This window comes from Ruegeria lacuscaerulensis (assembly GCF_013034685.1).
GTDB lineage: Bacteria > Pseudomonadota > Alphaproteobacteria > Rhodobacterales > Rhodobacteraceae > Ruegeria > Ruegeria lacuscaerulensis_B.
In genome coordinates, this window is record NZ_WQGO01000006.1 from 114,709 (window position 1) to 229,252 (window position 114,544).

The window sequence follows — 114,544 nt, forward strand, 5'->3', positions numbered from 1 at the left end:
TGAGATCACGGCCATGATGTGAACCGACTTTACCCACGGGTAGATTGCGAAAAGAAGGTCGGTCATGCTGGCTCCGAAGGTTTCCCGGAACCCTCCCTAATAAAAAAATAAGAAAAGAAAAAGGATGATGGTTTTGTAGGGCGGTCCAAATCCGTGGATTACTTTTTTACACATATGTTTTCCCCAAGTGGACAGAATCCGGTTCTGGGCGGTTGATTCTGTTGAGAGAAAGTTTTTCCTATTAATATCAATTATTTATACTTTTCTTGAATATGAATCACTGGGGATAAGTCTTCGGGTATGTTTGGAAAACCCCGGTTTTCCCGTTTGTCGACTTATCCTTGTCCCTACTGGATAGTATTCGGGCGAATCCGGGATGTTTGACGCGAAAATCGTGGGCTTGCGTGTCAACAGGAAAGCCATACAAACCATCCCGGAACCGTTAACGATTTGCTCAGGGGGTTTTCCACATGTCTGTCCCCATCATTCTGGCCTCTGGCTCGTCCATCCGGGCGGAGTTGTTGCGCAATGCGCAGGTGCCGTTCAGCGTGCAAACCGCGCGCGTCGATGAAGACACAGCTAAACGCGCCCTTCTGGCTGAAGGCGCCTCGCCCCGCGATATTGCAGATGCTCTGGCCGAGATGAAGGCCCGCAAGGTCAGCGACAAACATCCCGGCGCGATGGTGTTGGGATGCGATCAAGTGCTGGACTTCGACGGTCAGCTTTTATCGAAACCACAAACGCCTGACGACGCGCTGGCGCAGCTTAGGGCCATGCGGGGGAAACGGCATATGCTGCTATCGGCGGCCGTGATCTATCAGGATGGCGAGCCGATCTGGCGGCATGTGGGTCAGGTTCGCTTGCGGATGCGGATGAGCTCGGACGCATATCTGCGGGGCTACGTGGATCGAAACTGGGACAGTATCCGTCACGCCGTTGGGGCCTATAAGCTGGAAGAGGAAGGTGTGCGCCTGTTCGCCACCATTGACGGAGACTATTTTAACGTCTTGGGTATGCCCTTATTGGAGCTGTTGAATTTTCTGGCCGTCAAAGGGGTGATTGATCAATGAGCAAGGCAAAGATTCCTCTGGCCGGGGTGATCGGGCACCCAGTGGCGCATTCGAAATCGCCTCAGTTGCATGGGCATTGGTTAAAGACCTATGGGTTGTCGGGTCACTACGTGCCGATGGATGTGTCCACGGACGATTTACAGGATGTGTTGCGCGCTTTGCCCAAGGCTGGGTTCGTGGGAACCAATGTCACCGTTCCGCATAAAGAGGCTGCGCTACGTCTGGCCGATGAGGCCACGGACCGAGCGCGCAAGATTGGCGCGGCGAATACGCTGGTGTTTCAGGACGATGGCCGAATCCACGCCGACAACACCGATGGCTATGGATTTCTCGAGAACCTGCGCAGCGGCGCGCCGGATTGGTCCCCGACGGACGGACCTGCGGTTGTGTTCGGGGCAGGCGGTGCCGCGCGAGCGGTGCTTCAGGCTTTGGTCGAGGCAGATGTGCCCGAGATTTTGCTAACCAACCGTACCCGGGAGCGGGCCGAGACATTGCGAGATGAATTTGGGCCCAGCATCACGGTTGTCGATTGGGTTCAGGCCGGAAATGTGATCGAGGATGCCGAATTGGTGGTCAACACCAGCTCTTTGGGGATGCAGGGGCAGCCCGAGTTACGCGTGCCGCTGGACGGGTTGCAGCCCGGTGCGGTTGTGACGGACCTGGTCTACGCACCGCTGAAAACGCATCTGCTGAAAAGCGCCGAAGAGGCCGGCTGCACCACCGTCGATGGTTTGGGCATGTTGCTGCACCAGGCTGTGCCGGGTTTCGAAAGCTGGTTCGGTGTCCGCCCTGAAGTCAATGTAGACCTGCGCGCGGCTGTTTTGTCATGAGTTTCGCGCTTGGCCTGACGGGCTCGATCGGAATGGGCAAAAGCACCACAGCGCAAATGTTTGTCGATGAAGGCTGCGTGTTATGGGATGCTGATGCAGCAGTGCATAGACTCTATTCAAGGGGCGGTGCTGCAGTTGAACCGATGCAAGCTACTTTTCCCGCCGCAATCGTTGACGACGCGGTCAGCCGCGATGCGCTGAAACAGATCATCACAAATGACCCGGCTGCGCTCAAGCAGATCGAAGGCATCGTGCACCCCTTGGTTGCCGCAGACCGCGCTGCGTTTCGAGCAAACGCTACCGCGGATATTCTGGTTTTCGACATTCCCTTGCTATTCGAAACCGGTGGAGATGCTGCGATGGATGCCGTGGCTTGCGTGTCGATCCCGGCGGATGAACAAAAACGTCGCGTCATGGCGCGGGGAACGATGTCTGAGGCGCAGTTCGAGCAGATCCGCGCCCAACAGATGCCGAATGACGAAAAATGCGCACGATCTGATTTCGTGATCGTGACGGACAGTCTGGACCATGCCCGCGCGCAGGTGCAGGATGTGGTCAGGCAGATACGGGCGGGTTTGGCAGATGCGTGAAATTGTACTGGATACCGAAACCACGGGGTTCGATCCCGAAAGTGGCGACCGCATCGTGGAAATCGGCGCGGTCGAGCTTTGGAACCACGTGGCCACGGGCGAGACCTATCACGTCTATATCAACCCCGAACGTTCGATGCCGGAAGAGGCGTTTGGCGTTCACGGTATCGGCCCGGACCTTCTGGAAACTCCGCGACCACCGGAAAAAGGTGAAGTAACACTGAAGGACAAGCCGGTTTTTGCCAAGGTCGGTCAGGGATTTCGCGACTTCATCAAGGATTCGAAACTGGTCATCCACAACGCCTCGTTCGACATGAAGTTCCTGAACGCCGAGTTGAAATGGATGGGCCTGCCGCAGATTCCGATGGATCAGGCGCTCGATACGCTGGCCATCGCGCGCAAACGCTTTCCGGGTTCACCCGCCTCGTTGGATGCGCTGTGCCGGCGGTTCAATATCGACAACTCGAACCGAACGCTGCACGGAGCGCTGCTGGACTCTGAGATTCTGGCCGAGGTCTATCTGGAGCTGATCGGTGGACGGCAGCCGGATTTCGGCCTTTCGACTGTCGCCTCTGCGGCAGGTGCGGGCGGCGAAGAGTGGCGACCCACGGCACGACCGACACCCTTGGCGTCAAAGATCACCGATGAAGAACGCGCAGCACATGAAACATTTGTGGAAAAACTGGGCGAAAACGCCCTGTGGACCCGCGCCTGAGGGATTATCCGGCGCGGGTCGAATGGGTTAGGCTTCGGCTTTTTGTGCTTCGGCCTGACGACGCATCAACTCGTTGCGGTACAGGGCCACGAAGTCGATATTGTCCAGGTTCACCGGCGGATAACCACCATCGCGGGTTACGTCGCTGACGATGCGGCGCAGGAACGGGAACAACATCCGCGGGCACTCGATCATCAGGAACGGATGCAGTTGGTCATCGGCCACACCTTCAACGTGGAACAGGCCGCAATAATCCAGCTCGCACAGGAACAGGATGTCTTCCATGCCCTTGGCTTTGGATTTGAGGTTCAGTTTGACCGAAACCTCATACTGATGCTCAGTCGGGCGCTTTTTTGCATCAAGATTGACCTGAACGGAAATCTCGGGCTGCACGTCGCCGGATACGCCCTTTTGGGCCATCACGTTTTCAAACGACAGATCACGAATGAATTGTCCCAGAACGCGCATCTGGATCTGCGGTGCCGCCTGGGCTGCGGCGGCTGTGTTTTCTTTGGCGTCTTCTTCGGCCATTTATCTACTCCGAAACTAAAATTTGCCTTTGCTTAGCAAGTTGGGCGCGGCACCTCAATGCAGGTCACGGACCTTCGACCCATTTCGATGGTTTTGATGGGTCACGGCGGGGGTGAACCTCGGTGTATTCCCCGTCGATCACGTCGTCTTGCGGTGCAGGGTCAGGACCGGTGCGGAACTGCGCGCCACCACCCATCTGAAACTGGGTGATGGTTACTCTGGACTTGAGAAAGTTGAAAACGGCCACCCGAACTCCGGGAATAAGCAAAGCAAAACCAATGGCATCGGTGAAAAACCCCGGTGTTAGCAGCAATACGCCAGACAACAGGATCATGGCGCCGTGGGCCAGCGGCTCGGTCGGGTCGTCCAGTTCGGCAAAGGATCGCTGCAGATTGGCCAATGCCATGCGACCTTGTGTCCGTACCAAAGCTGTGCCCAACACAGCCGTCAGAACGACAATCGCAAGCGTTGGCCACAGACCGATCAGGCCGCCTACCTGAATGAACAAGGCGATCTCGATGATCGGGACCAGCAAAAAAGCGAGGAACAGATACATATGCGTTATCCTTTAACCAGGCTCGGGCAGTAGACTTGGCCCGAACTGTCACCTACATAGTGGCAAGAGGCTGCGTATACAAAGTCGCGGTCCGATAAAGAGGATGAAATGAACGAACCGATGATCCAGTTGCTGGTCCTGGCCGGAATTGCCGTTTTCCTGATCCTGCGCCTGAAAAGCGTGCTGGGGACGCGTGAGGGTTTTGAAAAGCCTCCCGTTCAGCAGCAGCCAGACGGGCAGAATTCGCGCCGTGACTTCGAGGTGATCGAAGGCGGCCCGGATCACGACATCACCGACCACGTTGCCGAAGACAGCGAACAGGCCCAGACCCTGACCGCTATGAAGCGGGTTGAGCCCAGCTTTTCGGTGTCCGAGTTTGTTCAAGGCGCGCGCGGCGCGTATGAGATGATCGTGATGGGGTTCGAAAAGGGCAATCTGGACGAAATCCAGCCCTTCCTGTCCGAAGAGGTGTTTGACACTTTCGTCGATGTCGTCGCAGCGCGTGAAGATCAGGGCCTGACGATCGAAGCTGAATTCATTGGGGTGCGAGAAACCGCGCTGGCCGATGTAAAGTTCGACAAGGACACCAACGAGGCCGAGATTACCATGCGCTTTGTAGGTGAACTGACCTCGGTCGTGCGCGATCGCGGTGGTGATATCATCGAAGGCAACCCCAACACCGTCAAACGCCAAAAGGACAGCTGGACCTTTGCCCGCGTCATGGGCAGCGACGATCCGAACTGGCTGCTTGTTGCCACGGACGCATGATTGCTGCGCTTCGGTCGTTTTTGCTGGGGGCTGTGATGGCAACCTCTGCCAGCGCCGAAGCGACGCGTTCCATTCTGTCGTTTGACGATCTGGATGGCTGGGCCGCCGATGACCACGGGGCGGCCCTTTCAGTTTTTCTGAACACGTGTGGCGATCTGGATGACCCGGATTGGCGCGCACTCTGCAGTGTCGCGCAGACCTATGAAGCCGATGCCGCCCGATCTTTCTTTGAGCTGTTCTTCCGCCCCGTTCTGGTCGAAGATGGCAAGGACGCGTTGTTCACCGGGTATTTTGAGCCAGAATTGGACGGATCGCGCACCCGATCGGATCGGTTCCGGTATCCGCTGTACAAAATGCCGCCCGAGGCGCGCGGGGTCGAGCAATGGCTGTCACGTCGGGACCTGTTGACCAGCGATGTTTTGCAAGGTCGCGGGCTTGAGATCGCTTGGGTCGATGACCCAGTCGAGCTGCTCTTTCTGCAAATCCAGGGCTCGGGCCGTATCCGCCTGCCGGATGGCGGTGCGTTGCGGGTGGGTTATGGGGGCGCAAACGGGCATCCCTACCGCTCCATCGGGTCGGAGTTGATCCGAAAGGGCGCATTGGCCGCCCATCAGGTCAGTGCGCAGATGATCAAGACATGGGTGCGCAAGAACCCCGAGGCCGGGGCCGAGCTGCTGTTTCACAACCCCTCATACGTGTTCTTCCGCGAAGTCACCCGCGTTGCGCCCGAGCTTGGGCCTTTGGGCGCCATGAACCGATCCGTCACCACGATGCGCAGCATTGCGGCCGATCCGGGCTTCACGCCGTTGGGCGCGCCGGTTTGGGTTGAGAAGGACGGCAAGAACCCATTGCGACGGTTGATGATCGCGCAGGATACCGGTTCGGCTATCAAGGGCGCGCAGAGGGCAGATATTTTCTTTGGTACTGGTGATGAAGCGGGCCGCGCCGCGGGGCGTTTGAAAGACCCCGGACGCATGATCGTTTTACTGCCGATCCAACGCGCCTATGCACTGGCACCGGATTCGTTCTGATGGCACGGCGCAAACTCACCTCGGACGAAATCGAACTATGGCGAAAGGTCGCCAAACAGGCCGAGCGGATGCACCCCGAGATCCCGCAAACGGTGCATCCGACCACCCTGCCGAAACCGAAGCCCACCAAAACGCCAAAAGCGCGGATCGACACGTTTGAGCTTGGCCAGACCGCACCTTCTAAACCATCGCGCCATGCGCTGAAACCCTCTATTGCGGAAAGCCTGCGCGCTAGCCCGGTGCAGATGGACAACAAAGCGTTTGGTCGGATGAAGCGTGGCAAGCTCAAGCCCGAAGGCAAGCTGGACCTGCACGGAATGCGCGTGGATACGGCCCATCCGGCGTTGGTGCGCTTTGTTCTGACCGCCCAAGCGCAAGGTAAACGTCTGGTTCTGGTCGTCACCGGAAAAGGCAAGGACCGGGACGAGCCCGGCCCCATCCCCACCCCGCGCGGCGTATTGCGCAACCAAGTGCCGCATTGGCTGAGCATTCCGCCGCTGGCGCAGGCCGTGCTGCAAGTAACCCCTGCCCATATCAGTCATGGTGGCGACGGGGCGTATTACGTTTACCTGCGGCGTATCCGTTAAAAACTGCGCGCGGCGCGGGTGATCCCGATCCAGACCAACGCGCTGGCTGCGACGAAGAACGCTCCTATCCACAGGAATTGCTGATCCAGCGCGACGCGATGGTCGATCAACACTCCGGTCAGTCCCGGCCCGATGGCCGAGCCCAAGACCATCACGGCGGTTGCCATGGCCTTGATCGCACCGATGTGGCGGGTGCCATAGAACTCGGCCCAGAACGCGCTGGGCAGTGTGCTATTGGCCCCCACGGTCAAGGCCAGAAAAACCAACGCCAAACTGGCCCCCACCAACCCTGTCACAAACGAGACAAGGGCAAACCCGATCGCCATGGGCAATAGGAAATAAGGCATCATCCGCGCGGTGCCCCATTTGTCCAGAGCCCAGCCGGTTGCAAACATCGCCAGCAGGGACACAGCGGTGTAGATCGGGAACAATGCAACCAGTTCGATATGCTGCCAGCCCTTGATCTCGGCCAGATGCACCTGATGAAAGAAAAACGCGGTGATGAAGGCGGATGGTCCCAGCAATGCTGGAGCCATAAACCAGAAAAGTGGACTAAGTAGAGCCTGTTTTCGCGTCCAATGGCGCCCTTTCATCCCGGTTGAGGAATGCTCAGACGCCAGGCTTTGCGGCGTGCGTTCCTGTCGCAGCAAACGCACCAGAACCGGGATCCCTAACAGCACCATTCCAGCTGAAATCACCCAAAGTATCCGCCAATCCAGCACTGCCATCGCGGCGACGAAAATGACCGGCAGCAGCGCCTCGCCGACCGAGAACCCGACCGAGGCAATGGACAGCGCTTTGCCCCGCGTGGCGGTGAACCAGCGTGTCATTGCCACCAGGGCCAGATGCACAGACATCCCCTGCCCGAACAGGCGCAACAGAAAGATGATGATGGGTAAAAGGAACAGCCATGCGTTCAGCGCCATCGCCATCGCGGCCAAGGCCAGACCGACCAGGACAACCGGCCCCAGAACGCGCACGCGAAACATATCGGTCAGCGCCCCGGCCCAGATCATGACCACGGCCGACACTGTCGTGCCCAGCGAATAAAGTCCGCCCCACGCCCCATGGCTCAGGCCATACGCGGCGCGGATTTCGCCGGAAAAGATCGAGATGAAGAAGGTTTGCCCAAAGCTGGACAGAAATGTCAGCAAAAACCCCGCGCCCAGCCATGCTGCGTTGTCGCGCAGAAACTCGCCGGGCCGAGGCGACGTCACGGGGCGCTTACCTGTGCCTGTCCGGTTTCGGTCAGAACGATCTCGGTCGCGCCGGTCGGGTTGCGCACATTGGCCGGGGCGATGACGTCAATCCCCCGCTGCTCGGTACCGAATGTGTCGCTGACCCGGCGGGCCGATGCGATAATTGCCAGCAACGCTGGCGAGGTCGCGGCCACGAAATGCGAGGATTGCGCATCGTTATTGAAAGCGGTCGTGTCCAGAATGTTGATCTTGTATTCTGACAGCGCCTCGGCCGAACTGATATTGCCCAGACGCTCACCCTTGGTGGTGCCGCGCAGCCGGGCCGAGATATTCAGCAACTTGTCCTTTTGCGAGGTGATGACGATGAACGGATCCGGCGGTGTCTTGATCACATCCATCTGCGAGCGGAACAGATCCACGTCCAGATCCGGTGAAATCAGCACCACGCCTTCCAGATTGCGACTGGCCCAGCCTGGTTCGCGCAATTCGGCCTGTCGCATCATCTCCATCGTCAAGGCAGTGCCCATGGAATGCGCCACCAGAACCACGCGTTTGACTCCCATGGTTTTCAAGTGGCGGACGGTCTGCTCCAACCCGTCGCGGGCAAACAGCATACTGTCCAGATCATAGGCATAGCCATATCCGGTCGCCTGGCTGGGCCAGGAATAAACCATTGTGGCACCGGGAATATTCAGATCGTGTCTAAGCTGCGCGGCGCGAAACGTAGTTTCGGACTGTGTTGTGTTGTAGCCGTGAATGAAGATCGACACCTCATCCACGTTGCCCAACCGGGCTTTCAAATCGCCGGGCCCTTGTAACTCATCCACGGCAGCCATCACGAACTGCTTTTCGGGGTTTGGATTGGCGTAAGAGAAATCCAACGTTCCGGGTGTGTGATTGGGCGGGATCGAGACGGTCATTTCCAGAAACTGCAACCCATCTCCCCGCTTGAACCCGTAAGAGCCATCAGCCTCGCGCGCGCGGGTTGTGGTGGCGTAGATGGTTTGGGGTGTGCCCACATCCAAAGCCGACGGCACCGTTTCCGAGATGGTACGGTCGACGCAGGCGGTCAGAAGAGATGCAATCAAAAAAATGGAAATATAGCGCAGCACGAAAATAGCCCTCGAGGGTTTGCGCGTAGGCTAACGAATTCCTGCCGCGGGTCCAAGCGCGACGGGTTCAACCAAGCAGCGAAAATCGGCCAGTGTCTGTTACAGGACGTATCGGCTGAGGTCGGTGGATTTGGTCAGCTCACCTAGATTGTCATCCACGAACTGCGCGTTCACAGTGATTTCCGCCCCGGCCTGATCGGGTGCAGTGAACGAGAGTTCTTCGAACACACGCTCCATCACCGTATATAGCCGCCGCGCGCCGATGTTTTCGACGCTTTGGTTCACATTTGCCGCGATCTTGGCCAAAGCCGCGATGCCGTCATCGGTAAAGCTGACCGTGACTTCTTCAGTACCCATCAACGCAGTGTATTGGCGGGTCAAGGCGTTGTCGGTCTCGGTCAGGATGCGGACGAAATCCTCTTCGGTGAGCGCTCGCAGTTCCACCCGGATCGGCAGACGCCCCTGCAATTCCGGCAATAGGTCCGAGGGTTTGGCGATGTGGAATGCGCCAGACGCAATGAACAGGATGTGGTCGGTTTTCACCGGACCATGTTTGGTGGATACGGTGGTGCCTTCGATCAGGGGCAGCAGGTCGCGCTGCACCCCCTCGCGACTGACATCGCCACCGCGCGCTTCCGCGCGCGCGCAGACCTTGTCGATCTCATCCAGAAACACGATGCCGTTCTGTTCAACCGATTCCAAAGCCACGCGGTTGACCGTTTCATCGTCCAGCAGCTTGTCGGCTTCTTCCCCGATCAGCGCGTCATAGCTTTCGGCCACGGTCATGCGTTTCTTGACGGTGCGCCCGCCAAAAGCCTTGCCAAAGATATCACCCAAATTCATCATCCCCATCTGACTGCCCGGCTGTCCCGGCACGTCAAACATCGGCATCGGGTTTGAGCTGTCCGACAGTTCCAGTTCGATCACCGTATCGTCCAGTTCCCCTGCTTTCAGCTTTTTGCGGAACATCTCGCGCGTGCCCTCGCGGGCGTCTTCGCCGGCAATGGCGGTGATGACGCGATCCTCGGCGGCCTGATAGGCGCGCGCTTTCACGTCCTCGCGCATAAACTCGCGGGTCTGGATGATCGCCGCATCGGCCAGATCGCGGATGATCTGTTCCACGTCGCGGCCCACGTATCCGACCTCGGTGAACTTTGTGGCCTCGACCTTGATAAAAGGCGCGCGGGCCAGCTTGGCCAGACGGCGGCTGATCTCGGTTTTGCCGACACCGGTGGGGCCGATCATCAGGATGTTTTTGGGGTAGACCTCATCGCGGATATCATCAGCCAGCTGCTTGCGCCGCCAGCGGTTGCGCAGCGCCACGGCCACCGCGCGTTTGGCATCTTTCTGACCGATAATGAAACGGTCCAGTTCCGAGACAATCTCGCGCGGGGTCAGGTCGGTCACGGGTTGGGTCCTTTCGATCAGCGGTTTGGCTTACGTAGTCACCGCACAGGCGAAAACAACTGCGGCAGCGTTGGTTAGCAATGCGCCTGCCGGTTTGCAAATGCTTTCCATAGGTGAAACGTTTGTGCTCTGATACAATCATTTCAATATGTTGAGGGTCAGGAGCGCGCGAATGACGAAAATTGCCAAGATCACCCTGTTGTTCGTGGTGTTTGTGGACCTAATCGGACAAGGTTTGGTCTTTCCCATCATCAACTCATTGATCATGGAGACGAAATCTGGCTTCCTTCCCGACAGCACGCCGATGGGGCAGCGGCATTTCTACTATGGGCTGGTGATCGGGTGTTTCTTTTTGTCTTGGTTTCTGGGTGTGGTCTATGTCTCCAAAGTCTCGGATTCCATAGGGCGCAAGAACGCGCTTCTGGTCTGTCTGGCCGGGGCGTTGGCGGGCTATGCGCTGACGATTGCGTCGCTTTACCTCAACAGCCTTCTGCTGCTGATCATCGGGCGGTCAATCACAGGGTTCACGGCTGGCAACCAGCCCATCGCGCAGGCGGCAATGATTGATGGCAGCACGGACGCCGCCGATCGCGACCGAAACATGGGCTATATCGTGACCGGTGTCAGCTTTGGTCTAGTCGGAGGGCCCATCATAGGCGCCGTCCTGTCTGATGCGGCCCTGCTGGGCAGCGTGGCCACCCTTAAAACGCCGTTCTATGGCGCGTTTGCTCTGGTCCTGATCGCCATTTTCCTGGTGATCACCTTCTTCAAGGACACCCGCACTGAACGTGAACCCTTTGTCTTTCGCCCGCGTGATATCACCGATAGCCTGTTCGCTGTGCGCGGGCATCCGATGGTTCTGAAAATCTTGCCGGTCTATTCCTTCTTCATGATCGCCAACGTCACCTTTTACGTTTTTGTCGACAACTACCTGACCAGCCGGTTCGGCTATGGCGTGATCGGCGGCAGTATGGCGATGGTTGTGATCGGCTTTGCACTGGCCTTTTCCAGCACCTTCCTGGTGAAACCCGCGCAGGAAAGGTTCAGCAAGCACAAGATCATTTATGTCTCGCTGATCACGATGGTAATCTGCGGGCTAGCCTTTGCCTTCAGTCCCATCGGATGGCTGAGCTACGTGCCGGTGTTCTTCTTCTATTTCTTCTTCGGCGTATCCTACCCGACGCTACTGGGCCTGTTTTCCGCAAGTGTCAGCGAAACTGATCAGGGCTGGGTCATGGGCGTGACGACAGCCGTCTTCTGCCTGGCCGGAGGGGTCATGTCTCTGATCGGCGGCGGATTGATGAGCATCGACATCCGTGTGCCCTACTACATCGTCATCCTTGCGGCGATACTGGGCCTGATCGGCATGCACCGCCGCTGGAAAGGGAAGGAGATTAAGGTTTTATTGGCCTGAGATTTCCTCGACCGTCAGATTGCCGTTGGTGTAGACGCAGATATCGGCGGCAATCGCCATTGCCTCGCGGGCGACGGTTTCGGCGGGTTTGTCGCTGTCCATCATCGCGCGGGCGGCGGCCAATGCAAAATTGCCGCCCGATCCGATGGCGGCGACGTTGTGTTCGGGCTCCAGCACATCCCCTGCCCCGGTGATCACCAACAGGTCTTTGCCGTCGGTCACGATCAGCATCGCCTCAAGCTTTTGTAGGTACTTGTCGGTACGCCAATCCTTAGCTAGCTCGACCGAGGCGCGGGCCAACTGACCCGGTGTGGCCTCAAGCTTGGCTTCCAGCCGCTCGAGCAGAGTGAATGCGTCGGCGGTTGATCCGGCAAACCCTGCGACGACCTCAAACCCACCGGGGGACAGGCGGCGCACCTTGCGGGCGGTGCCCTTGATCACCGTCTGGCCCAGGCTGACCTGACCATCCCCGGCAATCACCACCTGGCCGCCTTTCTTGACGCCAATAATTGTCGTGCCATGCCAACCGGGAAAATCGCTGTCTGCCATTGGGGCCTCCGTTCTTCACTGGCCCCCTATATGGGCCGGGCGTGCGTTCAGCGCAACTCTTCTCAAACTGCTCAAAAGATATGCACTAATTGCAATTCGGGGTTACCAGACTAGCAATTGTGAGACTCGGGGATTGGTCCTACATGAGCCTCACAACCGACAAGAGGTCGGCTGTTTCAGTTAAAAGGAATGCGCAAATGGCAACCACCGCAAATATCCATGCGCCGCTCGGAGCAGCTACCATCCTGCATGTAGTGGACGCATTTTTCGGAACCTACGAAAAAGCACTAGCGTGGAATGAATCCCGCAAGACCCGCAAGCTTTTGTCGAACCTCAGCGACGCCCAATTGGACGATGTTGGCCTGTGCCGTGCGGATATCGCAAAGCTCTGATCTTTGCACCGACCACACCGTCAAGATGAGCCGCTCAGCCCCTGAGCGGCTTTTTCTTTGCGCATCCGTTTCTTTGGCTACCCATGAAAAAAGGCGCCCCGAACGAGGCGCCTTTGAATTCCGTTCGAAACCCGGGTCAGATCGAGTCTTCGATCCAGCTTTGCAGCGCGGCTTTCGGTGCCGCGCCAGCGCGGTTCGACACAACCTGACCATCCTTGAAAATGAACAGCGCAGGAATACCGCGGACGCCCATAGCAGCAGCCGAGTTGGGGTTGCTGTCCACGTCCACCTTGGCGATTTTCACCTTGCCGCCATATTCCGACGCCAGTTCTTCCAGCGCGGGGCCAATCTGCTTACAGGGGCCACACCATTCGGCCCAGAAATCGACAACAACAGGGATGTCGGAATTCTTGACTTCGGCGTCAAAGGTTTCGTCGGTTACGGCTACGGTCGACATATTCTGTCTCCTGAATGGGGTAAACTCGGGAACAGAACGTAGGGGCGCGACTTGGCAAGGTCAAGATATGTGGGCGCGTGTCAGTGCATCCGTCACAATATCGTGTGGCAACCACATAAGCTGCGCGGTACGCGTCCACAGGATCGCGGTTTTGATATTCCGACCGGGATAGATCTGCGCCAGCGCGTGCGCATAAGCTCCCATCTGCCGCAACAACCCATCAGGGCAGGTTTCGGGGCTGTTTGGTACGCTCATATTTGTTTTGAAATCAATGATCTGCACCTCGGTATCCGAGATGATCAACCGGTCGATGACCCCATGCAAACGCCGCCCGTTCAGCGTGGCCGTCACCGGAACCTCGGCCAGCGTGTCCGGCGCAAAGACTGGGCGCAGATGATCTGCGGTCAGGGCGGTTTTGGCCTCGGCCAACAGCTCGGACCTGTCTGTGTCGGACATATCCGGTAGAATGCGCGCGCAAAGCTGTGGCCAGTTTTCCGGCGGAGTCGACGGCAAATGCTCCAGCAGCAGATGCAGGCGCGTGCCACGCAGCTTTGCGGCCTCTTCATCCTGCCCTATTTCGCCGGGCAATGCCTTGGGCCCACCCAAATCTGATGGGCTGAGCGTGTCCGGTTCAACTTCGGGCGCGTCCGGGTTCGAACGGAACACTTCGGGCAAAGTCTGCTCTGCAACGCGCGTGTCTTTGTGCTCGGTTTCTGGCAATCCATCCCAGTCCCCATGCGCTAATCGCAGGGTGCCGGTGCCTTCGATGGCGACGGCTCCTGCCCGTTCCATGGCAGCCTTCACCATTTGATACCAACTGGTCCCATCCGTTCCGACATCCCCGGCTGCGGCTACGATTAACCATTTTTCTGCTCGTGTTAGAGCCACATAGAGCAGGCGCAACCGTTCATTCTCTTCCCGCTCCCGGGCCTGCGCCCGCGCGCGGACAATCAGGCTGGGTGAGGCATCGGCTGGCAGCTTCCAAACCGGAATATCGTCACCCACCATAATCTCGGCATCGCGCGGGGCCTGTCGTTTGCCGGTATCTGGCAGGATCACGATGGGCGCCTCCAGCCCTTTCGAGCCATGCACCGTCATGACGCGGATCATATTGCCGACGCCGCTCATCTGTCGTTTGATTTCCAGATCGTCGGTCTGCATCCAGACAAGGAATCCGGTCAGACTGGGAATATCCGTGCGCTCATAGGCAAGCGCCTGCGACAGCAGCGCATTGATGCCATCCTCAGCCTCGGCCCCCAGACGACCCAGCAATTTGCGCCGCCCGTCATGGCGCGTCAGGATGCGTTCGATCAGGTCATAGGGGCGCAGAAAGTCGATCTGGCGGCGCAAATCGTTGAGAACCTCAAGCGTTTCAGGAAAGTCATCCGCGCGATGGCGCAAAGCCGCCCATAGAAATTGTTCCTGCCGCCGATGGGCCAGATCAAAGAGCTGTTGCTCGCTCCACCCGAATAGCGGAGATTTCAGCACGGTCGCCAGCGAAAGGCTGTCCTCGGGCGTGGCCAGAAAGCTCAGCAAGGCGGCAAGGTCTTTCACAGCCAGCTCTGCGCCGACCTTCAGCCGGTCCGCCCCTGCGATGGGCAGGTGCAGGGACTTGCAGGCGCGGATGATCTCGGCAAACAGGTCGGATCGGCGCTGCACGAGGATCAGGAAATCGCCCGGCTGCACCCTGCGGCGCACGAATGTGCCGGGGATGTCGCCATCCTCGGGGATGGTTTCGCCCGAGTCGATCATCGTTTTGATGGACTGCGCAACCTGCTCAGCCAAAATAACAGTGTGATGGCGCGCGCCAGGTCGGTCGACCGGGTCGGTCCAGTCGGCATCCTCATCCGCTTCGACCTTTTCCACCACGGGCCAAAGATCCACCCGGCCAGGCAAGTCCGCTTTAAAAGCCCGGTGCTGGCTTTCTTTGTGAAACCCGGCCTCGGTCCGGTTTTCGAACAGGATATCGACCAGAGACAAGATCGCACTGGAGGACCGGAAGGAATATTCCAACGTCGAATCCCACAGTTTAGAGCCTGATTCTTTCAGCCGCCGCCCAAACTCTCGCTGCATGCGATCGAACGCGGCAGGGTCCGCGCCCTGAAAGGAATAGATCGACTGTTTCTTGTCGCCGACCACAAAGATCGTGCGCTCGACCCCGGACCGGGCCCCTTCCCCGCTGGTGAATTCCTGCGCCAGTTTCTCGACCACGTCCCATTGGTCGGGGCTGGTGTCCTGCGCCTCGTCCACCAGAATATGGTCGATGCCGCCGTCCAGCCGGTACAGCACCCATTCGGCCACCGCTGGGTCGTTCAGCACTTGCCGCGCGCGCAGGATCAGGTCGTCGAAATCCAGCCAGCCGCGCAACTGTTTACGACGCTCATATTCGGGCAGGAAGGCGGCGGCAAAACGGTGCAACACATGGGTTTTGCGCGCGGCGACCAGCGCCAACCTCTGTTCGCGCGCGTCCTCGATGCGCAGCATCAGGGCCTCAAGCTTTGGCATTTGGTCGGCCAATGCGCCTTCGCGCAGGGCCTTGGTCGGAAAGCTGTTGATCTTGGCCGAAAATGGCTCCTTGGCAGCCTTACCCGTCAGGAAAACGCCTTCGAGGATTGGCAGGCTGCCCAATCGCGGCTCGGTAAAGGCGGCCAGTTTTGCGGCAGCCTTGGCGTTGTTGCCGCCGCTCTCGGACAGTGCCGGCAGGATCGAGCGGATCAGATCGACCTCACCGCCCAGAAAGACCTTGCTCAACAATGCGTCTTCGTCAAACCCGTCGGGCAGGTCAAATTTGCCCAGAATGTCGCCCCAGTCCAACGCGTTTGCGAAAAGGTTTCGTTTCTGGGTCACGGCAGCTGTCAGAGCGTCAAATCCAGAGTCGGTGACGAACCGGGCCACATCCTCGATCAATCCGGCCTGCGGTCCCGCGGCGAAATCTTCGACGATTTCTTCGCGCAGCAAGGCGGCGGCGCGGTCTTCCATCTCAGAGAATTGCGGGCTGACTTCGGCCTCAAGCGGGAATCGGCGCAGCAACGCCGCGCAGAACGAATGGATCGTTTGGATCTTCAACCCGCCCGGCGTTTCGATGGCGCGGGCAAACAAAGTACGCGCCTGCGCCAGGCGATCCTGGTCGATCATCCCCGCCACGCCCAGATCGGTCAGCTGTCTGCGCAACGGGTCATCACCCAGCATCGCCCATTCGCCAAGGCGTTTGAACAGGCGGTTCTGCATCTCGCTGGCGGCAGCTTTGGTGTAGGTCAGGCACAAGATGTGCTGCGGCTGCACGCCGTCCAGCAAAAGTCGTGCCACCCGGTCTGTCAGAACCCGCGTCTTGCCCGAGCCCGCATTCGCTGCCAACCAGGTCGAGGCATCAGGCCGCGCTGCCTGCACCTGCCGTTCGGTGGCGTCGTTGCGGGCGCTCATGACAGATCCTCGGGCTTGGTCTCGGCGGTTCGGTCCCACTCGCCAAAACGGGCAAGGTGATCGTAGTCCCCGATATCCGTATCCTTGTGCAACATTCGCCGTGACGAGAACCCCTGATCAGGCTCTAAATAGGCAGAAATAAGTTCTTTTAATTCAGCCAGCACCTTGTCTGTCGGCTCCTTCGCCAAGGGCGCGGGCACCTCTTTGTAGCTTCCGCCCATGCCGATAAACACCGCCTCGGCCACGGGCAGAGGGTCAAACCCTTCGATCCCGCCCTGCTCGGCCATGGCGGCTTCGATCAACAATTGCTTGTCGAACTTGGCTTGCTGACTTTCGGTGGGCGCAGTCCCGGTTTTATAGTCGATCAACCGCACAGCGCCGCGCGTGTTCAGGTCGATCCGGTCGGCCCGACCAACGATCGTGACATCCAACGGGGCGAGGACAAGTTTCATCGCCGCTTCGAACGCCACCGGCCCGCCATCGCCCCTGCGCGCGGTTTCAGCAGCCAGAAAATCGTCGGCAATACGCTCCAAACGCGCCAGCCACAATTTGCGTGCGGTTGGCCAGGCGACATGCTGATCCAACAGCATTTCGGCGCGTTTCAGAAAGTTCTCACGGTTTAGCAAAGCCGTGTCCAGAACACTGTCTTTCACGAAATGTTCGAGGATTTCATGAATCACGATCCCGCGCAGCAAGGCATCCGGCGCTTGCACCAATGGGTCCAGAGGTTTCAGCCGCAGCACATGTTTCGCATAAATCGCATAAGGATCGCGGATCAGGCGCTTGATCTCGGTGACGCTCAAGCGACGGGGTCGCGACGCGACGGGCGGGCGCGGTGAGGGGCGCGCTGCCGCTTTGATCTCAGGTGCATGCTCCAGCTGTTCCGACCAACTCAACCATTGGCCGCCCCGGTCGCGCATCTTGGTAAGCGCCGTGCGTCCGCCCTGATCCGGCAAGCCCTGCAACAGATTGGTCAACCGGTTCAACCAGCGCGACGGCACGGTTTCGGCGTCGTCCGAGCGGGTGGCGCGGGTCAACCAGACCTCGGGCGCGCCGATGGCCTGCTGGAAATCGTGTGCCGATAGGCCGATCCGCCGTTCCGGTAGCAACAGACCAACCTTGTTGCGCATCTGCCGGCTCAACCACGGGTCCGGGGCTGGGGCCTCGGGCCAGCTGCCCTCGTTCAAACCGCCCAGGATCAGCAGATCGGCCCCTTGAACCCGCGCCTCAAGCGTACCCCAGATCATGATCCGGGGATGCGGCGCGTCACGGTCGCGAACCTCTTCCCCCGCCAGCAGCGCACCCAACAGATCGGCGAAATCATGCGCCGTCATTTGGCCGCCATGGCCGGACTCATCCTCAAGCGCAGTCAGAACGGCCAGCGCTTTTTGACCTGCGTTCTTATCCCAAATCGGACCGCTTTCGCCGGAGCTGCCGGTCGAGATCGCCTCGGCCAGACGACGCAAACGAGTGACCCATTCGGACAACGGCAATTCGCCCGAGATCTGTTGATCGCAGAAATGCCGGATCAACCATTGGATCCAGCCCTCAGACACTTCTTTGCGGATCGCAAAGGCGGTCAGGCTGGGCCCGTCTGGAAAAGGAGGACCATGGCGACGCAAATCCAATTCCAGATCGCGGGTGTGCAGCAAATGCGCACCCCGCTCATCACCACCGTGGCACAAAGGATGTTTCAGCAGCGTCAAAAGCGCCTCACCATCCAGCCGCCGGGTAAACAGGCCCGCCACATGGCGCAGGAACCGACCGGGCGGGGACAGTTGCAAGGGCAGACCCGCACTGTCGTCGGGTGTGATGTTCCAACGATCCAGAGCAGCGCTGACCTGTCGGGTCAACATCCTGTCCGGCGTGATCAGCGCCGCAGTTTGACCCGTTTCTGCCGCCTGTCGCAGCCGAAGCGCGATGGCCAAGGCTTCGCTGCGCGGAGATTGCGCCTCAACCAGGGTCAGGTCTGCGGTGGCCTCGGTCAAATCCGTCAGTTGCGGACCCTCGGTCATCCACGCATCCGTTATTGGCGCTGGGCGCAATGCCAGTGACACCAGCCGATTGCGCGGGGCTGAGGGTGGGGCATCCCGCGTCCAGCGTTCAATCTGATCGGGCCGCAGATCCAACATCGTCATCAGTTTGCGAAACCGGTATTGCGGGTGATCTTCCGAGGTCAACGCTTCATCCAGCCGGGTCCAGACGGCATCGGGTTGGTCAAAATCATATCCGGGCAGAATCAACGCGCCTTGCGGTAGGCGGGCGATTGCTTCCATCAGCATCAGCGTCGTCCCACGCGACCCGGTTGACCCCGCAAGAATGACCGGATGTTGCGGCGGTTCCACCTGCCAACGCGCGATCAGGTTTTCGACAACGCGACGTTGTCGCGCCTGTGCGTCCAGAGCATTATCGCCAGTGTCCACGAACCTGTCGGCAATACCGATAAACGCCTGAGCGCGGGCCCAATGGCCAGACATGTCGCTGACATCCAACTGCCGGATCGCCTCGGGGGAAACGCCTTCGCCCTGCATCTCGTCAATCAAGGCGGCCAGGCTGTCGGACAGATCAAACAGCGAGGACCGCGCCGCCAGATCGGGCTGTTGTTCCAGCAGTTTCGAAACCAGTTGAGTCAGTTCCAACCGTCGTCTCAGTGCTGGAATCGCGGGCGGAATCTGCGCAAGATTAATGCTTTCGCCCAGATCCGTGACCAGCGAAAGTCGCGGTAGCAAGCACGCGGGCCCTTTATCGAACAGGTCGCGAACCCTTCGCGCCATCCGCCGCGTGTTGACGACAAGTTGTACGCGAGCCAGCGCCTCGGGCGGTTGGCCGGTGCTGCGTGAGTGCAATCCCGCCACCAGCGCCTTGGGAAAATCCGAACCCGGTGGAACGGCAAAAACGCGCGGAGCCGTGGAGGGGTCAAACATCGGCAATCAACCCTTCGGCCAGCGCGATACCCTCTGGATGGCCTACATCGCACCATCGGCCAGGATAGGTCAGTGAAAACAGACGGTTGTCGCTGTGCATCCGGTCCCACAGCAGGTTCAGGGAAAAGGATGTCTGAGGGATATCCATCAGACCTTCAGTTTTCAAAATCTGCGCCCCGCCATAGATCAATCCGGGCCCGCGCGAGATGCGCCCATCCGCATCTGCGGTGAAATCTCCAGTGCCGGTGTAGCCCAAGGTTTGTGCCACAGGTACGCACATCAACAGCGCGTCCATTCGATCTGGGTCCCATGCCTTACGCAAAAGTGTTAACGGATTTGGGCCGGACCAGATTGCATCGGGATTCAGAGTGAACACCGGCTCCGGCCCCAGCATCGGCAGAGCGGCGCGCAATCCGCCCCCTGTTTCAAGGATGTCGTCTGTTTCGTAAGTCAGCGTCACACCTTTCGGTGCCAAATGCGCCTCAAGCTGCTCGGGCAGATAGTGCAGGTTGGCGACGATCCGCTGAGGGTTGATCGCATCAACCAGCTCTAGTGCATGGTCGATCAACGCCCGACCCGAAACTTCGATCAGCGGTTTGGGTCTATCTTTGGTCAGCGCGCCCATACGGGTCCCGAACCCGGCGGCGAATACCATCACAGCGTCGGGTGATTGCGTCATTTCTGTCGTAGCCTGTTCAGGTTTTCTTCGGTGGGCGCGGGCAGGGCGCTGCGCAGCAGATCAGCCACGCCGACCAGCGCGGGATGCTCTAGATCGCGCATCAAATGCGCCCATGTGGCCGGGATCAGGTCCACGTATTGGGGCTTGCCGTACTCCGTGGCCAGCCGGGCAAAACCACCCAGAATACGTAGGTTTCTTTGCGCCCCCAGCACCGTATAAGCGGTGCGGAAGTCATGATCGTTCACTCCGGTCTGCGAGATATAGTGATCAATCATACGCATCTCGGTTCCCAAGGATACGTCGCGACGAATGTCTTGCAACAAGGACACCAGATCATAAGCCGGATGCCCCAGCATCGCGGTTTGGAAATCCAGCAGGCCCACGCGTTTTACCCCGTTTCGGTCGGGCAGCCAAATCAGATTCTCGGCGTGGTAATCGCGCTGGACCACAACCTTTGGTCCCGATGTTTCCTGGTGCAGGATGTCGGCAAAGCGATGCTCAAACCGGCTACGCGCGTCTTGATCATGCGCGCCAAGAATGACCTGCGCGTATTTGGTGAAGGACAGCGCCGACAACTCGGCCATCAGCGAGGGACCGTAAGACGGCAGGGACAGTGTTGGTGCCGCGTGCAGTGTGATCAGAACGTCCGTAGCAGCCTGATAGAGCTCCCGTTCCATCACAGGGCGGGTTTCTAGGACACGCGCGAATAGGTCATCGCCCAAATCTTCCAACAGAAGGAACCCGAACTCGGTGTCCTCAGCGTAGATCTCGGGCGCGCTTAACCCGGTCGCGCGCAGGTGGTGCGCCATCCGCACAAACGCTTCGACCGGTTCGGCTTGACCGGGGGGGGAATCCATCAGCACGGCCGTTGCCCCTGTCTCGGGATTGGTAAGCCGCTCGTACCTGCGGTTCGAGGCATCCCCGGCCAAGGGCGCGCGCAGAGCATTCGCCCAAGGTGTCTGCGCGATCAGCGCTTCGGCTAGAATGGCGCGGTTTGTCATGTGATCGCCTCCGGCAATTCAGCCCAGCGCGGGTCCGACCAACTGATCGTCAGATGGCGTTTATCCAGTGTATCAGGGTCTGTTTCAAACTTTAGCGTCAGAGCTGAGGCCGGTCTCAACGGCCCCAGTTTGTTTGGCCATTCGATCAGGCTGATCGCGGTTTCGAATGCGTCGGTCAGACCCAGTTCCTCGACCTCTTCCAGTGCGCTGAGCCGGTAGAGGTCGCAGTGCCATATCTCGCCCAAGGAGGTGTCATAGACCTGCACAAGCGTGAAGGTGGGCGAGGGGACATCTTCGGGGTGGGTCATCACGGATTGGATCAGACTGCGCGCGAAATGTGTCTTGCCGCTGCCGATCTCGCCGTCCAGCAACAGAACGTCGCCGGGGCGCAGCACGCGGCCCAGTAAAACCGCCAATCGGGCGGTTTCCTCGGGCGAATTCAGGGTGATTACATGGGGCGCGCTTGTCATGGCGCCACAATGGCCTTGCGCCCGGTTGGCTGCAACCCGGTTCAGGCGCTGATCTGGTGAATATCCTGACTTATCATCGCGTCCGCATCCGGTGAAAACCGCACGATCGTCGCGCCGTTCTGCATCGGGCACAAGGTGCAGATCAGGCGCGTGCCATTACGCAATCGCAGGTCCGCGGACCACTCGGATCGGTTTTCGCGCATGGCTACGAAATCTCGGATTTCGCCAAGGACCGGCGTTGCCAGGCATTGATCCTGCCAGCCCCGTGTCACATCAAGGATCGAGTCCGGCTCGAACCCGCTGTCGTCGGTTTCACCCCACAATTCCTGATAGGCGTAATTGGTGAAAGCTAGGGTTCCATCCGCACCAAACACAGCGATTGCATCCGCCAGCTTGTCCAGAATGGATTGCATCAGGTCCATCTCGGACCGGAAGCGGCGGGTCAGGGTGATCTCGGCCGTGATGTCCTCGAACAGAAAGGCGACGGCACCGTCAGGGTGTGGGCGGCCGCTGACCGAATAGACCGAGCCCGAGGGCAGGGACCATGTTTCTTGATAATTCCCGTCTTCGGCCGCTTCGAGAAGATCGTTCATCTGGCTGCGCCAACCGCGGTAATTTTTGGGTTCGGGCATCATGTGCTGATCGCGCAGCCGGTCGAAAAAGCTGGACAGGCTAGGTCGACAACTGAGGAAATCGGGCGGCAGGGCGGTCAGGTCGATCAGGGCGGGGTTGAACAGGGCCAACTGACGGTTTCGGTCGAAAATGGCCAGTCCGATGGACAGCTGTGCGAACGTCTTGGTCATCGTCTGCACAAATTTGCGCTGGGCGGTTTCGGCGTCGACGATGGCATTGATATCGACTGCATAGCACAAATGCCCCTCGGGGTGATCGGACAGCGTCAGATCGAACCAAAGCTTGCTGTCGCTACCCTCGGTCGAGATCGAAACGCGCGACTTTCCTGACGGTTTTGCGTCGTCTTCAAGGCCCGGAAAGAGCGGTGCGGTCAGGTCCGTATCCTGCCCGCGCACTTTGCGTACCAATGCAATATAGGCCGCATTGCACCAGCGCACATTGGATTGGCGATCCAACAGCCATACTGGATAGGGCGCCCGTTCCATTGCCAACCGGATCGGATCATTGCTGTCCCGATGCGCGATTGATGTGCACCCACCGCTGTCGCGTAATTGAACCCGTACAATCCCATCGATCCATTCGCACAGGACATCGCGTTCTACCGTGCAATCAATCGCGGGGATCACCATGTTGCCTTCGTGCCGGATACGTTCGGGCGTTTCGGGGAACGAGGGGAAATCCCGCTGCAACAGACGGCGCAGGTCCGGCCAGTCGCGCAGGTCGTCAAACCCCTCAAGCGCGATGTCCGAATGGCTGATCAAACGATCCCCATCAAACAGAAACACCGCATCGAACAGCGACGAGGGCGAGGACAGGCCGAAATTGTCGCCCCTGTGCCTGCGACGTGGCAGCAGCCACTGCACCGCGAGACTGGCAGAAACCAGACCGATAACAGCCAGAATGATCCAGTCCACCATGAGTTCCTCGCAGGGTTGCTCGTGGCGTCGGATAATGGGTTGCAATGGTTAACAGGGTCTTAACTCAGACCTCAATGCGCTGATTGGCACCGGATGGCACAGGGGTGTCGCCGGTCTGGGCATCCAGCAATTTGCGGGGCCATGTGACCCTGACGATTGCCCCCCGGTGATCGGGATTATCGGAATAGGTCTGATAGGGGTCCGAGCCATTGGCAAAGTCCAGCTCGGCCCCGGTCCGTTCCAGCAGCGTTTTGGCAATGAACAGACCCAGCCCCATACCTTCATATTCCGGGCGCGCGCGCTGGTCCGTCTCGGCGCGGCGGCGGCGCATGAACGGGTCACCGATACGGCCGATCATCTGTGAAGGATACCCGCGCCCGTCATCCATGATGTGGACGGTAATCTGATCGGCGGTCCACTCGGCCTCGACCCAAACATTGGCGCGGGCGAAATCCACAGCGTTCTGGATCAGGTTGCGCAGCCCGTGGATGATCTCGGGCTTACGCAGGATCGAGGGTTGTTGCACATCGCCGTCATCGGCGGGCCCTTCCAGGAAATGAACGCTCTTGCCTCGGTTGATATGCGGCTCAGCGGCTTCATGCACCACGGTGGATAGCGGGGCTTGCCGCAAATGCAGGTCGTCCTTGCCTGCCCGACCCATGTCACGCAGGATATCGCGGCACCGGTTGGCCTGTTCGCGGATCAGGGCGGCGTCTTCCTTCAGGTCGGGGCGGTCGTCCAGTTCCTCATAGAGTTCAGAGCTGGTCAGCTTGATCGTGGCCAGCGGCGTGCCCAACTCATGCGCGGCGGCGGCGACCACGCCGCCCAGATCAGTCAGCTTCTGTTCCCGCGCCAGCGCCATGTGGGTAGCGGACAACGCGTCAGACATGGATTGCACCTCAGAGCTGACCCGATGGGAATAGGCCCCCAGAAAGACGATGGCGATCACGATGGCGGCCCAGTTGCCGAACAGCAGGATGTCGGGGATATCCAGATCCATGCCCACATCCGTGCGCAGCGGCACATGAAACTCGGCCAGCAGGGTGGTCAGCGCGATAGCCACACCGCCGATGATCAGGGTCGAGCGTGTGCTCATCACGCTGGCCGAAATCGTGACCGGCCCCACCAGCAGCAGGGCAAACGGATTGTTCAGCCCGCCCGTCAGATACAAAAGGATAGTCAGTTGCAGCAGGTCGAACAGCACCATCAGGAAGTTTTCGAACTCGGACAGGCGCTTGTTGCGAGGAAAAACAAGGATCGCCGTTAGGTTTCCCAAGACCGAAACACCGATCGCCAGATAACACAGCATCACGTCAAGCTGCACACCATAGGTCTGTTGCGCGACGGTGATGGCGGTGATCTGGCCGATGATGGCCACCCAGCGCAACAGGATCAGCGTGCGCAGCCTGATCCAGCTGCTGCGTTCCTGCCCGCGCCAAAATGTGATGTTGGAATTGGCCATGTGTCCATTATGTCCTGTTGCATCGGCTGATCATCTTGATAGGTGTCCGGGCCGAAACGATCAACAACCCCTCTGATCTTTAGGATTGATGCCATGGTCCGCCTTTACGCCATTCTCGCCACAATCGTTCTTGCCATTGGTCTGGGGGCGATGTGGTTGCTGACGCGCGGAGGAGGATCTGACGACAAGTTCGCGCAATGCCGGTCCAGCCAGATTGCAGGCGGCACCGCCGCCATTGGTGGACCGTTCGAGCTGATCAACGGCGAAGGTCAAGCCGTCACCGATACCGACGTGATCACCGAACCCACGCTGGTCTATTTCGGCTACACCTTCTGCCCCGATGTCTGCCCCTTCGATATGTCCCGCAATGCCGAGGCCGTGGATATTTTGGAAACCCGCGGCCAGTCGGTGACGCCGCTGTTCATCTCGATCGATCCGGACCGCGACACGCCCGAAGTTGTGGCTGACTATGCCTTCAACCTGGGTGGAAAGACCATCGCGCTGACCGGTTCGGCCGAACAGGTCAAGGCTGCGAGCCAAGCTTACAAGACCTATTACAAGGCCCATGACAAAAGCGACGAATACTATCTGGTCGATCATTCCACCTTTACTTATCTGGTCACACCTCAGGACGGGTTTATCGAGTTTTTCAACCGGAATGACACAGCCCAGCAGATGGCGGATAAGGTCGGGTGCTTCCTGGACAAGATCTAGGACTTAATGGCCTGTTTGACCTTTGCCTTGGCGCTGCTATTACTCAGTACCAAGCCAACGGCGTGAAATAGCGGAAAGAATAGAATATGGCGGACAGCTCTGACCTGGATATCGGCCCGGATAAATCCCTGCTTCTGGTGGATGATGACGAGCCCTTTCTGAGACGTCTGGCCAAGGCCATGGAAAAGCGCGGTTTCGAGGTTGAGACCGCAGGCTCGGTCGCCGCAGGACGGGCCATTTCCACCGCCCGCCCACCTGCCTACGCGGTTGTGGATTTGCGGCTTGAGGATGGCAACGGGCTGGACGTGGTCGAAGTGCTGCGTGAAAAGCGCCCCGACAGCCGGGTCGTGGTTCTGACCGGCTATGGCGCTATTGCTACTGCCGTGGCCGCCGTAAAGATTGGCGCGACCGACTACCTGTCGAAACCCGCCGATGCCACCGACATCACCAATGCGCTGCTTACCAAAGATGACGAGCTGCCGCCGCCCCCGGAAAACCCTATGAGTGCCGACCGCGTACGTTGGGAGCATATCCAGAGGGTCTATGAACTGTGTGACCGGAACGTCTCGGAAACCGCGAGGCGGCTCAACATGCACCGCCGGACTTTGCAGCGAATTTTGGCGAAGCGCAGCCCGCGGTGAAGCGGATTTTTTGAATGTCATTCAGCTTTAAGTGTAAAACTTGTGGCGAGAGACATGAAGTTCTTCCGAGTTTCGGGCCCGAGGCTCCACTAAGCTACGCGGTTTTGGATGAAGAAGACCAAAAATCACGCGCCGAGCTTGGCACTGATGATTGCATCATTGATGATCAATACTATTTTGTTCGGGGTAGGTTGCAGCTCCCTATCATAGGACAAACTGAACCCTTTGTATGGTTGGTCTGGTGTTCATTAAGCCTAGACAGTTATGCGCAATGGCGAGAAATGTTTGGTGAAAAAAAGCGAGCGCATGTTGGCCCATTTTTTGGTTGGTTGAATGTTCAGCTCCCCTTTTATGAGGACACTTTGAATCTTGCTACTTCTGTTCAATTGGTTGACGCTGGATCCCGACCGCTCGTCACAGTTCACGAAGCAGACAACCAGCTGTACTTCGATCAGCGTGACGGGCTGTCCCAGGCAAAGGTGGAAATGATGGTCCACGACCTTTTGCATCCGGAACTGTAATTTTCAGAAACCTCATGTCACAGCTTCGTGACTTGCACCTCTGCGCCCTGAGACCAAGTGATCGCTTCTGGAAAACACTTAACAAGACAGGAACTTCATAGATGATCGGCTATGTGACCATCGGCGTCTCGGATATGGAACGCGCGAAGAAATTCTATACGGAACTGCTTTCGGATCGCGGCGCAAAGGTGGTCAACGATGTAGGGCGCATCGCGTTTATCGGAACCAAACCCGGAGAGGCGATGTTGGCCGTCTGCGAGCCCTATGACGGAAATGAATGCTCTGTTGGCAATGGCGTCATGATCTCGTTTGCCGCCGAATCCGAGGATGAGATCAAAACGCTCTATAATAAAGCCCTCAGCCTTGGTGCAACCGATGAAGGCGCGCCGGGTGTCCGTGTGCCGGGTCGGTTCACTGGCGCTTATGTGCGAGACCACGACGGCAACAAAATCTGCTTTTATATGTTTGCTTAAAGCTGTGCCAAGAGGGCGGCGTGTCTGTCCGTGTAAGCACGCCGTACCTCGATCGGGGGGCGCAGAACGATGTTCAGCCCCTCCATCGCGGTCTTGTCGGGGTGTCCAAAAAACTTCGTCGCCTCGGCCTCGGAAAAGCCTGCGATCTGCGTGGCCTCCATCCAGGCGCTGATCTTGTCGGCCTTTTTTATCTGACGCTTCACCGTTTTCGGCATGGCGGCGGGCAGGCCGAACCGAATGTGGATCGCCGCGGCCAACCGGTCATCCAGCGCGCCATAGTCGGGACCGACGGCGGATTTGACTGGAGAAATCATATCTCCAATCACGTATTCGGGGGCGTCATGTAACAAAGCAGCCAACCGCCATTTGACCGGAGCCTTCGGGGCGATGCGGCCATAGAGTTCTTCGACCAGCAGCGAATGTTCGGCCACGGAATAAGCAAAATCCCCCGCCGTCTGACCGTTCCAGCGCGCCACAAAGGCCAGTCCATGGGCGATATCTTCGATCTCGATATCCACCGGGGTCGGATCCAGCAGATCCAGCCTGCGGCCAGACAGCATCCTCTGCCATGCGCGGGGTTGTGTTGCCATTATACCATGCCTTGTCCGAACAGCCGCGATTGCGCCGCAATTTTGTGGTATGGTTTACCTGTCAAGATCACCAGCTGCCAACTTTTTCTTGAGCATTCGTGCTTTGAACAAGTGCGCGGTGATACCGACATGAAGTACCGAGGGGGGCGCATGCTTCTCCCGGTGTGCCCCTCTCGATTGAAACCAGAATCGAAAGGAGCTTGTTATGTTCAAGCGTTTGTTTGGAATTGCACTGGCCTTTGGCATGGCCGCCACTGCCCCTCCGGCGTTTGCCCAGCAGCAAAGTTGTGCGCAGCGTGACCACGTGATCGCCAAGCTACAAGACAGCTATTCGGAACAGCTGGCGTTTGGCGGATTGCAGAAATCACGCGGCGGGCAATCGGTGATGGAGGTTTGGACCTCACGGGAAACGGGAAGCTATACCGTTTTGGTGACCCATGCGAACGGCCTGAGTTGTATCGTCGCCGTTGGCACCGATTTTTTCGAAGCGATCCCCAAGATCAAGGTAGAAGGCACGCCTAGCTAAGTTTGGCGCATAAAATCCCGTTTCCGGCCATCTGCGTTGCCACGTCCCCAAAGGGATGCTAGGGGCAACCCGGACCAAGATTTACCGGAATGGAGTACCTGATGGCCGGGGACTATATCGTCAAAGACATTTCATTGGCCGGGTTCGGCCGCAAAGAGCTGGATATTGCCGAAACCGAGATGCCGGGGCTGATGTCCCTGCGTGCGGAATATGGCGAAAGCAAGCCGCTAAGCGGTGCGCGGATCGTCGGCTCTCTGCACATGACCATCCAAACCGCTGTTCTGATCGAAACGCTGGTGGCGCTGGGCGCGGATGTGCGCTGGGCGTCGTGCAACATCTTCTCGACCCAAGACCATGCTGCCGCTGCGATTGCCGAGGCCGGTATCCCCGTCTTCGCCATCAAAGGCCAGACGCTGGAAGAACATTGGGATTATCTGGACAAGTCCTTCCTGTTCGACGAGGGCCCGAACATGATCCTGGACGATGGCGGCGACGCGACGCTGTACATCCTGCTGGGCGCGCGTGCCGAAGCGGGCGAAGACATCATCCCCGTTCCGGGTTCGGAAGAGGAAGAGGTGATCAAGAAGCAGATCGCCAAGCGCATGGCCGCAAGTCCGGGCTGGTTCACCAAGATGCGCGATCAGATCCAGGGTGTGTCTGAGGAAACCACCACCGGCGTGAACCGCCTGTATCAACTGGTTAAAGACGGCCACCTGCCGTTCCCGGCAATCAACGTCAATGACTCGGTCACCAAATCGAAGTTTGACAACAAATATGGCTGTAAGGAATCGCTGGTTGACGGTATCCGCCGCGCTACCGACACCATGATGGCCGGCAAGGTTGCCGTCGTCTGCGGCTATGGCGACGTAGGCAAAGGGTCGGCCGCCTCACTGCGCGGTGCCGGTGCCCGGGTGAAAGTCACTGAGGTTGATCCGATCTGCGCGCTACAGGCCGCGATGGACGGGTTCGAGGTGACACTGCTGGAAGACGAAGTTTCCAGCGCGGATATCTTCATCACCACCACCGGCAACAAGGATGTGATCCGCATCGAGCATATGCGCGAGATGAAGGATATGGCCATCGTCGGCAACATCGGTCACTTCGACAACGAAATTCAGGTGGCCAGCCTGAAGAACCACAAGTGGACCAACATCAAAGAACAGGTGGACATGATCGAGATGCCCTCGGGCAATCGTCTGATCCTGCTGTCCGAAGGCCGGTTGCTGAACCTCGGCAACGCCACGGGCCACCCCTCGTTCGTGATGTCGGCGTCCTTCACCAACCAGGTTCTGGCGCAGATCGAGCTGTTTACCAAGGGTGATGAGTACGAAAACAAGGTCTATATCCTGCCAAAGCATCTGGATGAAAAAGTCGCGCGTCTGCATCTGGACCGGATCGGCGTGAAGCTGACCCAGATGGATAGCGAACAGGCGGCCTATATCGGCGTGAAACCCGAAGGCCCCTATAAGCCCGAGCACTACCGCTATTGATCGCGGATCGGGTATGACGAAACGCACAGGACGCCGCCGGTTCACGCAACTGGCGGCGTCTTTCTTTTCCATCATCGTATTTCTATTTCTTGTTGGCTCAGCCGTGTTTCTGCTGTTGACGCACCCGAAATCACCCTTGCCTGACCATTGGAACCCCCTGCGCGATCTGTCGATTACGGCCCCCGTTTCTCTGGTTACGCGGTTTCAGTTGAACCGTGCTCTGGCGGATAAGGCGCAATGCAAGGCGGTACTGTCTGCGGACGAAGTGACGTTTGCTGAGATGGAGGATCTGGTCGTCGATCAGAATTGCGGGATCAGCGGACGGGGCCTGCTGTCGCGCCTTGCTACCGCAGATGTACGAGGGGTTGAGACGCGCTGCACCACAGCTCTGCGTCTTGCCATGTGGGAACATCACGTGGTTCAGCCGGCTGCGCGGGACATCTTGGGCACAGAAGCGCGCGCGCTGCGGCATCTGGGCAGCTATAACTGCCGCCGGATGCGGACCGCGCAGGGGCAGGACAGCCGGTGGAGCAGTCATGCAACCGCGGACTCCATTGATATCGTAGGGGTCGATCTGGCTGATGGTCGCACGGTGAACCTGTTGCGGGATTGGTCAGCCGGGGGACCAGAAGCTGAATTTCTGCGCCGGATCGGACGCGGTGCTTGTGATTGGTTCCGCGTAGTGCTGAGCCCCAATTTCAACAAGTTGCACGCGGACCACTTCCATTTGCAGGGGCCGGGCTGGGGCTATTGCAGGTAATCCGGCCCCGAAAAACGAGGCCGGAGATTGGCTTAGCGTCCGCTGACCGCATCAGCCAGCGATTTGAACCGGACGATCTTGTAGATACCCTTCGAGGCATCCTCGCCATTGTTCAGAACGGGAGAGCGGTGCAACTCGTTAATCGTGGCATAGACATACCCATCCGCACCGATCGAAAACCCGTCCGGCCACGGCAATTCATCATCCGACTGGAACAGCACTTCATAGCTGCCATCCGGTTTGGTGACGCCCAGCGCATTGTCCGTCATCGCGGTGATATAGACATTGCCGCCGGTATCCACGGTTGACCCATCCGAGATCGGCTTGTCGCCATAGCGTTCAACCTTGGCCTCTAGATCGGCATCCGACAGGCTTTCATCCAGCAGGGCAGTGGTGGGGATGCGGTACATCGCACTTGCTGTCATTGGGGCGAAGTAAACCCATGTGTTGGTCGGATCGACGGTGATCGGGTTGATGCCGATTTTGGCCGGATTGCCGCCCAGCGTGATCTCGCGCCCGTCAATCACCATCGGCGTATCTTCGGGGATCGTGTATTGCGACCCCTCCAGAACGCGCCGCGCGCGTCCGGTCTCCAGATCAACAACGATAATGGCCGAGTTCTGACCGTCACCGGTATCCGAGATATAGATAGCCCCGTGATCGCGGTCTACAGCCAGATCATTCAGGAATGAGGTCGGCCGCGCCACAGGCGCACCGATATAATGGATCGCGCGCAGGGTTTCGGTTTTGGTGTCCCAGCCGACGACGCGCCCGGTCTGGTTTTCGCCCTGACCATCCAGCATCCAAAGGATACCATCCCGATCCGCACGCAGGCCCAAAACGCCGTTCAACCCATCCGCATCGTCGTTGGGTGCGCGGGCCCAGTCTTCGGTCGGGTAAGGCTTGGTGGAGCCATCAGGCATCACCTCAACCACGCGCAATTCAGGGCCGTAGAATTCATGCACCGACATGAACATGCGCCCATCTGGGCCAATGGCCAAATTGCCCGGAGGCATGGCCTTTTCAAACTCAAGATAAGTTTCCAACTCGGCTGCTGCGGCGGGCAGGGCCAGCGCAAGCGCGCATGTGGCTGCATAGAGTGATTTCATCAGGTCCTCCTCTGGTGATGTCAGAGCAGATACCATTTGAAATTTTCCGCGATAACTGGCTCAATATTGAAACCAGCGTTAGGAATTTTCGAATGTATCATGTGAATGATCTGCTGACCTTTGTCTCGGTCGCGAAAACCGGCGGCGTGGGGTCCGCCGCCAAAGCGCAGGGGATCTCGGCGGCGACAGTCAGCCATCGCATCACGAAACTTGAGGAGGTTCTGAACCTCAAACTCTTCCACCGTAACAGCCGCAAAGTACAACTGACCGATGAGGGGCTGATCTTTCTGGATCGGATCGAACCGCTTTTGGCCGATCTGCGCGAGGCCGAACTGGATGCCGGCAGCGGCAGCGGGGCATTGCGTGGGCATCTGCGCGTCACGCTTTCCCCGTGGATTCTGTCGCGCTTTATTATGCCGGTGATGAGCTCGTTTCAGGCCGAAAACCCGGACCTGACGGTCGAGTTTCTGGCCGTTGACCGCTATGTCTCGCTGGTGGACGAAGGGATCGACTGTGCGATCCGGGTTGGGCGGCTGGCCGATAGCACGCTAAAGGCGCGCAAACTCAGCGACAATGACCGGATCATCTGTGCCGCGCCCTCGTTTTGCGACACGCATGGCACGCCGCAGTCGGTCGAAGACCTGCGCGTGATGCGCTGGGCGTGCCTGCCGTGGCAGACGCGGTTGGATATAACGGATGGACATAGCGCCACGCAATTCACGATCCCCCGGGGTATTGCCGTGTCGAACTCGGACATGCTGACCGAGGCAGCGGTGCAGGGGCTGGGTCTGGCTGTCAAATCCCGACTGGCGGTTCAGCGAGAACTGGAAAGCGGTGCCTTGATCGAGGTTCTGCCCGGGTGCCTGCGATCCCCCGATGCGCCGATTTCCTTCGTGCATGCGGGCAGCGCCACCGCCGGGCGCAAGGTGCGGGCGTTCTCGGAATTGGCAAGCCGCGCCTTCCATTAGGTGCGGCTGCGGGGGGAAACCCGCCAAATTTCCCCTTTGTGGCCTGCGTCCAACATATTAACCTATCTGCACTTGTTTCAAGGTTTCAAACAACAGCGGCCCTGCCGCCTTACCGGAGAGTTATTTATGGGAAAACGCGACGAGTTGATCGCCAAATATGCCGAAGACCTGAAATCCAAATGCGGCATGGATGCGGATATGGATCTGTTGACCAAGGTCACGATTGGCTGCGGCCCGGCGATTTACGATGCAGATGCCTCGACCGTGGCGGCAACACAGGAAGGTGAGATCGAGACGGTCAAGAACAACTTCCTGATCAAGAAATTGGGCCTGTCAGACGGCCCTGCGCTGGACGAGGCGATTCAGTCGGTTCTGGATACCTATGGACAGTCCGAGCGCAATAAGTACCGCGCGGTCGTCTACTACATGCTGACCAAGCATTTCGGAAAAGAGTCGGTTTACGGCTGATGACAAATGCGCCCGCCCCTAAGGCGGGCGTTTTCAATTTTAGGCACTTGGTGTTTGTGCGCGCGGCTGCAAATGGCTAGTGTAAGGATGTGACCAGGACGGTCAGAACCAACAGATTTCTATACGCGTGTGGTGAGTCGGGAGCACGCGGGGTAGGGAAGGTTCTGCATCGTCGGAACCTTCCCTTTTTTAGACTGCTTGAGATTATTCTGCCCGGGTTTGCCCCAAATCGCAGATCACCTTCCATTCGGCATCTGTGACCGGCTGAACCGACAGGCGTGAGTTCTTCACAAGAACCATCTCGGCCAGCCGTTCCTCGGCCTTGATCTGCTCTAGCGTGACGGGTGTCACAAAGGGCCGAACCGCTTTGATATCTACACATTCCCAGCGGTCGTCATCGGTAGTGCTGTCGGGATGGGCGGCGGCGCAGACCTCGACGATGCCAACCACCGCCTTTTCCTTTTGCGAGTGGTAAAAGAACCCCCGGTCGCCCACCGCCATCTGACGCATGAAATTGCGCGCCTGATAGTTGCGCACGCCGTCCCATTCCTCGCCTGCGTCCCCTTTAGCGACCTGCTGGTCCCAGCTCCAGGTCGAGGGTTCGGATTTGAACAGCCAAAATGCCATCAGCCGACGACCTTCTTCCACGCGATCAGATCGACGGACTGGAACAACCCGGCCTTGGCATAGGGGTCATTGTCGGCCCAGGCTTGGGCGGCGGGCATGTCCTCGACCTCAAGAATGATCAGCGAGCCGATCATTGCGTCGCCGTCCAGCAAGGGACCCGCCTGCGCGACTACACCCGTTTCCTCGATATACGCCAGATGATTGGCGCGGTTGTCCAGCCGGGTTTGCAATGCGCCGTCCTTGTCACGGGCGATCAGAGCGATGAGCATATTATTCCTCCTTCAGGGGTCTGTTGAGCAGGGTTTCGATGGCTTGCATGACACTGTAGGTGCCCTGGCTAAGATCCGCCACCGTGGCGCTGATGGGCATGTCCAGACCTTCGGCTTTCGCGATATCCGACATCGCGCGGGCGGTGGCGACACCTTCGACCGTGGTGGTACTGTCAAATGGCTGTTTTCGACTTAAACAAAGGCCAAATCGGTAATTTCTGGACAGTTCAGATGAGCAGGTCAATACCAGATCGCCCAGTCCAGACAGGCCCATCAAGGTCTCGGACCGCGCGCCACGCATCAGGGCAAAACGCTGCATTTCAGCAAATCCCCGCGTCATCAGCGCAGCGCGGGCGCTGTCGCCCAAACCGGCTCCGATCGCTGCTCCGCAAGCGATGGCCATGACGTTTTTCAACGCGCCGCCCAGTTCCGCCCCGATCAGATCTGTGGTGCGGTACAGGCGCAGGTTCGCCGTGGTCAGGTCATGCTGTAGCTCATGCGCATCCTCAGCGCAGGCCAGCGTCAGCGCGGTGGGCAATCCGCGTGCGATATCATCGGCAAAGCTCGGGCCGGTCAGCAGGGCAGGGCGCGCGTCGGGAATGGTCTGGCGGATGACCGAGATCGGACCCAGCCCTGTGGACAGTTCAATCCCCTTGCAGCAAGCCACCAGCGTTTTCCCGGTCAGAACCTCGGCGTGATCCTCTAACGCGCCGCGCAGTTTCTGCATCGGAACCGAGACCAGCAATGTCTGGCTTTCCGCAGCCTGCGTGATGTCAGAGGTCACAGTGATCGCAACTGGCAGCGCCACACGCGGCAACCGTGCCACATTTTCACGCGTGCTTTGCATCTCCCGCGCTTGTTTTGCGTCCCGCGCCCACAGCGTCACCGGTCCGTTCCCCGCCAATGAGATCGCCAGCGCTGTGCCAAACGCGCCCGAACCCAGAACGGACACGCTCATGCCTTGGCCCCTTTCTTGCCGCTGCCCAGCATGGCGGGGCTGGTCTGGTCCAGGGGCCAGCGGGGTCGCGCGGTCAGGTCCAACCCGTCGCGCGCGCCGGTGCGAAACCGCTCGATCCCGGCATAGGCGATCATGGCGGCGTTGTCGGTGCACAGGGCTAGTGGCGGTGCCGTGAAACGCGTGCCTTTCTCAACACAAACAGCCTCTAACGCGGAGCGAATGGCTGAATTTGCTGCGACGCCTCCGGCCACGGCAATCACCGGCTCCGCGGGGTTTTCGTCCAAATACAGATCCATCGCGCGGCGGGTTTTCTCGGCCAGTGTATCCACGATGGCTTGCTGAAATCCGGCGCAAAGGTCGGCGCGGTCCTGACGGGTCAGCCCGCCTTTCTCGGCCACGACCTGATCGCGCATTCGCATCAGGGCAGTCTTCAGGCCTGAAAAGGACAGATCACATCCGGGCCGGTCCAGCAAAGGCCGCGGAAAGCGGAACCGTTTGGGATCACCTGCGCAGGCCTCGGTCTCGACCGCAGGACCACCCGGTTGCGGCAGGCCCAACAGGCGGGCGGTTTTGTCGAACGCCTCGCCCGGCGCGTCGTCGATCGTGCCGCCCAAACGGGTGAAGCGGTCCGGCCCGTGGGCGATCAGGTATTGGCAATGCCCGCCCGAAACCAGCAGCATTAGGTAAGGAAACCCGATCCCGTCAGTCAGGCGCGGCGTCAGCGCGTGGCCTGCCAGATGGTTCACCCCGATCAAAGGCAACCCGGTTGCCGCACTGATCCCCTTTGCGCACATGACGCCGGACATGACGCCTCCGATCAGGCCCGGCCCAGCGGTGACTGCGACGGCATCCATGTCGGACAGGCCCAGTCCGGCATCCGCCAGTGCCTGCACGACGCAGGTATCCAGCTTCTCGGCATGGGCACGGGCGGCAATCTCGGGCACGACGCCGCCAAAGGCGCTGTGCAGCTCGGTTTGGCCATGCACGACAGACGACAAAACCTCGGCCCCGTTTTCGCCATGGCGCACAACGGCGGCGGCTGTGTCGTCACAGCTGCTTTCCAACCCGAGGACAGTAAGTGTTTGCACCATTGGCCTGATCCGTTACACCTTGGTTGCCAAGCGGGGTATCACCCTGCGCGGATGCAAACAATCCCAAGGCCCAAGGCGCCGAACGTTGTATTTGTTGATGACCCGCCCGCGCGCGGCCTCTGAAAGGTTCGTCGCGCAGCTTCCGACCCGCGTCAGGTCTCGGGTGCAGGTCATCTATTCCCCGATTCTGGAAATCAAACCCCTGCCGGTGAGCACGGATATGCGCGGCGTGCAGGGTCTGATCTTTACCTCGGCCAATGCGGTGAACGCGGCGGCCTCAATGGGGGTTGATCGGTCGCTGCCGGCTTTTTGCGTCGGACCGGCGACAACCGGGACGGCCAAGGGCGTCGGATGGGACGCGCAATTGATGGGCCAGACCGCCGAGGAGTTAATCGCAGCCCTTTTGCAAACCCGCCCGCTCAGTCCGCTACTGCACCTGCGCGGCGAGCACAGCCGGGGCAATATTGCCGAGCGGCTGACCGAATCCGGCCTGACCGTGCGCGAACAGCCCGTTTACCAGCAAAACCTGTTACCGCTGACACCGGAGGCGACTGCCGCAGCAAACGGCAAATCCGCTGTTTTGGCCCCGATATTTTCGCCCAGAACGGCGCGACATTTTGCCGACATCTGGCGTGGTTCCGCCCCGCTTTGGGTGGCTGCTATCAGCCAGGCCACCGCCGAACCCCTTTATTCTTTGCCCTATGCGCGGTTGAAGGTCGCGAAAGAGCCGACACCAAAGAAAATGCGTAAGGCCGTTAAAAAACTTGTGAAACATGCGTTGCGGGTTGAGGGCGACGTGGCCACCGACTAACTTAACTGGGTCTGTTGTTCCAAGCATTTCGGATTCGATAAGGGGAATATTGCGGTGGCTGGTAAGAAGAAGTCCGATCAAAAACCGGTGGATGACCCCAAGGTCGAGGAGGCGGTCGATGCTGTTTCCGTATCTGACGAAGCATCGGTTGACGAGGTCGCAGCGCTAGACGAGGCCCCTTCCGAAGCCGAAGCCGAAGCCGAAGCCGAAGCCGAAGCCGAAGCCGAAGCCGAAGCCGAAGCCAACCTTGAACGCTTCAAGGAAAAGATGGCTGATCGTAAGGCGGAAAAACAGAGCGGCTTTATGCCCGCTGTGATCGGTGGGGCCGTCGCCGCAGCGATTGGTTTTGCGGCGGGAAGCGCGGGTATGTTCGGTAGCGGTGACACCGATGCTATAGCCGCGCTTGAGGCCAAGCTGGCTGATCAGGCCAACCAGATCGAGGCTTTGACCAAATCTCTGGCAGATGCGCCGGATGTATCGGCAAAGATCGACGCGTTGACTGGGCAGATTGCGCCGATCACGGCGGATCTGGATGGGGTGAAATCCAGCCTTGATGGCCTGGCCGGGCAGATCGACCCGTTGACCAAACGGCTAACTGATTTGGAAAGCGGGGCCCTGACCCAAGGCGCTACGCCCGAGGCTACGGCAGCATTTGAGGCCGAGTTGAAAAAGCTGCAAGACTCGCTGGCTGCGCAACGGGCTGAGGTTGAAAAGATGGTCTCGGACGCGCAGGCGCTTGAGGTGAAAGCCTCGGCGGAGGCACTGGCAGCGGCCAATGCTGCGATCTTGTCAAAACTGCACGGTCATTTGAATGCGGGCCAACCCTATGACGATTTGTTGTCTGAACTGTCGGCCGGAGGGGTTGATATTCCCGATGCTCTGGCGGCATCGGCAGATAAAGGCGTGGCGTCAGTAGCAACCCTGAATGAAACCTTTGCACCTGCGGCGCGCGCTGCTTTGGCTGATGCGCGTGACGCGGATAAGGGCACGGGGATTGTCGCTTTCCTCCAACGTCAGACTGGAGCGCGGTCGCTGACGCCGCAGGATGGTGACGATCCCGATGCGATCCTGTCGCGCGCGCAGGCGGCGCTGTCAGATGGTGACGTCGCAGGGGCGTTGAGCGAAATTCAATCCCTGCCTGATGCGGCCCGTTCCGCGTTGGCCGAATGGGAACAGGCGGCGCAGGCACGGATATCTGCCGTGGATGCCGCAGATGCGCTTTCCTCTGGCGCGAACTCGAACTGAAGGACCTGCCATGCTGTGGTCGCTGTTAAAAATCCTTGTTTTTGTTGCCATTGTCGGCCTGTTGGCCATGGGTGCTATATTCTTGATGGAGACCGGTGGAGGTCTGACGGTTAAAACAGATCGCTGGGAATTCACCCTCGATGCGTTGAATTCGGTCATCGCGTTGGGTGTGTTGGTTATCGTGATCTGGCTGTTCTTGAAATTGCTGACTCTGCTGGTCGCCACGCTGAAATTCCTCAACGGCGATGAAACGGCCCTGTCGCGTTATTTCGACCGCAGCCGCGAGCAGCGTGGCTATCAGGCTTTGGCCGATGGGCTGATGGCGCTGGCCTCGGGCGAGGGGCGGATTGCCATGTCCAAAGCCGCCAAGGCCGAAAAACTGCTGAACAAGCCTGAACTAACCAATCTGCTGGTGGCACAGGCGGCCGAGATGAATGGTGACACCAAGAAAGCCTCGGATACCTATAAGAAACTGGTGACGAACAACGCCACCCGGTTTGTGGGCGTGCGTGGTATCTTGAAGCAGAAACTGGCCGAGGGTGATGACGATACCGCCCGGAAGCTGGCCGAAAAGGCGCTGGCAATCAAACCGCGCCACGCCGAAACACAAGACATCCTGTTGGGGCTGCAAACCAAGTCGCAGGATTGGGCAGGCGCGCGTTCGACTCTAACGGCCAAGCTCAAGGCTGGTCATCTGCCGCGCGACGTGTTCAAACGCCGTGATGCAGTGCTGGCTCTGTCCGAAGCCAAGGGCATTCTGGAAGAAGGTGCCACGGTCGAACAGCAAGAACACGCGATCGAGGCCAACCGCTTGTCGCCTGATCTGGTTCCTGCCGCTGCGATGGCCGCGCGGGCCTATATCGAAAAGGGTAAGCCGCGCGCCGCGACCAAGATCCTGAAAAAAGCGTGGGAGGTGCAGCCGCATCCCGATCTGGCCCATGCCTTTGCGGAAATCGCGCCGGATGAAACGCCGGATGCGCGGATCAAGCGGTTCGCCGCCCTGACCCGTATCCACCCGGAAAACCCTGAAACGCGCCTGATCCTGGCCGAGTTGAATATCGTGGCCGAGGATTTCCCCGAAGCTCGCCGTGCGCTGGGCGATGTGGTCGAAAAACAAGCCGATGCCCGTGCCTATACGCTGATGGCGGCGATTGAACGGGGCGAGGGCGCCTCGGACGCGGTGGTGCAGGGATGGCTGGCCAAGGCGCTGAACGCGCCGCGCGGGCCGCAATGGGTCTGCGACAACTGCCATGATATCCAGCCCGAATGGGCTCCGGTCTGCCAGAACTGCCACAGCTTTGACACGCTAAGCTGGCAAACCCCGCAAACGCCCGAGATCGCCTCGGCGACCGGTGTTCACATGCTGCCCCTGATCGTTGGCGCGCTTGAAGACAAGGTCGAGCCGGAGGTTGAAAAGCCCGAAGAAGAGGTTGCGCCAGACGTGATCGAAATGGAGGCCGAACCCGTGCGCCCCGATGTCGAGCCTGCGATCGAAGAGAAGGTCTGAGGACTCGGTTCAACGGACATTTTAGAACTTTGATGCCACTTACGTGTCGCTGGGCAAATACGTCCAGCGATACTTTGGCGGGGTAGGTCCTTTGTTTCGGCCACCTTGCTGAGCTTGTTCCCACGCATGCGCAAGAATGCCGACAGACCGGGACAGGCAAAACAGGCCACGCGCCAATGGCGCGTCAAAACCAAGCTCGGCATAGATCACCGCTGTGGCTCCGTCGATATTCATCGGAACGGGTTTGCCTTTGCGCTGCGCCAATTCGCCTTCGATGTCGATCGCGACAGATTTGAAGCGCCCGTCACAGGCACCTGCCTCAATCGCTTCATCCACTAGGCTCATTAAACGCGGTGCGCGTGGATCCGTTGGGCTGTGAAAGCGGTGGCCGAACCCGGGCAGAATTTTCCCTTGCGCCGCAATCCAGTCATCCAGCGCCGGGCCAACGGCGGATGGGTGAGCGTTGACGAACTGATACAGGGTCACCGCTTGCTCGCCAGCACCGCCGTGGATGTCGCCCAGCATGTTCACCGCGCTTGCTATGGCATTGTTGAGAGGCAGTCCGCACGTCACTGCCATGCGTGCCGTAGCGATCGAAGGGGCTTGTGGCCCGTGATCCACGGCAGCAACCAAGGCGGCCTCGAACAATTTCAACTGTGCGGCGGATGGCCTGTCTCCGCGCACCATGAACCAGATCATTTCCGCGAAACCAAGGTTGCCGATAAGGTCCTGAATAGGTGTGCCCCGCAGGTCTATTCGTCCGGGTTCCATGTCGATGATGGATGTTGACCACCAGTCAGCGACATCGCTCATATGATCCCCTCCTTCGTCAACGCATTTATTTCATCGTGGCTCAGACCAAGCTCAGACCAGATCACAGCATTATCTGCCCCCAAGTCCGGCGGGGCGGTCCGGGGCATTCTGCGTTGACCATCCATCACAACAGGGCTGCCGGTCAGTTTCAGCTCCTCGCTGTGGGACGGCAAAGATCCAATCAATCCGCGGCCTGTAAGCTGTTCGTCGGCCAGCGCTTCGGGCACGGTCATCACCTGCCCGGTCGGAACGCCAATCGCGTTCAACTCGCGAACCCATACCCGGGAGGGTCGGGTGCGCAGCGTGGCTTCAAGATCGTCCCTCAGGGTATGGCGGTTCCTCTTGCGATCTTCACGCGAGGCATAGTCAGGGTTACCCAGCAAATCTTCCCGTCCAAGGTGTCGAGCAAGCGCCTGCCATTGTTCGTCACGATTGGCCGCGATATTGATCGGGTTGTCCGCAGTGGCAAAGGTTCCTGACGGGGCGGATGTGGTGTTTTCGTTGCCATGCGCTGCCGGTGTGACATCCCCGATCAGGTAGTTCGACACCACCCAGCCCATGGTGGAGATCACCGCCTCGGACATTGCGATATCCAGAAACGTGCCGCGTGGTCTGGCGTTCAGGGCCGCACTGATCGCAAAAGCGGCCGTTAGCCCCCCGACGGTATCGGCCAGCGGGTAGCCGACGCGATAGGGCGCTGTATCGGCTGCTCCGGTGATCGACATGACACCGCTGATACCCTGAACGATTTGGTCGTAGGCCGGGTCTTTTTTGCGAGGACCGTCCTGCCCAAAACCGCTGATTGCACAATAGATCAGGCTGGCATTTTCAGCGCGCAGAACGTCATAGCCAAGGCCAAGCCGGTCCATTACACCGGGCCGGAAATTTTCGACCAGCACGTCGGCGGTTTGAACCAGCTTCTTCAGCAAGTCTTTGCCCTTTGCGGGCTTCATATCCAGCGTGACGGATTTCTTATCCGCGTTCTGGGCGAGAAAACTGATGCCCATCCCGGCTTTGTTGCGGTCTGGGTCTGCGCCCAACACCCGAGCAAGGTCGCCGCCCTCAGGCCGTTCGACCTTGATCACCTCGGCCCCCATCAGGGCAAGCTGATAGCAACAATACGGGCCCGCTAGAACGTTCGTCAGGTCAAGAACCCGTATTCCTGCCAGAGGCTCAGTCGCCATCGGCGATACCGGCAGCCCGTGCCCGTGCGCGACGCGCGCGATAGCTGGGCAGCAACACCAACAGCGCGGCGATAACCAGCAGGCCCAGCGTCATGGGGCGTTCCCAGATAAACCCGATCCCGTCATAGAGCTGCATGGACCTTGCAAAGTTGTCTTCCATCATTCCGCCAAGGATGAACCCGATCAGAAGCGGGGCCAGCGGATAATCGGCAAATTTCAAAGCCGTGGCACAGACGCCGAACCCAACAAGGATCAACAGCTCCGTTGCATTGTTCTGTCCGATGTAAGCGCCCATCAACGTAAAGAACAGAATGAACGGTATCAGGTAGTTGCGCGGAACGGATAGTACCTTTGCGATGTAGGGGATCAGCGGCAGGTTCAGGATCAACAGAACAAGGTTTCCGATAAACATGGACATGATCACAGCCCAGAAGATCTGAGGCTCATCCAGCATTAGACGCGGACCGGGTGTCACGTTCAGAGCGATTAGCGCGCCCAGCAGGATCGCCGTGGTGCCGGAACCTGGAATGCCCAAAGTCAGCAGTGGAACGAATGATCCGGTGCAGGCCGCGTTGTTAGCTGTTTCCGGGGCTGCCAGACCCTTGATCGAGCCTTTGCCAAATTCTTCTTGTTCCTCTTTCGGAGCGATGTTGCGTTCAACGGCGTAGCCGAGGAAACTGGCGATCGTCGCACCGGCGCCAGGAAGAACGCCGATGAAGAAACCTTGTACGGATTGCCGTCCCACAACTGGTGCAATTGCCTTGGCTTCTTCCTTGGTGATGCGCAGGTCCTTGATCTCGCCATCATCACCTTTCAGATCTTTTGGCTTCAGGACCAGAAACAGCGCTTCGGGCAAGGCAAACATGGCCATGGCCAGTGTGATGAAGCCGAAGCCCGATTGCAGGTCCATGATTCCCATGGTGAACCGAGGCAGGTTGAACAACGCGCCCTCACCAACGGTAGCCATGATCAGCCCCAGTACCGTCATGATGACAGCCTTGGCGACTTGACCGCTTCCGGCGAAGGCAGCGATGGCTGAAAGACCAACGACCATAAGGGCGAAATACTCGGCCGAGTGGAACAGCAGCGCAACAGAAGACAAAGCCGGTGCAAACACCATAAGCAGGACGGCACCCAGCGTGCCGCCGGCAAAACTGGCGATCGCAGCGATTGTCAGCGCCTTGCCTGCTTTGCCTTGTCGTGCCATCGGATAGCCATCGAAACTTGAAGCTACCGTACCCGCGACTCCGGGTGCATTCAGCAGAATCGAGGATGTCGATCCTCCAAAGATCGCTCCGTAATACACCCCAGCCAAAAGGATCAGTGCGGCGGATGGGTCGCCCATCGAGATTGCAACCGGGATCATGATGGCGATGATCGACATTGGTCCAAGACCGGGCAACATCCCGATGAATGTGCCGATCAGACACCCAGCGATGACCATCAGTAGGTTTTGGATTGAGAATGCCGTTTGCAGGCCGATCAGAAGTCCTTCAAGCATGTCAGCCTCCGAAAATGCCCGGCAGCGGGCGCATGTAAATGCCAAGAACTTCCTGAACCAGATACCAGACGGCCCCCGTTGCGATGAATGCAACAGGCAGCATGATATGCCACTTGCGCTCACCCAGAATGAAAGAGCCAAGTATCAGGAATGCCGACGTCGAAATCAGAAAGCCCACGGGTCGCAGGCAAAGGGCATAAATGACCATCAAAGCCAGCAGCATCAGCGCCTGATCCAGATGGTAGTCACCCAGCCGGCGATAATCGATGTCGGCTTCCTTGATCTCGGACTTTTCAAAGCCCAGCAGGATAATTGTCGTCGTGATGATACCCAGAATGGACAGCACTTTGGGGAAGGTGCTTGGCCAGATGGGATTTCTTTGCATGAAGGGGGGGAGGCTACCGTCCATCGTGAACCAGGCGGCGTAGCCATATGTTAAACAAACACCCAGCAGAACGAGCGCGATCCAGCGATCCAACGCCATGATACCCCCTCCTTTTTTGTTGTCTTTGGGGAAGGCAGAGCGGCGGTCCGCTCTGCCGATTTTTGGTTAGAGGAAGCCCAGCTTCTTCATCAGATCACCGATCTGCTGTTCCTGCTGCTCAAGGAACGTCTGGAAGTCAGCGCCCGAGTTGTGGATGTTGACCCAACCGTTGCGTGCCCGAACCTCTTCCCATTCAGGAGTGTCGTACATCTTGGCGATCGCGTCTTGATATGCCGCCAGCTTGTCTTCCGGCAGGCCGGGTGCTGCGAAGAAACCGCGCCAGTTGACGAAAGTGGTATCAATACCCTGTTCCTTCATGGTCATCGCATCAGGAGCGGCGTCAACGCGTTCTTCCGATGTGACACCGATGATTTTGACTTCGCCCGCGTTCGACAGGTCAACAGCCTCCGAGAAACCGGTCGACAGAGCCGCGATTTCGCCGGACAGAAGCGCCGCCATGGCCTTGCCGCCTGCGTCATACGGAATGTACTTTACGCCCAGAGCGTCTTTGCCAGCTGCTTCCATGACCATGGCTGCAACCAAGTGATCCATGCCGCCCGGTACCGAGCCACCACCAATTGCTGTGGCCGAAGGATCAGCGTCAAAAGCTGCCAACAGATCGTCCATCGAGTTGATCGGGCTGTCTTTGCCTACGACGATCGCCGCATAGTCACCGATAGTGCCTGAAACCAGGGTCAGGTCGCGGAAGTTATGCGGGAAAACACCAGTCAGCGAACGGATAACGATGGGAGTTGAGTTCACCATCAATGTGCCGTGATTGCTGTCAGCGTTTTCAATCAGAAAGCCGATGGCCTTACCGCCGCCGCCACCTGACATGTTCTCATAGGATGCAGTGCCAACAAGACCCGCATTCGTAAGGGCTTCACCCGTGCCGCGGGCAGTTCCGTCCCAACCGCCACCGGCACCACCGGGGATCAGAAAGTGGATGCTGTCCACAACTTGATCTTCGGCCAACGTCGGGCCGGTCAGGCCGATTGCGGCCACAGCTGCGATTAGGGCGCGACGGCCCAGTTTAATCGTTGTCATGATTTCCTCCCGTTTGACAACCGGCCGCATGGCGGCTCAGATTGGATGGTACAAAAACACACCAACCTGACATCAACCTGTCACGCGGCAAAATACTGAAAAAGCCTGATGAAATTTCTACTTGTCGAAGACAACCTGGACCTCGCGAACGCGGTCAGTTCGCGCATGCGTCTGGACGGTCATGTCATTGATCACGCAGCGAATTTGGAGGATGCAACCGCCTTTGTCGAAACCGAAGAATACGACCTGATTCTGTTGGATATCATGCTCCCAGATGGGGATGGCCGAGACTTTCTGAAACGGCATCGGGCAAGTCGACTGGACACTCCCGTGATTGTATTGACCGCGCGCAGTCAGGTTTCTGATCGAATCGGTTCACTTGATCTGGGGGCGGATGACTACGTGACCAAACCGTTTGATCATGCCGAGCTTGAGGCCCGTTGTCGCGCGGTTCTGCGGCGTAAATCCGGCAGCGCGAAGTCCACGATCGAGATCGGCGGTGTCGTGTTTGATCCGGTGGCCGGACATTTGACCGTGGCCGGTGAAACCCTTTCGCTGCGAAATCGGGAACTGCGCATGATGGAGTTATTCATCAGCGCGCCTGGTCATGTATTCTCGAAACAGAAGCTGGCCGACCGGTTGTTCTCTTACGACGACAGCGTTTCGGACAACGCGATCGAGGTCTATGTGGGGCGGCTCCGCAAACATCTTGAAAAGTCGGACTTAAAGATAACGACCTTGCGCGGTCTGGGATACAGGCTGGATCATGACCGCTAATCCAACCGTTTCCGGGTCACTGCGCAACAGGCTAGTGCTGGCCTTGATTGGTGGCGCGGCGGTTCTGGCAGTCTTGTTGTTCCTTGCAGTCAGGAACTATGCGGCTCAGGTAGCGCAGCAGGGACAGGACAACATCCTCGAAGCATCCGTTACATCAATTCTTGATGCCGCCGCGCTGAGGGACGGGGTGCTTGAAGTGGATATTCCCTACGCGGCCTTTTCGATGTTGACCACCCCGTCAGATGACCGGGTGTTTTATGCCATTTATCAGGACGGTGCGTTTTTATCGGGATACGAAGATCTTCTTTTGGCAGGGGCGTCCGGACAAAGTGATTGGTTATTCACGTCGGGCGAACTGCGTGGGGAACGCATTCGCCAGGTCAGCGCAAGTCGAACGCTTGTCGGGTTAGGGAGGCAGACGGAAATTGCAATCGTGCTGGGTCAGACGCAGGATGCGCTTTCGCAGACTTTGGACCAGATTTCGCGCAATGCCGCATTTCTGGGTCTTGGCTTCTTTCTTTTGACTGCCGCGCTTTCTTTCTGGATCACATCGACCACTATCGGCCAACTAAACCGACTGACAACCTCGGTCACAAGACGGGGGCCGCAGGATTTGAGTCCCTTCAAGAAGCCGGTGCCCCGGGAAATGGCGCCGCTGGTCTTGTCCCTGAACTCACTGATGGGGCGCTTGGATCAATCGCTCAGCCAGTCAGAGGATTTTATTGCCGAAGCGGCCCACCGTGTCCGCACGCCGTTGGCGACTGTACGGTCCTATGCCGAGGCAACTCTGCATAGAGTTGAAAAGAAAGAAAACCGAGAGGCGCTCCGTGCGATGGTTCGGGCGATAGATGAAAGTTCGCGCGCTGCGGGACAGTTATTGGATCATGCCATGATCACCTTCCGCGCCGATCATCTTGAGAGGGAAGATGTCGATTTAGTTGAACTGATCCGGGAACTTGTACAGCGTTTGACGCCGATTGCGGAAATGAAGGAACTTTCGCTTTCTCTGAGAGGCGATACTAAGGTTCTCTATTCCGGCGACCCCATTCTGATTCAGAATGCAGTCCGCAACATGATCGACAATGCACTAAAATACGCGCCTGCTGACAGCGTGGTCGAGATCGAAGTTACCGCCACACCTGAAGTTGCAGTCAAAGTGAGCGACTCGGGCCCGGGCTTTCCAGCAGAAGAGATTGAACAGCTGACGCGCAGGTTCGAACGCGGCAAGAATGCAGCTGGGACGATTGGATCAGGTTTGGGTTTGACCATCGCCCAGGATGTGGCGACGGCCCATGGCGGAACCTTGGTTTTGAATAATAAGCCTACGGGGGGAGCATGCGTAGTCTTGTCACTTTAGTTTTTCTTGCGTTCCCCTGTTTTCTTTGGGCGCAGGATTGGGAAGACCAGTTGGTTTTCAATGATGGCGCAGAAGGCGCGCACCTACGTATCATCTCGAGCACGGACACAGTTCTCTTCGCGCCATTGATAGAAGGCTTTGTTGCGCGCAATCCCTCAATAAGTGTCGAATACTTCGTTTCGGGCACGGCGGATATCGACCGACGCGTTCGCGCGTCGCCGGACGCTTTCGACATTGTGGTATCCAGCGCAATGGATCTGCAACTGAAGTTGGCGAATGATGGCTTTGCGCTGGCGCTTAAGGATATCGAGGCTCCGCACTGGACGCAGTGGCACCACAGCTTGTTTGCATTCACGACCGAACCTGCTGCTATCGTCATCAATCGCGAAGCGTTTGAAGGTCAGGACATTCCGCACACCCGGCAGAGTTTGATCGAGGCGCTGCGCGAGCGACCGGAGGAATTTCGCGGCAAGGTTGGCACATACGATGTACGTGAATCCGGGTTGGGTTATCTTTTCGCTACGCAAGATGCGCGCGCCTCGGAAACCTATTGGCGGCTAATGGAGGTCATGGGTGGTCTTGATGTGCGACTGTATTGCTGTTCGGGAGAAATGATAAACGATCTGGCAGATGGAAAAATTCTGGTAGCCTATAATGTCCTTGGAAGTTACGCAGCTGTCCGCGCCGAGCGCAAGGATGCGCTTGAAGTGATTTTTCCGACAGATTTTCAAACAACGATGATGCGGACAGCGTTAGTGTCTGAAGAAACGCAGGAGCCGGACGCAGCCGAAGCGTTTATCAACTACTTGATTACTGAAAAGCCAGTAGCACAGGACAGCCCGTCTTCGCTTCCTCCACTGGTGTTGCAGAACGGCGCAACAGACCGAGAAACAATAGGATTAAATCCGTCACTGCTGACATTTTTGGATGACCTAAAGCGAAAAAAGTTCCTGTCAGCGTGGGAAAACGCGGTCATTCAATAGCAAAAGGACCACTAGCTTTACGTCGGTAGCGATTGGTTCAGTGTCGGGGCGGTCAGCGAAACCCAACCTATACAGAGATGGCCACAATAGTGGACCAGTAAACTGATATTCGCCGTCTACAGCCAATTGTCCCAATCAAATCCGTTTGCTAACGTCGCCCTCGCGTCGGGGAGGGCGTGCAGACCAAGATGCTGGACTATTCGCATAACGCCTGGCTTGTGGCGGCCTCACTGGCCGTGGCGCTGATGGCAGGCTTTACCGGCCTTTACCTGACCCATGGCGCGTCCAAGCTGGACGACCAGAAGCGCAAGATCATAGTGGCGCTGGCAGCGGTGGTTCTGGGCGGCGGCATCTGGTCGATGCATTTCGTGGCCATGCTGGGCCTGCAACTGCCAATCCTGTTCTACTATGACGCGCTGATCACGCTGATCTCGGCCCTTGTGGCGATCCTGATGGTCGGGCTGGCGCTGCTGTTGTTGCATTTCCGGCCACGTTCGGTGCAGACGATCATTGGCGCAGGCGTGATCGTCGGGCTGGGCATCGTAGTGATGCACTATATCGGAATGGCTGGGATGGAACTGTGTCGCCCGGTCTACAACGCGTGGGACGTGCTGTTGTCGACGCTGGCCTCGGTCGTGCTGTCGGTCGTGGCGATCTGGGTGGCCTATGACAACCGCACGCAGCGTAACATCTTGCTGGGAACGGCCTGTTTCGGTTTGGCCGTATTTACCATGCATTTTGTGGCCACCGGCCTGACGGATTTCACGGCCAGCGACAGCGCGGGGGGGGCCGGTCCGGCGCTTAACAATCAGGTGCTGGCGATGGGTGTGACGGTGGCCGTGTTCTTGATCTGCGGTGCATTCCTGTTGACCGGCGTTAGCTTTCTTGAACCTGCCGCAGTTGCGGCGCCTGCTCCACTCAGCCCCGAACCCGCGACTTTGCGGGCGGGCATCCCGTTTGAGCGCGAGGGCCAGACCTTTTTCGCCGCCCCGACCGAGATCGCCGCAATCCGGGCCGAGGGGCATTATACCGTTCTTTATATCGGGGCCGAGAAATTGTTTTGCCCCTGGTCCATAACCGAGGCCGAAACCCGCCTGACCCCCGATGGCTTTTTGCGTGCCCATCGCAGCTATCTGGTGAACCCCAAACATGTCTCGGGGTTCGAACGTCACAAGGACAATGGCACGTGTTATTTCGACGGTGTGGATGCGTTGACCAAGGTGCCGGTCAGCCGGTCGCGCCTGTCCGACATTCGCGACGCGCTGGGTCTCTGATCGCAACTCGTGCAGCCTATTCGCGTTTCGTGAAACAAGCTGCGCGCCCCGTTCCCCTTGGCTGGAAGCCCTGATGTGACCGTTCTTTTCTGAGTGCAGGTACCCCAAGGCATATTGCTTCGGACCCAGGGAGGAAAATTATGATACCAGCCGGTTTTGAGTATCACCGGCCAGGCGACATCGCCTCGGCCATCGGCATTCTAGAAGAACACGGAGACGAGGCGCGCGTGATCGCGGGCGGGCACAGCCTGATCCCGATGATGAAGCTGCGCATGGCCGAGATGGGCCATCTGGTCGATCTTCAGGCCATTGAAGAACTCAAGGGCATTGAGGTCGGGTCCGATACCGTCACCTTGGGTGCGATGGTCACGCAGCACGAGTTGATCACTCATGACGGCCTGGCCGCTGCCATTCCGCTGATCCGCGAGGCCGCATTGCAGATCGCTGATCCGCAGGTGCGCTATGTGGGCACTGTGGGTGGAAATGTGGCCAATGGTGATCCGGGCAATGACATGCCGGGGTTGATGCAATGTCTGAATGCCACGTTTGATCTGTCCGGTCCCGATGGCAATCGCAGCGTCGCCGCGCGTGAGTTTTACGAGGCCGCGTATTTCACCGCCCGCGAGGATGAGGAAATCCTGACCCGGATCTCGATCCCGGTTCCGGGCGCGGGAGTCGGTCAGGCGTATGAAAAGCAAAAGCGCAAGATTGGCGACTATGCCACGGCTGCTGCTGCTGTGATGGTGGGCAATGGAACGGCCTCGGTCGCGATGACCAATCTGGCTGACACGCCTGTGTGGTCCGAAAGCGCAAGTGCTGCACTGGCCGATGGCGATGTGAATGGCTGCGTTGCCGCGATGCTAGATGCGATCGAGCCCGTGGCCGACAATCGCGGCCCCGTCGAATTCAAGAAACATGTGGCAGGCGTCATGCTGCGCCGCGCCATCGACCGCGCCCAAAACCGCGCGGGTTGAGGGGAGGAGAACCCATGTCAAAAATGCACGTCAAACTCACCGTGAACGGCAAAGAGGTCGAAGGTCTGGCCGAGCCACGCACGCTGTTGATCCACTTCCTGCGGGAAGATCTGAAAATCACAGGCCCCCATATCGGGTGCGAAACCAGCCACTGCGGCGCTTGCACCGTTGATATCGATGGCAAGTCTGTCAAGTCCTGCACCACCTTCGTGGCGCAGGTGAACGGCGCCGATATCACCACGGTTGAAGGGCTTACCAACGATGATGGTAGCCTTGGTGTGTTGCAGGAGATGTTCCGCGAACATCACGGGCTGCAATGCGGTTTCTGCACGCCGGGCATGATCACTCGCGCGCATCGCCTGCTGCAGGAAAACCCGAACCCGACCGAGGAAGAAATCCGCTTTGGCATGGCCGGGAACCTGTGCCGCTGCACCGGATACCAGAACATCGTCAAGGCGATCTCGGCCTCGGCTGACATGCTGAACGCTCAGAAGGAGGCCGCGGAATGAACGACCAGACACTGACCCCCGAAGAACGCGCCGCCAACCTCAAAGGGATGGGTAGCTCGCGCAAACGCGTCGAGGATGTGCGCTTTACCCAAGGCAAGGGCAATTATGTCGACGACATCAAGCTGGACGGCATGCTGTTCGGCGACTTTGTGCGCTCCCCCTACGCACATGCCCGCGTTGTCAGCGTGAACAAAGAGGCCGCGCTGGCGCTGCCCGGCGTGATCGCTGTTCTGACTGCTGAAGACTTGTCGCCGCTGGGCCTACATTGGATGCCGACACTGGCGGGTGACAAGCAGATGGTGCTGGCCGATGGCAAAGTGCTGTTCCAAGGTCAGGAGGTCGCTTTCGTTGTGGCCGAGGATCGCTATATCGCGGCGGATGCTGCGGAACTGGTTGAGGTCGAATACGAAGAACTGCCCGTTCTGACCGACCCATTCGAGGCGCTGAAGTCCGATGTGGTCCTGCGCGAAGACCTTGAGGGTCAGACCGAAGGTGCGCACGGGCCGCGCAAGCACCACAATCATATCTTCACCTGGGAGCAGGGCGACAAAGACGCGACCGAGGCCATTCTGGCCGAGGCCGACGTAGTCGCTGAAGAGATGGTCTATTACCACCGCACCCATCCCTGCCCGCTGGAGACCTGCGGGTCGGTCGCGAGCATGGACAAGGTAACCGGCAAGCTGACGCTCTACGGTACGTTTCAGGCCCCGCACGCGATCCGGACGGTTGTGTCGCTGATCTCGGGCATTGCCGAGCATAATATCCGCGTCATCAGCCCAGATATTGGCGGTGGCTTTGGTAACAAGGTTGGGGCCTATGCGGGCTATGTCTGCTCGGTCGTGGCCTCGATTGTCACCGGCAAGCCAGTGAAGTGGGTCGAGGACCGGATGGAGAATCTGATGTCCACCGCCTTTGCCCGCGACTACTGGATGCAGGGCAAGATTGCGGCAACGAAGGACGGTAAGATCACCGGTCTGTGGTGCCACACCACGGCAGATCACGGTGGGTTTGACGCCTGTGCCGACCCAACCAAGTTCCCGGCGGGGTTCATGAACATCTGTACCGGGTCCTATGACATCCCGACCGCTTATCTGGCCGTGGATGGGGTTTATACCAACAAGGCTCCGGGCGGGGTAGCCTATCGCTGTTCCTTCCGCGTGACCGAGGCCGCCTATTTCATCGAACGGATGATCGAGGTTCTGGCCATCAAGCTGAACATGGACGCGGCCGAGCTGCGCCGGATCAACTTCATCAAGGCCGATCAGTTCCCCTATCAGTCCGCGCTGGGCTGGGAATATGACTCGGGCGACTATCATACCGCTTGGGACAAGGCGCTCAAGGCTGTTGACTACGAAGGTTTGCGCGCTGAACAGGCGCAGCGGGTCGAAGAATTCAAGGCTGGTAAGACTCGCAAACTGCTGGGCATTGGTCTGACGCATTTCACGGAAATCGTGGGCGCGGGACCGGTTAAGAACTGCGATATCCTCGGGCTGGGAATGTTCGACAGTTGCGAAATCCGCATCCACCCGACCGGGTCCGCTATTGCTCGGCTGGGGACAATCTCTCAGGGTCAGGGTCACGCGACGACCTTTGCGCAGATCATTGCCAGTGAGATCGGGTTGCCTGCCGATGACATCACGCTGGAGGAAGGCGATACCGACACCGCTCCGTATGGTCTGGGAACTTACGGGTCTCGGTCGACGCCTGTTGCAGGTGCGGCAACGGCAATGGCCGCGCGCAAAATCCGTGCCAAGGCGCAGATGATTGCGGCCTATCTGCTGGAGGTCCACGACGACGATGTTGAATGGGATGTGGACCGGTTTGCGGTCAAAGGTGCGCCCGAGCGGTTCAAGACCATGAAGGAAATCGCCTTTGCTGCCTATAATCAGGCGATCCCTGGCTTGGAGCCAGGTCTTGAGGCTGTGAGCTACTATGACCCGCCGAATATGACCTACCCGTTCGGGGCCTATATCTGCGTCATGGAGATCGACGTCGACACCGGCGAGTGGGACGTTCGGAAGTTCTATGCGCTGGACGATTGCGGCACGCGGATCAACCCGATGATCATCGACGGGCAGGTTCATGGCGGCGTGACCGAGGCGTTGGCCATCGCGATGGGGCAGGAGATTGCCTACGACGAGATGGGCAATGTGAAGACCGGCACGCTGATGGACTTCTTCCTGCCGACCGCGTGGGAGACGCCGAACTATATCACCGACTATACGGTGACGCCGTCCCCGCATCATCCGATTGGTGCGAAAGGTGTTGGGGAAAGCCCTAATGTGGGTGGTGTGCCCTGTTTCTCGAACGCGGTGCATGATGCGTTCCGGCCCTTTGGGTTGGTGCAGAGCCATATGCCGCATGACCACTGGCGCATCTGGAAGATCGCCAATGGGTTGGGAATGCATGGGTGAATGGGTTCGGATCGGCTTGGCCGATCCGACCGAACGGAGGGGGCCAGCCCCCTCCGAACCTCCCCCGGGATATTTTTAGCCAGATGAAGAATGGATCCTGGTTTTGACTTTGAGTGATGTGCAGAACGGATTGGCCGCGCAAGGCTATGTTGCTGATGATCGGTTGGCGATGGCGTTGCATCTGGCGCAGGCGTTGGGGCGACCTTTGTTGCTGGAAGGGCCGGCCGGGGTGGGTAAAACCGAGGTGGCCAAAGCGATGGCGGCTTGGCGGGATGCCAAATTGATCCGTTTGCAGTGCTATGAAGGGCTGGATTCCAGTCACGCGATTTATGAGTGGAACTATCAGCGGCAGCTTTTGGCAATCCGTGCAAGCGAAGCGCAGGGAGGGGTTGGCGAGGCGCAGTTGTTTTCCGATGCGTATTTGCTGAAACGGCCTTTGTTAGAGGCTATTTCGCAGGATACTCCTCCGGTTTTGTTGATTGATGAGATTGATCGGGCGGATGAGGAATTCGAAGCTTATTTGCTGGAAATCCTCTCCGACTTTCAAATCACCATCCCCGAGCTTGGGACGGTCGTGGCAAAGACTCGGCCCATTGTGATCCTGACCGCCAATGGGACGCGTGATTTGTCGGATGCTCTGCGGCGGCGGTGTCTATATAGCTTTCTCGATTACCCCTCGAAAGAGGTTGAAATGGCGATCCTTCGGGCGCGCATGCCCGAGGTCGAAGGCGTGCTGGCGCGGCAGATCATTGAGGTCGTACAGGCGTTGCGCAAGGAAGATTTGGAAAAGACGCCGGGCATTGCAGAGATGTTGGATTGGGCTGCGGCGCTGTCAGGTTTGGGCGTCAACGACATGGCGCAATCGCGCGACGCTGTGCAGGCAACGCTTGTGTGCTTGTTGAAAACCGCCGCCGACTATGACGCCGCCCCGCCCGAGGTGATGGACCGGTTGATCGGGAAGGTGGCGTGATGCAGGTCACGCGGTTTCCTTCTCGGGCCGATGGGTTGGCAGATCGGATGTCTGACTTCATTACGCATTTGCGATCGAACGGATTGCGGGTTGGTCCGGCTGAGACCGGCGATGCATTGGCCGCCTTGACCGCGGTACGCGCGACGGATGCGCGGCAGGCAAGGCAGGCTCTGTGCGTTTTGTTGACGGGGGATGCTGAGGATTGGCGTCGGTTCGACGATCTGTTTGATGCCTATTGGTTCAACACCGGCAAACAGCGGGGCGGTGTGGCGGAAACCAGCCATGTGCGGGTGCAGTCGGCAAAACCGATGATCTGGCAGCAGGAAACGCAAACGGAAACCGAGGCCGGAAATGGCTCGGATCAGGATGGGTCACCGGATTCGGGTGACGGTGAAGCAGAAGGCAAAGACGGCCAGCTCGTCGCAACGCGCACTACCAATCTATCGCGCAGGGATTTGCGGGAGCTGATGGATGAACAGGCTCTGATGGAGGCCGAAAAGGCTGCAATGACTTTGGCACGCGCCATTCGGGATCGACGCTCGCGTCGGCGGAAACGGGCATTGCGCGGGCCAGCACTGGACATGCGACGGATCCAGCGCGCCAGTCTGGCGCGCGGGGGTGAGCCGATGGATCTGTACCGACGGGCGAAACCGCCGCGTCCTATGCGGATCGTGGCGCTGTGCGATGTCAGCGGCTCGATGACTGTGTATTCGCGGGTGTTTCTGGCCTTTCTCAAAGGCCTGATTGGCAGTGGGACCGAAGCGGATGCTTATCTGTTCCACACGCGCCTGATGCGGGTCACAGACGCTTTGCGCGATCACGACTCTATCCGCGCGGCTGGGCGGTTGTCCTTGATGGCTGAGGGGTTTGGCGGCGGCACCGACATTTCAGGGAGCCTAGAGAGCTTTCTGAACGGCTATGGCGCGCGTGCTTTGAACGGGCGGACCATCGTGCTGATCCTGTCAGACGGCTATTGCAGTTCCGACCCGCAAGCGCTGGGCGCAGTCCTGGCGCGCATACGGCGCAAGGTCCGGCGGATCGTTTGGCTGAATCCGCTGAAGGGATGGAAAGACTACCAACCCATCGCAGCGGCGATGCAGGCCGCGGAACCCCATTTGGACGCGCATTTGCCTGCCAACACGCTCGAGGCGCTGGCAGCGCTTGAGCCGCAGTTTCGCAAGTTGTGAAAGGAGGCTGATATGGCAAATTTCGACATATTCGACACGATCGAAACCCTGCGCCAAACCGGTGAGCCTTTCTGCGTCGCCACGGTGCTGCGCACAGCGGATGCAACCTCGGCCAAGGCCGGGGGAAAGGCGGCGATTGCGCGCGACGGGCGGATAATGGGGCATCTGGGCGGTGCCTGTGTGCAGCGCGCGGTGCGCAGTTCAGCGGTACAAGCGCTGGCCAGCGGTGCGCCGCAGATGATCCGCGTGAAACCCTCGGACAAGGTGGTCGACATGACGGACCCGGATGGCGTGCAAACCTTCAAAAGCGGTTGCCCCTCGGGCGGGACGGTGGATTTGCTAGTTGAACCCTATCAGCACGCCCCCCGTTTGGTGATCTTTGGCACCTCGTTGATCGCCAAGGCGCTGGCCGAACACGCAACGCTGGCTGGGTTTCGGGTGACGAACAGCACGCCCGAGGCGGTCCGAGATCTGGATATCGAGGCGCGCGACTTTGTCGTCGTCGCCTCACAAGGGCACGGGGATGGTGTCGCCCTTGGGGCCGCGCTGAACACGCAAGCCGCGCGGGTGTCGATGGTGGCCAGCCGCCGCAAAGCTGAAACACTCACGGAAAAGCTGATTGGACAGGGTTTGGACCCAGCCCGCGCGGCGCGTCTGAAATCCCCAGCCGGGCTGGACATTCATGCCATTGATCCGCACGAAATTGCCCTGTCGATCCTGGCCGAGATCGTGATGTGGCGGAACACGGATAAATCGACGGAGGTCACTGAAGATGAAAAACTGGCTTAAAAGTCTGTGGCCTGCGCGCCCGAAACAAACACCGGAACAGGCGACCGAAACCGCCCTTCTGGTCTTTCCCAAGTGTTGTTGAACAAAGGAAACATGAATGGAACTGAGTGACGAAATCCGCATCGCCGCCCCGCGCGACGTGGTCTACAAGGCGCTGAATACGCCCGAGATTTTGCAGCAGTGCATTCCCGGTTGCGAAGAGCTGATCCAGAATTCACCCGAGGACCTTGAGGCCAAGGTGGTTCTGAAAATCGGTCCGGTCAAAGCGAAATTTGCCGGGCAGGTCACCTTGGACAACTCCAACGCTCCGGGCGGGTTTTCCCTGACCGGTGAGGGCAAAGGCGGTGCAGCCGGGTTCGCAAAAGGCGGTGCCGAGGTCACGCTGACCGAGGATGGGGCCGAGACAATCCTGGCCTACACCGCCAAGGTCGATGTCGGCGGCAAGATCGCTCAGCTGGGCAGCCGTCTGATTGCCGGAACGGCCAAAAAGCTGTCGGGCAAGTTCTTCACCCGCTTTGGTGAGATCGTGGCTGAACAGGCTGTGTCCTGATCATTTTTTCGGGTCGGTTTCCGGACTGGCCCGAATTTTACTGTGCGAATTGATCCCGCGCAAAAAGCTTTGTTCTTTGCGCACATGGTGCAAGTCGCTAAGTTAGCTTGATGTTTTATGTGCAAAGTTAAGCAATTTGGCGGCGAAAATGATTGATGAAAATGACCCTTCGGGGCGGGATTCCCATGTCTGGATTTCTACGGCCTGGAACGATGCGGTTGGCGTAACTCCGATGACGCGGAGGGAATATGAACGGCACTGGCGCGCTGGTCAGCCCAAAGAAATCGGTGAAAAATACAGTGAATTGCTCGAACGGACATACAACAAAGTTCCTAAAGGCGAGGTCTTGGTATCAGAAGAAATCGGAGATGTCTGGTACTATGGCTCGCAGGACGGCAATCCTGCACCGAACTTTATGAACGGAGGCGGTCTGCCGGTGCTGTCGGATTCGGCCAAAACGGTTCTGGAACAGTTCGATCTGGGCGAGACCTATTTCCACTTAATCAGATTGCAGGCCCCGGCGGGACATGCAACCACGGATGAGCCGTACTACATCCTGAATGTGTGCAATAAACGGTCGATGGGGAACTACTTGGCGTTGGGGCCCGAGGGTGATCTGACGGCTCCATTGAACAATAGATACGGGAAAAGGTTCACACCAAGGTCGGGGTGGGAGCACAAATTGGTCGTTGCCCCCGAGGCGCTGGGTGGCCCTGACATCTGGATTGATCAAAAAACGCCCAGAATTTTTTTCCTCTCGGAACGTCTCGTCTCAGCTTTGAAAGCAGCCGGAGTCGATGACGGTTGGGGTTTAGTCCGCTGCCCTGTTGGGGTTCTGTGACGCAAACGGTGCGTCGAAACAAAAAAACCCCGCTGCGTCGACAGCGGGGTTTCTCTGTGACTGTAGACTGACCTCAGCCTTTTTTCAGAACCTCACGGCCCAGCAACTCAGCGATCTGCACCGCATTCAGGGCTGCGCCTTTGCGCAGGTTGTCGGACACGCACCACAGGTTGATGCCGTTCTCGATTGTCGAATCCTGACGGATGCGGCTGATGAAGGTGGCGAAGTCACCCGCGCATTCGATGGGCGAGACGTAGCCGCCGGGTTCGCGCTTGTCGATCACCATGATGCCGGGGGCCTCGCGCAGGATGTCGCGGGCTTCGTCCTCGTCCAGGAATTCCTCGAACTCGATATTCACGGCCTCGGAATGGCCGACGAACACGGGAACGCGGACGCAGGTGGCTGTGACCTTGATCGACGGATCGACGATCTTTTTGGTCTCGACCACCATCTTCCACTCTTCCTTGGTCGAGCCGTCTTCCATGAAGACGTCGATCTGCGGGATGACGTTGAAGGCGATCTGCTTCTGGAACTTCTTGGGTTCCACCTCGGTTGTGGGGTTGTAGACCGCTTTGGTCTGATCCCACAGCTCATCCATGCCCTCTTTGCCCGCGCCCGAGACCGACTGATAGGTCGAGACGACAACGCGCTTGATCTTGGCGCGGTCATGCAGCGGCTTCAGCGCGACAACCATTTGCGCGGTCGAGCAGTTGGGGTTGGCGATGATGTTCTTGTTCTTATAGTCGTGTATCGCCTGCGGGTTACATTCCGGCACGATCAGCGGAATGTCGGGGTCGTAGCGATAGAGCGACGAGTTGTCGATCACCACACAGCCTGCAGCCGCCGCCTTGGGCGCGTAGACTTTGGTTGCGTCCGAGCCGATGGCAAACAGCGCCATGTCCCAGCCGGTGAAGTCGAAGGTGTCGATGTCCTGGGTGGTTAGTGTCTTGTCGCCAAAGCTTACTTCGGTGCCCAGCGAACGACGGCTTGCCAGCACGGCAAGTTCATCGACGGGGAACTGGCGTTCCGCCAGAATGTTCAGCATTTCGCGGCCCACGTTACCCGTGGCGCCGGCGACAACGACGCGATAGCCCATTTCATGTCTCCAAAGTTAAGGACGCGCGTTCATAGCTGCGTTGCGGCAAAGAAAAAAGGGTTTTCGGGTCAGATTTCGCCCGATGACACCGATTTGACGCGGCGCAACGCCTCAGGTGTCGGTCAAAAGCCGCTCGTAGAGGGCAACAAGGGTCTTTGCTTCGCCGTCGATGTCGAAATTCTGCTCGACATGGGTACGGGCAGCGAGGCCGGATTGCGCAAGGGAATCGCGGTTTTCCAGCATCCGGGCGGCGGCATCGGCCAAGGCCGGGATATTGCCGGGCTCCACCACATGGCCCAATGACGGGTCGGTAACGATCTCAGAGAACGCTCCGACATCGGTGGCCACGACGGGCACGCCGCAGGCCATCGCCTCCAACGGGGTCAGGCCGAAGCCTTCCCACCGCTGGGGCGCGATGAAGAGGTCCAGAACTTGATACCATTCGGCGATCTGGTCGACTGTGACCTCGGGCATGAAGAGGATGCGGTCGGACAGGCCCGCCTCCGCGACCTTGTCTTTCAGTTCTGCCAAGAAGGTGGTGTGCTGTTCCGTAGCGCGACCCATGACGATGCCATGCACATCGTCAAAGCGGCCACACAGGTCGATCATTGCATCCACAAAGGCGTCAGTACCCTTCTGGTGGCGGATGCGGCCATAGCAGCCCAGCAGCAGGCCATCAGGCAGGCCCAACCGGGCGCGCACGGCCGCTTTATCCTCGGGCGGGGTAAAATCCTGCAGGTTGATGCCATGCATGATCACCTGTGCATCCCGATCCAGATACCCGGCGGTTTTGCGCGAGGTGGCGACCACGGCATCCATCTTGTCGATCAGCCATTTGGTATAGCCCGTATGCGCCCGTTGCGACGCGCTGGTGAACAGCAGTTTCAGCCGCAGCCGCAGGATATTGCGCAGAAACAGGCCCAACAGCATCTCGGTATTGCGACGCGCGTGCCAAACGCGCAGCGTTTTACGCGACAGAAAGGGCAGGCGTCCAAGCGGGATATGCGGGACGTCATCCGGTAGGCCCGGACCGGTGGCTGCAATGTCGATCCATTGCACTTGCAACGGCACCAACCGCGCAATCGTCGCCGTCACGCCCGAAAGCCTGCGTTTGAGATTAGGGGCAATGACGCGCGGGTCGGACATGAGGGTCTCCTGTCGGGGTCAGCTTCAGTCGACGCTGTCCCGGCTGAATAGATAGATCACGCAGCCAATGGCAAGCGAGATGGCAAAAAAGCCGAATATCGCTGTGTAGGGCGCAGAGGGGCTGATGTCCACCGTGGCCGCATGGACGCGGCCGGTGACGAATTGGGCAAGGCCGACGCCTCCGATCCCGAACAGGTTCAACAGGGTCACGCCTCGGCCCACTAGGTGTGGAGGAACAAAGGCGCGGCCATGGGCCATGATGACAGGAAAGCTGGCCCCGGTGAACCCGATGACCGAGATCAGTACCACCGAAAGCCAGACCGCATTGTCGATCCACAGACACAACAGGGTCAGGGAGACCACGCCCAGCGCGTTACCACCAAAGATCACCCATTTCCGCGTTCCCAATATCCGGTCAAGCGGCCCATAAGCGAAGGTGCCCGCAATCATCGATGCGCCCATAATCAGAGTGGCGGTTCCGATCTGGGTGGTGCTGAGGGAGAAGATATCACTCAGATATGGTCCGGCCCAAAGGCCACGGGTCGCAGCCGACGGCGCATAGGCCACCAACATCAGGGGCAGGATCGCCCAGAGTGCCGGCTGCTTCAGCAGATCCAGAACCGATCCCTTGTGGTCGGTTTCAACGCGTTTGGGATCATGAACTGTGAACAGGATACCGATTGCGATCACGCCCGAAAACAGGGCCAAAGTGACCATCGTGGCGCGCCAGCCCATTAGCTCAACGGCCAGCGCAGTGGGGTAGGAGGCGACCAAATTGCCAACCGACCCAACACCCAGCATCAGCGCCGCAAGCGTGGCAAACCGGGCCGGGGGGTATTCACGGGCGAAGATAAAGTACGAGGCCATCAGGATCGGCGAGCACCCCACTCCGATCAGCCCCATGGCCAGGGCGACATGAAAAGGCGTGCTGGCCACGGCAAAGATCAGTGCGCCGCCTGCGCCACCGACCAGCAACAAAACGGTCGAGGTCAGCCGCGGCCCGACCCGATCCAGCGCCCAGCCAACCGGGAGTTGCATGGCGGCAAAGACCAGAAACCAAAGGCCCGAGGCAAAAGCGAGGTCCTCTGGCGTGGCGCCGATATCACGGCCCAGATCGACGCTGAGTACGGCCAAAAAGGCACGAAAAAACTGGCTGAGCACATAGCCCAGACACAACACGACCAAACCTGCCTTCATGAAATGCCCCTTTTGCCATCATCTGACCGGACATGCTTGGCACGGGACACCGCTGCGCACAAGCACGTGTGTCTTGACGATTTCGCGGGACTTGGGCCGCATTCGGGTTATGTTAAACCATGATTTGAGACCGAGGTATTCATGAAAGACGCCCAGGCCGCCTTCTATGACAGCCTACCCCTTTTGCGCGATTTTTCACGGCTGACCGATCCCGCGCAGTTCTCGGCGCTGCCTGATGATTGGGTTGTGGGGGTTGCGGACATTGTCGACTCGACGGCTGAGATCGCCAAAGGCCGCTATAAGACGGTGAATATGGTTGGCGCGGCTGTGATTTCGGCCATGATCAACGCCATGAAAGGCGCTGAGTTCCCTTATGTGTTTGGCGGCGACGGGGCCGGATTCGCCGTGCCCGCAAGTGCGATGGATGATGCGCGGCAAGCACTGGCAGACTTGCGCCGCTGGGCCGAGGATGAGTTTGGGATCAAGTTGCGCGCTGCGCTGACGACGGTCGCCGAAATCCGGCAGGCGGGGAAAGAGTTGCGCGTCGCCCGCTATGCCCCGTCCAGCGGGGTGGATTACGCCATGTTCTCGGGCGGCGGGCTGGCCTGGGCCGAGACGCAGATGAAATCCGGGTCCTCTTCCGTCGACCCGTCCGGGCCGGGCGCGCTGCCCGATTTGAACGGCTTGTCCTGTCGATGGTCGAATGTACGGTCGCAGAACGGGCAGATCGTGTCTTTGGTGGTCGAACCCACGGCGCAGGCTACCGAGAGCGATTTTGCCGATCTGGCGCAATCGGTGCTGCGTGCCTCGGAAGAGTTGGAACGGGCGGGCCATCCCGTCCCGGTCGGGGGACCGCCAATGCGCTGGCCACCTCCGGGTTTGGATCTGGACGCGCATGTTTCACGGGCTGGGCGGAATGTAGCTGTGCAAAAGCTGCTTCTGTTGGTCCAAAACCTGCTGATCGCGCTTTTGTTCCGGCGCGGCAAGCCGCTGGGAAATTTCGAGCCGGTCCACTATCGCAACATGGTCAGCAGCAACGCGGATTTTCGCAAGTTTGATGACGGGCTGAAAATGACGCTGGATTGCGACCCGGCCACGCTGGCGCAAATTCGCACGATGCTGGAGCAGGCGCGTGGCCAGGGAAAGATCAAATACGGCCTGCATGCGCAGGATGAGGCGATGATGACCTGTTTTGTGCCCTCGGCCACCCGCGACGACCACGTGCATTTCGTGGATGGTGCTTCGGGCGGCTATGCACAGGCGACGGCTGCGATGCAGGGCTGAAGGGTTACTTCGCTTTCCACTTTGCTGAAAGCGCCCGCGCGGCTTGCGTCAGTAGCATCACGTCTATGCCAACCGCCTGAAACTGCGCGCCCATGTCCTGAAATGCCTGAGACGACTCGTCCGTAACTCCCAGAATCCCCGGGGCTTTGCCTGCTGCACGCGTTCGCGCAATCGCATCCGCAATCGCCGCCCGCACCTCGGGCGCGGCACTGTTGCCCTGATAGCCCATGTCGGTGGACAGATCGGCTGGGCCAATAAAGACCCCATCAATACCGTCGACCTTCAGAATATCGTCCAAGGCGGCCAGACCCGCGCGGTTTTCAACCTGAACCAGCAGGCAGATCTGGGCATCTGCGGTGGGAATGTAGTCCGGGATCGTCCCATACATCGTCGCGCGCGAGGCCATGGCGCCGACGCCGCGCACGCCTTCGGGCGGATAGCGGCAGGCACGCACCAGGTCCCTTGCCTGTTCGGCGCTTTCGACCATCGGCACCAGAATTGTTTGCGACCCCGCATCCAGCACCATCTTGATCAATGCGGCATCCCCAACCGGAACACGAACCACAGGATGGGTCGGGCTGGCGGACAGGGCCATCAACTGATCCCGGATAGACCGGATATCGTTGGGCGCGTGCTCGCCATCGATGACCAGCCAGTCGAACCCGGCGCTTCCCATGATCTCGGCGGTGACGGCCTCGGCAAAACTGGTCCAGCAGCCGATCAACCTTTCGCCGTTAATGAGAGCCTGTTTGAACGAATTTAACGGTGCGGGCATGATCAATCCTTTAGGTCAGAGAGCGGGCGATTTCGGTGATGACATCGTAAGCCACGCGTACATCATCTTCGGTCGTTTCAAACTGTCCGGCTTGGAACCGGATGGTCAGGTTGCCGTCCACTCGGGTTTGGGTCAGGTAAATACGACCGTCGTCATTGATGGCGTTTACAAGCCGCAGGTTCAGATCGTCCAGATCAACCGCACCGTCCGGGGCATAACGAAAGGTCCATAGCGACCACATCGGTTTCGTGGTGATTTCGAAATCCGGCTCGGTGGCCAGACGGTCATGCAAGTCCACAGACCAGTTTACATGATTGCGCAGTCGGGTGCGCAACCCCTCAAGCCCATAGGCGCGGATCACGAACCAAAGCTTCAGCGCCCGGAATCGCCGCCCCAAAGGCACCGACCATTCCGAATAGTTGATGATCCCGTCCTTGCCGTGGGTTTTCAGAAATTCTGGACTGATCGCCAAGGTCTGCACCAGATCTTCAGGGTTTTTCAGAAAATGCGCGCAGCAGTCGAATTGGACGCCCAGCCATTTATGCGGGTTGAACACGATGCTATCGGCGCGCTCGACCCCCTGCCAATAGTGGCGGTATTCCGGGCAGATCATCGCCGACCCCGCCCACGCCGCATCTACATGGGTGTAGAGCCCGTATTTGGCGGCGACCTTCAGGCATTCTTCGACCGGGTCGGTACCGCCGACACTGGTGCCGCCAACCGACAGAATGACCCCCGCCGGATGCAAACCGGAGTCTAAATCAGATTGAATCGCCTGTTCCAACGCCACAGGATCCATGCCGCGCCAGTCACCTTTGGTCAGGACGCGCACCAAATTCTGCTGCCCGATCCCTGCGACCCAGATCGCCCGGTCAATCGAGGTATGCACCTCGGCCGAGCAATAAACGCGCAAGGGTTTCTGTGCAAACAGCCCCTGTTGATTGCCCTGCCACGACAGGGCCTTTTCGCGCATGGTCAGCACCGCAGCCAGCGTCGCGGATGAGGCGGAGTCCTGGATCACGCCGGCGAACCCTGTGGGCAGGTCCAGCGCGTGACGCAGCCATTCCATCATCCGCGTTTCCATCTCGGTCGCCGCGGGTGAAGTCTGCCACAGCATGCATTGCGCTGCGATCGCGCTGGTCAGAAACTCGGCCAGCACCGAGGGCGGAGAAGTGTTTGCGTTGAAATATGCGAAAAACCGGGGATGTTGCCAATGTGTGATGCCCGGCATGACGATCTGTTCGAAGTCCTGAAAGATGTCCTCGATAGGCTGCGCTTGCTCGGGCGGAAGTTCTGGCAAGGCATTCAGGATGTCGCCTGGCTCGGTCTGCGCGCGTACTGGCTTATCTTTGACGGTTTGGTGATAGTCCTGCGTCCATCTGGCGGCTTTCTCGCCCCACTCTGCAAAGGAATCCCAATCCATGTCCTGCCCCATGTGATGTATCATCTTCGGGTTTTCGTCGGAAAACCCGCGATGCCAGTGGTGGCTATCGGGCGAAAAAGGTCAATCCAAATCGCCGAAAAAAGGGTTGCGAACTTTTCGTCGAGAGTGGAGTTTGCAAATAAATTCAATCATCTTAATTATTGAGTTTGGTTGCAGTTTTTGGGAATTTCGTTCAAGATTTCATATGTCCAGAGATTTGCCACTGACTTCCCGCTCTTTGCCGATTGCGCTGCTTCGGGCGCGTGAAAGGGTCATGGGGCCGATCCGTCGCATGTTGGCGGATGTCGGCGTGACCGAGCAACAATGGCGTGTGTTGCGTGTTCTCAAGGAAGATGGCCCGCAAGAACCAACCCATATCGCCGAGCGAGCCTGTCTTCTTCTGCCCAGCCTGACCCGCATCCTGCAGAAGCTTGAGGCCAAAGGGCTGATCCGTCGACACGTGCACCCTGTCGACAAACGCCGCCAGATTGTAGAGATCACGGCTGCTGGGGATAAGATCATCCAGGACAATATCAACCTCATCCTGCAAGAGGCAGAAGGCATTCGCATCCAACTTGGCCCCGAGCGCCATGAGGCTTTGCTGGACTTGTTGAACGACCTGCACGATCTGAAATCCTGACCTCAAAAAACGCAGTCCCGCCAGAGGTATGGGGGGCGCCCTCTGGCGGGGTTGGCCAGACCAAGACTGGACTGCGTGTCTGGCCCACAAGCAGATGCCCCGGGACGATCCGGGCGATCGGCTTGTGTTTCGGATAACCTGTCAACCTAGAATAAGGTGTACGTACGGTCCTGAGACCCTTGGGTGAGTAGCCTCTGACCGAGGCGATCCGAAACTAGTCTACCGCAAATGTGTTAGTGCGGTGATATTGTGTTGCGCGAGACCCGCCCATCCCATAGCGCGGCGCTCAGGCGCATCGTATTGATGTCATGCGTTTATAAGCATAATCTAGCCTATCTCGGCGGATTTCCAAGATGTGAAACCGGATTGTGAACCGGGTTGAGTTGACGGCAGTCATCTGCTTGCCCTGCGCGTGGGGTCGCCTAATATGCCCGAAACCAAGCAGACCCGAGACTCATATGGCCGATACTTTGTTTTCCCTGCCCAAGCCGGTTGTTATACCGGTTCAGGGGCTTTCCACCCCCTATCCTGTTGGCCGGATATTCTGCGTTGGGCGCAATTATGCCGCCCATGCCGCAGAGATGGGCCATGAAGTGGATCGTGAGGCACCGTTCTATTTCACCAAATCCGCGGCAAACGCGATCCTGACCGGCGCAACCGTGCCATATCCACCGGGAACTGAGAATTTCCATCATGAGATGGAATTGGCGGTCGCCATTGGCGCGCCCGTGTTTCAGGCGTCGAAATCTCAAGCGACCGAGGCGGTCTATGCCTATGGCTGTGCGCTGGATATGACGCGGCGTGACCTGCAAATTCGGGAACGGAACAAGCAGCGCCCTTGGGATTTGGGCAAGGACCTTGAAAACGGCTCGGTGTTTGCCCCTCTGACCCGGGCCCCGGACTGGTCGCCTAGCGATGACAAGCGGATCCATCTGAACGTCAACGGCGAAACCCGTCAGGATGCCACACTGCGCGAGCTGATCTGGAAGATCGACGAAGTAATCAGCCATCTTTCCGGGTACTACCATCTTCGTCCGGGTGATTTGATCATGACCGGAACACCGGCAGGGGTAGGACCAGTTCAGGCAGGCGACGTGCTGGAGGGTGGAATTGACGGGCTGCATCCAATCCGCCTAACGCTAACTGAGACAGAATAGACCCTAAACAGGGTCTTTCAGCCATCCACCGACAAATTCGATCCGCGTCAGGCCGGTAAATCTGCGCACTCTATCCAACTCGGCCTCAAGGCGTCGAGTGCGCGCATCCGTCCAACGCACGCCACGTTCCGGCCACAGCGCGGTGACGCGCAGGACATCCTGATCCCGGTGGGCTTTCATATCGATCCGCCCCACCATCCTGTCCCCTTCAAGCAGGGGAAAGACATAGTAGCCATATTTGCGTTTGAGGGCAGGCACGAAAACCTCGATCCGATAGTGAAAACCAAACAAACGCTCGGCGCGGTTGCGATCCCGCAACATTGGATCAAACGGGCTGAGAACCCGCATCCGACCGGGGGCCGGGGGCAGGTTTGTTGGATCGGGCCATTCTGGCCGGGTTATCACCTTGCGCGCGCGCCCATCGGCGCAGGTGACTTCGATTTCCTCGACATTCCCTTTGATTAGAGCTTGTTTGACCCATTCCCGAGCCTCAGACGCGCTGACCGTATCCCAGAATGCAGCCAGTTCCCCGGATGTCGCAAAACCCAATCGGTCCAGCGCGGCGTTGCACAACCAGTCGACGGTCTGCGCTGCGTCACAAGGCAGGTTGCCAGGGCAAAGATGGGTTTCGATCACCCGCTCAGTCAGATCATAGCGCTTCTGAAACCCCTGACGGCCCACAACGGCCAGTGCGCCGGACCGCCACAGGAATTCCAGCGCCGTTTTCGAGGGGTGCCAGTCCCACCATCCGCCCGAGCCTTTTTTCTCGTCCTTGCCGACATCCGAGGACGAAACCGGCCCGTGGTTTCGGATATGGGTCAGCACCGATTCAAACTGTTGCTCGAACCTATCCCGCCGCCAGTTCTTCCAGCGCGATTTCAACAGGGCTGCGTCGCGCTGAAACCGCAGGTGCCAATGGGGGTAGAACACCATCGGAATTACGGCGGCGTCATGGGTCCAGTGTTCAAATAGGACACGATCTTGTTCATACAGCCGACTGAGGTTGCGCGCCCGATAGCTGGGTCTGCGCGAGAACAGGATCATATCATGGGCCCGTGCGACGGTGTTGATGCTGTCCAGTTGCACAAAGCCCAGACGCTGGATCAACTCCAATAGGTCCGCACCCTTGGCATTGCCCGAGGGCTGTTCCAGCAACGCGTGCCGATCCATGAATAGGGTCCGCGCGGCACGGTTGTCCAGCCGCCGCAACGCCACGGCGTCAGCGCCGTTTCAGAGTGTCGCCAAAGCTGATCTTGGGGGTCAGGGTCACACGGGTTTCAACCTCGGTCTCTGGATCGGCCAGCTGCGAGGCGATGATTTCGGCGGCCTTGCGCCCAATCTCAAGCCGGCAGGCGTCCATCGTAGCCAGCTTGCGCGGCAGGCCCTGCAACAGTTCGACATTGTTGAACCCGGCCAGCCCGATCTGTCCCGGCACGTCGATGCCCTGGTCCAGCAGGTACAGCAGCCCACCCGCACCGATCATGTCGTTGGAATAGTACAGAAAATCCAGCTCGGGCGATCGTTCCAGCATCGCTTGTGTCATTTCGCGACCCTTGGCCAGAGCCGATCCGCCGGAATAGAATTCGCGGTCTTCGATCTCGATCCCGTTTTTGCCCAGCACTTCGGTGAAGCCTTCGAACCGTTTGCGCGCGCGGTGGTCCAAAGGCATCTTGGTGCCCATGAAACCGATATGTTCATAGCCCGCCTTCAGGATTGCCTGGGCCATTTCACGCCCTGCACGCCGATGGGAAATACCCACCATCGCATCCACGGGCTTGCCGTCAGTATCCATGATTTCAACGACGGGAATCCCCGCAGAGTCCAACATCGCGCGGGCTGCTTCAGTATGTTCCAGCCCTGCAATGATCACGCCCGAAGGCCGCCACGAGAGCATCTCGTATAGTACTTTCTCCTCTTTCTCGGGCAGATAATCCGTGACGCCGACAACAGGCTGCAACTCGGTATCTTCGAGCACCTGGTTGATCCCGGTCAGCACCTCGGGGAAGACCATGTTCGACAGCGAGGGGATGATCACCGCCACCAGATTCACCCGGCTGGAGGCCAGCGCACCTGCGATTTTGTTCGGCACGTACCCCAACTCTTTCGCGGCGGCCAGAACGCGGGTGCGGGTTGCATCGGACACATCGCCCCGGTTGCGCAGAACCCGGCTGACCGTCATCTCTGACACCCCCGACGCTTCTGAGACATCACGAAGGGTAAGCGGGCGTTTTGTTTCTGTTGTCACGAGGGCACCTGCGTCGTTGTTTTGAGGAATGGTAGCGTGAACAGGGCGCAATTTACAACTGCCCATCAAAGCCCATGACAACCCCGAAAAACCAAGCTAGAGAGAGGCTTGCGCGGCCCCGTGGCTCAACTGGATAGAGCAGCCCCCTCCTAAGGGGCAGGTTGCAGGTTCGAATCCTGCCGGGGTCGCCAGCCAGTCTTATGAACGAACATACCTCTCGCTTTGGATGATTTCGCGTGATGAGCGAGCATTGAAAAACCTTCGGAGACTGCAGTGTAACCGGACTTAGCGGCCGCGATTGCCAGGCATGATTTGGAGGCCAGCTGCTTTTTTGGCGAGCCAGTTCATGCGTCTTTCGATCAAGATGGCTCCACACCAGAAATTGTCGCCCAACTAGGCTAAAGGCCGGTCTTTTGCCAACAATTGAACCGAACTGCCAAATTGGACCTGATCAGAAATCGACAGCACTGAATGGTTACAAAGCGTTTAGACAAAATCGCGATAACTTGTCCGCAAAAGGCACATTTACGCCCCAGGCCACACGTCAAGACGACGATGTCCCTCCTTAGCACTGTTCCCAACTACCAACGGGAATGGAGTGCGGCTAATGCAATTTCTGAGTTTGAGGCTCTGCAAATGGAAGAGACGGTTTGCAGGTTATGTGATGGGGCTTTCTGTCCTGTCATGCGTGCTTGCAGTGCCTGGCGCCGGATACTCGGAACAACCTTTGGTGGTTGGCAGTGATCGAGGCGGTTTCTTGCATGATCGTTTGGTCGAATTGGAGAACCTTCAAAGAAATGGCATACGTGTCGAGCTGCGCGGGCGGATCTGTTATTCGACCTGTACGATGTTTCTTGGCCTGCCAGGGACATGTGTAACACCGGACACAATATTTGGGTTTCATGGTCCGTCGCGTCATGGCCGGCCGCTCAGTGCCTCAGATTTTCAGTATTTCAGCGAAGTGATGGCGGAGTTCTACCCCGAGCCCATCAAGACTTGGTTCATGGAAACAGGACGAAACCGAATTCGCGGCGTACACAAAATCAAGGGTGCAGAGCTTATTCGATTGGGTGTTCTTGCTTGCCGCACGGCGTAGCGTCGCGCTTGTCTTCAAACCTCTAGATAGGTATGAGTGTATTGTGTGAGCACAATCATAGCATGTGCTTTGACGGGTAGCCTTGCATAGGAAATTAGTCTGGTTGATTTCGGGACTCCTTCATCGAATTCATGGGGGCAAAGCGCGCAGAGCTCCTGCGCCGACAAAGCCGATCTGCGTCATAGGGGATGTCCATGGCTGCATCGGGCTTTTGGAAAAGCTCTTGTCCCAAGTACCGCATGACGCCCAGATCATTCTGGTTGGAGATTACATTGACCGAGGCGAACACAGCTCGGAGGTTTTGAGGATGATGCAAGCCTGCCCCGAATTTATGTGTTTGATGGGAAATCATGAGCAAATGCTACTGCGTTTCCTGGCCGATCCGAAGAAACACGGTCGTCAGTGGCTACGAAATGGGGGCTTGCAGACACTGGCGTCGTTTCGCATCCCAGCCGCTCGGCCAGAAATGACCTCCGAGGAACTGACCAAGTGTCGGGATAGTTTGCGGCGCGCTATGGGTGATGAACTTGTTGGCTGGATCGCAGATTTTAAGACCAGTTTTCATAGTGGGAATATCTTTGTCTCGCATGCTGGGGCAGACCCCACGTGTCGGCTTGACCAGCAATCTGAGCACGACCTGCTTTGGGGCAACAAACATTTTCAGACCAAAGACAGGAAAGACGGTCAGTGGGTTGTCCATGGCCATACAATCGTGAGTCGCGCTGCGGTTCGGGGCGGCCGAATTGCTGTCGACACGGGCGCGTTCGCGACCGGCGTGCTCAGCGCAGTCTATCTGGACGGTTCTGAGCCAGAGTTTCTGACGGCGCTTGGTTAGTATTGGTTGTTTTTGCAACACTGAAAAAAACAATCTAAGGCAGAATGCGTCGAAATATTGTTTCGCAAAAAGAGAGTGAATTAAACCTGAGATAACTAGGTATTTCGAGCGATTCATGTGCACCCTTCGGATCCCATTTTACGGCGTTCTGCAAACTGGACGTCGGCTGCACCCTTCAGGAGATGACTTGGGCCTCATGGCATTGCGGGGTGGTGGCAACACGGGCTTAGAAATCAGGCCCGCGGTGACAGCGGAGTGTTGGGCAGATTGAAAGTTGCCATCGTACATTATTGGCTAGTGGGAATGCGCGGCGGTGAAAAAGTCTTGGAGGCGCTGCTGGATCTATTTCCGGGCGCAGTGATTGTGACTCATGTCTATGACCGCGAAAAGGTCAGCGCCAAGGTCAGAAAACACGAGGTGCGAGAGACCTTTATCGGGCGCTTGCCCGGTGCGCGAAAGCACTATCAGAAATACCTGCCCCTTATGCCCCTGGCGCTTGAACAGATGGACATGCAGGAATTTGATCTGATTCTGTCCAGCGAATCCGGTCCGGCAAAGGGGATCGTGCCGCGCCCCGATGCGTTGCATGTCTGCTATTGTCATTCACCGATGCGCTATATTTGGGATCACTATCACAGCTATCGGCAACAGGCGGGGGGTGTTGCGCGGATGGCGATGCCCTTCCTAGCGCATAGGCTGCGCGTTTGGGATGTCACGACTGCTGCTCGCGTGGATCGTTTCGTGGCCAATTCGTCCTTCATTCGTGACCGAATCCAAACCTATTATCGGCGCGAAGCAGAGGTTGTTTTTCCTCCGGTCGAGACGCAGGCGTTTCAGATATCGAACCATGTTGAAAACCACTACCTGCTTGCAGGTGAGATGGTTTCTTACAAACGGGCCGATCTGGCGATTGATGCGTTCAACGCCTCTGGCCGTAAACTGGTGGTTGTTGGTGATGGTGAGATGCGCGGCGTGTTGGAAAAGAAATCCTGCCCCAATATCACTTTTCTTGGCCGGGTTGATAATGCCGAGCTAAAGCGTCAATTCGCCACCTGTCGCGCGCTGATTTTCCCCGGTGAGGAGGACTTTGGCATAGTTCCGGTCGAAGTGATGGCCAGCGGACGACCGGTGATCGCATATGGGCGCGGTGGGGCATTGGACACCGTCATCGAGGGTGTCAGCGGTGTTTTGTTTCATGAACAGACCGCCGAAGCCCTAAACCTGGCCATCGACCGGTTCGAGAAGAACCCGGGTTTGGTGAAGGATCCAGCGACGATCAGGGCGTTGGCGGATACATTCGATGTTGAGGTCTTCAAGCAAAAGATATGGGCACTAATCGCTGACGCGCGGGCAAACGCCTGACGCGGACGCAACGCACGCAGGACTTGTTGGTCATTAAGCGGTTTTTCCTAACGTGCCGCTGATTGACACACAGACAGCGAGTCCTGACCCATGACCACCAATCCTTTCGTAAACCGAGTATCCAGCCTGTCCGGTCCTGCCCGAGATATTGCACCCGTGACGCCTTCGGATACTGCGGACCTGCCCGATGTGGCGATCGGGCTATACGTTGAATCGGGCGGGACGATTGTGTTGACGACTGTTCGCGGGGAAATCCGCACGGTGCAGGTTCTGGACTTTTCGATCCTGCCAGTGGGCGTCAGCCGTGTGCATGCCACGGGCACAACGGCCAGTGGAATCCATGCAATGGTGCTGGCATGAAGCTGACCCGCGACCTTTCTGTTACGTCGCACCCTGCGCGCCGGGTATCTGGCCCAGCCCTGTCACTTAATTTCGAGCGGCAGGAGTACCGGCGGTTCGGGCGCCCCATCGCGTTGAGCGAGGCGATGACCTTCGCGCGTGCCTCTTCGGCCCGGCAGGCCGGGGCCTCGGGCATGATCGAGACGGTGGGCGATGACGTATTGCGGCGAGATCATGTGGTCGGAACCGGAGCGTTCCGGGGGGCCTTGTTCGAAGGTCAGGCCACCAATCTGCTGCACTATTCAGATGACTTTACCCAATCCTACTGGAACGGATATGCGCGTAAGCCCAGTTTCGTCGGCGGGCAGCTTGCGCCGGACGGGACGGCTTCGGCCCAGACGTGGAATTGCGCGAATACCACGGGCGGCCCGGACCTGAACCGAGGTGGGGTACTGATCCCCTATCCTGGGGCGTCGGGCACGGCGACGGTCAGTATCTGGTTGCGTGCCAGCGCACCTCTGACCATGCGGTTCGGGCAGTCGGACAAGACATCAAAAACGATTGACGTCACGACCCAATGGCAACGGTTCAGTCACACGGATCTGTTGCCCAACAATCAGAACCGGATCTTTATCCTGTATGAGGCCATCAACAGCGATATTGACCTCTTTATCTGGGGCGCGCAGGCGGAAACCGGCAACGCGCTGACCAGCAATATCGCCACAACCGGGGCCGAGGCCACCCGTGCGGCCGATCAGGCTGGTTTGACCGGGTTGACCGGAGCGTTTGAGGTCACAGTCACATACGAGGATGACAGTCAGGACGTGATGGCCAATCAGAGTATCACCGACGGCTGGTGGCCCGTGCTGACGCAGCCCAGAGTCAAGTCCATCGTGCTGAGCTGATGGGGCCTGCATCCACCTGAAATGCCGTGGAGCTGTGTTTGGCTTACGGCATTTCGGTATTCAAAAAACAACTTAAGATTGTTTCTCGCCAAGCGAGCGGATAGGTTTGCATATGGTCTTTTGGGTTCGGCAATAAGGCGGTCCTCCTGCGATGTTCTTTCTGGCTTGGATGCTGATATGCGCCGCGCTGGGGCTGTTCTTTTGGGTGGCCCTGTCGTTGCGGTCAGCTCCGATTGTGCTGAGCCTGATGTTCTTCGCTCTGATCTATTGCATCCGTCCTGCAATGATCATGCTTGGGGCAAATCTGGTGAATCCTGCGCTGTTCAATGACTCGGCCGAGCTGGGTGCTTTCGCGTTGATCTACGCGTTCTTGTATCTGTCTGCGGCGCTGGTCACGGTTGTGATCTTGAGTGCTGCGCGTCCCGGATTCGGTGCCGGTCTGTTTCCCGCAATGTCGTCACGCGTCGATACCGTTTCGGCGCTTGTGGCTATTCTTCTGACCATCGTTGCAATGGGTATCGGCGCACAGCTATTTCTGAAATTCGGGTCGCTTCAAGCAATCCTTTTTGCAGCGAAGATCACAAAAGACCTGGCGGGCACTTTTGGGCTTAGGTCCCTTGTCGGGCTGGGAGCATTCTTTTCTTCGGTCGCCTTGTTGATCAGTTTGCGCGACAGGCGTATCGGCAAAACAGCCATATTTAGCCTCTGTTTTGGTATCAATCTGTTTGTCTTTTCCCTGTGGGGCACTCGGCTGGAAGCGTTCGTACTGCTGTCCGGTACACTGCTGGTCTTGACCTCGCGCGCGGGGCAGATCGACCTGTGGGGTATCGTGAAATTCTCGGTCTGGGGGTTTTGCCTGCTGTTTGGTGCGACAGTGTCGTACATCTACCGCCTTGCGCAATTGTCCGGCAGTTGGGAGGTCGCCTTTTCCCGCGATTTGACCACGACGACCGCGGTGTCCATGCATATGACGCGGTTCGATTCCCTGATGCTGGTGGTGCAGGATTTTACTTCGGGGCTTCACACGCGGGTCGGAGAAGACTTCTACAACGGTCTGATCATGGTCATCCCGCGCGCTCTGTGGCCAGACAAGCCTTCGCAACTGTTGATCGGCCAGTGGTTCCGGCAATGGTATGAGCCGAACGCGGTCAACGGTTGGACGGTCGGGGGACCGGGCGAGTATCTGGTGAACTTCGGGTTGGCGGGTGTCATTCTAGGCGGGATCGTGTTTGGCGTGATGCTGACGGTGATCCATTCGGGCTATCGCAAGATGGGTGCGGATCAGCCCTTGTCGGTCATGGTGTCGGTTGTGTTGGTGCTGATCGTGGTGCCCGAAGGCTCGCCCATTCAACTACTGCCAAGGGTTGTACTGTGGTGTATACCGATTTGGCTGGTTGTTTGGGCGGCAAGAATGCGGCTCAGAGCTCCGGTTGCAAGCGTTCCAAAAGTGCCGTTTCCCGGTCGCTGATGGCTTGGGCCAGAGCTGCGAGCAGTTCAACCTCGCGGGCGCTTTGGCCGGGCTTGTGCGGGGTTGTGTTGAGCCTTCGGTACACTCGGCGCGCTGTCTCATACAGAGCGCCTTTGGGCAGTTTGCCCCGGATCGCCGTGTTCAAAGATTGCAGCAACCGGTTACGGACAAAATAGGTTTCGTTCGACCCATCAAAGAACAGCGGCACATTCGTTTCAAGCCCCAACCGCCCAAACAACACAGCCACAGTATTTGCAGGGTCGGACAACATATTGCGCATCTCAAGATGGATGACGCGTTCCGGCCCCAGATCCCGCCGCCACAAGGCCAACCAATAGCCGAACGTGGCCCAGTCCAGAGCGTTTCGCAGGTGATCCTGAGGAAAATGGCTGGATGCACGCCCGTCCAGAACCATCTCGAAAAACATCTCGATCGAAATTGACGCGTCGATATAGCTCTTGTTGTTCGAGAAGTAGTGATAGGTCGAGGTGATCTGATCCACCGGGTCACGTGTGATGAAGATGACCGGCGGCCGGTGCGCCATCGCGGCGATGGTTTTACGGGCGGTTTCGTGATGCGCATAGGCAGGTGTTGAATCCAGCCACAACGCATTGTCGGGCGCATCGGGAAACAGCGCAGCATATCCCGCAAGACCTTGGGTCAAAACGCTGTGTTCGGGTCGAAAAAAGTGGCTGTCGCGGTCGTAGAGGAACTCCAGCTCTTTGCGCACACCGCCCGAGATTTGCGGATGCTGAACCAACCAGTCATGCAGCGAACTGGTGGCGCATTTGGTGAAGCCGCAGATGAACAGATCGGGCAGGCGGTGGGGGCGCTCAGTCATCGCGGGTCTCCTTCGGCAGACCGGTGGCGCGATACAGCAGGTCCTCGTAGGCGCCGATCATCCGCGTCGTGCGAAACGGGGCAAGATTGGGTTCAGGGTCTTGCACGCGTGTCGCGCGCACCCGGTCGGGATTTTGGGCAAGGTCGTTGAAAATCGCTGAGAGCGTCGGGGCGTCGATTTGTTCGGGGATCAGGCCGCGATGGGGTGGGATCAGTTCCGGTATGCCGCCATTTGGGCTGCCGACCACGAACAAGCCGCGCGCCATGGCCTCGATCACGGTGCGCCCAAAAGGTTCGGCCCAAAGCGCAGGCAGAAAAAGCACGTCGAGCCTGTCGAGAAATGCGATGGCCTCCTGTCGACCGGTCAGACAGATCCCGGCCGCAGCGGGGTCATCCGGCAGGGCGATGCCCTGATTGTCCCCGGCCAGAAGCAATCGGTGCCCGTTCTGCGCGAGGTCAGTGTTTTGCCATGCGGTGATCAGCTCGGCCACGCCTTTGCTGGGGTGAAGGCGGCCCAGATAACCAAAGGTCAGGGGCGTGCCCGCATCCGGCGCAGGTGCGCGCGGTGCTTGCAGAAATCTGTCCGGCACCGCATTGTAGATGACGGTTGGCGCATATCCCAGCTTGGTTTCGTAAATCCGCGCCACGTGATTGGAAATCGCCACGACGTGTTTTTGTCGTCGCAGGATCAACCGGCGCAGGCCAGTGGTGTAGAAACACGGGCTGAGGGCGGAATTGCAGGCTGCGCCGCCATGCTCCATCGTGCCAAAGGCGCAAAACCAGCCGTAGTCGCGGATGACCGGGACACAGGCGGTGCGGGTCAGCAGACAAGCCAGCATGAAAGCCGACCCATGTCCGGCAGGGTTATTCATCAGCACCACATCTGGACAGTTGCGCCGCAGCCATTGCAAAGAGCGCAGGAACAGGACGGGGTCTATTTCGCTGCGCAAGATCCAGGCCATGCGGGTGGCAAAGTGGCGCGCGCCATGCAGGGGGCTTTTGCCGATCGGCAGGCCCTGAACGACGTCAATGGGGATGTTATCGACATGATCCGGATATGGGCGCGACCCGTCCGAGACCACAACCCGCACGTCATGCCCGCGTGCCTTTAAGCTGCGCGCGATGTCCCGTGCTGATCGCTCGGACCCGCCCAGCTCGTTGGGGGCATAGTTAAAACACTGAATGGCGATCTTCATGAGAGCTGCCCTTCACGCATGAGACCCAGAACCGAAGGGTCAATGCCCATCTCGCGCCGGGTGTATCTTACGGCCTCAAGGTTCCAGCCAGCGACGGACAGAGCCAGACACAGCGCGGCCCCTACCGGGCCGAAGGCCCAGATCATTGGGATCATCGCCGCCATTGCTATCAAGTTCATCCGCGCCAGCAGCCGAAAGGCCGCTCGGTCGTGGCCCGTAAGCTCAAGCAGGACCGAGGTCGGTCCGGTCAGAGCATTCACCGCATAGGCACCGGCCACGATTAACAGAACATTGTAGCCGGTTTCGAACCCGGTTCCGAACAAAGACAACAGCCAGACACCAAACAGGATCAGCCCGAGGAAGATCAGCAAGGCCGACCCCGCAGCGATGGCGGCGACGGTAGCGCATGTGCGTTGCAACGCACGGGTTTTGCCGTCGTGATGCAGGCGCGAGATTGTGGGTGAGACGACCATATTGGCGGCCAGCAGTACAAGGTTCATCAACAACGCTATCCGCAGCGCGGCAAAGGTTGGTCCGGTGTCCGCCGGGCTCAGCATCAATCCCAGCAAAACCACGACAAGGTTCGGGGCGGTGATTTGCAGGACAGATACACCCCAAAGACCCCACATACGCGGTCGCCATGTGGCCCGGTCATAGGCAGCTGGGGCCAGAAAAAGAGCCTTGGGTCGGGTCGTTGGATGCAGATGGACCTGAACCAGAACCATCGCCACTAGCAGTGCGGTCAGCAACCAGGTGATTTGCGCAGCACTGCTCTGCCCCGGCCAGAACAGGATCAGGGGGATCGCCGACAGTATCACCAACCCGCGCCAGATCACATCCCGAGGCGCTAGGGCCAAGCTCATCCGGTCATAGGCACGCAGGACAAATGCGAAATATTCCGCCCAGGCCGTGGTCAGCGCGAATACCCCCGTGGCCGCAATGAAAGGCCATCCAAGCTCGGGTCGCATCCAAATAAAGGCTGGGGCCGACAGGACCGCCAAAGCCACGGTACCTAGCGTGATGATCCAGAACCCATCGCGAATCCGACCCGTTGCAAGCCTGTTCTGACCTTGCGCCGCGTAGATCGAGACATAGCGCAGGCTCAGCATCCGTTGTCCGAAACTGCCCGCTACCGCCAGCAATACCGCCAGCGAAAATCCAAAACCGAAGGTGCCATAAGTCGAGGCATTCAACGCCTGTGCCAAGACCAGAAACATGGCAAATTGCAGGCCTGCGGCCCCAACCTTGATGACAAGGGCGGCAAGCCCGCCTTTCATGAGGCGCTGTCTTATGGGGTTGGACTTGTCTGGCATCGGTGGATTTACACGGGTCCCTTAGCTTCCCACCGCCACAATCGGCGCGGTGATCAGAGACGGGGTGATCTGGTCGATCGTGCGGCCCCAGCGCGTAACCGGGTTTTCGGCGATGAAGATGATGTCGTTGCGGCGCAACTCAAACCGAGCGGCCAGCGTTAAATGCGCGGCGTTGCGGATGTCCAGATGCCAGGCCGTCACCGCGCCGAATTCGCGGATATCTTCGGACGCGCGCAGCACATAAACCTCAGACGCGTCCCCGGTTTTCTTGGCGATCCCGCCGCCCGTGTCAAACAGCGCGTCCGCCAGTGTGGCCGTGCGCTCGAAGGGCAGGGCATAGCGGCCCTGATTGCGGACCTCGCCGCTGAGATAGACATAGTCCCGGTCCACCGCGTCCAACTCGATGGTTTGCAGGAATGTCTCGCGCCGCTCGTTCAACTCGTCCCGGCGTAGGGTAACAGCGGTCGACAGTTCCTGCAGGGCGGTCTGGCGACCCTCCAGCACCGTTTCGCGCAGCTGGATTTGCTGCGCAAAATACCGCTCGGCCCGGTCCAGATCGTAATCTGTATCCACAAAGACCGAGTCATCAGCGATCAGGGTCAGGTTCTGCAAATCCGGGCGCGCATAAAGGTCCTCAAGCGGGATCTGGTACATCTGCCCGTTGCGGTAAACGCGGACCGAGCTGTTGTCGATATCGCTGACCTTGACCGACCCGGCGGCAGAGAGCGCCTCGCCCAGCGTTAGTTGCGTCAGGGTGATGGGTTGCACGCCGGGCTGTCCGACCGCCCCCCCGACCGAGACGCGGCGGGCGTTGAACTCGGCAATTTCCAGGCTGAACGTGGGGTCGATCTGGTTTTCGACAAGGCGCTGGAACAGCACGGCTTCGGCCTCGTCCACGGTCAGACCTTCTAGGCGCACGCGGCCGACATCGGGGATGTTGATCGCCCCATCATCCTGCACCGTATAGCCGTTGCGGCTGTTCTGGGCGGCCAGCAGGCCAGATAGTTCTCCGGCTGTGCCCTGGGTCGAGGGGGTCGACAGCACCAGCACATCCCCGGTGCCGATCGTATAGGGCCCCGGCGTGACATCGGGCGGCGGGTCCAGCCGCAACCCGCTGCGCGACCCGCCCTGGGTCGAGGGCGCATCGGGCAGCGGCCCCAACCCTCGCTGGCTGGTGCCCGCGCCGGACCCCGCCGAAGTTCGAAACACCGATGGCAGAGTTTTGGGCGCATAAGGTGCGCGATTGGCGACCATCACGGTTTCCGGTGTCACCGGCACCACCCGCACCTTGCCGCTGTCTGACACACCCGCCGTAACCGAGGGGCTGCGGTAGATCGTCGAACAGCCCGAGATCAGGCCGCCCACGGTCAACGCAAGGACGAAAAGTGGAATTCGGCGCATGGTTAGCCTCCTGCCATGTATGATTCTAGCTCGCATCCGGCACCGCCTTCATGAACAGGTTGCCGAGGAAATCGCCGGTCCATTGAGAGGACTGGACGATGGTTTGGCTGCCATTTCGCAGCCAATATGTATTGGTGAAACTCTGCGCGGTGCCAAAGCACTGTTCTTGCCACTTGCGGGTGGCCACAGGATTACCTTGCTGCACGATGGTATCCGGCCCAAGCGCTGTGATCCGGCAGTCATAGGCATGCAGCTCGATCTCATCATTGCCGTTGAGAAAGCTGTGAAACCGCTCGGCGCGCCCTTCCTGACGGCTCAGGATCAACCCGGCGCTGTGCCGGATGTCCGACCCAGTCATGCCAGAGCCGAACCCTTTGGTCGAGGTCAGAAAACCCTGTTCCAGCGTGATGGTCGCCCCATCTGCCGTCAACCAGGTTTGCACGTCGTCCCGTGTCACCTCTAACAGCATCACACCGCTCAGGTCGCGCGACGGAAAGGCGACCTCAAGCCGGGGTGGGATCGGGCGTTGTGCGGCCAGCGCATCGGCACGGGGGTGAAAGCGGGGCGCATCGGGACGCAGCGCGCCGCGCAACAGGTAGAACTCATCCCGCGCCTCGCCACAGGCGGCCAGCGAGAGGGCAAGGCAGAGGAGCGCGAAAACTCTCATCGCCAGAACCTACCCCAGCCGCGCGACAATTCCTGCGCTCGCGCCTCGCGGGTGACGCCATATAGCCGGTTGCGCACATTCAGCCGCGCGCCACCGTCGCGCAGGACGGGGCGGATGGTTTGTCTGATCTTGTTGCGCGATGGGCGACCCGTCAGCCATGAGATCGGGATCTCAAGCCGAATGCCCTTGTCGAACGAGCCTTCGCCGAACTCTTCGAACCCTACCGTGGTCAGGGTAAAGAAAGCACCTACCGTGAACCCGTTGGTAAATTCCCGATCCAACGAGAACGTCGCGCCATAGTCCCCTGCCAGATAGCGGCCCGCGTCGATCTGGGCATGATAGTCCCCCGGCAGGTCGAAATAGGCCGAGACATGGCCTGTGGCGACGGAATAATCCTGAAAGCCGAACAGCACGTCAAAATCACGCTGCGCCACGTAATTCGCCTCGACCCCCAGAGCGAGGCGACTGTTGGTCGGGTACCACAAAAGCTCGGCCGACGCCCCGCCAAACATGGTCTCCAGATAGCCCAGCGTGGTGCGGGCGTAGAAATCGGTGCGCGGTCGCCACAGGTATTCGGCGGTCATATGCTCGACCCGCAGGTTGGATTCACGGGCATAGATCGCCCAGTCCGACCGAACACGCGGCAGGGTCGAATCCGAAACGCGCGTGCTGTCGTCCAGCGTGCTCAGAACTGGTTGGCGCAGCCCGGTGGACAGGGTCAGGCCCGGCCTCAGCGTATAGTCCAACCCCAACGCGGCGCCGATTTCATACCGCAATGGGTCGTCGGGATCGAAGAAGGAAAAGTTCAGGTAAGGCCCGAACCGATAGGAAAAATGCGGATAGGCGTCGCGCAGTACGCCGCCTTGTAAGATCGGGATCGTGTCCGAAATCTCGACCCGCGCGAGGCTGCGCCATGCGTTGTCCGGGTCATGCTCCAATTCGTACAGATCGTTGCGGTCCACCTGCACCGCACCCAGTGGCACGCCGTTGGACATCAGCGCAATGTTAAAGGTCTGCGTCCGCGGCGGCTCGGTATTGGCCAGAACCCGAGCGGTGCGGCCCAAGGCCTGCGCCGCTTGTCCATAGGTTTCGTTCTCGACCCCGACCGTGACAGCATCGCGGTCCTGCGACAGGTAGACCAGCCGCAGCCCTTCACGGTCCAACGCGGTTCGAATGTCCCCTTGGCTGTCACCGGGCGCACGCAAGGGCGGGGGCGAAGCCCCCTGACCCCCCGGCGCAGGCGTCTGCCGCGGGTCGATGAAATAGCTATAGGTCAGCCCCAGCGTGGTTCCGTACAGCACCGAGGTGGTCAGTTGCGATCCATTCCGAAACCGGTACTGCGCGCCGATGTTGAACGGAGCGCGGATGTCGAACCCGATCCGGTCGCGCTCCTCATCGTACAGGTCGGGGGAGTATTCGGCCAAAAAGGTCAGCCGGTCGTTATATTGCCAACTGGCCCCGGCGAACAAGGCGGCGTCGCCCTGAAACCAGTTGCCGAAATCCAGACGTCCGGTCTCTGAAATGTCACCCGCGCGGGGGTCGCTGCGCTCGTCAAAGCGGCTGCTGATCAGGCCCAAGGGGTTGGCAAAGCTGCCACGTCCAGCCAGTCGCCCCCAGCCGATGCCTCCGGTCAGCTTGAACCGGTCGCGGATCGTTTTGGTCGCAACGATATATTCCGAGGCATAAAGCCCGGTCCCGCCGAAATCCCGCAATCCCAGCACGATGGCGGGCGCTTGGCGGCTTTCTTCGCGCAGGCGGAAATGGATGTCGAAGCTGCGGTCATAGCGATCACCGCGCGCGCCATCAAAGCCTTTCAGGACGGCGTAGCGGAGGCTGCCATGAACCCAGGGCAGCATCTGAAATGTCATGGTTGCACGCGCAGTGTCCCGAAAAGCGGATGCGGTAAAGACCAGCGCACCATCATCGAACATCTCGGCTGTGGGCAACTCGATCAGGCCCGGCGTTCCGTATGTGGACACGGTCTGAGCCTGTACCATGCCTGCCAGAGTTGCGCCGATCACAGCCATCGCAATTGTCCAGCCTCGTATTCCCGTTTGGTTCGTCACGTCACCATGTCACTTCAAACTTTCCGAGCGATCCCGACACAGGAATGTGGATTGTAGTCAGCACCAAGTAATACTCACCCTATAGGAGAAATACAGTTTTGAATTTCCGGTAGCTGAATTTCCTTTGGGATGAAAGGTCGGCAATTAGGTCGAAAATTCTGGGGCGTATTTCATTTACCGCTGAAAGCCATTCAATTTATTGAAATACAAGTTGATTTTATTAATACATTGTTCACCATTGACGCTATAAAGACAGTGTAATTTCTCAGGTGTGGTATCGGCGGCACAGGTTTCGCTTCAGGAGCTTTCGGATGTTCAGAACTTCAGCATTGGTTCTTTTTATATCAACCACAGGTGTAGTTGCTCAACAGGCAGAAAACACCGACGCCTCGGAAGACGTCGAGGATACAGTCACAGCCGCCGAAGCCGCTGAAGAGGCGGGTGTAACGGGCTTTGTCCCTCTGGTCGCCCCTGCGCTGGGTGCTGCTGCTGCCGCTGTGGGTTTGGCGGCTGCCGGGGGCGGGTCGTCGACCACAACGACCAGCACGGTCAGCACCAACTGATCCTTGACCCCGCCAAAAATGGCGCGCCTAGTTGCTATAGTAGGATGCGCCGTAGCGGCCATAGGCATAGCCATATTGCTTGGCGCTGCGCATATTGATCTGCCCCATGACGATCCCCGTTAGGCGTTGATTGTCCATGTGGAACTGCCGAATGGCCTCGGTCACATCCTGTTCGGCTGTGGCATTCCACTTAATAGTCAGCAAAACGGCGTCGGCATTGCGCGCGATCAGTCGGGCATCTGACACCAGTAGCGTGGGCGGCGTATCGATCAGGATGACATCGTAGAACTTGCGCGTATCCTCCAGAAACTGTCGGAAGCGTTCCGAGGCGAACAGATCCGCCGCATTGGTCGCTGTTTTCTGACCTGCCAGGATATCGCAGCCGATCAGCGGGTCTTGAAAGATTGCATCTGTGGCCGCAACATCTCCGGCCAGAACTGAAACGATCCCGGTATTCGGCACATCGCGCAATTGGTCGGTCATGGTCAGGCGGCGGATATCTCCCTCGACCAACAGGACTTTTTTACCAATCCCGACAAAGTTCTGCGCCAATGCCATGGTGTTGGTGGTTTTGCCTTCGCCAGGCAGCGATGACGTCATGACAATAACCTGCGGCGGGCGATCCACGTTGGACAACATCAGAGAGGTTCGCAGATTGCGCACCGCCTCAGCCGTTGCGGAGGCGGGCTTGGCGGCGAGATAGTCCAAAACCTTGCGCCGGTCGCGGGCTGGAAAGGTCGGGATTTGACCCAGAACGCTGTAGCCGGTCTTGCGCTCAACCTCGGGCGCTGAACGATACCCTTTTCTCCGCGCCTCCAGCACAAAGACAATGGCGGTACCCAGGATCAGACCAAGGATTGCGGCCAAAACCAGCATCAGCGGTTTTCTCGGGCGCGACGGGTCCGTCGGAATAACGGCGCGCGAGATTTGGCGACTGTCAGCCTTCTGTATCCCCTCCTGCGCCGAGGTCTCCTTAAGACGGGTCAGGAAATACTCGTACAGCAGACGAACAGCCTCGGCCTCTCGGGTGAGTTGCTGTAATGCGATGAGGTCCGCATTCTGCTGAGTGATCTGTTCGGACAGGTCTTGCGCAGATTGGGTCAAAGCCTGCGCCTGTTGCGCGGCGCGCCGGGCCTCAAGCGCGGTGCGGGCCACAAGACGTTCGAAGGCTGTGTCGAACTCAGTCGTTTGGCCACCCGCCAATTGCGCAAACAACCGGTCCAGTTGCGGATCACCCGCCTCCTGCGCCTGTTCCGCGCGGGTGGTCGCGGCGGTCAGGCGATCAAACCTTGCCTGCGCCGCGATTTGCGCAGCCGCAGCGGTTTCGGCCCGGTCACGCAAATCCTTGAGCTGGACTTCCTGAAGCTGCAACGCCTCGGCAGATACCAAAGCAGTTGACGTGTCAAAGGCACTCAACTTGGCCTCTGACGCTTCCAATTCCTGCTGCAACTCAGCCACTCGGTCGGTCAGCCAGGCGGTGGCCTGCTCGGTCGCTGCGAATTTTACTTCAGTCTGGTCGCGCACATAAAGGTCAACGATCGTATCCGCGATCAGGGCTGATTTGCGGGCCGATTCAGTCTCGACCGTCACGCGGAACACAAGGCTTTGGGGCAGGTTTCGGATCGAAGTTTCCTGCAACAGCGCGGTGATCACGCTATCGCGGGTGATTTGGGCGCTGATTTCATCCGGCAAAGGCGCAGGCTGCGGTGACAGGCCTAAACCTTCCTTGATTTTGTCCCTCAGCGTTTTAGGCAGCAGCGCAGCGTTGAATTCCGGATCGGAGGTCAGGTCCAGCCTGTCGACGACCTTGCCAATCAGTCCACGGGATCTGAGAACCTCAAGCTCGGAATTCACCTCGGTCGACTCGCCGGACAAACCGCCGACAACAGACTGGAGGTCGACAATGCTCTGCTGTTGCGTCTCAAGCATCACAACGGCGCTGGACCGGTACATCGGCACCGCCGCGAAGATCAGGTAGGCGAGCGTTGCCATCACAGTCAGCGCTGTGGCGGCGGCGATCACCCATTTCCCGCACCAAAGGGTTGCGAAAAGGGCGCTCAGGTCAACGATCTCGCCATCAAATGGGTCAACGCCCGTGGGCCGCGGTGCGGTCAGGGGCGGGTTTGGAACAGTAAATTGCTTCATCAGAGTTTGGTCGTCTGCTCGAAATGCATTCTATGCGCGTTTTAAGAACCATATAGACACGTAAGGGTAGAATAAACCCTGACAGTGCGTTTATCGTCCCGTTCGCATGACCACGGCTGAGACTGTTCGGAAAAGGATGCTGATATCTTTTCGAAAACTGCGCTGAGCCAGATAGGCCACGTCCATCGCGATCCGTGCGTCATAGCTGACATCATTGCGCCCCGAAACTTGCCACAGCCCTGTAATGCCCGGTTTCTGCGCCACATAGGCCGAAGCGGCGGCGCCGTATTTCACCAACTCGACGGTGACGACGGGGCGTGGGCCGACAAAGCTCATCTCGCCTTTCAATACGTTCCAGATTTGCGGCAACTCATCCAGACTGGTCCGGCGTAGAAGATGACCCAGCCGGTTGATGCGTGGATCATGGGTGAGTTTGCGGTCTCTTTCCCATTCAATCGCAGCCTGCGGGTTGGCCTGAAGATAAGCACGTAGCTGTGCCTCGGCATCGACGCACATGGTTCGGATCTTCCAGCATTTGAACAACGTTCCGTTCTTGCCAACGCGTTTTTGCCCAAAGAAACCTGGACCGCCCTCGCAGCGCATCAAAGCCCAAAGGACCAGAACGACCGGCGTTACAACTGGCAGCAGTAGCAGCGCAAGGCAGATATCAAAAGCGCGTTTGCCCAACCCGGAATAGATCCCCGATGGTGTATCAGGCGGGACGGATGAGGGGGCCGCGGCATCCTCGGCAACTGTTGCTGCGCCAAAATCCAGCATTCAAAAAAATCCCGGTTCCCAAATGTTGAGCTACAACTTTTAGGTGTAGAAAGCGAAAATTAGTTAATTAAAGGTTGATAAGAGCTGAGTGCAGCAAATTTTTGTTGACCAACTTGCAGAAAACTCGATGGCGCAGGCGTATACGCAAAGCAGCCTGATCAAACGTGGGTTTTTAGCATGGAGGAAGGCACGAGACCGAGATGTCAGGCCTTGGGCAGTGGCAGACAGCCCGGCAGGCCCGCAGGGAGCACCAGGCGAGCGCCCATATTATATAGGGATTTTACAAATCCCTCGCTTTCTGACGCGACGGTCAGGCTGAAGGGCGAGGCCGCAAGGACCGAGACGTCGCCGGGCAGCGCCTCAAGCATCTGCGTTTTGGGCAGGACAACCACATAGGCCGGGGCGTCGTCTGTCAGCAAAGCCACAACAACAAGCGTGGACAGCCACCCCAGAAACATCAGCGGCAGGGCAATCAGAACCGCCCTAATAGTCATGGATATGTTCCAGTGCCAGGCCTGCCCCCGGAAGTTGGCGCAGACGTTCGGCCAGATCGGACACTTTGACGACGATCAGATGTCGGTGGTCGCCGAACCCTTGGCGAGGCGCGCTGTAGATCGCGTCTGCCCGCGTGGGCTGATCCGAAATTGCGGTAAACAGGATGTCGTCATTGCCTGCGATCTCGACCACGTTCACACCGTCACCGGCCATCTGCACCAGCAGATTGGTCAGGGCGCGGTAGCGTGGCGTCTCGATCTCAATCCCTTCGGGGCGCTGGGCGATGACTTGCATGTCGGGATAGGCGGGCAACTCGCCCTCTGAGGTGACGATCATGCGAAGGGTCAGCTCATCCTGACCGACCTGCTCAACGGCCTGTTCAATCACCCCGGCATAGCCACCCTTGGCGGTGTATTCCAGACCCAGAGCTATTGCGCGTTCAGTGTCGCGGATCGAGCCGCTGGACTGGTCAATCAAGCTTTGGGCATCGTCGTCAAAGCGCCACTTGTACCATGGCACCTGTTGCAGGAATTCAGCGTAACCTGATGCCTGCTGCGCCGACAGTTCATCCAGCGGAGCCCGTTCCGGGCCGCGCAGGGCGGTAAACAGGCGGCCGACTGTCTCTTCGTACAGTGCCTTCAACGCCAGTTCCGCCGTGAAACTGGCCCCGATCACATAGATCGTCTGCTTGGTCTCACCGTCAATCTCGCCATGGGCAGCGGCTGTTTCGGTCAGCGCGCAGAGCGAGCTCCAGAACCCCGTGATCCCCTGCCAGAAGCCGTAGTCATGCGGGTCGCCTTGGCGCAGAACCTCGGCATAATCCTCATAAGCGTGGACAATGTGCCACTCAGGATAGGTCATCAGGCTGCGGGTTTCGGGGCGGTGATGCTCGGCCGGTAGCAGGGCGTCGTAGGGTTGCGCCTGCGCGGTACCCTTGCAGCTTGTTTCGACATAGATGATCGGTGCGGCCAAGCCGATCCCGACCAGCACCAACAGCAGAACCAGCCTGCGCAGCCATCTCAGCAGAACTCTCATGTCGTCCTCCGTGCGTCACGCAGACCGGCCCAGGCGGCCACCCCTCCCAGCGCCAGATGCGGCAGGTTTGCCAGCACGCGCCCGAGGGACAGGTCCATCCCGGCAGAGTCGTTCGTGAAGATCCCCAGATCCAGATAGCCATAACCGGTGAAGAACCCGAACACGCCGTCGCCCAGATAGGCCAGCCCGAACAGGATCAGAAAGGTCCGCGCCGCGCGATGGGACCAGAGCCCTGCAATCAGCGCCCAGAAGGCCGAGGCCACATGCAGCGCATCATCATAGATATCCAGCGCAAAGATTCCGAAAGCCAGACCGTTTTCATCCGTCAGGCCGGGCACGTAGTTCAGCGACGCGGCAATCATCAGTGCCACGAAATACCCCATACAGAGTTTTTGTAGATTGGTCATAGCCGCCCCAAATAGCTGTCCCAAAGGTTGTTTCTTAGCACCAGTTGCGGGTCTAACACGCGTTTGGCCCGCGCAAATTCCCGCGCGCGCGGATAGGCGGCGGTCAGTTGATCCAGCCGTGCGTGCGGGCGATACGGCAGGTAATAAGCCCCGCCGATCGCGGTGATCCGGTCGATCAGCTCTTGCGTCATGCGGGCCATGTCGGCCTCGGCGCGGGCGGTCATCTCCTGACTGAAAGACATAACGGCGGCGATGCGTGGTTCCGAGGCGAAGGACAGAACCGCCTGATCGTCCTGCGCCACATAGCGCAGGGTCACGTTCAGAAACTCCTGATACGAGGCCGGGATCACCTCGCGGCAGGCGGTCAGGAAGTCATTAAACGCATCGAAACCCACGAAATACTCGTGCAGGATATCGGTGCGGTCCGGGTTGCGGTCGTCTAGCGTGACGACGGGTTCGTTGATCAGGGAATTCCGCGTCGCTTCACCTCCGCCCAAGGCCGGACCCAGCGTGGTTTCGTTCCACCAGCGGAAGGACTTGAACGCCTCGTTGCCCAGTTGTGCTCGGTACAGGCGGCTGGCGGCATGGGACATCCATCCCGAGCCGGATGCAGGCGGCAGGTCCGATTGATCCTCGGTCTCGCGGTAGGTGATCAGCAAGGCTTGTTCAAAGAAGGACGCCCGTTCGACATTGAGCCTGCCATAGGCCATCGTCACAGCCGGGTCAGCCACGGCCTGGCGGAAAGCGTTGGCAAAGGCGCTGGCTTCCATCACTTTGAAAGTAGGTGATAGCCGTGTATTAGAGACCATTTCGACTTCTAGATCGACGATGATGCCGATCAGCCCATAGCCTCCCATGCCCAGATTGAACAGGTCGGCGTTTTCCGTGGGCGAGCATGTCACAAGCTCTCCGTCCGGTAGGATCATGCGCAGGGATCGCACGGTTGCGCCCATCGGCCCGAACGGAACCGGCCAGCCATGGGCGTTGACGGAATAGGTCGCGGCGACGCCGAAATCGTGGTTCGATTGCATCACCTTGGGCGACCATCCTGCAGGGTCCAACGCCGCAATGACCTGAGACCAGCGTGCCCCGGCATGGGCGCGGTATGTCTGCGCTGCGCTGTCAATCTCGACCGAGCCGTTGTCAAAGGTGATCGCTGTGCCATCGCGCGGGATGGCTTGCGCCCCCATCGAATGGCGCGCGGCGCCGACATTCACCGGGCCGCCCTCGGCCTGTGCCTGCGCCAGTTCCTGACGGATAGCCGTGATCAGGGCGTCATCAGCATTCTCGGTCATCACCAGATGCTTGTGTACCGGCGTCGGTGACAATCCGCTGGCGTCATTCAGGATCGTGGCATCCGACACGGCAGGCGTGTAGCGGGTGCCGTCATAAACGGGCAGGTTGGGCCCCAACCAACGAGACAAGCCCCAGCCCGCCACCCCACCGGCGGTGAAAAGCGCGGCGCGTCTGGTGAAATTCCTCATGCGTCATCCTTTGATAGCGTCGGCCCGGACATGGCGTTCAGCACGTCAATCAATTCAGTTTGAAATTGGTCCGGGTCCTCGATTTGCGGGATGTGACCTACATTGGGCAAAACAATCAGGGGCGCGTCAGGCAACAGCGCCTTGAGAGCTTGGGCTTGCGCGACCGGGGTCACGGTATCTTCCGCGCCCCAGATCAATGCGACCGGCAGGTCGAGCGTACGCCAGCTTTCTGCCCGTGTGCTGCGCGCGTTCTGCGGCGGCGCAAGCAGGTGCGGCAACCAGTCCGCAACGGCCTTGGTATATCCTTCGCGGGCCATCGGTTTGCGCAATATCGAGACGATTTCAGGCGTTGCAGCCAGTTTCACATGCAAAAACGCGCGAAGGAGATGGCGCGTTAGCAGTGGATTAGAGACTGTTGTGGCGGCTATACCTTGTCGCAGCAGCCCATTTCGCAGGTAAATGGGCATAGAAGTTGGAGATTCATGCGCCTCAAGCGCAATCGCCCCACAAACTACGACCAACCCGGACACCAAATCGGGGCGCAGCATAACAGCCTCGGCCACGGGACCTGCGCCGATGGAATGCGCGACGGCGATCGGAGGGCTGTCCAGCTCTTCGAGAAGGGCGACAATGCGTTCGGCCTGACGCGTCCGACTGTAGTCCTCATCCTGTGCTGGTTCCGACCAGCCGAAAGGCGGCATGTCAAAGGCTATCGCGCGAAACCCGGCGTCGGACATGTGGGAAAGCGTGGGTCGCCACAAACCCGACCACGCCGCTGTTCCATGCGCAAACAGAACCGGCGGTGCCGAAGGGTCGCCGACGTCCAAAGCAAAGATCGCACCCACAGAGGTTTCGATCATCCGGCCTGTGTCATCAGGCAAGTGGCCCACCGGAACAGTCTCACGGTTGCTGGCTGTCACCCAAAACCCGGTCAGCACAACAGTGACAAGCAACAGAGCTGAAAAAATGAACCTGAAAAATACCTTCATTGCCCGGATAGTTGTGCGCGCCAGACGGAAATGCAACCGCCGGAAATCCTTACCGGGCAAGGGTGCTGCAATTCGGACGCACAGCAGAATCCGGGTGATGACACTGCATTCAGCGCTCTAAACTTGACCAAGCGGTCAACTAATTTCTATACAAAACAGTCTCTAATCAATAGGAAAACCAAGAGTCGAGATAAACATTTCAGTCGGCTCACAATCTAGTGTTGCAACTGTGAAAATGATCTGGATGATCAGGACCACCAAGGCCGCGACAACGGCCTGCCGTCTGGGATGGCGGCGCTAACAATAAACGGGGAGATTATAATGATCCTAAGAAATCTGATGATTGCCGCCAGTGCGACTGCAATGATGGCGGCAGGGGCATCGGCTGAAACTCTGCGCTGGGCGCGCGCGGGTGACGCGCTGACGTTGGACCCGCATTCGCAAAACGAAGGTCCGTCGCACACCATTCGCCACCAGATGTACGAGCCGCTGATCATCCGCGACGTGACCGGTGCGTTTGAACCCGCGCTAGCGACCGAGTGGGGGCCCAAGGCCGATGATCCGAACGTCTGGGTCTTCAAGCTGCGCGAAGGTGTGAAATTCCACGATGGTTCTGATTTCAACGCAGAAGACGTTGTATTCAGCTTTGAGCGCGCCAAGCAGCCGAATTCCGACATGAAAGAGCTGATCGGCTCGATCACCGAAGTGCGCGCGGTCGATGACTATACGATCGAGATGGTCACAGATGGTCCGAACCCGATCCTGCCGTCGAACCTGACCAACCTGTTCATTCTGGACAAAGGCTGGGCCGAGGCCAATGACACCGTCAATGTGCAGGATTTTGAGGGCGGCGAGATTACCTATGCCACCACCAACGCCAACGGCACCGGGCCATATAAGCTGCAAAGCCGCGAGCCTGACGTGAAAACCGTGATGGTGCGCAACGATGACTATTGGGGCATCGACCAGTTCCCGATGGAAGTGACCGAGATCATCTATACCCCGATCCAGAACGCTGCAACGCGTGTGGCCGCGATGCTGTCGGGTGAAGTGAACTTCCTTCAGGATATGCCGGTGCAGGATATTGAGCGCGTCAACAGTGCCGATGGCCTGATGGTCAAGCAGGCGCCGCAGAACCGTGTGATCTTCTTTGGTATGAACCAGGGCGCAGATGACATCGAAGCGGATAACGTGGACGGCAAGAACCCATTGGCCGATGTGCGTGTGCGTCAGGCCATGTCGATGGCGATCAACCGCGATGCGATCAAGCAGGTCGTGATGCGCGGCCAGTCGCAGCCTGCGGGCATGATCGCACCGCCCTTTGTCAACGGTTGGACTGCTGATATGGACGGCGAATCCTCGACCGACCTGGAAAAAGCCAAGGCCCTGATGGCCGAGGCAGGCTATGGCGACGGTTTCTCGCTGCGGCTGGACTGCCCGAATGACCGCTACATCAACGATGAGGCGATCTGTCAGGCGGCTGTCGGTATGCTGGGTCAGATCGGCGTGACTGTGAATCTGGACGCCAAGCCCAAGGCACAGCATTTCCCGCTGATCACCGACAGCAAGACCGACTTCTACATGCTGGGTTGGGGCGTGCCGACATATGACTCGGAATACATCTTCAACTTCCTGGTCCATGGTCGCGAGGACGATATCGGAACGTGGAACGGCACCGGCTATCAGGACGATGCGCTGGATGCGAAGATCAAGTCGCTGGCCTCGAACACCGATCTTGATGCGCGGAACGCTGACATCGCCGACATCTGGCGCGTGGTGCAGGACGAAGCGCTGTACATCCCGATCCACCACCAGGTTCTGAACTGGGGTATGGCTGATGGCGTGGGCATCGAAGTGGATGCGGAAGACCAGCCGAAAGTCAAATACTTCACCATGAACTAAATCGGTTCGATTGCGAACAAGGCAGGGCGCGGATTTCGCGCCCTGCTTTTTGTTTCGCCCTGAGATTTCCTTGCGTGCAAGCGAAAAACCAAGAAAACTCAGGCGCAGAGAACAGGGAGAGATAAAAATGATCCTTAGAAACAGTGCCATTGGCCTGGCCCTGCTGGCTGCGACCAGTGTTCAGGCGGCCGAGTTCAAATGGGCCTCGACCACCGATCCGCAGACCATGGACCCGCACGCCGTCAACTCGGCCCCGGTTCTGGGTTTTCTCAACAATGTCTACGAAGGGCTAGTGCGCCGCGGCAAAGACATGACGGTCGAACCCGCGCTGGCCGTAAGCTGGGAGCCGATCGGAGAGGGTGAAGGCTGGCGATTCAAGCTGCGTGAGGACGTGACCTTTCACGACGGCAGCACCTTCGATGCGCAAGACGTGCTGTTCAGCTATCAGCGGGCCTCAGGCGAGGCGGCGGATACGCGCAGCTGGTTTGCGCCGGTCAGTGAGGTGATCATAGTCGATGACTATACGGTCGATATCATGACCTCGGCGCCGAACCCGCTGTTCCCGTCCTCGATCGCCAACTGGATGATCATGGATCAAGGCTGGACCGAGGCGAATGACGCCTTGGTGCCTGACAAGGAAACCGGCAACTACGCCACGATCAATGCCAATGGCACCGGTGCATTCAAGGTGACGGTCCGCGAACCGGGGCTTAAGACCGTGTTAGAGCCGCATGGCGTTTGGTGGGGTGAGGTTGAACACAACATTACTCGCGCCGAATTCAACCCGATCCAGAACCCAGCGACTGCCGTTGCGGCGCTGCTGTCGGGTGATGTGGACATGATCAATCCTGTCCCGATCCAAGACGTTGCACGCCTGAAGGAAAACGCCGATGTGGACGTCATTCAGGGGATCGAGGCGCGCGTGATCATGCTGGGTTTCGATCATGAAGCCGAGACGCTGAAATACACCGATGACGCGGGCAAACCGAACCCTTTCCGTGATGCGCGGGTCCGTCAGGCGGTGGCGCAGGCGATCAATGTGGATGCAATTCTGGCCACGATCATGCGCGGCAATGCCGAAGCCGCCTCGCAACTGGTAAGCCCGGCTATGAGCGGCTATTCCGCCGCCAATGCAGATCGCCCCGCCTTTGATGTCGAAGGTGCCAAGGCGCTTCTGGCCGAGGCGGGCTACGGGGATGGGTTCTCGTTCGGGTTGAAGTGCCCCAATGACCGTTATCTGAATGACGAACCGGTCTGTCAGGCTGTCGTCACCATGCTGGCGCAGATTGGGATCACGGCGGAACTGGATGCCATGCCCGTCCGCAACTACTGGCCAGAGCTGCGCGAGGATAACTACGACATGTATATGCTGGGCTGGAGCCCCGGCACATTCGACGCCGAACATCCCGTTCGCTTTCTGGTAGCCACGCCGAACGAGGAAAAGAAGCTGGGCAGCTGGAATTTCGGCGGCTACTCGAACGAACGGGTGGATGAACTATTGCCGATGATCCAATCCGAGCTAGACGCGACGAAGCGTCAGGCCATGCTGGATGAGGTGACGGCCATCTATCAGGATGATCATGTCTATGTGCCGATGTATGTGCAGCCTCTGGTTTGGGGGACCGGCAGTAATATCGACCTGACGCAACGCCCGGATAACTTCTTCATCTTGCGTTGGGTCACGGTGAACTAACCGCATGGGCGTCATGATTGCCGGGGTCTACCACGTGGACGACCCCGCCCCCGACACATCGCTTGACGGCGCATACCGTCGTCAAGCGTCGACCATCCGCGACGCTCTGCCAAACGGGCCTTATGAGCCGGGGCGGTTCCACCTGTATGCCGCGTGGAATTGCCCTTGGGCGCATCGGGTCCTGCTGACGCGCGCCGTTAAGGGATTGGAGGAGTTGATCACCGTCGCCTATGCCCGCCCGCGCCGCACGCCGGACGGTTGGGTGTACGATACCGATGGTGACTATGCCGATCCTCTGTTCGGTGTCACCGCGTTGCATCAAGCCTATGCAAAGGTTGATCCTGCTTATACCGGGCGCATCACCGTGCCTTTGTTGTGGGATCGCGCCGAAAACCTCGCGGTGTCGAATGAATCCGCCGATCTCGTGCGTATGCTGGGCACGATAGAAGGCTATGGCCCCAATCTGGCCCCGCCAGACAAGTTGGATCAGATCGATGCCTGGAACGACAAAATCTATCCCCGCCTGAACAATGGCGTCTATCGCGCCGGGTTCGCCCGCACGCAAGAGGCGTATGAGGCCGGGTTTCACGATGTCTTCACCATGCTGGACGAGATCGAGGCGCATCTGGCCACCAACCGATACCTGTGCGGCGATGATCTGACCGAGGCCGACCTGCGCCTGTTCCCGACCCTGGCGCGGTTCGATGTGGCCTATCACTATGCCTTCCGCTGTAATTTGCGGCGTTTGGTCGACTATCCGCATCTGTGGGGCTATGCGCGGGATTTATATTCTCGACCGGAGATTGCCCGGACAGTGAAGCCCGAGATATACAAGGCCGGGTATTTCTCACCCTCCGAGCTGCGAAACCCGCTGGGGATCGTGCCGTTGGGGCCAAAGATAAACTGGGCTGAGCCACAGGACCGGGCGGCGTTGTCCTCTGCGACATCTTGACCATTCGGGCGGGGCATGCGTAGAGAGGCAGATCAACGGGGAAACTAAATGTTCGCATATATCGTCCGAAGGATGTTCCAATCCGTGATCGTGTTGCTGGTCGTGGGTCTGGTCGCATTTTCCATGTTCCGCTTTGTCGGCGATCCGATCGACAACATGCTGGGGCAGGAACGCACGCAGGCTGATATCGACCGCCTGCGCACCGAGCTTGGGTTGGATAAGCCCTTCCCGGTCCAGTATTTCAAGTTCCTGCAAGGGGCCGTTCAGGGCAATTTTGGCGTCTCTTACCGCCAGGGTCGTCCGGTTTCGACCATCATCGCAGAACGTGCACCCGCGACGCTGGAACTGGCCTTTGTGTCAGGTTTTCTGGCCATCACAATGGGTATTGCTCTGGGCGTCTTCACAGCGATCCGACGACAAGGGGTTGCGGCGAATGTGATTATGACCGTCAGTTTGATTGGGGTTTCGTTGCCGACCTTCCTGATCGGGATACTGCTGATCTATATCTTCTCGGTCGAGCTTGATCTTCTTCCTAGCTTCGGGAGGGGCGAAACCGTTATGATTGGGAACTGGTCTACGGGCTTTTTGACGTCGTCGGGCCTCAAGGCGTTGATCCTTCCCGCGATTACGCTGGGCCTGTATCAGATGACACTGATCATGCGGCTGGTCCGATCCGAGATGCTGGAAGTTTTGCGCGCCGACTACGTTCGTTTTGCCCGTGCCCGCGGATTGTCGGACCGGGTGATCAACTTCCGCCACGCGCTGAAGAACACACTGGTGCCGGTGATCACCATTACCGGCTTGCAACTAGGCTCGATCATTGCGTTCGCCATCATCACCGAGACGGTGTTCCAATGGCCGGGCGTCGGTCTGCTGTTCATCAACGCGATCCAGTTCGTCGATATCCCCGTCATGGCCGCCTATCTGATGCTGATTTCGGTCATGTTCGTGACGATCAACCTGATTGTCGATCTTCTTTACTATGCTATTGACCCGCGCCTGCGTGTCGACGCGAGGGCCACATGACCGATATTCTCGATACCCCCAAAGCGCCGGAAAAGTCGCGGTTCGCCAAGTTCTGGGACGGCGACTTCGCATGGTCCTTTCGGCATTCACCTGTGGCTATTGTCGCGACTCTGGTTGTCGCCATACTTGTGCTTTCGGCGATCTTTGCGCCGCTGATCGCGCCCTATAATCCGTTCGACCCGTCCTCACTGAACCTGATGAACGGGTTTACGCCGCCCGGAACACCCAACGCCTTTACGCAGGAAACCTTTCTGCTGGGCACCGACGATCAAGGGCGCGACGTATTCTCGACCATCCTCTACGGGATGCGCGTTTCCCTGTTCGTGGGCGCATCTGCCGTGCTGTTGGCCTTGATCATCGGTATCGTTCTTGGGCTGGTCGCGGCTTATTTCGGCGGCTGGATTGAAACCCTGATCATGCGGGTCGCCGATGTGCAGCTGACTTTCCCGGCCATTCTGGTCGCTATGTTGATCTTTGGTATTGCCAAAGGCGTCACCCCGCCGGAATACCGCGATGAGATGGCGATCTACGTCCTGATCGTCGCCATTGCGCTGTCTGACTGGGTCCAGTTCGCCCGCGTGGTGCGCGGCGCGGCTCTGGTCGAGAAAAACAAGGAATATGTTCAAGCGGCCCGCCTGATCGGTCGTGGGTCCTTCCCGATCATGTTCCGCCACATCCTGCCCAATGTTCTCAGTCCGGTTTTGGTGATTGCCACCATCTCGCTGGCTCTGGCTATCATCGCCGAGGCGACGCTGAGTTTCCTTGGCGTCGGCGCCCCACCGACCCAGCCTTCTCTGGGGACATTGATCCGCATCGGACAGGGCTTCTTGTTCTCGGGTGAGTGGTGGATTCTGTTCTTCCCGGCCTGCACCCTTCTGGCGCTGGCTTTGTCTGTGAACCTGCTGGGCGACTGGCTGCGCGATGCGTTGAACCCCAAGCTGCGGTGATTTCATGAGCCTTCTGACAATCAATGACCTGACGGTCGAATTCCCGACCCGCCGCAAACTGTTCACTGCCGTGGACCATGTGGACCTGTCGGTTGAGCCCGGCGAAATCCACGGGCTTGTGGGTGAATCCGGGGCCGGTAAATCCACCATCGGAGCCGCCATTATGGGTCTGCTCGACCGACCCGGCCGTATCGCCAGCGGTACGATCAAGCTGAGCGGTGACCAGATCAGCGGTATCGACGCCGAGGCGATGCGTGGGCTGCGCGGCAAAAAGATCTCGATGATCTTTCAGGATCCGCTGACCTCGCTGAACCCGCTGTTCACCGTGCGAGAGCAATTGGTCGAGACCATTCAGGCGCATCTAGGTGGTTCAGATAGTGAGGCCAACAAACGCGCCCGCGATCTGATTGACCGGGTTGGTATCCCTGACCCCGATGCACGGCTAGACCAGTACCCGCACCAGTTCTCGGGCGGGATGCGGCAGCGTGTGGTGATCGCTCTGGCCCTGTGCACCGAGCCCGACGTGATCATCGCGGATGAACCGACGACCGCGTTGGATGTATCCGTTCAAGCGCAGATTCTGGACCTGATCAAAGAACTGGCGACCGAGCGGCAGGTAGGGGTCATCCTGATCACCCACGATATGGGCGTGATTGCCGACACCACGGACAAGGTGACGGTGATGTATGCGGGTAAAGTGGTCGAAAGCGGCCCTACGTCTCAGGTCATGGGCCAGCCGACCCACGAATACACCAAGTCCCTGATCGCCGCCGTACCGCGCCCAACACTCAAACTGCATCGCTTTCCGCAAATCAGCTATGGCGGGCGCGAGACCCGCTTTGCGATCGAAGACATGGCCCGCCACTGGCCCAAAGTGGACAATGACACCAGCAAACCGGTGTTTGAAATCCGCAACCTGACCAAGAAGTTCCTGCAAAAGCGCGGGCTTCTGCCGTGGGACCGCACCTATTTCACCGCTGTCGACGATGTCAGCTTTGATATCCGCGCGGGCGAGGTGTTTGGCGTGGTGGGTGAATCCGGCTCGGGCAAGTCCACCGTCGCGCGGATGATTGCGGGGCTTTACCCTGTTGATGGCGGCACGATCACCTTCGAAGGGCAGACAGTCAGCGATCTGACCAACAAGGCCGCGCTGGATGCGTATCGCAAGAACATCCAGATGATCTTTCAGGACCCCTATTCCTCTCTCAACCCGCGGATGCGGGTGGATGAGATCGTGGCAGAGCCGATCCGCCATCACAAGCTGATGGACGGGGCAGATATCAAGCGCCGCGTGGATGAGCTGTTGGATCAGGTCGGTCTGGGCCATGAGGCCGGGCTGAAATACCCGCATGAATTCTCGGGCGGTCAGCGTCAGCGGATTTCCATTGCCCGCGCGCTTGCCACGCAGCCCCGCTTTTTGATCTGTGACGAACCGACCAGTGCGCTGGACGTGTCAATTCAGGCCCAAATTCTGAACATCTTGAAGGATTTGCAGGAGCATCTGGGTCTGACCTTGCTGTTCATCAGTCATGACCTGCCGGTCGTGCGCCAGATGTGCGACCGAGTTGCCGTGATGAAACAGGGCAAGGTGGTAGAACTGCAAGAGACCAACGATCTGTTTGCCAATCCGCAGACTGAATATGCAAGCGAACTACTCCGGCTGATGCCCAAACTGGACGATCTGTCCACGGAAGGGTTGAACGCCGAAACCTAACTCTCGCAATCCGTGCAAATATGCGAAAATAAACATTAAATTCGTTAACCATTGCAGACTCGGGCGGGTCTGCCGTGCTAGTCTCACCTTTGGAGTTGGGGGCTTCAGAGGGGCGACATGTCTCAGGACCTTAGGGACTGGCTGAGCGCGCTTGGATTGTCTGACTATGCGCAAGCCTTTTTGGATAACAAAATTGATTTCGCCATTTTGCCCGATCTGACGGGCGAAGACTTGATCGAAATCGGAGTGACCGCAGTCGGTGATCGCCGACGGCTTCTGCGTGCGATTTCGGAACTGGACGTGACCGAAATGGTCTCGGCCTACACGCCGCAGGCCCCGCTTGAGCCTGCCAAGCGGCAAGTCACCGTCATGTTCGCAGACCTGACCGGATTCACGCGCCTGTCCAGCGAGTTGGATGCAGAAGACATGCACGCGCTGCTGAATGAGTTCTTTCACAAGGTCGATCACGTGGTCGAGAAATACGGCGGGCGGATCGACAAACACATCGGCGACGCGGTCATGGCCGTATTTGGCGCGCCGATCTCGCACACCAATGACACAGAACGGGCGGCGCGGGCAGCGTTGGAAATTCACGCGGTCCTGCCCAGCCTGACGCGGCCTTTGACTTGCCATATCGGCATCGCCTCGGGGCAGGTGATCGCCAGCACGACCGGCAGCGAAGCGCATACGGAATACACGGTGACGGGAGATGGGGTGAACCTGGCCTCGCGCGTGACAGATATGGCGGGGGTTGGCGAGACGCTGGTGTCCCACGACATTCAGCGCGCGCTGGGGCCCTTGTTCGTGGGCGAGTCGATGGGCGAGAAGGCGATCAAGGGTCTGAATGACCCGGTCGAGCTGTGGCGGCTGGAGCGTCTGGCGCAAAACATCCGGTCGCGCCGTCACCGCTTTGTCGGGCGCGAGCGCGAGATGTCCATCTTCGAGGCCACATTCGACCGTTGCAAGCGCCACGGCAAGGGCGAGGTGCATATCATTCTGGGCGAACCCGGTATCGGCAAAACACATTTGTCGGAACAGGTGGCCGAGCTGGCCAGTAGGCTGTCTTATTCCACGCATACAGGCGTCGTGATGGATTTCGGCGCGCGCGAGGGGCATTCCGCCATTCAATCCGTCGCGCGCAGCATTCTGGGATTAGAGCCTAACGCCGATGCCGTCACCAGCGCCGACGCTGCCAAGCGAGCAGTTGCGAAAGGGTGGGTGTCGCCCTCCAATGCCGCGCATCTGAATGCCTTGCTTGAGCTGGAACAGGACCCCGGTCTGGCGGAAGTTTATGCCGTGATGGACAACGCCACGCGCCTGCGCGGGCGGCGTAGTGTGATCGATGAATTGATCGCCGGGCGCAGCCGTGACAACCCGCTGTTGATCCAGATCGAGGATATCCACTGGGCCGCGCCGGATATCCTGACTGCCTGTGCCCATATGGCGGCAGCGACGCGTGACTTGCCCTGTGTACTGCTGATGACAAGTCGCGTTGAGGGCGATCCGATCGACCGGGAATGGCAGATGAGCACGGAGGGTGCCTTGATCTCCAAGCTGGAACTGGCGCCGATGGGAGATGATCAGGCGCGCCAATTGGTCGAGGAATTCACCGGAATAGACCCTGAATTGCTGGAGGCCTGCGTAGAACGGGCCGGTGGCAACCCGCTGTTTCTTGAGCAGCTTCTGCGCAATATCGACGTGCTGAAACGCGAATCCGTGCCCGGCAGCATACAGGGCATCGTTCAGTCGCGGCTGGATTCACTGGACCGCAAGAACCGGGCGGCAATTCAGGCGGCCTCGGTCCTGGGGCAGCGATTCTCACCTGAGGTGCTGAATTTCGTGCTGGGTGAGGGGCATCTGGATGTGTCCACCCTGATCCGCTCGGCCCTGATCCGCGAGGCGGGGCAGGATCTGATGTTTGCCCATGCTCTGATCCGCGACGGGTCTTACGCCACGCTGGTCAAATCCGAACGTGCGCGGCTGCATCGGCAGGCAGCAAAATGGTTCGAGGATCGCGACGCCACCCTACGCGCGCAACATCTGGACCGGGCCGGGGCCAATAACGCTGCGCAAGCCTATCTTGAGGCTGCGGACAAGCTGATCCAGGCCTTCCAGTTCGACGATGCCAGCCCGCTGATCGAACGGGCACTGGAACTGCCTGCACCGGCCGGAGTGCGGTTTGATCTGCTTTGCGCGCGGGGGGAGACACACCGCCTACAGGGCTTGTCTGATGAGGCCCTGCGCGAGTTTCATGAGGCCGCATCGCTGGCCGATACCGACGAACAGACCTGCCGCGCCCATATCGGGTTGGCGCAGGCCGCGCGACAGGCCAGCCGGTATACCGAGGCTTTGGAAAGTCTGGCGACAGCCGAGGCCGCCGCCGAGCGCTGTGGCTCGGATCGGGACATCGCTCAGATCAACTATGTGCGTGGCAATGTCTATTTCCCGCTGGGGCAGGTCGACAAGGCGCTGGCCAGCAATGAAACGGCTCTAACACTGGCGCGTAAGCTGGATTCGGTGCGACTTGAGGTTGGGGCGCTCAGCGGTTTTGGCGATGCCAATTTCATGAGCGCCACGATGCAGACGGCGGTCGGGTTCTATACGCAGGCCGTCGAGCGGGCGCGTGAGAAGGGCCTTGTTCGGGATCTTGCGGCGAACCTGCACAACCTCAGCGTTGCGCGCAGCTATTCCGGCGATGTGGCGCAGGGCAAGATGGACGCGCAAGAAGCCATCGAGGTGTCGCAAAAGTATTTTGCCTTTGTGCCGGAATGCGTGGCCCAGACCTGTCTTGGCGTGGCGCATACCTTTCTGGGTGAGCTGGATCAGGCGTCCGAGGCCTTTTCGGTTTCCGCCGAGATTGCCAACCGGGTCGGGGCCAAACGGCTTGAGGCGCAGGCGCTAGAGCATCTGGCCCGCACACAGGTTTATACCGGGCAACTGGATCAGGCCCGGAAGACGGGCCAGCATGCGGTCGAGATCGCGCTGGAACACGGCCGGAACTTTGTGGGCCCCAAGGCGCTTTCGGCGCTGGCTATGGCCGAGCCGGACGCTGTTGCGCAGAATCGTCATCTGAAACTGGGGGCCGAGATCATCGCCGAGGGCTGCGTTGGCCACAGCCATTTGCATTTCTACACCGATGCCAGTGCGGTGATGTTGAACCGGCAGGAATGGGACCGGGCCACGGCCTATGCCGATGCCCTGGCCGCCTTTACTGCGAAAGAGCCGCTGCCCATGGTGGACCTGTCCATTCAGCAAACCAAAACGCTGGCGGAATGCGGTGCGTGGGGCATTCCGCTAACCGCACATGAAGGGCTGGAGGCCCTGCGCGCCGGGTTCCGCGACATGGGCATCACGCAGACGCTGGTCGGGCGGCTGGACGATTAGGTAAGGGGTTGAATGAGTATCGAACGCAAAGTCTGGCGCATCTCAGGTGTATTGACGGTTCTGTTGTCCGTTTTGCTGATCGTACTTTGGAACGCGCTGAACCATTTCGAAGGCGATCCGACGCAATTGCCCGATCAGGCTTCGGTCGAGGATTATCTGAAAGACCTTGAGACCGTGCCCGAATATCGCGTTAAAACCGGGATATTCATCAAGTCCTTTGTCTTTACCGGTGCCAGCGACGTTCATGTGACCGGCTATGTTTGGCAGCACTACAAGGATGGCGTGCATGATGCGATCAAACCGGCCAAGGACGATGTCGGGTTTGTTTTGCCCGATGCCTCGGACGCGGCCAGCGGGACGATTGAAGAGGCGTATCGCATTGATCAGGGCGACGAAGAGCTGATTGGCTGGTATTTTGAACAGACCCTAAGACAGAGTTTCGATTACACCAGCTATCCGTTCGACCACAAAACCGTCTGGGTGCGGTTCTGGCCCGCCAGTTTCGACACTGCCGTGGCGCTAATCCCCGATTTCGACGCCTATCCCGCCACAGGGCCCAGGGATATTTTCGGCATCGACAAGCGCATCGTCATGGGCACGTGGGAGCGTGAGAATACCTATTTCGATTATCGCCTGTCCGATCTGGGCACCACGATGGGCCTGAAGGATATCGACTTTCAGACCAACCTGCCCGAGCTGCATTATAACTTTGTCATCAAGCGCAATTTCGGCAACGCGTTCATCGTGCATATGATACCGCTGATCGTGGTGACGATGCTGCTGTTTGGCGCGGTGATGACCGTGACCCGTCGCCCCGAATTGGTCGAGAGGCATGATTTCAGTACCTCCAGCGTGATCGGTACCTGCTCGGTTCTGTTCTTCGTGATCCTGCTGGCCCATGTGCAACTACGCGAAGGCTTTGCCGGTTCGCCGGTGATCTACATGGAGTCGTTCTTTTTCCTGATGTATTTCCTGCTGCTGGCCGTGTCGGTGAACACCTATCTGTTTGCGTCCGAGGCCGTGCCATCCCTGCGGTTCATTCACTACAAGGACAACCTGATCCCCAAGGCCGCGTTCTGGCCCTTTGTTCTGCTGTGCATGGTGGCGATCACGGCCTACAACCTCAGCCTCAAGGCGGACCCCGAGGATGAGGCCGTGATCGAGATGCTTAACTAGGGGGCGTAAAACCCGGCTTTGGCGTGCCGGTCGCCATATCCAGCGTGTATTCCGCCACCACCCCGGCAGACCCATCGGCCCATTGGTCCAGATATTTGGTCGGATGCGCGATCACATAGACATAGGCGGGTTTCTTCACCCCATCCAGCAGCACATTGATCCGCTTGCGGACATAGACATTCTCGGGCGAGCCGGGTCCGTGATAGCCTTCGAGCTTGTCCAGATCTTTCAACCCCGAGGATGACACGCGATAAACCTCGCCCCGGATCGGCTCGCCTCGTCCTTTCTGGTCAACCAGTGTGGCCATCCGGTGCAGGTAGCCGCAATTGGGATTGTCGCAATGGGGTTCGTGCGGAACGATCAGCGGCATCCGTTGCCGCGTCACCGCCTGCCCGACGAAATCATCCAGCACTTCGGCATGGGCGTCGTGGTTGGGGAAGCCTTTCTTCAGCGACCCGTAGGTGAAATACAGATAAGTCCGCTCGCGGTCGTCGATCAGATCGTCTTCGTCCACCTCTTCGGGGGCGATGACCGTGTGCGCATTGGCCCAATCGTCCAGCATCGCCGCAATCTCGGGCTTTACCTTCCGCACGTCCCTTGCGTTCTTGGGATCGCGCAGGAAATTGATGCAGGAACTGGCGTCGATCCCCGGCGCGCCCAGTAGAACCTTCACCATCTTGGCCGAGTTGTTCATTACCGCCACATGTAGGCTGGTAAAGCCGTGATCGTTGGTGGCGTTGACGTCGATCCCGCGATCTATCAGCTCTTGCGCTGCTTCAAGGTCGGGCTTGCCAAGGTCTTGCCCGTTTTCGTGCAGCTCGCCCTCACCACCGGCCGCATAGTGCAGCAGCGTGTCGCCATTGCTGTCATCGACGATGTCGATCCCAGCCATGCCCCGGTCGATGGCATCAAAGACGCGCCCCCATTGGGCGAACTCGTCCGAGGCTGCGGCCTCCTGCGCCCATTTGCAGATATTGTGCTCCTGATCGGCTAGTTCTTCGAAGGCTTCGTCCAGGACCTCCATGATCTGATCCGGGGTGGCCATCATGCCGATCCCCATCATGCCGTTCGAAAGCCGTCCCCGGCGCGGTCCGACGATATCGACCCCCAGATCCCGCAGCTTTTCAACATTGTTCTGGGTGGTGACGTTGTTCCACATATTCGTGTTGCATGCAGGGCAGAGGATCACCGGCTTGTTTCGGTACTGCCACGCCACAAAGACAGAAGTCAGCAGATTGTCGGCAATGCCATTTGCGATCTTGCCCATCGTGTTGCATGTCACCGGCGCCACGATCACGCAATCGGCCCAGTCGCACAGCGCCAGATGCGAAGCCCGCAGGGGCATTCCGAACTCGGTATAGCGGAAATTCCACTCATCATCGTCGCGGTAGTAATCATGATGCGAGATGTAATCCTCGATCGTTTTGGGGCGCATGGTTCTGGGGCCGTCTGTTTCGTCCTCGACCTCGATATCGCGAAAGAATTTCTCGGCCGAGACGGATGGGATCAGCTTGACGTTATGGCCCGCATCCTTGATCCGTTTGACCAGATCCGGCACCTTATCCGCCGCCGAGGACCCGCAGGCACACAGCAGTACATTGCGCTTTTCGCTGGGCGCATCGGTCAGCCCGCCTTTGGGATAGCCAAAGATATTCTTGTCGAGGCTGGGGGATTCATGGCGCAGCAACACCGGCAGCCCGGCATCCTTGACGCTTTGCTGAAAACTGCCATCCAGAACGACATCGACGATATCCTTGCGCCGCCCCAGACATTCGCCCTGAAAGAACAGGTAGGGCGCGGTTTCCTTGCCGGTCATCATCGTCAATTGTCGCCGCATCTTCATCACGTTGGCTCCGTGGCCTTCAATGTCGATCAGCCGGGCAGTGGTGATGCCGATATTGGCCAGCATACTGCGCAGCATATAGGACCACGGGTCCTCATCCGCGTAGAACAGGACGATCGGGTTCTCGCGCACGATCCGTTCCACATCAGTGGGGTCCTCGGGCGGCTCGTGTTCCTCGATCACCAGCATCGCAGGGTTTGACAGGTCACGCAGGCCGCGGAACAGATGCCCGCGCGGCGCTTGCCAGACTTGCGAGGTTGCGGGGCTCATATCCACCACGGTCACCAGATCGGTTGTCTCATCATAGGCGATGCACAGGCACCAGAATTCTTCCAGCAGCGCAGTCTCGCGATACACATTCGCAGGGGGGCGGATCACTTCGAACCCCAGTACGCGGTTGAAGTCGATATTGATCATCAAATGCCGATCTTTTTCGGTGTTCAGACTATGCAATTGAGCGCGAAACCACTCTTGCGGCGTTGGATTCCCCTTTCCGGGGTGTTCGGTATAGCTGCGGAAAGTGCTGCCCAAATGCACATCGGGAGATTGTCCCAGATAGCGTTGCGCCAGCAAGTGCATTTCCTTGGCCGTGGACACCCGGTTGAGCTTGTCGGTCAGATTGGTCTGCGTGGCGATAAGCAGCTTGTCTTCATCCACCTGTTCATCCCCGAGGATGTTGAGGCTTTCCGCCAGCACACCCAGCGAGTTCATGTTCGGGCTGGCCCGGCGGAACAGGTTGCGGCGTTTCTTGGGGTCTTTCGCCAGATATTCGGTGCTGTCCACATAGTTGCAATCCTGTTGCAGCGTTTGCAGCGTCGTCTTCACAGCCTCGAGCGCCGAGAACCGCAAAATCCCCCGTGACCGCATCGAGGTTCCGTCACGGTCGGACATGCCCGCCCATAGTCGGTCAATCGTCGTGACCCAAAGCTTGCCGTATTTCTCGGGGTGGACATCCATCATATGCACCAGACCGGTGCTGGGGTTGCATTTGGCGATGATCGCAAAATGCCCGCCCGGCATGTTCTGCTTGCCATGGGCCACGCCGACCTGAAAATTGGCCACCAGAATGTCGTTGTCGCCGCCCACCCGGTTGGATTCATCAATCGCCTGCAACAGCAACTCGACCGAGGTTGTGGCCTCATCCATGAAATAGGCCTGAACCTGTATCTTCTCACGCAGGTCCTGCGTGTTGATGAATGTGCAAGCGACGTCGTAAAGCTCGCCCAGCGAAATCCCGTCATTGACCACAAAGGATGTGGGCAAGGCGCATTCGCGGAAGATGTCGTTGACCTCGTAGCTGAACCCCAGCGCCGACATGCTCAGCGCTGCGGCTGTCACGCTGCAACAGTTGATGGGTTGCTGAAAGTTGTGCAGATGCACGCTGACCAGATCCCCGAATAGGGTGTCGTAACAGTGTTTGCGGATATCAAGCGGGATTTCCAGCCATTGGCTGCTGGACAGATAGGCCAGCTTGGTCCCCGCCGTGGCCAGCGCCTGAAGGCTGACGGGGATATCGAAAATCTCAAGATGTTCTTCATAGAAATAGTCACCGGCGTCAGCGGTGGCCAAAACCACCTCATCCTGCTGCAACTGGATCAGACCGGACAGGACCACATACATGCCTTCGGGTGGCAGGATGGTGTCGGCTTCAACCTCGAAGCACTCGAAATGCGGTTTGATGGGTTTGTCTTCCGATGCGGAAAGGATCGCATAGATCACTGACCAGTCGGACTCGGATGGATTGAATGTACGGAAATTCTCAATCGGATCTTTAGGCACGCCTGTTCCCCCCTGAACGTTGGCTTCAATGCATTTCAGGACCGATGTCGGGATCAACCAGAACAGGCGCATTGGTCCGGTAATTGGGCGCAATGCGTTTCCCGACAGGGTCAGGGCCACGCGTGACGCGGAATTGGCGCGGACAAAATGGCCCAATAACCTGCACCTTACCTTAGGTTAGGCGGAAAATCACGGAAGTATTTGGATAATTGCATATCTACCCGGTGTTCGTGCGCTCCGTCTAAAAGACGAAAAAACCGACATTATGACGGATCAATTGGCAATTTCGTCAAGATTGCCCCTGCGGATCGAACAGTCGCGCCTTCATACTTTTCCAAAACGATTGAGGAGGCGCGCTATGAGCTGGAATATCTGTGTCATCGGAGCAGGCAAGATCGGTCAGATGATCGCCGCCCTGCTGAAATCGTCATCCAACTATTCGGTCACCGTGGCCGACCGCGACTTGTCCGCCCTGTCGGTGCTGAACCGGCAAGGTATCTCGACCCGGCAGATCGACGTCGGCGATGAAACGCAATTGGCGCAGGGGTTGGCGGGGTTTGACGCTGTGATCTCGGCCGCGCCGTTTTTCTTGACCCTGCAGATCGCCAAGGCGGCTAAAGCGGCGGGGGCGCATTACTTTGACCTGACCGAGGATGTGGCGGCCACCAATGCCGTGCGCGAACTGGCCGAAGGCAGCGAAACCGCCTTCATGCCGCAATGCGGTCTGGCACCCGGTTTTGTCGGCATCGCCGGGGCTGCACTGGCAGCGGAATTCGACACGCTGGACAGTTTGCATATGCGGGTGGGCGCGTTGCCTCTGTTCCCGACCAATGCGTTGAAATATAACCTCACATGGTCCACCGACGGTTTGATCAACGAGTATTGCAACCCTTGCGACGCCATCGTGAATGGTGAGCGGATCAAGACCGCGCCGCTGGAAGACTACGAACTTCTGGGCCATGACGGGGTGGAATATGAGTGTTTCAACACCTCGGGCGGCTTGGGCACTTTGCCCGAAACGCTGGACGGCAAGGCGCGCGCAGTGTCCTATCGCTCGATCCGGTATCCCGGCCATTGCGATATCCTGAAACTGCTGCTCAAGGATCTGGGGCTGGAGCGTCGCCGCGATCTGCTCAAGGATATTTTCGAGACCGCCCTTCCGCGCACGGATCAGGACGTGGTGCTGGTCTATTGCACAGCCAAAGGCATGATCGACGGAAGCTTGCGCGAGAAATCCCTGATCAACAAAAGCTATGCCCGCAAGATCAACGGCCAGACTTGGAGTGCCATTCAAGTCACCACCGCCGCCGGTGTTCTGGGTGTGGTCGATCTGATGCGCACCAGTGCGCTGCCTTCCAAGGGCTTTGTCCGGCAGGAACAAGTGGTCCTGTCCGATTTCCTAAACACCGAATTTGGCCAGCTGTACCGCGCTGGCGATGCAACCCAACAAAACAAGGCGGCCTGAGATATGAAAGACATCGTTATGACTGCGCAAACAACCCTAGCCAATCTGGACCTGACAGTCGCAGAACTGACCGGCGGCTCATTGGCCGTGCACTCGCCCATCGACGGCAGCCTGCTGGCCGAGGTGCATGAAACCCCGGCGGGCGACATGGAGACGGTATTTGCCAATGCCAAAACTGCATTCAAAGCCTGGCGCACCGTGCCCGCCCCGCGCCGAGGAGAACTGATCCGCCTGCTGGGCGAGGAATTGCGCGCCGCCAAGGACGACCTGGGCGCGCTGGTCAGTTGGGAGGCGGGCAAGATCACCTCGGAAGGTCTGGGCGAAGTGCAAGAGATGATCGACATCTGCGATTTTGCCGTAGGCCTGTCGCGGCAGCTCTATGGCCTGACCATCGCCTCTGAGCGCCCAGGCCACCGGATGATGGAGACATGGCACCCGGCGGGTCCGGTCGGTGTAATCTCGGCCTTCAACTTCCCGGTTGCGGTCTGGTCGTGGAACGCGGCGATTGCGCTGGTTTGCGGTGACACGGTGATCTGGAAACCGTCCGAGAAAACGCCGCTGACCGCGATGGCCTGCCAGAAGATTTTCGAACGCGCGCTGGCCCGGTTCGGCGATGCGCCCGACCACCTGTTGCAAACCCTGATCGGCGGTGCCGCGCTGGGCGAGGCGCTGGTGGCCAGCGAAGATGTACCGGTGATCTCGGCAACCGGCTCCACCCGTATGGGCCGCGCGGTTGCCCCTGTGGTGGCATCCCGCTTTGGCAAGTGCATTCTGGAACTCGGTGGCAATAACGCGATGATCGTTTGCCCCTTGGCCGATCTGGAAATGGCGGTGCGGGCGATTGTCTTCTCAGCCGTGGGAACAGCCGGTCAACGCTGCACCACGCTGCGCCGCCTGATCGTGCATAACTCGATCCGTGAGGAACTGGTGGGTCGCTTGAAAAAGGCCTATGCCGGTCTGCCCATCGGCAACCCGCTGACCGAGGGTACGCTGATTGGCCCGCTGGTGGATGAAGCCTCGGGCGCGGCCATGACCGCAGCGTTGGACGCGGCCAAAGCCGAAGGGGGCACAGTGTCCGGCGGTCAGCGCGTCACCGAAGGCGTGCCCCATGGCGTCTATATGCAGCCCGCCATTGTCGAGATGCCCGGCCAGACGGCCACGGTAAAAACCGAGACCTTTGCGCCGATCCTCTATGTGATGGGCTATGATGATTTCGACGACGCCATCGAGATTCAGAACGACGTGCCACAAGGTCTGTCGTCTTGCGTGTTCACCCTGAACATGCGCGAAGCGGAACAGTTCCTGACAGCAGCCGGATCGGATTGCGGTATTGCCAACGTCAATATCGGTCCGTCTGGGGCCGAGATTGGCGGAGCCTTTGGTGGTGAAAAAGAAACCGGCGGCGGGCGTGAAAGCGGATCGGACGCGTGGAAGGCCTATATGCGGCGCCAGACCAATACGGTGAATTACTCGGCCGAACTGCCGCTGGCGCAGGGTGTGAAATTCGACATCTGATCGTTGTCCCGGCGGCCTTTTCGGAGTGTCGCCGGGATTAATCTGCAAACAGGTAGTCCAGACGCAGAATGCGTTCCGCAATGTCCGTCGTGGCGTTCAAAAACCCGGCAACAGCCACCGCATTCTCGTCTTTTGTATTGGTTTCACGAATGCGGAAATAATCGTCCGAGGCAGCTGCGCGGATCATTTCGGATTCGTAGGCCAGCGAATGGCGCAGAGTGGGGATCAGGGGCGCGACCGTCTGTTCGTGGCTTTGCGCGCCTGCCAAACCGACCCGACGGGCGTGCCCGATCAAGTAATCGTCGGAATACTCGCACTCGACCTCAAGCACATGGGTACGCGCTTGATCGGCGCAGAAGTCCTGAACGATGTCCAGATTGGCTGGGTCAACACACAGAACCAGCCTGTCAGTGTCGAAACTGTCGAACAGCATACCCACAACCGCCCTCCTGTGGCGAGAGCGTTTCAGCAAAGTGGTCTCGATCCCGCCCAGATCAGGTAACGCAGTGTCTTGTTCGTTGAACAGATATTCGACGCAGGCCATGTCAGTTTCCGAGGCGATCTGATCAATCAACCGCTTGGCCACGTGCCACTTTTTGCACACCACCAGGTACAGGTCACGATCCGGACCCAGCGTATTGGCGGCCTCCCAGAACCTTTGGCCGTGGCGGCGTCCGACCCGGCCACGCCCGGTCAGGAAGCCGTAGAGATTGCGCCCCTCATCCGAGATCTGAAACTCCACCCCCTCAGCCGCGTAGAGCGCGCCAAGCCGGTCCTTCAGCTCATGCGCCTCGGGGCTGATTTTGCGGGCAAACAGGTAATCCTGCCCCAGCAACATGTCATAGTGGTCGTTGTAGAACGTGACCGGCATCCCGTAGTCCGAAAACATCAGGAAAGTGGGCGTTCTGTTCTCGATCTCGTCGCGGGGAACCAGGTGGCGGACGAGGGTCTGAAAGAAGGTCTCATCCGGAATCCATGTGGTCGAGAAGAACCGTTTCACGTCCGGCCGCTGGCGCAGGAATTCCAGGATCATCTCAATCGTGCGGCGGCGCAGGCACCACCATTGACTGCCGATCATCACTTGGATGTCTGCCGGAACATCGCGGGTCAGGCCAAAGCGTTTCTGCAATTCGTATGAGGTGTAGAACGACCAGCTTTGCGTGCGTTCGTTGAAGAAATGACGATAGATCAGCCGGTCTTCCTTCATCCCGGTCTTGATCCAGTTGCTGTCAAAGAAATCGTGACTTTCAACAAAGTCGTGGTCGCGTTCGTCCAGAAAGTTGTGCGTGTACTCGGCCGTCTTGATCGCCATGCAATCGCCCGAGACCATGTAGAAATGCGTGACGCGTGGAAAGGCTGTAACGGCGGCTTCGATCGCATTGAGGGTGGCCTGAACCAACGACCATTCCCCCCAGCCGCATTTGATGCGCTTTTTGGCAAAGGTGACGTTCGGGTTGCCCTTTAACGCGTCTTGAATGCGCTGAAAGGCCTCCTTGCTGGCGCGCGCGTCGAAATGGATCGCCATGCAATCGCCTGCGGCCGTCAGTTGTTCAGCCTGCGCGATGATCGCATCAGGGTCTTTGTGGCACAGCAAAATATAGGCAATCTTTGCCATTTGTTTCACAATTTCCGTTTCTGCCCGTTTGCAACCGTGATACTGAGGATGAGCGATTGAATAAACAGAATATTTTTGGTTCTCTGATTTGAAAATGCGGACAAGATTTCAAGGTTCTGATCCGCGCAGGAGGCATAGCAGATGGGTTTTCCCGGTACATGGATGACCGAGAGTGAAAGCATGGTGTACCGTGTGGTGCCGAAATGCGCCTGCTCGACCATTGGCCAGATCATGTACTACTCGGATCATGGCCGCTTCTTTGACGGTGATATCCATGACGCCAAGGATGGGATGCACAAATGGGCCTTTGATGGCAGTCAGGGGCCGATCTCGGACAATGTCAGGTCTCATGCGTCTTACGCGTTCACATGCGTGCGCAATCCTTACACGCGGATTCTCAGTTCGTTTTTTGACAAGATCTGCGGGATTCAGCGCAACGGAAAACGGTATCGCGGCAATCTGGTGCCGACGCTGATCTATAATTATGGGATTGAGGTTGGCGGCGATGACGGCAAAGGCGAGTTTGACCAGATCGCCAGCTTCCGCCGGTTCTTGCTTTTTGCGCGTGATACGATCCGCTGGCGCAGGCCGATGGACCCCGATATTCACTGGTCGGCCATGTCTGGCCATGTCTCGACCTTTATCGTCAACGGCGGGCGGTATGACCGGATTTTCTGGACCGAAGCCTTCAATGACGGGATGCAGGATGTCCTGGACCATCTGGACACGCCGCACGCTGTGGACCTGTCCCAGATCCCGCGTTTTAACGAATCCGAAGGCCATGGGCCAAAGCGCGCCCACCCGGTCGAGGACTATTTCGACGATCTGTCGATGCATCTGGTCTATGAAATCTACAAACAGGATTTTGAGCTGTTCAAATACGATTTCGAGAACCCTGCGAACAAAATGCCAATCGGCGAGATTGATCTGGACGAGGTCCACGCCAAACTTGGCGATTGAGCGGCAGTAGGTGCTTTGCGCCGAGATGCATCTGTTTAGGGCATGATTTGCACGTGATTGTTGCTTTGAGCCCATATTGTCGGATGCCGCGCTTCGCACGAATGGCGTATCAATTAACACAAGCTTTGCATGCCCAGAGAAGTTGATTACTCTTCGCGACAACAAACGATTTTCCTGAAATAGGTTTTCGTATGACGTATTCGATGCTGACCATCAAACAATTGTACGGCTATTCATCCAATGAATGTGCGCATCCAGAGTGCGATAGAACTTTGATCAAGCTCGATGTGAATACCGGCAAACACGTCAACTACTCCGAGATAGCGCACATTCACGGCCAAAAGCCCGGCGCCGAGCGATTTCTGCAAGAAGTTTTTGACGACAAGAAGAAGCTGCACGGGTTTTACAATCTATTGCTCCTTTGCGGCGAACATCACACGCAGATTGACCAGGAAGGTGCAGGTAAAGTCTATACGGCAGATGTGGTTCGAAAGTGGAAGCATGACCACATGCTGAAATATATTGCCGAAACGGATCGCGAGTGGGTCTTCGGTGGCCAGACCATTAATTTTTGGGTTGAAGACGAACAAGTTAGCCTGAGCTATTGGATCACAGAAAATGGCGAACTGAAGTTTCATACCGATGAGCAACTGTTGCAAACTGCTGCTGCAAGAGACCTGTCGCTACTCTTCGGGCAACTTGGTTCCATGCTCAGCATTCTTGATCAGACCACTGGCGAACCTGCTGACCCGTCACACCAGACATTCAATGACGGCTACATCCGTATGCTAAAGAAGTATGCCGAAGAAATGAAGTCAAGTTGGCTCGGGACTGCGCCTGAAGGCGGATACGAAAGTGGACTTCATCGACTGTACAGCAACCTCAAACAGTGTCCGGACATTACGCTGGGAGAGTTGGCAGATGTAGGTTCGGAAAAGCGAGCAATGAGAACAACGCTAATTATCGGTGAAGCCACTCCCGAACGGATCGATGAGGCTCTACTCAGCGCCAAAGACGACGCCGCAAAAAGGCGTGGGGAGTGATCAAATCGGTAAGGTTCCAAAGTCCGGAAAGTCCGCACAACAGAACAAAAAAACGGCCCACCGGATAGGCGGACCGTTTCCTGTTGAGCGGAGTCTAACTCAAACCTGACGCACAGCCCCTTTGGCCGCACTTGTGGTCAGTTTGGCATAGGCTTTCAGCGCCGTGGACACCTTGCGCTTGCGTGGTGCAGCGGGCTCCCAGCCTTTTTCATCCTGCTCGGCGCGGCGGGTGGCCAGTTCTTCGTCCGAGACCGCCAGATGGATCGAGCGTTTGGGGATGTCGATCTCGATCTTGTCACCCTGGCGCACCAGACCGATAACGCCGCCCTCGGCCGCTTCGGGCGAGACATGGCCGATCGACAGGCCCGACGTGCCGCCCGAGAACCGCCCGTCGGTCAGCAGCGCGCAGGCTTTGCCCAGACCTTTGGATTTTAGATACGAGGTCGGGTAGAGCATTTCCTGCATCCCCGGCCCACCGCGCGGACCTTCGTAGCGGATGACGACCACGTCGCCCTCTTTCACCTTGCCGGTCAGGATGTCGTTCACCGCCTGATCCTGGCTTTCGCAAACATAGGCCGAGCCGGTAAAGGTCAGGCTGGCCGGGTCCACACCGGCGGTTTTCACAATACAGCCGTCGCGCGCGATATTGCCGAACAGAACGGCCAGACCGCCATCTTGGCTAAACGCGTGTTCCTTGGACCGGATCACGCCGCCCTCGCGGTCGGTGTCCAGCTCTTTATACCGGTTCGACTGGCTGAAGGCCTGCGTGGTGCGCACGCCGCCCGGCGCGGCTTTGAACAGGTCTTGCGCCTTGGGGTTGTTGGCGACCTTGATGTCCCAGTTGGCAATCGCCTCGCCCATGGTGCCGGAATGTACGGTGCTGCACCCCTCGTGCAGCAGACCGGCGCGGCTGAGTTCGCCGAGGATTGAGAATATGCCACCGGCGCGGTGGACGTCCTCCATATGCACGTTCTCAGTATTGGGCGCGACCTTGCACAGACACGGCACTTTCCGGCTGAGTCGATCCATGTCGGACATGTCGAAATCCACGCCGCCCTCATGCGCGATGGCCAGCAGGTGCAGCACGGTGTTGGTCGAGCCACCCATGGCGATGTCCAGCGACATGGCGTTCTCGAACGCGTCAAACGTGGCGATTTCGCGGGGCAGGAAGCCCTTTTCGTCCAGATCATAGTGGCGCTTGGTGATCTCGACGATGCGGCGGCCTGCTTCAAGGAACAGCTCTTTGCGATCCGAATGGGTGGCTAGCGTCGAGCCATTGCCCGGCAGGGCCAGACCCAGCGCTTCGGCCAGACAGTTCATCGAGTTTGCAGTGAACATGCCGGAACACGACCCGCAGGTGGGGCAGGCATTTTCTTCGATGTGCTGAACCTGTTCGTCGGTGAACCGGTCATCCGCGGCAGCAACCATGGCGTCTACAAGGTCGATTTTCTTGGCGTCCAGATCGGCGATGTCGATCTTGCCGGCCTCCATCGGCCCGCCCGAAACAAAGATTGCAGGGATGTTCAGGCGCATGGCGGCCATCAGCATACCCGGCGTGATCTTGTCACAGTTCGAGATACAGACCATCGCATCGGCGCAATGTGCGTTGACCATGTATTCGACCGAATCCGCGATAACCTCGCGCGAGGGCAGCGAATACAGCATCCCGTCATGGCCCATGGCGATGCCGTCATCCACAGCGATCGTGTTGAACTCTTTGGCGACGCCACCGGCCTTTTCAACCTCGCGCGCGACCATCTGGCCAAGGTCTTTCAGGTGAACGTGACCGGGCACAAATTGCGTGAACGAGTTGACGATGGCGATGATCGGTTTGCCGAAATCGTCATCCCCCATACCGGTTGCGCGCCACAGGCCGCGGGCTCCGGCCATGTTGCGGCCATGTGTAGAGGTTCTGGATCGGTAGAGTGGCATGACGCTGTTTCCCTATTGCCTCGGGTTGCATGTCTTGGGGTTTGTACGTTATAGCGCACGTATCACATGTGCGCTATAACGCACAAGAGGATTCGAAAGACGAACGACATGGCACC

At 58.6% G+C, this 114,544-nt stretch carries 105 protein-coding genes and 1 tRNA gene (2 of these 106 running past the window's edge); 57 read left to right on the forward strand and 49 right to left on the reverse strand.

Annotated elements, in window-relative coordinates:
• Positions 1-66: the 5' portion of a CopD family protein gene (locus tag GOV80_RS15800; protein WP_170771335.1), read on the reverse strand. The gene continues 384 nt to the left of window position 1, outside the view; 66 of the gene's 450 nt are visible here — the first part of the coding sequence; it begins with the start codon at positions 64-66; its stop codon lies beyond the left edge, outside the window.
• Between the two features lie 404 nt (positions 67-470).
• On the opposite strand from GOV80_RS15800, the gene GOV80_RS15805 reads away from it, so the two are divergent.
• The 4 genes from GOV80_RS15805 to dnaQ are packed head-to-tail and all read left to right on the forward strand — an operon-like array spanning position 471 to position 3,205.
• Positions 471-1,070 carry a Maf family protein gene (locus GOV80_RS15805; RefSeq protein WP_170771333.1) on the forward strand — a complete coding sequence of 200 codons (600 nt, stop codon included), beginning with the start codon at positions 471-473 and terminating at the stop codon, positions 1,068-1,070.
• Positions 1,067-1,900, forward strand: a complete 834-nt coding sequence (locus GOV80_RS15810; RefSeq protein WP_170786189.1) for a shikimate dehydrogenase — start codon at positions 1,067-1,069, stop codon at positions 1,898-1,900. The genes GOV80_RS15805 and GOV80_RS15810 overlap by 4 nt, the downstream gene beginning before the upstream one ends.
• The gene (coaE, locus tag GOV80_RS15815) at positions 1,897-2,490 is read left to right on the forward strand and encodes a dephospho-CoA kinase (protein ID WP_170786191.1); all 594 of its coding nucleotides are present in this window, start codon (positions 1,897-1,899) and stop codon (positions 2,488-2,490) included. The genes GOV80_RS15810 and coaE overlap by 4 nt, the downstream gene beginning before the upstream one ends.
• Positions 2,483-3,205: a DNA polymerase III subunit epsilon gene (gene dnaQ / locus GOV80_RS15820; RefSeq protein WP_170786193.1), complete on the forward strand. Its 723-nt coding sequence runs from the start codon at positions 2,483-2,485 to the stop codon at positions 3,203-3,205. Before coaE ends, dnaQ begins: the two co-directional genes overlap by 8 nt.
• 27 nt (positions 3,206-3,232) lie before the next feature.
• On the opposite strand, the gene secB is transcribed toward dnaQ, so the two are convergent.
• Positions 3,233-3,736, reverse strand: a complete 504-nt coding sequence (secB, locus tag GOV80_RS15825) for a protein-export chaperone SecB (protein WP_170771325.1) — start codon at positions 3,734-3,736, stop codon at positions 3,233-3,235.
• A gap of 64 nt (positions 3,737-3,800) precedes the next feature.
• Positions 3,801-4,292: an FxsA family protein gene (locus tag GOV80_RS15830; protein ID WP_170786195.1), complete on the reverse strand. Its 492-nt coding sequence runs from the start codon at positions 4,290-4,292 to the stop codon at positions 3,801-3,803.
• A 108-nt stretch (positions 4,293-4,400) separates the two neighbouring features.
• Between GOV80_RS15830 and GOV80_RS15835 the strand changes: the two genes are divergently transcribed.
• Genes GOV80_RS15835 through GOV80_RS15845 form a run of 3 tightly spaced genes read left to right on the forward strand, consistent with a single transcriptional unit; the run spans position 4,401 to position 6,678 of the window.
• On the forward strand, positions 4,401-5,060 hold the full coding sequence (locus GOV80_RS15835; RefSeq protein WP_170771321.1) for a Tim44/TimA family putative adaptor protein: 660 nt from the start codon (positions 4,401-4,403) through the stop codon (positions 5,058-5,060).
• Positions 5,057-6,091 carry a murein transglycosylase A gene (gene mltA / locus GOV80_RS15840; RefSeq protein ID WP_170786197.1) on the forward strand — a complete coding sequence of 345 codons (1,035 nt, stop codon included), beginning with the start codon at positions 5,057-5,059 and terminating at the stop codon, positions 6,089-6,091. Before GOV80_RS15835 ends, mltA begins: the two co-directional genes overlap by 4 nt.
• Positions 6,091-6,678: a Smr/MutS family protein gene (locus GOV80_RS15845; protein ID WP_170771317.1), complete on the forward strand. Its 588-nt coding sequence runs from the start codon at positions 6,091-6,093 to the stop codon at positions 6,676-6,678. Before mltA ends, GOV80_RS15845 begins: the two co-directional genes overlap by 1 nt.
• Here GOV80_RS15845 and GOV80_RS15850 read toward each other — a convergent pair.
• The 3 genes from GOV80_RS15850 to hslU all read right to left on the reverse strand — a co-directional run bounded on the left by GOV80_RS15850 (position 6,675) and on the right by hslU (position 10,396).
• Positions 6,675-7,895, reverse strand: a complete 1,221-nt coding sequence (locus GOV80_RS15850; protein WP_170786199.1) for an MFS transporter — start codon at positions 7,893-7,895, stop codon at positions 6,675-6,677. The two genes, GOV80_RS15845 and GOV80_RS15850, sit on opposite strands and share 4 nt — an antisense overlap.
• Positions 7,892-8,989: an alpha/beta fold hydrolase gene (locus GOV80_RS15855; protein ID WP_170786200.1), complete on the reverse strand. Its 1,098-nt coding sequence runs from the start codon at positions 8,987-8,989 to the stop codon at positions 7,892-7,894. The genes GOV80_RS15850 and GOV80_RS15855 overlap by 4 nt, the downstream gene beginning before the upstream one ends.
• 99 nt (positions 8,990-9,088) lie before the next feature.
• Positions 9,089-10,396, reverse strand: coding sequence for an ATP-dependent protease ATPase subunit HslU (gene hslU / locus GOV80_RS15860; protein ID WP_170786202.1), 1,308 nt, complete (start codon positions 10,394-10,396; stop codon positions 9,089-9,091).
• Positions 10,397-10,568: 172 nt separating this feature from the next.
• On the opposite strand from hslU, the gene GOV80_RS15865 reads away from it, so the two are divergent.
• Positions 10,569-11,810, forward strand: a complete 1,242-nt coding sequence (locus tag GOV80_RS15865; RefSeq protein ID WP_170786204.1) for an MFS transporter — start codon at positions 10,569-10,571, stop codon at positions 11,808-11,810.
• On the opposite strand, the gene hslV is transcribed toward GOV80_RS15865, so the two are convergent.
• A complete protein-coding gene (gene hslV, locus GOV80_RS15870) occupies positions 11,799-12,359 on the reverse strand; it encodes an ATP-dependent protease subunit HslV (RefSeq protein ID WP_170771306.1) in 561 nt (186 codons plus the stop codon). The two genes, GOV80_RS15865 and hslV, sit on opposite strands and share 12 nt — an antisense overlap.
• A gap of 197 nt (positions 12,360-12,556) precedes the next feature.
• Between hslV and GOV80_RS15875 the strand changes: the two genes are divergently transcribed.
• On the forward strand, positions 12,557-12,751 hold the full coding sequence (locus GOV80_RS15875; protein ID WP_170771304.1) for a DUF1127 domain-containing protein: 195 nt from the start codon (positions 12,557-12,559) through the stop codon (positions 12,749-12,751).
• Between the two features lie 136 nt (positions 12,752-12,887).
• Here GOV80_RS15875 and trxA read toward each other — a convergent pair whose 3' ends face one another.
• The 8 genes from trxA to regB all read right to left on the reverse strand — a co-directional run bounded on the left by trxA (position 12,888) and on the right by regB (position 24,714).
• Entirely contained in the window at positions 12,888-13,208 is a 321-nt protein-coding gene (gene trxA, locus GOV80_RS15880) for a thioredoxin (protein WP_170771302.1), read from the reverse strand.
• A 60-nt stretch (positions 13,209-13,268) separates the two neighbouring features.
• Positions 13,269-16,628, reverse strand: a complete 3,360-nt coding sequence (gene addA / locus GOV80_RS15885; RefSeq protein ID WP_170786206.1) for a double-strand break repair helicase AddA — start codon at positions 16,626-16,628, stop codon at positions 13,269-13,271.
• Positions 16,625-19,552, reverse strand: coding sequence for a double-strand break repair protein AddB (gene addB, locus GOV80_RS15890; protein ID WP_170786208.1), 2,928 nt, complete (start codon positions 19,550-19,552; stop codon positions 16,625-16,627). Before addB ends, addA begins: the two co-directional genes overlap by 4 nt.
• Positions 19,545-20,231, reverse strand: a complete 687-nt coding sequence (locus GOV80_RS15895) for a nucleotidyltransferase family protein (protein WP_170786209.1) — start codon at positions 20,229-20,231, stop codon at positions 19,545-19,547. Before GOV80_RS15895 ends, addB begins: the two co-directional genes overlap by 8 nt.
• Complete coding sequence (locus tag GOV80_RS15900) at positions 20,228-21,232, reverse strand: aminoglycoside phosphotransferase family protein (protein WP_170786211.1); 1,005 nt, start codon at positions 21,230-21,232, stop codon at positions 20,228-20,230. Before GOV80_RS15900 ends, GOV80_RS15895 begins: the two co-directional genes overlap by 4 nt.
• The gene (tsaE, locus tag GOV80_RS15905; protein ID WP_170786213.1) at positions 21,229-21,702 is read right to left on the reverse strand and encodes a tRNA (adenosine(37)-N6)-threonylcarbamoyltransferase complex ATPase subunit type 1 TsaE; all 474 of its coding nucleotides are present in this window, start codon (positions 21,700-21,702) and stop codon (positions 21,229-21,231) included. Before tsaE ends, GOV80_RS15900 begins: the two co-directional genes overlap by 4 nt.
• Before the next feature lie 41 nt (positions 21,703-21,743).
• Positions 21,744-23,252, reverse strand: coding sequence for a PAS-domain containing protein (locus GOV80_RS15910; protein WP_170786215.1), 1,509 nt, complete (start codon positions 23,250-23,252; stop codon positions 21,744-21,746).
• A 64-nt stretch (positions 23,253-23,316) separates the two neighbouring features.
• The gene (gene regB, locus GOV80_RS15915; protein WP_170786217.1) at positions 23,317-24,714 is read right to left on the reverse strand and encodes a sensor histidine kinase RegB; all 1,398 of its coding nucleotides are present in this window, start codon (positions 24,712-24,714) and stop codon (positions 23,317-23,319) included.
• Positions 24,715-24,807: 93 nt separating this feature from the next.
• On the opposite strand from regB, the gene GOV80_RS15920 reads away from it, so the two are divergent.
• The 4 genes from GOV80_RS15920 to GOV80_RS15935 all read left to right on the forward strand — a co-directional run bounded on the left by GOV80_RS15920 (position 24,808) and on the right by GOV80_RS15935 (position 27,063).
• Entirely contained in the window at positions 24,808-25,428 is a 621-nt protein-coding gene (locus GOV80_RS15920; RefSeq protein ID WP_170771285.1) for an SCO family protein, read from the forward strand.
• Between the two features lie 86 nt (positions 25,429-25,514).
• Positions 25,515-26,069 (forward strand): ActR/PrrA/RegA family redox response regulator transcription factor, encoded by a 555-nt coding sequence (locus tag GOV80_RS15925; protein ID WP_170771283.1) that lies wholly within the window; start codon positions 25,515-25,517, stop codon positions 26,067-26,069.
• Positions 26,070-26,083: 14 nt separating this feature from the next.
• A complete protein-coding gene (locus GOV80_RS15930; protein WP_170786220.1) occupies positions 26,084-26,590 on the forward strand; it encodes a DUF2199 domain-containing protein in 507 nt (168 codons plus the stop codon).
• Positions 26,591-26,691: 101 nt separating this feature from the next.
• Positions 26,692-27,063, forward strand: coding sequence for a VOC family protein (locus GOV80_RS15935; protein WP_170771279.1), 372 nt, complete (start codon positions 26,692-26,694; stop codon positions 27,061-27,063).
• On the opposite strand, the gene GOV80_RS15940 is transcribed toward GOV80_RS15935, so the two are convergent.
• Positions 27,060-27,653, reverse strand: coding sequence for an HD domain-containing protein (locus tag GOV80_RS15940; RefSeq protein ID WP_170771277.1), 594 nt, complete (start codon positions 27,651-27,653; stop codon positions 27,060-27,062). The two genes, GOV80_RS15935 and GOV80_RS15940, sit on opposite strands and share 4 nt — an antisense overlap.
• A gap of 205 nt (positions 27,654-27,858) precedes the next feature.
• On the opposite strand from GOV80_RS15940, the gene GOV80_RS15945 reads away from it, so the two are divergent.
• The 3 genes from GOV80_RS15945 to GOV80_RS15955 all read left to right on the forward strand — a co-directional run bounded on the left by GOV80_RS15945 (position 27,859) and on the right by GOV80_RS15955 (position 30,429).
• Positions 27,859-28,179: a hypothetical protein gene (locus tag GOV80_RS15945; RefSeq protein ID WP_170771275.1), complete on the forward strand. Its 321-nt coding sequence runs from the start codon at positions 27,859-27,861 to the stop codon at positions 28,177-28,179.
• 101 nt (positions 28,180-28,280) lie between these two features.
• Positions 28,281-29,669, forward strand: a complete 1,389-nt coding sequence (gene ahcY, locus GOV80_RS15950) for an adenosylhomocysteinase (RefSeq protein WP_170771582.1) — start codon at positions 28,281-28,283, stop codon at positions 29,667-29,669.
• A gap of 13 nt (positions 29,670-29,682) precedes the next feature.
• The gene (locus GOV80_RS15955) at positions 29,683-30,429 is read left to right on the forward strand and encodes an extensin-like domain-containing protein (RefSeq protein WP_170786222.1); all 747 of its coding nucleotides are present in this window, start codon (positions 29,683-29,685) and stop codon (positions 30,427-30,429) included.
• Between the two features lie 32 nt (positions 30,430-30,461).
• On the opposite strand, the gene GOV80_RS15960 is transcribed toward GOV80_RS15955, so the two are convergent.
• On the reverse strand, positions 30,462-31,538 hold the full coding sequence (locus GOV80_RS15960) for an L-dopachrome tautomerase-related protein (RefSeq protein ID WP_214648038.1): 1,077 nt from the start codon (positions 31,536-31,538) through the stop codon (positions 30,462-30,464).
• A gap of 92 nt (positions 31,539-31,630) precedes the next feature.
• Here GOV80_RS15960 and GOV80_RS15965 point away from each other — a divergent pair, with 92 nt between their 5' ends.
• Together GOV80_RS15965 and GOV80_RS15970 are read left to right on the forward strand one after the other, a co-directional pair.
• A complete protein-coding gene (locus GOV80_RS15965; RefSeq protein WP_170786227.1) occupies positions 31,631-32,506 on the forward strand; it encodes a LysR family transcriptional regulator in 876 nt (291 codons plus the stop codon).
• A gap of 126 nt (positions 32,507-32,632) precedes the next feature.
• A complete protein-coding gene (locus GOV80_RS15970) occupies positions 32,633-32,974 on the forward strand; it encodes a DUF2853 family protein (protein WP_170786229.1) in 342 nt (113 codons plus the stop codon).
• A gap of 204 nt (positions 32,975-33,178) precedes the next feature.
• Here GOV80_RS15970 and GOV80_RS15975 read toward each other — a convergent pair whose 3' ends face one another.
• The 4 genes from GOV80_RS15975 to tsaD are packed head-to-tail and all read right to left on the reverse strand — an operon-like array spanning position 33,179 to position 35,919.
• On the reverse strand, positions 33,179-33,601 hold the full coding sequence (locus GOV80_RS15975) for an EVE domain-containing protein (protein WP_170786231.1): 423 nt from the start codon (positions 33,599-33,601) through the stop codon (positions 33,179-33,181).
• Positions 33,601-33,870: a YciI family protein gene (locus GOV80_RS15980; RefSeq protein WP_170786233.1), complete on the reverse strand. Its 270-nt coding sequence runs from the start codon at positions 33,868-33,870 to the stop codon at positions 33,601-33,603. Before GOV80_RS15980 ends, GOV80_RS15975 begins: the two co-directional genes overlap by 1 nt.
• A gap of 1 nt (position 33,871) precedes the next feature.
• On the reverse strand, positions 33,872-34,828 hold the full coding sequence (locus GOV80_RS15985; RefSeq protein WP_170786235.1) for an NAD(P)H-dependent glycerol-3-phosphate dehydrogenase: 957 nt from the start codon (positions 34,826-34,828) through the stop codon (positions 33,872-33,874).
• Entirely contained in the window at positions 34,825-35,919 is a 1,095-nt protein-coding gene (gene tsaD, locus GOV80_RS15990; protein ID WP_170786237.1) for a tRNA (adenosine(37)-N6)-threonylcarbamoyltransferase complex transferase subunit TsaD, read from the reverse strand. Before tsaD ends, GOV80_RS15985 begins: the two co-directional genes overlap by 4 nt.
• A gap of 85 nt (positions 35,920-36,004) precedes the next feature.
• Between tsaD and GOV80_RS15995 the strand changes: the two genes are divergently transcribed.
• The 3 genes from GOV80_RS15995 to GOV80_RS16005 are packed head-to-tail and all read left to right on the forward strand — an operon-like array spanning position 36,005 to position 39,482.
• Positions 36,005-36,730 carry a uroporphyrinogen-III synthase gene (locus GOV80_RS15995; protein ID WP_237215880.1) on the forward strand — a complete coding sequence of 242 codons (726 nt, stop codon included), beginning with the start codon at positions 36,005-36,007 and terminating at the stop codon, positions 36,728-36,730.
• A gap of 54 nt (positions 36,731-36,784) precedes the next feature.
• Positions 36,785-37,975 (forward strand): COG4223 family protein, encoded by a 1,191-nt coding sequence (locus GOV80_RS16000; protein WP_170786240.1) that lies wholly within the window; start codon positions 36,785-36,787, stop codon positions 37,973-37,975.
• 10 nt (positions 37,976-37,985) lie between these two features.
• Positions 37,986-39,482, forward strand: coding sequence for a heme biosynthesis protein HemY (locus GOV80_RS16005; RefSeq protein WP_170786242.1), 1,497 nt, complete (start codon positions 37,986-37,988; stop codon positions 39,480-39,482).
• Between the two features lie 39 nt (positions 39,483-39,521).
• Here GOV80_RS16005 and GOV80_RS16010 read toward each other — a convergent pair whose 3' ends face one another.
• The 5 genes from GOV80_RS16010 to GOV80_RS16030 form a co-directional block, all read right to left on the reverse strand.
• The gene (locus tag GOV80_RS16010; RefSeq protein ID WP_170786244.1) at positions 39,522-40,295 is read right to left on the reverse strand and encodes a citryl-CoA lyase; all 774 of its coding nucleotides are present in this window, start codon (positions 40,293-40,295) and stop codon (positions 39,522-39,524) included.
• Entirely contained in the window at positions 40,292-41,479 is a 1,188-nt protein-coding gene (locus GOV80_RS16015) for a CaiB/BaiF CoA transferase family protein (protein WP_170786246.1), read from the reverse strand. The genes GOV80_RS16010 and GOV80_RS16015 overlap by 4 nt, the downstream gene beginning before the upstream one ends.
• Positions 41,469-42,980, reverse strand: coding sequence for a tripartite tricarboxylate transporter permease (locus GOV80_RS16020; protein ID WP_170355570.1), 1,512 nt, complete (start codon positions 42,978-42,980; stop codon positions 41,469-41,471). The genes GOV80_RS16015 and GOV80_RS16020 overlap by 11 nt, the downstream gene beginning before the upstream one ends.
• 1 nt (position 42,981) lies before the next feature.
• On the reverse strand, positions 42,982-43,464 hold the full coding sequence (locus GOV80_RS16025) for a tripartite tricarboxylate transporter TctB family protein (RefSeq protein WP_170771248.1): 483 nt from the start codon (positions 43,462-43,464) through the stop codon (positions 42,982-42,984).
• 66 nt (positions 43,465-43,530) lie between these two features.
• Positions 43,531-44,511, reverse strand: a complete 981-nt coding sequence (locus tag GOV80_RS16030) for a Bug family tripartite tricarboxylate transporter substrate binding protein (RefSeq protein WP_170355568.1) — start codon at positions 44,509-44,511, stop codon at positions 43,531-43,533.
• A 108-nt stretch (positions 44,512-44,619) separates the two neighbouring features.
• On the opposite strand from GOV80_RS16030, the gene GOV80_RS16035 reads away from it, so the two are divergent.
• The 12 genes from GOV80_RS16035 to GOV80_RS16090 all read left to right on the forward strand — a co-directional run bounded on the left by GOV80_RS16035 (position 44,620) and on the right by GOV80_RS16090 (position 57,136).
• On the forward strand, positions 44,620-45,288 hold the full coding sequence (locus GOV80_RS16035) for a response regulator transcription factor (protein ID WP_170771245.1): 669 nt from the start codon (positions 44,620-44,622) through the stop codon (positions 45,286-45,288).
• On the forward strand, positions 45,278-46,645 hold the full coding sequence (locus GOV80_RS16040) for a sensor histidine kinase (RefSeq protein ID WP_170786248.1): 1,368 nt from the start codon (positions 45,278-45,280) through the stop codon (positions 46,643-46,645). The genes GOV80_RS16035 and GOV80_RS16040 overlap by 11 nt, the downstream gene beginning before the upstream one ends.
• Complete coding sequence (locus tag GOV80_RS16045; protein WP_170786250.1) at positions 46,624-47,628, forward strand: ABC transporter substrate-binding protein; 1,005 nt, start codon at positions 46,624-46,626, stop codon at positions 47,626-47,628. Before GOV80_RS16040 ends, GOV80_RS16045 begins: the two co-directional genes overlap by 22 nt.
• Positions 47,629-47,816: 188 nt before the next feature.
• Positions 47,817-48,902 (forward strand): MHYT domain-containing protein, encoded by a 1,086-nt coding sequence (locus GOV80_RS16050; RefSeq protein ID WP_170786549.1) that lies wholly within the window; start codon positions 47,817-47,819, stop codon positions 48,900-48,902.
• Positions 48,903-49,042: 140 nt separating this feature from the next.
• On the forward strand, positions 49,043-49,876 hold the full coding sequence (locus tag GOV80_RS16055) for an FAD binding domain-containing protein (protein ID WP_170786252.1): 834 nt from the start codon (positions 49,043-49,045) through the stop codon (positions 49,874-49,876).
• 14 nt (positions 49,877-49,890) lie between these two features.
• Positions 49,891-50,385 (forward strand): (2Fe-2S)-binding protein, encoded by a 495-nt coding sequence (locus tag GOV80_RS16060; protein WP_170355562.1) that lies wholly within the window; start codon positions 49,891-49,893, stop codon positions 50,383-50,385.
• Entirely contained in the window at positions 50,382-52,799 is a 2,418-nt protein-coding gene (locus GOV80_RS16065; protein WP_170786254.1) for an aerobic carbon-monoxide dehydrogenase large subunit, read from the forward strand. Before GOV80_RS16060 ends, GOV80_RS16065 begins: the two co-directional genes overlap by 4 nt.
• A gap of 103 nt (positions 52,800-52,902) precedes the next feature.
• Positions 52,903-53,769 (forward strand): AAA family ATPase, encoded by an 867-nt coding sequence (locus GOV80_RS16070; protein WP_170786256.1) that lies wholly within the window; start codon positions 52,903-52,905, stop codon positions 53,767-53,769.
• A 47-nt stretch (positions 53,770-53,816) separates the two neighbouring features.
• Complete coding sequence (locus tag GOV80_RS16075) at positions 53,817-54,956, forward strand: vWA domain-containing protein (RefSeq protein ID WP_237215881.1); 1,140 nt, start codon at positions 53,817-53,819, stop codon at positions 54,954-54,956.
• 12 nt (positions 54,957-54,968) lie between these two features.
• The gene (locus GOV80_RS16080) at positions 54,969-55,745 is read left to right on the forward strand and encodes an XdhC family protein (RefSeq protein ID WP_170786260.1); all 777 of its coding nucleotides are present in this window, start codon (positions 54,969-54,971) and stop codon (positions 55,743-55,745) included.
• 97 nt (positions 55,746-55,842) lie between these two features.
• Positions 55,843-56,295: an SRPBCC family protein gene (locus GOV80_RS16085; RefSeq protein ID WP_170786262.1), complete on the forward strand. Its 453-nt coding sequence runs from the start codon at positions 55,843-55,845 to the stop codon at positions 56,293-56,295.
• 148 nt (positions 56,296-56,443) lie between these two features.
• The gene (locus GOV80_RS16090; RefSeq protein WP_170786264.1) at positions 56,444-57,136 is read left to right on the forward strand and encodes an imm11 family protein; all 693 of its coding nucleotides are present in this window, start codon (positions 56,444-56,446) and stop codon (positions 57,134-57,136) included.
• A 73-nt stretch (positions 57,137-57,209) separates the two neighbouring features.
• Here the strand turns inward: GOV80_RS16090 and GOV80_RS16095 are convergent, their stop codons facing one another.
• The 3 genes from GOV80_RS16095 to GOV80_RS16105 all read right to left on the reverse strand — a co-directional run bounded on the left by GOV80_RS16095 (position 57,210) and on the right by GOV80_RS16105 (position 60,575).
• The gene (locus GOV80_RS16095) at positions 57,210-58,232 is read right to left on the reverse strand and encodes an aspartate-semialdehyde dehydrogenase (RefSeq protein WP_170771216.1); all 1,023 of its coding nucleotides are present in this window, start codon (positions 58,230-58,232) and stop codon (positions 57,210-57,212) included.
• A 111-nt stretch (positions 58,233-58,343) separates the two neighbouring features.
• The gene (locus GOV80_RS16100; RefSeq protein ID WP_170786266.1) at positions 58,344-59,378 is read right to left on the reverse strand and encodes a glycosyltransferase family 4 protein; all 1,035 of its coding nucleotides are present in this window, start codon (positions 59,376-59,378) and stop codon (positions 58,344-58,346) included.
• Positions 59,379-59,402: 24 nt separating this feature from the next.
• Positions 59,403-60,575, reverse strand: coding sequence for an MFS transporter (locus tag GOV80_RS16105; RefSeq protein ID WP_170786268.1), 1,173 nt, complete (start codon positions 60,573-60,575; stop codon positions 59,403-59,405).
• A 141-nt stretch (positions 60,576-60,716) separates the two neighbouring features.
• Here GOV80_RS16105 and GOV80_RS16110 point away from each other — a divergent pair, with 141 nt between their 5' ends.
• Positions 60,717-61,859, forward strand: coding sequence for a DUF3095 domain-containing protein (locus GOV80_RS16110; protein ID WP_170771209.1), 1,143 nt, complete (start codon positions 60,717-60,719; stop codon positions 61,857-61,859).
• Positions 61,860-61,863: 4 nt separating this feature from the next.
• On the opposite strand, the gene GOV80_RS16115 is transcribed toward GOV80_RS16110, so the two are convergent.
• Positions 61,864-62,634, reverse strand: a complete 771-nt coding sequence (locus GOV80_RS16115) for an HpcH/HpaI aldolase family protein (RefSeq protein ID WP_170786270.1) — start codon at positions 62,632-62,634, stop codon at positions 61,864-61,866.
• 10 nt (positions 62,635-62,644) lie between these two features.
• Positions 62,645-64,057: a pyridoxal phosphate-dependent decarboxylase family protein gene (locus tag GOV80_RS16120; RefSeq protein ID WP_170786272.1), complete on the reverse strand. Its 1,413-nt coding sequence runs from the start codon at positions 64,055-64,057 to the stop codon at positions 62,645-62,647.
• Between the two features lie 205 nt (positions 64,058-64,262).
• Between GOV80_RS16120 and hpaR the strand changes: the two genes are divergently transcribed.
• A complete protein-coding gene (gene hpaR, locus GOV80_RS16125) occupies positions 64,263-64,697 on the forward strand; it encodes a homoprotocatechuate degradation operon regulator HpaR (RefSeq protein ID WP_170771204.1) in 435 nt (144 codons plus the stop codon).
• Positions 64,698-65,155: 458 nt separating this feature from the next.
• Entirely contained in the window at positions 65,156-65,854 is a 699-nt protein-coding gene (locus GOV80_RS16130) for a fumarylacetoacetate hydrolase family protein (RefSeq protein ID WP_170786274.1), read from the forward strand.
• 3 nt (positions 65,855-65,857) lie between these two features.
• Here GOV80_RS16130 and GOV80_RS16135 read toward each other — a convergent pair whose 3' ends face one another.
• Entirely contained in the window at positions 65,858-67,069 is a 1,212-nt protein-coding gene (locus tag GOV80_RS16135) for a DNA glycosylase AlkZ-like family protein (RefSeq protein WP_170786276.1), read from the reverse strand.
• Positions 67,070-67,073: 4 nt separating this feature from the next.
• Positions 67,074-68,099 (reverse strand): LacI family DNA-binding transcriptional regulator, encoded by a 1,026-nt coding sequence (locus GOV80_RS16140; protein WP_170786278.1) that lies wholly within the window; start codon positions 68,097-68,099, stop codon positions 67,074-67,076.
• A 114-nt stretch (positions 68,100-68,213) separates the two neighbouring features.
• Here GOV80_RS16140 and GOV80_RS16145 point away from each other — a divergent pair.
• From GOV80_RS16145 to GOV80_RS16175, 7 genes are all read left to right on the forward strand, one after another.
• Positions 68,214-68,290: transfer RNA gene (locus GOV80_RS16145), tRNA-Arg, on the forward strand.
• Between the two features lie 416 nt (positions 68,291-68,706).
• Positions 68,707-69,195 (forward strand): hypothetical protein, encoded by a 489-nt coding sequence (locus GOV80_RS16150; protein WP_170786280.1) that lies wholly within the window; start codon positions 68,707-68,709, stop codon positions 69,193-69,195.
• Positions 69,196-69,418: 223 nt separating this feature from the next.
• Positions 69,419-70,030: a metallophosphoesterase gene (locus GOV80_RS16155; RefSeq protein ID WP_237215884.1), complete on the forward strand. Its 612-nt coding sequence runs from the start codon at positions 69,419-69,421 to the stop codon at positions 70,028-70,030.
• Between the two features lie 267 nt (positions 70,031-70,297).
• Entirely contained in the window at positions 70,298-71,392 is a 1,095-nt protein-coding gene (locus GOV80_RS16160) for a glycosyltransferase (protein WP_170786282.1), read from the forward strand.
• A gap of 90 nt (positions 71,393-71,482) precedes the next feature.
• Positions 71,483-71,752 (forward strand): spike base protein, RCAP_Rcc01079 family, encoded by a 270-nt coding sequence (locus tag GOV80_RS16165; RefSeq protein ID WP_170771188.1) that lies wholly within the window; start codon positions 71,483-71,485, stop codon positions 71,750-71,752.
• Positions 71,749-72,636 (forward strand): phage head spike fiber domain-containing protein, encoded by an 888-nt coding sequence (locus tag GOV80_RS16170; RefSeq protein WP_170786284.1) that lies wholly within the window; start codon positions 71,749-71,751, stop codon positions 72,634-72,636. The genes GOV80_RS16165 and GOV80_RS16170 overlap by 4 nt, the downstream gene beginning before the upstream one ends.
• Positions 72,637-72,787: 151 nt before the next feature.
• Entirely contained in the window at positions 72,788-74,104 is a 1,317-nt protein-coding gene (locus tag GOV80_RS16175) for a hypothetical protein (protein ID WP_170786286.1), read from the forward strand.
• Here GOV80_RS16175 and GOV80_RS16180 read toward each other — a convergent pair.
• Genes GOV80_RS16180 through GOV80_RS16205 form a run of 6 tightly spaced genes read right to left on the reverse strand, consistent with a single transcriptional unit; the run spans position 74,055 to position 81,548 of the window.
• Positions 74,055-74,945 (reverse strand): sulfotransferase, encoded by an 891-nt coding sequence (locus GOV80_RS16180; protein ID WP_170786288.1) that lies wholly within the window; start codon positions 74,943-74,945, stop codon positions 74,055-74,057. The genes GOV80_RS16175 and GOV80_RS16180 overlap by 50 nt on opposite strands.
• Positions 74,938-76,140, reverse strand: a complete 1,203-nt coding sequence (locus GOV80_RS16185) for a glycosyltransferase (protein ID WP_170786290.1) — start codon at positions 76,138-76,140, stop codon at positions 74,938-74,940. The genes GOV80_RS16180 and GOV80_RS16185 overlap by 8 nt, the downstream gene beginning before the upstream one ends.
• Positions 76,137-77,417, reverse strand: a complete 1,281-nt coding sequence (locus GOV80_RS16190) for a lipopolysaccharide biosynthesis protein (protein ID WP_170786292.1) — start codon at positions 77,415-77,417, stop codon at positions 76,137-76,139. Before GOV80_RS16190 ends, GOV80_RS16185 begins: the two co-directional genes overlap by 4 nt.
• Positions 77,418-77,474: 57 nt before the next feature.
• The gene (locus GOV80_RS16195) at positions 77,475-78,854 is read right to left on the reverse strand and encodes a polysaccharide biosynthesis/export family protein (RefSeq protein ID WP_170786294.1); all 1,380 of its coding nucleotides are present in this window, start codon (positions 78,852-78,854) and stop codon (positions 77,475-77,477) included.
• A 25-nt stretch (positions 78,855-78,879) separates the two neighbouring features.
• Positions 78,880-79,521: a YjbF family lipoprotein gene (locus GOV80_RS16200; protein WP_170786296.1), complete on the reverse strand. Its 642-nt coding sequence runs from the start codon at positions 79,519-79,521 to the stop codon at positions 78,880-78,882.
• Positions 79,518-81,548, reverse strand: a complete 2,031-nt coding sequence (locus GOV80_RS16205) for a YjbH domain-containing protein (RefSeq protein WP_170786298.1) — start codon at positions 81,546-81,548, stop codon at positions 79,518-79,520. The genes GOV80_RS16200 and GOV80_RS16205 overlap by 4 nt, the downstream gene beginning before the upstream one ends.
• 350 nt (positions 81,549-81,898) lie before the next feature.
• Between GOV80_RS16205 and GOV80_RS16210 the strand changes: the two genes are divergently transcribed.
• Positions 81,899-82,150 (forward strand): hypothetical protein, encoded by a 252-nt coding sequence (locus GOV80_RS16210; RefSeq protein ID WP_170786300.1) that lies wholly within the window; start codon positions 81,899-81,901, stop codon positions 82,148-82,150.
• Positions 82,151-82,177: 27 nt separating this feature from the next.
• Here GOV80_RS16210 and GOV80_RS16215 read toward each other — a convergent pair whose 3' ends face one another.
• The 7 genes from GOV80_RS16215 to GOV80_RS16245 all read right to left on the reverse strand — a co-directional run bounded on the left by GOV80_RS16215 (position 82,178) and on the right by GOV80_RS16245 (position 89,374).
• On the reverse strand, positions 82,178-84,295 hold the full coding sequence (locus GOV80_RS16215; RefSeq protein WP_170786302.1) for a polysaccharide biosynthesis tyrosine autokinase: 2,118 nt from the start codon (positions 84,293-84,295) through the stop codon (positions 82,178-82,180).
• Between the two features lie 90 nt (positions 84,296-84,385).
• Positions 84,386-85,072: a sugar transferase gene (locus tag GOV80_RS16220; protein ID WP_170771160.1), complete on the reverse strand. Its 687-nt coding sequence runs from the start codon at positions 85,070-85,072 to the stop codon at positions 84,386-84,388.
• Positions 85,073-85,275: 203 nt separating this feature from the next.
• Complete coding sequence (locus GOV80_RS16225) at positions 85,276-85,566, reverse strand: hypothetical protein (RefSeq protein WP_170771156.1); 291 nt, start codon at positions 85,564-85,566, stop codon at positions 85,276-85,278.
• Positions 85,556-86,602, reverse strand: a complete 1,047-nt coding sequence (locus GOV80_RS16230) for a hypothetical protein (RefSeq protein ID WP_170786304.1) — start codon at positions 86,600-86,602, stop codon at positions 85,556-85,558. The genes GOV80_RS16225 and GOV80_RS16230 overlap by 11 nt, the downstream gene beginning before the upstream one ends.
• On the reverse strand, positions 86,599-87,009 hold the full coding sequence (locus GOV80_RS16235; protein WP_170786306.1) for a hypothetical protein: 411 nt from the start codon (positions 87,007-87,009) through the stop codon (positions 86,599-86,601). The genes GOV80_RS16230 and GOV80_RS16235 overlap by 4 nt, the downstream gene beginning before the upstream one ends.
• Complete coding sequence (locus GOV80_RS16240) at positions 87,006-88,493, reverse strand: FAD-binding oxidoreductase (RefSeq protein ID WP_170786308.1); 1,488 nt, start codon at positions 88,491-88,493, stop codon at positions 87,006-87,008. The genes GOV80_RS16235 and GOV80_RS16240 overlap by 4 nt, the downstream gene beginning before the upstream one ends.
• The gene (locus tag GOV80_RS16245; RefSeq protein ID WP_170786310.1) at positions 88,490-89,374 is read right to left on the reverse strand and encodes an alpha/beta fold hydrolase; all 885 of its coding nucleotides are present in this window, start codon (positions 89,372-89,374) and stop codon (positions 88,490-88,492) included. The genes GOV80_RS16240 and GOV80_RS16245 overlap by 4 nt, the downstream gene beginning before the upstream one ends.
• A 429-nt stretch (positions 89,375-89,803) precedes the next feature.
• Between GOV80_RS16245 and GOV80_RS16250 the strand changes: the two genes are divergently transcribed.
• From GOV80_RS16250 to GOV80_RS16285, 8 genes are all read left to right on the forward strand, one after another.
• Complete coding sequence (locus GOV80_RS16250; protein ID WP_170771143.1) at positions 89,804-91,384, forward strand: ABC transporter substrate-binding protein; 1,581 nt, start codon at positions 89,804-89,806, stop codon at positions 91,382-91,384.
• Positions 91,385-91,511: 127 nt separating this feature from the next.
• On the forward strand, positions 91,512-93,077 hold the full coding sequence (locus GOV80_RS16255; protein WP_170786312.1) for an ABC transporter substrate-binding protein: 1,566 nt from the start codon (positions 91,512-91,514) through the stop codon (positions 93,075-93,077).
• A 4-nt stretch (positions 93,078-93,081) separates the two neighbouring features.
• Positions 93,082-94,029: a glutathione S-transferase family protein gene (locus tag GOV80_RS16260; RefSeq protein ID WP_170786314.1), complete on the forward strand. Its 948-nt coding sequence runs from the start codon at positions 93,082-93,084 to the stop codon at positions 94,027-94,029.
• 48 nt (positions 94,030-94,077) lie between these two features.
• Positions 94,078-95,055, forward strand: coding sequence for an ABC transporter permease (locus tag GOV80_RS16265; RefSeq protein ID WP_170786316.1), 978 nt, complete (start codon positions 94,078-94,080; stop codon positions 95,053-95,055).
• A complete protein-coding gene (locus tag GOV80_RS16270) occupies positions 95,052-96,002 on the forward strand; it encodes an ABC transporter permease (protein ID WP_170353864.1) in 951 nt (316 codons plus the stop codon). Before GOV80_RS16265 ends, GOV80_RS16270 begins: the two co-directional genes overlap by 4 nt.
• Before the next feature lie 4 nt (positions 96,003-96,006).
• Positions 96,007-97,716 carry an ABC transporter ATP-binding protein gene (locus GOV80_RS16275; RefSeq protein ID WP_170786318.1) on the forward strand — a complete coding sequence of 570 codons (1,710 nt, stop codon included), beginning with the start codon at positions 96,007-96,009 and terminating at the stop codon, positions 97,714-97,716.
• Positions 97,717-97,833: 117 nt separating this feature from the next.
• On the forward strand, positions 97,834-101,100 hold the full coding sequence (locus tag GOV80_RS16280) for an adenylate/guanylate cyclase domain-containing protein (protein ID WP_170786320.1): 3,267 nt from the start codon (positions 97,834-97,836) through the stop codon (positions 101,098-101,100).
• 12 nt (positions 101,101-101,112) lie between these two features.
• Positions 101,113-102,276: a hypothetical protein gene (locus GOV80_RS16285; RefSeq protein ID WP_170771131.1), complete on the forward strand. Its 1,164-nt coding sequence runs from the start codon at positions 101,113-101,115 to the stop codon at positions 102,274-102,276.
• On the opposite strand, the gene GOV80_RS16290 is transcribed toward GOV80_RS16285, so the two are convergent.
• Entirely contained in the window at positions 102,269-106,054 is a 3,786-nt protein-coding gene (locus GOV80_RS16290) for a flavoprotein (RefSeq protein ID WP_170786322.1), read from the reverse strand. The two genes, GOV80_RS16285 and GOV80_RS16290, sit on opposite strands and share 8 nt — an antisense overlap.
• A gap of 202 nt (positions 106,055-106,256) precedes the next feature.
• Between GOV80_RS16290 and GOV80_RS16295 the strand changes: the two genes are divergently transcribed.
• Positions 106,257-107,363, forward strand: coding sequence for a saccharopine dehydrogenase family protein (locus tag GOV80_RS16295; RefSeq protein WP_170786324.1), 1,107 nt, complete (start codon positions 106,257-106,259; stop codon positions 107,361-107,363).
• Positions 107,364-107,381: 18 nt separating this feature from the next.
• A complete protein-coding gene (gene amaB / locus GOV80_RS16300; protein WP_419555660.1) occupies positions 107,382-108,878 on the forward strand; it encodes an L-piperidine-6-carboxylate dehydrogenase in 1,497 nt (498 codons plus the stop codon).
• Between the two features lie 37 nt (positions 108,879-108,915).
• On the opposite strand, the gene GOV80_RS16305 is transcribed toward amaB, so the two are convergent.
• A complete protein-coding gene (locus tag GOV80_RS16305) occupies positions 108,916-110,493 on the reverse strand; it encodes a DUF5928 domain-containing protein (protein ID WP_170786329.1) in 1,578 nt (525 codons plus the stop codon).
• Between the two features lie 141 nt (positions 110,494-110,634).
• Here GOV80_RS16305 and GOV80_RS16310 point away from each other — a divergent pair, with 141 nt between their 5' ends.
• Both GOV80_RS16310 and GOV80_RS16315 read left to right on the forward strand, forming a co-directional pair.
• Positions 110,635-111,453, forward strand: coding sequence for a sulfotransferase family protein (locus GOV80_RS16310; RefSeq protein ID WP_170786331.1), 819 nt, complete (start codon positions 110,635-110,637; stop codon positions 111,451-111,453).
• A gap of 203 nt (positions 111,454-111,656) precedes the next feature.
• On the forward strand, positions 111,657-112,496 hold the full coding sequence (locus GOV80_RS16315; protein ID WP_170786333.1) for a hypothetical protein: 840 nt from the start codon (positions 111,657-111,659) through the stop codon (positions 112,494-112,496).
• Positions 112,497-112,595: 99 nt separating this feature from the next.
• Here the strand turns inward: GOV80_RS16315 and ilvD are convergent, their stop codons facing one another.
• The gene (ilvD, locus tag GOV80_RS16320; RefSeq protein WP_170353840.1) at positions 112,596-114,428 is read right to left on the reverse strand and encodes a dihydroxy-acid dehydratase; all 1,833 of its coding nucleotides are present in this window, start codon (positions 114,426-114,428) and stop codon (positions 112,596-112,598) included.
• 108 nt (positions 114,429-114,536) lie between these two features.
• On the opposite strand from ilvD, the gene GOV80_RS16325 reads away from it, so the two are divergent.
• A protein-coding gene (locus GOV80_RS16325; protein ID WP_170786335.1) for a helix-turn-helix domain-containing protein crosses the window boundary here: on the forward strand, positions 114,537-114,544 show its start. The gene runs 544 nt beyond the window's last position; 8 of the gene's 552 nt are visible here — the first part of the coding sequence; the start codon lies at positions 114,537-114,539; the stop codon falls past the right edge of the window.

Excerpts from the sequence above, each read along its gene's own strand:
- GOV80_RS15805 (WP_170771333.1), top strand. The coding sequence starts at position 471 with ATGTCTGTCCCCATCATTCTGGCCTCTGGCTCGTCCATCCGGGCGGAG.
- GOV80_RS15810 (WP_170786189.1), top strand. The coding sequence starts at position 1,067 with ATGAGCAAGGCAAAGATTCCTCTGGCCGGGGTGATCGGGCACCCAGTG.
- coaE (WP_170786191.1), top strand. The coding sequence starts at position 1,897 with ATGAGTTTCGCGCTTGGCCTGACGGGCTCGATCGGAATGGGCAAAAGC.
- dnaQ (WP_170786193.1), top strand. The coding sequence starts at position 2,483 with ATGCGTGAAATTGTACTGGATACCGAAACCACGGGGTTCGATCCCGAA.
- secB (WP_170771325.1), bottom strand. The coding sequence starts at position 3,736 with ATGGCCGAAGAAGACGCCAAAGAAAACACAGCCGCCGCAGCCCAGGCG.
- GOV80_RS15830 (WP_170786195.1), bottom strand. The coding sequence starts at position 4,292 with ATGTATCTGTTCCTCGCTTTTTTGCTGGTCCCGATCATCGAGATCGCC.
- GOV80_RS15835 (WP_170771321.1), top strand. The coding sequence starts at position 4,401 with ATGAACGAACCGATGATCCAGTTGCTGGTCCTGGCCGGAATTGCCGTT.
- mltA (WP_170786197.1), top strand. The coding sequence starts at position 5,057 with ATGATTGCTGCGCTTCGGTCGTTTTTGCTGGGGGCTGTGATGGCAACC.
- GOV80_RS15845 (WP_170771317.1), top strand. The coding sequence starts at position 6,091 with ATGGCACGGCGCAAACTCACCTCGGACGAAATCGAACTATGGCGAAAG.
- GOV80_RS15865 (WP_170786204.1), top strand. The coding sequence starts at position 10,569 with ATGACGAAAATTGCCAAGATCACCCTGTTGTTCGTGGTGTTTGTGGAC.
- hslV (WP_170771306.1), bottom strand. The coding sequence starts at position 12,359 with ATGGCAGACAGCGATTTTCCCGGTTGGCATGGCACGACAATTATTGGC.
- GOV80_RS15875 (WP_170771304.1), top strand. The coding sequence starts at position 12,557 with ATGGCAACCACCGCAAATATCCATGCGCCGCTCGGAGCAGCTACCATC.
- trxA (WP_170771302.1), bottom strand. The coding sequence starts at position 13,208 with ATGTCGACCGTAGCCGTAACCGACGAAACCTTTGACGCCGAAGTCAAG.
- addA (WP_170786206.1), bottom strand. The coding sequence starts at position 16,628 with ATGAGCGCCCGCAACGACGCCACCGAACGGCAGGTGCAGGCAGCGCGG.
- addB (WP_170786208.1), bottom strand. The coding sequence starts at position 19,552 with ATGTTTGACCCCTCCACGGCTCCGCGCGTTTTTGCCGTTCCACCGGGT.
- GOV80_RS15895 (WP_170786209.1), bottom strand. The coding sequence starts at position 20,231 with ATGACGCAATCACCCGACGCTGTGATGGTATTCGCCGCCGGGTTCGGG.
- GOV80_RS15900 (WP_170786211.1), bottom strand. The coding sequence starts at position 21,232 with ATGACAAACCGCGCCATTCTAGCCGAAGCGCTGATCGCGCAGACACCT.
- tsaE (WP_170786213.1), bottom strand. The coding sequence starts at position 21,702 with ATGACAAGCGCGCCCCATGTAATCACCCTGAATTCGCCCGAGGAAACC.
- GOV80_RS15910 (WP_170786215.1), bottom strand. The coding sequence starts at position 23,252 with ATGGTGGACTGGATCATTCTGGCTGTTATCGGTCTGGTTTCTGCCAGT.
- regB (WP_170786217.1), bottom strand. The coding sequence starts at position 24,714 with ATGGCCAATTCCAACATCACATTTTGGCGCGGGCAGGAACGCAGCAGC.
- GOV80_RS15920 (WP_170771285.1), top strand. The coding sequence starts at position 24,808 with ATGGTCCGCCTTTACGCCATTCTCGCCACAATCGTTCTTGCCATTGGT.
- GOV80_RS15925 (WP_170771283.1), top strand. The coding sequence starts at position 25,515 with ATGGCGGACAGCTCTGACCTGGATATCGGCCCGGATAAATCCCTGCTT.
- GOV80_RS15930 (WP_170786220.1), top strand. The coding sequence starts at position 26,084 with ATGTCATTCAGCTTTAAGTGTAAAACTTGTGGCGAGAGACATGAAGTT.
- GOV80_RS15935 (WP_170771279.1), top strand. The coding sequence starts at position 26,692 with ATGATCGGCTATGTGACCATCGGCGTCTCGGATATGGAACGCGCGAAG.
- GOV80_RS15940 (WP_170771277.1), bottom strand. The coding sequence starts at position 27,653 with ATGGCAACACAACCCCGCGCATGGCAGAGGATGCTGTCTGGCCGCAGG.
- GOV80_RS15945 (WP_170771275.1), top strand. The coding sequence starts at position 27,859 with ATGTTCAAGCGTTTGTTTGGAATTGCACTGGCCTTTGGCATGGCCGCC.
- ahcY (WP_170771582.1), top strand. The coding sequence starts at position 28,281 with ATGGCCGGGGACTATATCGTCAAAGACATTTCATTGGCCGGGTTCGGC.
- GOV80_RS15955 (WP_170786222.1), top strand. The coding sequence starts at position 29,683 with ATGACGAAACGCACAGGACGCCGCCGGTTCACGCAACTGGCGGCGTCT.
- GOV80_RS15960 (WP_214648038.1), bottom strand. The coding sequence starts at position 31,538 with ATGAAATCACTCTATGCAGCCACATGCGCGCTTGCGCTGGCCCTGCCC.
- GOV80_RS15965 (WP_170786227.1), top strand. The coding sequence starts at position 31,631 with ATGTATCATGTGAATGATCTGCTGACCTTTGTCTCGGTCGCGAAAACC.
- GOV80_RS15970 (WP_170786229.1), top strand. The coding sequence starts at position 32,633 with ATGGGAAAACGCGACGAGTTGATCGCCAAATATGCCGAAGACCTGAAA.
- GOV80_RS15975 (WP_170786231.1), bottom strand. The coding sequence starts at position 33,601 with ATGGCATTTTGGCTGTTCAAATCCGAACCCTCGACCTGGAGCTGGGAC.
- GOV80_RS15980 (WP_170786233.1), bottom strand. The coding sequence starts at position 33,870 with ATGCTCATCGCTCTGATCGCCCGTGACAAGGACGGCGCATTGCAAACC.
- GOV80_RS15985 (WP_170786235.1), bottom strand. The coding sequence starts at position 34,828 with ATGAGCGTGTCCGTTCTGGGTTCGGGCGCGTTTGGCACAGCGCTGGCG.
- tsaD (WP_170786237.1), bottom strand. The coding sequence starts at position 35,919 with ATGGTGCAAACACTTACTGTCCTCGGGTTGGAAAGCAGCTGTGACGAC.
- GOV80_RS16005 (WP_170786242.1), top strand. The coding sequence starts at position 37,986 with ATGCTGTGGTCGCTGTTAAAAATCCTTGTTTTTGTTGCCATTGTCGGC.
- GOV80_RS16010 (WP_170786244.1), bottom strand. The coding sequence starts at position 40,295 with ATGAGCGATGTCGCTGACTGGTGGTCAACATCCATCATCGACATGGAA.
- GOV80_RS16015 (WP_170786246.1), bottom strand. The coding sequence starts at position 41,479 with ATGGCGACTGAGCCTCTGGCAGGAATACGGGTTCTTGACCTGACGAAC.
- GOV80_RS16020 (WP_170355570.1), bottom strand. The coding sequence starts at position 42,980 with ATGCTTGAAGGACTTCTGATCGGCCTGCAAACGGCATTCTCAATCCAA.
- GOV80_RS16025 (WP_170771248.1), bottom strand. The coding sequence starts at position 43,464 with ATGGCGTTGGATCGCTGGATCGCGCTCGTTCTGCTGGGTGTTTGTTTA.
- GOV80_RS16030 (WP_170355568.1), bottom strand. The coding sequence starts at position 44,511 with ATGACAACGATTAAACTGGGCCGTCGCGCCCTAATCGCAGCTGTGGCC.
- GOV80_RS16035 (WP_170771245.1), top strand. The coding sequence starts at position 44,620 with ATGAAATTTCTACTTGTCGAAGACAACCTGGACCTCGCGAACGCGGTC.
- GOV80_RS16040 (WP_170786248.1), top strand. The coding sequence starts at position 45,278 with ATGACCGCTAATCCAACCGTTTCCGGGTCACTGCGCAACAGGCTAGTG.
- GOV80_RS16045 (WP_170786250.1), top strand. The coding sequence starts at position 46,624 with ATGCGTAGTCTTGTCACTTTAGTTTTTCTTGCGTTCCCCTGTTTTCTT.
- GOV80_RS16050 (WP_170786549.1), top strand. The coding sequence starts at position 47,817 with ATGCTGGACTATTCGCATAACGCCTGGCTTGTGGCGGCCTCACTGGCC.
- GOV80_RS16055 (WP_170786252.1), top strand. The coding sequence starts at position 49,043 with ATGATACCAGCCGGTTTTGAGTATCACCGGCCAGGCGACATCGCCTCG.
- GOV80_RS16060 (WP_170355562.1), top strand. The coding sequence starts at position 49,891 with ATGTCAAAAATGCACGTCAAACTCACCGTGAACGGCAAAGAGGTCGAA.
- GOV80_RS16065 (WP_170786254.1), top strand. The coding sequence starts at position 50,382 with ATGAACGACCAGACACTGACCCCCGAAGAACGCGCCGCCAACCTCAAA.
- GOV80_RS16075 (WP_237215881.1), top strand. The coding sequence starts at position 53,817 with ATGTCTGACTTCATTACGCATTTGCGATCGAACGGATTGCGGGTTGGT.
- GOV80_RS16080 (WP_170786260.1), top strand. The coding sequence starts at position 54,969 with ATGGCAAATTTCGACATATTCGACACGATCGAAACCCTGCGCCAAACC.
- GOV80_RS16085 (WP_170786262.1), top strand. The coding sequence starts at position 55,843 with ATGGAACTGAGTGACGAAATCCGCATCGCCGCCCCGCGCGACGTGGTC.
- GOV80_RS16090 (WP_170786264.1), top strand. The coding sequence starts at position 56,444 with ATGATTGATGAAAATGACCCTTCGGGGCGGGATTCCCATGTCTGGATT.
- GOV80_RS16095 (WP_170771216.1), bottom strand. The coding sequence starts at position 58,232 with ATGGGCTATCGCGTCGTTGTCGCCGGCGCCACGGGTAACGTGGGCCGC.
- GOV80_RS16100 (WP_170786266.1), bottom strand. The coding sequence starts at position 59,378 with ATGTCCGACCCGCGCGTCATTGCCCCTAATCTCAAACGCAGGCTTTCG.
- GOV80_RS16105 (WP_170786268.1), bottom strand. The coding sequence starts at position 60,575 with ATGAAGGCAGGTTTGGTCGTGTTGTGTCTGGGCTATGTGCTCAGCCAG.
- GOV80_RS16110 (WP_170771209.1), top strand. The coding sequence starts at position 60,717 with ATGAAAGACGCCCAGGCCGCCTTCTATGACAGCCTACCCCTTTTGCGC.
- GOV80_RS16115 (WP_170786270.1), bottom strand. The coding sequence starts at position 62,634 with ATGCCCGCACCGTTAAATTCGTTCAAACAGGCTCTCATTAACGGCGAA.
- GOV80_RS16120 (WP_170786272.1), bottom strand. The coding sequence starts at position 64,057 with ATGGATTGGGATTCCTTTGCAGAGTGGGGCGAGAAAGCCGCCAGATGG.
- hpaR (WP_170771204.1), top strand. The coding sequence starts at position 64,263 with ATGTCCAGAGATTTGCCACTGACTTCCCGCTCTTTGCCGATTGCGCTG.
- GOV80_RS16130 (WP_170786274.1), top strand. The coding sequence starts at position 65,156 with ATGGCCGATACTTTGTTTTCCCTGCCCAAGCCGGTTGTTATACCGGTT.
- GOV80_RS16150 (WP_170786280.1), top strand. The coding sequence starts at position 68,707 with ATGCAATTTCTGAGTTTGAGGCTCTGCAAATGGAAGAGACGGTTTGCA.
- GOV80_RS16165 (WP_170771188.1), top strand. The coding sequence starts at position 71,483 with ATGACCACCAATCCTTTCGTAAACCGAGTATCCAGCCTGTCCGGTCCT.
- GOV80_RS16170 (WP_170786284.1), top strand. The coding sequence starts at position 71,749 with ATGAAGCTGACCCGCGACCTTTCTGTTACGTCGCACCCTGCGCGCCGG.
- GOV80_RS16175 (WP_170786286.1), top strand. The coding sequence starts at position 72,788 with ATGTTCTTTCTGGCTTGGATGCTGATATGCGCCGCGCTGGGGCTGTTC.
- GOV80_RS16180 (WP_170786288.1), bottom strand. The coding sequence starts at position 74,945 with ATGACTGAGCGCCCCCACCGCCTGCCCGATCTGTTCATCTGCGGCTTC.
- GOV80_RS16185 (WP_170786290.1), bottom strand. The coding sequence starts at position 76,140 with ATGAAGATCGCCATTCAGTGTTTTAACTATGCCCCCAACGAGCTGGGC.
- GOV80_RS16190 (WP_170786292.1), bottom strand. The coding sequence starts at position 77,417 with ATGAAAGGCGGGCTTGCCGCCCTTGTCATCAAGGTTGGGGCCGCAGGC.
- GOV80_RS16195 (WP_170786294.1), bottom strand. The coding sequence starts at position 78,854 with ATGCGCCGAATTCCACTTTTCGTCCTTGCGTTGACCGTGGGCGGCCTG.
- GOV80_RS16200 (WP_170786296.1), bottom strand. The coding sequence starts at position 79,521 with ATGAGAGTTTTCGCGCTCCTCTGCCTTGCCCTCTCGCTGGCCGCCTGT.
- GOV80_RS16205 (WP_170786298.1), bottom strand. The coding sequence starts at position 81,548 with ATGGCTGTGATCGGCGCAACTCTGGCAGGCATGGTACAGGCTCAGACC.
- GOV80_RS16210 (WP_170786300.1), top strand. The coding sequence starts at position 81,899 with ATGTTCAGAACTTCAGCATTGGTTCTTTTTATATCAACCACAGGTGTA.
- GOV80_RS16215 (WP_170786302.1), bottom strand. The coding sequence starts at position 84,295 with ATGAAGCAATTTACTGTTCCAAACCCGCCCCTGACCGCACCGCGGCCC.
- GOV80_RS16220 (WP_170771160.1), bottom strand. The coding sequence starts at position 85,072 with ATGCTGGATTTTGGCGCAGCAACAGTTGCCGAGGATGCCGCGGCCCCC.
- GOV80_RS16225 (WP_170771156.1), bottom strand. The coding sequence starts at position 85,566 with ATGACTATTAGGGCGGTTCTGATTGCCCTGCCGCTGATGTTTCTGGGG.
- GOV80_RS16230 (WP_170786304.1), bottom strand. The coding sequence starts at position 86,602 with ATGAGAGTTCTGCTGAGATGGCTGCGCAGGCTGGTTCTGCTGTTGGTG.
- GOV80_RS16235 (WP_170786306.1), bottom strand. The coding sequence starts at position 87,009 with ATGACCAATCTACAAAAACTCTGTATGGGGTATTTCGTGGCACTGATG.
- GOV80_RS16240 (WP_170786308.1), bottom strand. The coding sequence starts at position 88,493 with ATGAGGAATTTCACCAGACGCGCCGCGCTTTTCACCGCCGGTGGGGTG.
- GOV80_RS16250 (WP_170771143.1), top strand. The coding sequence starts at position 89,804 with ATGATCCTAAGAAATCTGATGATTGCCGCCAGTGCGACTGCAATGATG.
- GOV80_RS16255 (WP_170786312.1), top strand. The coding sequence starts at position 91,512 with ATGATCCTTAGAAACAGTGCCATTGGCCTGGCCCTGCTGGCTGCGACC.
- GOV80_RS16260 (WP_170786314.1), top strand. The coding sequence starts at position 93,082 with ATGGGCGTCATGATTGCCGGGGTCTACCACGTGGACGACCCCGCCCCC.
- GOV80_RS16265 (WP_170786316.1), top strand. The coding sequence starts at position 94,078 with ATGTTCGCATATATCGTCCGAAGGATGTTCCAATCCGTGATCGTGTTG.
- GOV80_RS16270 (WP_170353864.1), top strand. The coding sequence starts at position 95,052 with ATGACCGATATTCTCGATACCCCCAAAGCGCCGGAAAAGTCGCGGTTC.
- GOV80_RS16275 (WP_170786318.1), top strand. The coding sequence starts at position 96,007 with ATGAGCCTTCTGACAATCAATGACCTGACGGTCGAATTCCCGACCCGC.
- GOV80_RS16280 (WP_170786320.1), top strand. The coding sequence starts at position 97,834 with ATGTCTCAGGACCTTAGGGACTGGCTGAGCGCGCTTGGATTGTCTGAC.
- GOV80_RS16285 (WP_170771131.1), top strand. The coding sequence starts at position 101,113 with ATGAGTATCGAACGCAAAGTCTGGCGCATCTCAGGTGTATTGACGGTT.
- GOV80_RS16295 (WP_170786324.1), top strand. The coding sequence starts at position 106,257 with ATGAGCTGGAATATCTGTGTCATCGGAGCAGGCAAGATCGGTCAGATG.
- amaB (WP_419555660.1), top strand. The coding sequence starts at position 107,382 with ATGACTGCGCAAACAACCCTAGCCAATCTGGACCTGACAGTCGCAGAA.
- GOV80_RS16305 (WP_170786329.1), bottom strand. The coding sequence starts at position 110,493 with ATGGCAAAGATTGCCTATATTTTGCTGTGCCACAAAGACCCTGATGCG.
- GOV80_RS16310 (WP_170786331.1), top strand. The coding sequence starts at position 110,635 with ATGGGTTTTCCCGGTACATGGATGACCGAGAGTGAAAGCATGGTGTAC.
- GOV80_RS16315 (WP_170786333.1), top strand. The coding sequence starts at position 111,657 with ATGCTGACCATCAAACAATTGTACGGCTATTCATCCAATGAATGTGCG.
- ilvD (WP_170353840.1), bottom strand. The coding sequence starts at position 114,428 with ATGCCACTCTACCGATCCAGAACCTCTACACATGGCCGCAACATGGCC.